Origin of the sequence: Tessaracoccus flavus (genome assembly GCF_001997295.1) — a bacterium.
Taxonomy (GTDB): domain Bacteria; phylum Actinomycetota; class Actinomycetes; order Propionibacteriales; family Propionibacteriaceae; genus Arachnia; species Arachnia flava.
Genome location: NZ_CP019605.1, coordinates 3,085,558 through 3,199,218, shown reverse-complemented (window position 1 = coordinate 3,199,218; position 113,661 = coordinate 3,085,558). Strand labels below are relative to the sequence as shown.

105 protein-coding genes and 5 pseudogenes (2 of these 110 cut by a window edge) are annotated in these 113,661 nt (G+C 67.7%); 55 read left to right on the top strand and 55 right to left on the bottom strand.

Annotated elements, in window-relative coordinates; all coding sequences use genetic code 11:
- A protein-coding gene (locus RPIT_RS14640) for a glycosyl hydrolase (RefSeq protein ID WP_077344108.1) crosses the window boundary here: on the top strand, positions 1-1,349 show its 3' portion. The gene continues 658 nt to the left of window position 1, outside the view; only the last 1,349 of its 2,007 coding nucleotides appear in the window; the start codon falls outside the window, past its left edge; the stop codon is at positions 1,347-1,349.
- 291 nt (positions 1,350-1,640) lie between these two features.
- Here the strand turns inward: RPIT_RS14640 and RPIT_RS14635 are convergent, their stop codons facing one another.
- Genes RPIT_RS14635 through RPIT_RS14625 form a run of 3 tightly spaced genes read right to left on the bottom strand, consistent with a single transcriptional unit; the run spans position 1,641 to position 3,265 of the window.
- A complete protein-coding gene (locus tag RPIT_RS14635) occupies positions 1,641-1,883 on the bottom strand; it encodes a thioredoxin family protein (RefSeq protein WP_077344107.1) in 243 nt (80 codons plus the stop codon).
- A 30-nt stretch (positions 1,884-1,913) separates the two neighbouring features.
- Positions 1,914-2,951 carry a permease gene (locus tag RPIT_RS14630; protein ID WP_077344356.1) on the bottom strand — a complete coding sequence of 346 codons (1,038 nt, stop codon included), beginning with the start codon at positions 2,949-2,951 and terminating at the stop codon, positions 1,914-1,916.
- Positions 2,948-3,265 (bottom strand): ArsR/SmtB family transcription factor, encoded by a 318-nt coding sequence (locus RPIT_RS14625; RefSeq protein WP_077344106.1) that lies wholly within the window; start codon positions 3,263-3,265, stop codon positions 2,948-2,950. The genes RPIT_RS14630 and RPIT_RS14625 overlap by 4 nt, the downstream gene beginning before the upstream one ends.
- A 200-nt stretch (positions 3,266-3,465) precedes the next feature.
- Between RPIT_RS14625 and xylA the strand changes: the two genes are divergently transcribed.
- The 8 genes from xylA (at position 3,466) to RPIT_RS14585 (ending at position 14,323) form a co-directional block, all read left to right on the top strand.
- A complete protein-coding gene (gene xylA / locus RPIT_RS14620; RefSeq protein WP_077344105.1) occupies positions 3,466-4,629 on the top strand; it encodes a xylose isomerase in 1,164 nt (387 codons plus the stop codon).
- An 8-nt stretch (positions 4,630-4,637) separates the two neighbouring features.
- Positions 4,638-6,032, top strand: coding sequence for a xylulokinase (gene xylB / locus RPIT_RS14615; protein ID WP_077344104.1), 1,395 nt, complete (start codon positions 4,638-4,640; stop codon positions 6,030-6,032).
- Between the two features lie 193 nt (positions 6,033-6,225).
- Positions 6,226-7,896 carry a peptide ABC transporter substrate-binding protein gene (locus RPIT_RS14610; protein ID WP_077344103.1) on the top strand — a complete coding sequence of 557 codons (1,671 nt, stop codon included), beginning with the start codon at positions 6,226-6,228 and terminating at the stop codon, positions 7,894-7,896.
- A 112-nt stretch (positions 7,897-8,008) separates the two neighbouring features.
- Positions 8,009-8,929 carry an ABC transporter permease gene (locus RPIT_RS14605; protein ID WP_077344102.1) on the top strand — a complete coding sequence of 307 codons (921 nt, stop codon included), beginning with the start codon at positions 8,009-8,011 and terminating at the stop codon, positions 8,927-8,929.
- Positions 8,930-8,975: 46 nt separating this feature from the next.
- A complete protein-coding gene (locus RPIT_RS14600) occupies positions 8,976-9,908 on the top strand; it encodes an ABC transporter permease (protein WP_093665029.1) in 933 nt (310 codons plus the stop codon).
- Positions 9,909-9,911: 3 nt separating this feature from the next.
- Positions 9,912-10,991, top strand: a complete 1,080-nt coding sequence (locus tag RPIT_RS14595; RefSeq protein WP_077344100.1) for an ABC transporter ATP-binding protein — start codon at positions 9,912-9,914, stop codon at positions 10,989-10,991.
- The gene (locus RPIT_RS14590) at positions 10,984-11,994 is read left to right on the top strand and encodes an ABC transporter ATP-binding protein (protein ID WP_077344099.1); all 1,011 of its coding nucleotides are present in this window, start codon (positions 10,984-10,986) and stop codon (positions 11,992-11,994) included. The genes RPIT_RS14595 and RPIT_RS14590 overlap by 8 nt, the downstream gene beginning before the upstream one ends.
- 91 nt (positions 11,995-12,085) lie before the next feature.
- Positions 12,086-14,323, top strand: a complete 2,238-nt coding sequence (locus RPIT_RS14585) for a carboxyl transferase domain-containing protein (RefSeq protein WP_237267835.1) — start codon at positions 12,086-12,088, stop codon at positions 14,321-14,323.
- A 66-nt stretch (positions 14,324-14,389) separates the two neighbouring features.
- Here RPIT_RS14585 and RPIT_RS16210 read toward each other — a convergent pair.
- Together RPIT_RS16210 and RPIT_RS14575 are read right to left on the bottom strand one after the other, a co-directional pair.
- Positions 14,390-14,776: pseudogene (locus tag RPIT_RS16210) on the bottom strand (ABC transporter substrate-binding protein); the annotation flags it as partial.
- A gap of 120 nt (positions 14,777-14,896) precedes the next feature.
- Positions 14,897-16,066 (bottom strand): AI-2E family transporter, encoded by a 1,170-nt coding sequence (locus RPIT_RS14575; RefSeq protein WP_162274590.1) that lies wholly within the window; start codon positions 16,064-16,066, stop codon positions 14,897-14,899.
- A 431-nt stretch (positions 16,067-16,497) separates the two neighbouring features.
- On the opposite strand from RPIT_RS14575, the gene RPIT_RS14565 reads away from it, so the two are divergent.
- Positions 16,498-17,730 (top strand): endo-1,4-beta-xylanase, encoded by a 1,233-nt coding sequence (locus RPIT_RS14565; RefSeq protein ID WP_077344095.1) that lies wholly within the window; start codon positions 16,498-16,500, stop codon positions 17,728-17,730.
- Positions 17,731-17,904: 174 nt separating this feature from the next.
- On the opposite strand, the gene RPIT_RS14560 is transcribed toward RPIT_RS14565, so the two are convergent.
- The 3 genes from RPIT_RS14560 to sul1 form a co-directional block, all read right to left on the bottom strand.
- Positions 17,905-19,797: an alpha/beta fold hydrolase gene (locus tag RPIT_RS14560; RefSeq protein ID WP_077344094.1), complete on the bottom strand. Its 1,893-nt coding sequence runs from the start codon at positions 19,795-19,797 to the stop codon at positions 17,905-17,907.
- Between the two features lie 363 nt (positions 19,798-20,160).
- The gene (locus RPIT_RS14550) at positions 20,161-20,661 is read right to left on the bottom strand and encodes a GNAT family N-acetyltransferase (protein WP_000376623.1); all 501 of its coding nucleotides are present in this window, start codon (positions 20,659-20,661) and stop codon (positions 20,161-20,163) included.
- Positions 20,662-20,788: 127 nt separating this feature from the next.
- The gene (sul1, locus tag RPIT_RS14540; RefSeq protein ID WP_031966051.1) at positions 20,789-21,640 is read right to left on the bottom strand and encodes a sulfonamide-resistant dihydropteroate synthase Sul1; all 852 of its coding nucleotides are present in this window, start codon (positions 21,638-21,640) and stop codon (positions 20,789-20,791) included.
- 101 nt (positions 21,641-21,741) lie between these two features.
- Here sul1 and intI1 point away from each other — a divergent pair.
- Positions 21,742-22,563, top strand: a pseudogene (gene intI1, locus RPIT_RS14530) (class 1 integron integrase IntI1); the annotation flags it as partial.
- Between the two features lie 37 nt (positions 22,564-22,600).
- On the opposite strand, the pseudogene RPIT_RS14525 reads toward intI1, so the two are convergent.
- Positions 22,601-22,801, bottom strand: a pseudogene (locus RPIT_RS14525) (IS256 family transposase); the annotation flags it as partial.
- 183 nt (positions 22,802-22,984) lie between these two features.
- On the opposite strand from RPIT_RS14525, the gene RPIT_RS14520 reads away from it, so the two are divergent.
- The 7 genes from RPIT_RS14520 to RPIT_RS15285 all read left to right on the top strand — a co-directional run bounded on the left by RPIT_RS14520 (position 22,985) and on the right by RPIT_RS15285 (position 26,314).
- A complete protein-coding gene (locus RPIT_RS14520; protein WP_077344092.1) occupies positions 22,985-23,785 on the top strand; it encodes a recombinase family protein in 801 nt (266 codons plus the stop codon).
- 5 nt (positions 23,786-23,790) lie between these two features.
- The gene (locus RPIT_RS14515) at positions 23,791-24,033 is read left to right on the top strand and encodes a thermonuclease family protein (RefSeq protein ID WP_077344091.1); all 243 of its coding nucleotides are present in this window, start codon (positions 23,791-23,793) and stop codon (positions 24,031-24,033) included.
- 89 nt (positions 24,034-24,122) lie between these two features.
- Positions 24,123-24,482 (top strand): single-stranded DNA-binding protein, encoded by a 360-nt coding sequence (locus RPIT_RS14510; RefSeq protein ID WP_077344090.1) that lies wholly within the window; start codon positions 24,123-24,125, stop codon positions 24,480-24,482.
- Positions 24,483-24,570: 88 nt separating this feature from the next.
- On the top strand, positions 24,571-25,362 hold the full coding sequence (locus tag RPIT_RS14505) for a ParA family protein (protein WP_064846209.1): 792 nt from the start codon (positions 24,571-24,573) through the stop codon (positions 25,360-25,362).
- Positions 25,355-25,750, top strand: coding sequence for a ParB family protein (locus RPIT_RS15145; protein WP_143028277.1), 396 nt, complete (start codon positions 25,355-25,357; stop codon positions 25,748-25,750). The genes RPIT_RS14505 and RPIT_RS15145 overlap by 8 nt, the downstream gene beginning before the upstream one ends.
- Positions 25,751-25,763: 13 nt before the next feature.
- Positions 25,764-26,129, top strand: coding sequence for a hypothetical protein (locus RPIT_RS14495; RefSeq protein WP_064846210.1), 366 nt, complete (start codon positions 25,764-25,766; stop codon positions 26,127-26,129).
- Positions 26,129-26,314 (top strand): hypothetical protein, encoded by a 186-nt coding sequence (locus RPIT_RS15285; protein WP_064846211.1) that lies wholly within the window; start codon positions 26,129-26,131, stop codon positions 26,312-26,314. The genes RPIT_RS14495 and RPIT_RS15285 overlap by 1 nt, the downstream gene beginning before the upstream one ends.
- Positions 26,315-26,420: 106 nt before the next feature.
- Here RPIT_RS15285 and RPIT_RS14480 read toward each other — a convergent pair whose 3' ends face one another.
- From RPIT_RS14480 to RPIT_RS14470, 3 genes are read right to left on the bottom strand one after another with little or no spacing between them, the layout of a single operon-like run.
- Positions 26,421-27,257 (bottom strand): aminoglycoside O-phosphotransferase APH(6)-Id, encoded by an 837-nt coding sequence (locus RPIT_RS14480; RefSeq protein ID WP_000480968.1) that lies wholly within the window; start codon positions 27,255-27,257, stop codon positions 26,421-26,423.
- Positions 27,257-28,060, bottom strand: coding sequence for an aminoglycoside O-phosphotransferase APH(3'')-Ib (gene aph(3'')-Ib / locus RPIT_RS14475; RefSeq protein ID WP_001082319.1), 804 nt, complete (start codon positions 28,058-28,060; stop codon positions 27,257-27,259). The genes RPIT_RS14480 and aph(3'')-Ib overlap by 1 nt, the downstream gene beginning before the upstream one ends.
- An 11-nt stretch (positions 28,061-28,071) precedes the next feature.
- A complete protein-coding gene (locus tag RPIT_RS14470) occupies positions 28,072-28,740 on the bottom strand; it encodes a recombinase family protein (RefSeq protein ID WP_023434504.1) in 669 nt (222 codons plus the stop codon).
- A gap of 125 nt (positions 28,741-28,865) precedes the next feature.
- Here RPIT_RS14470 and RPIT_RS14465 point away from each other — a divergent pair.
- From RPIT_RS14465 to RPIT_RS14445, 5 genes and pseudogenes are all read left to right on the top strand, one after another.
- Positions 28,866-29,618 (top strand): annotated as a pseudogene (locus RPIT_RS14465) (DUF4158 domain-containing protein); the annotation flags it as partial.
- 238 nt (positions 29,619-29,856) lie between these two features.
- Complete coding sequence (locus tag RPIT_RS14460; protein WP_077344088.1) at positions 29,857-30,720, top strand: potassium channel family protein; 864 nt, start codon at positions 29,857-29,859, stop codon at positions 30,718-30,720.
- 40 nt (positions 30,721-30,760) lie between these two features.
- Positions 30,761-31,903: a calcium/sodium antiporter gene (locus tag RPIT_RS14455; protein ID WP_077344087.1), complete on the top strand. Its 1,143-nt coding sequence runs from the start codon at positions 30,761-30,763 to the stop codon at positions 31,901-31,903.
- Positions 31,904-31,957: 54 nt separating this feature from the next.
- Entirely contained in the window at positions 31,958-32,959 is a 1,002-nt protein-coding gene (locus RPIT_RS14450; RefSeq protein WP_077344086.1) for a lactonase family protein, read from the top strand.
- The gene (locus tag RPIT_RS14445) at positions 32,959-33,636 is read left to right on the top strand and encodes an SDR family NAD(P)-dependent oxidoreductase (protein WP_077344085.1); all 678 of its coding nucleotides are present in this window, start codon (positions 32,959-32,961) and stop codon (positions 33,634-33,636) included. The genes RPIT_RS14450 and RPIT_RS14445 overlap by 1 nt, the downstream gene beginning before the upstream one ends.
- Before the next feature lie 599 nt (positions 33,637-34,235).
- On the opposite strand, the gene RPIT_RS14440 is transcribed toward RPIT_RS14445, so the two are convergent.
- The 4 genes from RPIT_RS14440 to RPIT_RS14425 are packed head-to-tail and all read right to left on the bottom strand — an operon-like array spanning position 34,236 to position 37,374.
- Positions 34,236-35,840 carry a cation:proton antiporter domain-containing protein gene (locus RPIT_RS14440; RefSeq protein WP_077344084.1) on the bottom strand — a complete coding sequence of 535 codons (1,605 nt, stop codon included), beginning with the start codon at positions 35,838-35,840 and terminating at the stop codon, positions 34,236-34,238.
- A 43-nt stretch (positions 35,841-35,883) separates the two neighbouring features.
- Positions 35,884-36,213 (bottom strand): plasmid stabilization protein, encoded by a 330-nt coding sequence (locus tag RPIT_RS14435; RefSeq protein WP_077344083.1) that lies wholly within the window; start codon positions 36,211-36,213, stop codon positions 35,884-35,886.
- A gap of 35 nt (positions 36,214-36,248) precedes the next feature.
- Positions 36,249-36,917, bottom strand: coding sequence for an SIMPL domain-containing protein (locus RPIT_RS14430; protein WP_077344082.1), 669 nt, complete (start codon positions 36,915-36,917; stop codon positions 36,249-36,251).
- 40 nt (positions 36,918-36,957) lie between these two features.
- On the bottom strand, positions 36,958-37,374 hold the full coding sequence (locus RPIT_RS14425; RefSeq protein WP_093665023.1) for a GNAT family acetyltransferase: 417 nt from the start codon (positions 37,372-37,374) through the stop codon (positions 36,958-36,960).
- A gap of 84 nt (positions 37,375-37,458) precedes the next feature.
- Between RPIT_RS14425 and RPIT_RS15865 the strand changes: the two genes are divergently transcribed.
- Together RPIT_RS15865 and RPIT_RS14415 are read left to right on the top strand one after the other, a co-directional pair.
- Positions 37,459-38,121, top strand: coding sequence for a (4Fe-4S)-binding protein (locus tag RPIT_RS15865; RefSeq protein WP_226996279.1), 663 nt, complete (start codon positions 37,459-37,461; stop codon positions 38,119-38,121).
- A gap of 383 nt (positions 38,122-38,504) precedes the next feature.
- The gene (locus RPIT_RS14415; protein WP_077344081.1) at positions 38,505-40,889 is read left to right on the top strand and encodes an ATP-binding cassette domain-containing protein; all 2,385 of its coding nucleotides are present in this window, start codon (positions 38,505-38,507) and stop codon (positions 40,887-40,889) included.
- A 34-nt stretch (positions 40,890-40,923) separates the two neighbouring features.
- Here RPIT_RS14415 and RPIT_RS15400 read toward each other — a convergent pair.
- The 4 genes and pseudogenes from RPIT_RS15400 to RPIT_RS14400 form a co-directional block, all read right to left on the bottom strand.
- Positions 40,924-41,987, bottom strand: a pseudogene (locus RPIT_RS15400) (arginine deiminase).
- 200 nt (positions 41,988-42,187) lie between these two features.
- On the bottom strand, positions 42,188-43,102 hold the full coding sequence (locus tag RPIT_RS14405) for an oxygenase MpaB family protein (protein ID WP_077344080.1): 915 nt from the start codon (positions 43,100-43,102) through the stop codon (positions 42,188-42,190).
- Positions 43,099-43,272 (bottom strand): hypothetical protein, encoded by a 174-nt coding sequence (locus RPIT_RS15140; RefSeq protein ID WP_157633358.1) that lies wholly within the window; start codon positions 43,270-43,272, stop codon positions 43,099-43,101. The genes RPIT_RS14405 and RPIT_RS15140 overlap by 4 nt, the downstream gene beginning before the upstream one ends.
- The gene (locus RPIT_RS14400; RefSeq protein ID WP_077344079.1) at positions 43,269-44,126 is read right to left on the bottom strand and encodes an alpha/beta hydrolase; all 858 of its coding nucleotides are present in this window, start codon (positions 44,124-44,126) and stop codon (positions 43,269-43,271) included. The genes RPIT_RS15140 and RPIT_RS14400 overlap by 4 nt, the downstream gene beginning before the upstream one ends.
- A gap of 188 nt (positions 44,127-44,314) precedes the next feature.
- Here RPIT_RS14400 and RPIT_RS14395 point away from each other — a divergent pair, with 188 nt between their 5' ends.
- Complete coding sequence (locus tag RPIT_RS14395; RefSeq protein WP_077344078.1) at positions 44,315-45,364, top strand: adenosine deaminase; 1,050 nt, start codon at positions 44,315-44,317, stop codon at positions 45,362-45,364.
- Positions 45,365-45,761: 397 nt separating this feature from the next.
- Here the strand turns inward: RPIT_RS14395 and rplI are convergent, their stop codons facing one another.
- The 8 genes from rplI to RPIT_RS14355 all read right to left on the bottom strand — a co-directional run bounded on the left by rplI (position 45,762) and on the right by RPIT_RS14355 (position 51,260).
- On the bottom strand, positions 45,762-46,208 hold the full coding sequence (gene rplI / locus RPIT_RS14390) for a 50S ribosomal protein L9 (RefSeq protein WP_077344077.1): 447 nt from the start codon (positions 46,206-46,208) through the stop codon (positions 45,762-45,764).
- 17 nt (positions 46,209-46,225) lie between these two features.
- Entirely contained in the window at positions 46,226-46,465 is a 240-nt protein-coding gene (gene rpsR / locus RPIT_RS14385) for a 30S ribosomal protein S18 (RefSeq protein ID WP_077344076.1), read from the bottom strand.
- A gap of 98 nt (positions 46,466-46,563) precedes the next feature.
- Positions 46,564-47,097 carry a single-stranded DNA-binding protein gene (locus RPIT_RS14380; RefSeq protein WP_077344075.1) on the bottom strand — a complete coding sequence of 178 codons (534 nt, stop codon included), beginning with the start codon at positions 47,095-47,097 and terminating at the stop codon, positions 46,564-46,566.
- A 145-nt stretch (positions 47,098-47,242) separates the two neighbouring features.
- Entirely contained in the window at positions 47,243-47,551 is a 309-nt protein-coding gene (gene rpsF, locus RPIT_RS14375; RefSeq protein WP_077344074.1) for a 30S ribosomal protein S6, read from the bottom strand.
- Positions 47,552-47,708: 157 nt separating this feature from the next.
- The gene (locus RPIT_RS14370) at positions 47,709-48,434 is read right to left on the bottom strand and encodes an SGNH/GDSL hydrolase family protein (protein ID WP_077344073.1); all 726 of its coding nucleotides are present in this window, start codon (positions 48,432-48,434) and stop codon (positions 47,709-47,711) included.
- Positions 48,431-48,808 (bottom strand): rhodanese-like domain-containing protein, encoded by a 378-nt coding sequence (locus RPIT_RS14365; RefSeq protein ID WP_077344072.1) that lies wholly within the window; start codon positions 48,806-48,808, stop codon positions 48,431-48,433. The genes RPIT_RS14370 and RPIT_RS14365 overlap by 4 nt, the downstream gene beginning before the upstream one ends.
- A 19-nt stretch (positions 48,809-48,827) precedes the next feature.
- A complete protein-coding gene (locus RPIT_RS14360; RefSeq protein WP_077344071.1) occupies positions 48,828-49,157 on the bottom strand; it encodes a hypothetical protein in 330 nt (109 codons plus the stop codon).
- A 315-nt stretch (positions 49,158-49,472) separates the two neighbouring features.
- A complete protein-coding gene (locus RPIT_RS14355; protein ID WP_077344070.1) occupies positions 49,473-51,260 on the bottom strand; it encodes an AMP-dependent synthetase/ligase in 1,788 nt (595 codons plus the stop codon).
- An 803-nt stretch (positions 51,261-52,063) separates the two neighbouring features.
- Here RPIT_RS14355 and RPIT_RS14350 point away from each other — a divergent pair.
- From RPIT_RS14350 to mnhG, 7 genes are all read left to right on the top strand, one after another.
- Positions 52,064-52,858: a deoxyribonuclease IV gene (locus tag RPIT_RS14350; RefSeq protein WP_077344069.1), complete on the top strand. Its 795-nt coding sequence runs from the start codon at positions 52,064-52,066 to the stop codon at positions 52,856-52,858.
- A gap of 127 nt (positions 52,859-52,985) precedes the next feature.
- On the top strand, positions 52,986-55,928 hold the full coding sequence (locus RPIT_RS14345) for a Na+/H+ antiporter subunit A (protein ID WP_077344068.1): 2,943 nt from the start codon (positions 52,986-52,988) through the stop codon (positions 55,926-55,928).
- Positions 55,925-56,350, top strand: coding sequence for a Na(+)/H(+) antiporter subunit C (locus tag RPIT_RS14340; protein WP_077344067.1), 426 nt, complete (start codon positions 55,925-55,927; stop codon positions 56,348-56,350). Before RPIT_RS14345 ends, RPIT_RS14340 begins: the two co-directional genes overlap by 4 nt.
- On the top strand, positions 56,347-57,900 hold the full coding sequence (locus RPIT_RS14335; protein WP_077344066.1) for a Na+/H+ antiporter subunit D: 1,554 nt from the start codon (positions 56,347-56,349) through the stop codon (positions 57,898-57,900). The genes RPIT_RS14340 and RPIT_RS14335 overlap by 4 nt, the downstream gene beginning before the upstream one ends.
- A complete protein-coding gene (locus RPIT_RS14330; RefSeq protein WP_077344065.1) occupies positions 57,897-58,493 on the top strand; it encodes a Na+/H+ antiporter subunit E in 597 nt (198 codons plus the stop codon). The genes RPIT_RS14335 and RPIT_RS14330 overlap by 4 nt, the downstream gene beginning before the upstream one ends.
- On the top strand, positions 58,490-58,810 hold the full coding sequence (locus RPIT_RS14325) for a monovalent cation/H+ antiporter complex subunit F (protein WP_077344064.1): 321 nt from the start codon (positions 58,490-58,492) through the stop codon (positions 58,808-58,810). Before RPIT_RS14330 ends, RPIT_RS14325 begins: the two co-directional genes overlap by 4 nt.
- Positions 58,807-59,175, top strand: a complete 369-nt coding sequence (gene mnhG, locus RPIT_RS14320) for a monovalent cation/H(+) antiporter subunit G (RefSeq protein WP_226996277.1) — start codon at positions 58,807-58,809, stop codon at positions 59,173-59,175. The genes RPIT_RS14325 and mnhG overlap by 4 nt, the downstream gene beginning before the upstream one ends.
- A gap of 145 nt (positions 59,176-59,320) precedes the next feature.
- Here the strand turns inward: mnhG and RPIT_RS14315 are convergent, their stop codons facing one another.
- On the bottom strand, positions 59,321-60,388 hold the full coding sequence (locus tag RPIT_RS14315) for an LLM class flavin-dependent oxidoreductase (protein WP_077344063.1): 1,068 nt from the start codon (positions 60,386-60,388) through the stop codon (positions 59,321-59,323).
- Positions 60,389-60,505: 117 nt separating this feature from the next.
- On the opposite strand from RPIT_RS14315, the gene RPIT_RS14310 reads away from it, so the two are divergent.
- The 4 genes from RPIT_RS14310 to RPIT_RS14295 all read left to right on the top strand — a co-directional run bounded on the left by RPIT_RS14310 (position 60,506) and on the right by RPIT_RS14295 (position 65,992).
- Entirely contained in the window at positions 60,506-61,423 is a 918-nt protein-coding gene (locus RPIT_RS14310; protein WP_143028278.1) for a hypothetical protein, read from the top strand.
- The gene (locus RPIT_RS14305) at positions 61,413-62,198 is read left to right on the top strand and encodes a ferritin family protein (protein ID WP_077344061.1); all 786 of its coding nucleotides are present in this window, start codon (positions 61,413-61,415) and stop codon (positions 62,196-62,198) included. The genes RPIT_RS14310 and RPIT_RS14305 overlap by 11 nt, the downstream gene beginning before the upstream one ends.
- A 537-nt stretch (positions 62,199-62,735) precedes the next feature.
- A complete protein-coding gene (gene pta / locus RPIT_RS14300) occupies positions 62,736-64,793 on the top strand; it encodes a phosphate acetyltransferase (protein ID WP_077344060.1) in 2,058 nt (685 codons plus the stop codon).
- Between the two features lie 17 nt (positions 64,794-64,810).
- Positions 64,811-65,992 carry an acetate/propionate family kinase gene (locus RPIT_RS14295; protein WP_077344059.1) on the top strand — a complete coding sequence of 394 codons (1,182 nt, stop codon included), beginning with the start codon at positions 64,811-64,813 and terminating at the stop codon, positions 65,990-65,992.
- 125 nt (positions 65,993-66,117) lie between these two features.
- On the opposite strand, the gene RPIT_RS14290 is transcribed toward RPIT_RS14295, so the two are convergent.
- The gene (locus tag RPIT_RS14290) at positions 66,118-67,209 is read right to left on the bottom strand and encodes an IS110 family RNA-guided transposase (protein WP_077344058.1); all 1,092 of its coding nucleotides are present in this window, start codon (positions 67,207-67,209) and stop codon (positions 66,118-66,120) included.
- A 621-nt stretch (positions 67,210-67,830) separates the two neighbouring features.
- Positions 67,831-68,892, bottom strand: a complete 1,062-nt coding sequence (locus RPIT_RS14285) for a leucine-rich repeat domain-containing protein (RefSeq protein WP_077344057.1) — start codon at positions 68,890-68,892, stop codon at positions 67,831-67,833.
- 197 nt (positions 68,893-69,089) lie between these two features.
- Here RPIT_RS14285 and RPIT_RS14280 point away from each other — a divergent pair, with 197 nt between their 5' ends.
- From RPIT_RS14280 to RPIT_RS14270, 3 genes are read left to right on the top strand one after another with little or no spacing between them, the layout of a single operon-like run.
- Positions 69,090-69,866: an SDR family NAD(P)-dependent oxidoreductase gene (locus RPIT_RS14280; protein WP_077344056.1), complete on the top strand. Its 777-nt coding sequence runs from the start codon at positions 69,090-69,092 to the stop codon at positions 69,864-69,866.
- Between the two features lies 1 nt (position 69,867).
- Positions 69,868-70,671: a lysophospholipid acyltransferase family protein gene (locus RPIT_RS14275; protein WP_077344055.1), complete on the top strand. Its 804-nt coding sequence runs from the start codon at positions 69,868-69,870 to the stop codon at positions 70,669-70,671.
- Positions 70,668-72,377, top strand: a complete 1,710-nt coding sequence (locus RPIT_RS14270; RefSeq protein WP_077344054.1) for an FAD-binding oxidoreductase — start codon at positions 70,668-70,670, stop codon at positions 72,375-72,377. Before RPIT_RS14275 ends, RPIT_RS14270 begins: the two co-directional genes overlap by 4 nt.
- A 4-nt stretch (positions 72,378-72,381) precedes the next feature.
- Here the strand turns inward: RPIT_RS14270 and RPIT_RS14265 are convergent, their stop codons facing one another.
- A complete protein-coding gene (locus RPIT_RS14265; RefSeq protein WP_077344053.1) occupies positions 72,382-73,617 on the bottom strand; it encodes an AGE family epimerase/isomerase in 1,236 nt (411 codons plus the stop codon).
- A gap of 74 nt (positions 73,618-73,691) precedes the next feature.
- Between RPIT_RS14265 and RPIT_RS14260 the strand changes: the two genes are divergently transcribed.
- From RPIT_RS14260 to RPIT_RS15135, 4 genes are all read left to right on the top strand, one after another.
- The gene (locus tag RPIT_RS14260; protein ID WP_077344052.1) at positions 73,692-74,114 is read left to right on the top strand and encodes a pyrimidine dimer DNA glycosylase/endonuclease V; all 423 of its coding nucleotides are present in this window, start codon (positions 73,692-73,694) and stop codon (positions 74,112-74,114) included.
- Positions 74,115-74,277: 163 nt separating this feature from the next.
- Positions 74,278-75,048 (top strand): peroxide stress protein YaaA, encoded by a 771-nt coding sequence (gene yaaA / locus RPIT_RS14255; protein WP_077344051.1) that lies wholly within the window; start codon positions 74,278-74,280, stop codon positions 75,046-75,048.
- 432 nt (positions 75,049-75,480) lie between these two features.
- Positions 75,481-77,040 carry a sodium-dependent transporter gene (locus RPIT_RS14250; protein WP_077344050.1) on the top strand — a complete coding sequence of 520 codons (1,560 nt, stop codon included), beginning with the start codon at positions 75,481-75,483 and terminating at the stop codon, positions 77,038-77,040.
- Positions 77,037-77,162 carry a methionine/alanine import family NSS transporter small subunit gene (locus tag RPIT_RS15135; RefSeq protein WP_143028293.1) on the top strand — a complete coding sequence of 42 codons (126 nt, stop codon included), beginning with the start codon at positions 77,037-77,039 and terminating at the stop codon, positions 77,160-77,162. The genes RPIT_RS14250 and RPIT_RS15135 overlap by 4 nt, the downstream gene beginning before the upstream one ends.
- A 57-nt stretch (positions 77,163-77,219) precedes the next feature.
- Here RPIT_RS15135 and RPIT_RS14245 read toward each other — a convergent pair whose 3' ends face one another.
- Complete coding sequence (locus RPIT_RS14245) at positions 77,220-77,819, bottom strand: hypothetical protein (RefSeq protein WP_077344049.1); 600 nt, start codon at positions 77,817-77,819, stop codon at positions 77,220-77,222.
- Between the two features lie 125 nt (positions 77,820-77,944).
- On the opposite strand from RPIT_RS14245, the gene RPIT_RS14240 reads away from it, so the two are divergent.
- The 3 genes from RPIT_RS14240 (at position 77,945) to RPIT_RS14230 (ending at position 80,688) form a co-directional block, all read left to right on the top strand.
- The gene (locus RPIT_RS14240) at positions 77,945-78,865 is read left to right on the top strand and encodes a 1-phosphofructokinase family hexose kinase (RefSeq protein ID WP_077344048.1); all 921 of its coding nucleotides are present in this window, start codon (positions 77,945-77,947) and stop codon (positions 78,863-78,865) included.
- 102 nt (positions 78,866-78,967) lie between these two features.
- Positions 78,968-79,465: a hypothetical protein gene (locus RPIT_RS15130; protein ID WP_143028292.1), complete on the top strand. Its 498-nt coding sequence runs from the start codon at positions 78,968-78,970 to the stop codon at positions 79,463-79,465.
- An 86-nt stretch (positions 79,466-79,551) separates the two neighbouring features.
- Positions 79,552-80,688, top strand: a complete 1,137-nt coding sequence (locus RPIT_RS14230; protein ID WP_162274589.1) for a phosphotransferase family protein — start codon at positions 79,552-79,554, stop codon at positions 80,686-80,688.
- Between the two features lie 162 nt (positions 80,689-80,850).
- Here RPIT_RS14230 and ppdK read toward each other — a convergent pair whose 3' ends face one another.
- The 11 genes from ppdK to RPIT_RS14175 all read right to left on the bottom strand — a co-directional run bounded on the left by ppdK (position 80,851) and on the right by RPIT_RS14175 (position 94,590).
- Complete coding sequence (ppdK, locus tag RPIT_RS14225; RefSeq protein ID WP_077344045.1) at positions 80,851-83,505, bottom strand: pyruvate, phosphate dikinase; 2,655 nt, start codon at positions 83,503-83,505, stop codon at positions 80,851-80,853.
- A 156-nt stretch (positions 83,506-83,661) separates the two neighbouring features.
- The gene (locus RPIT_RS14220; RefSeq protein WP_162274588.1) at positions 83,662-84,288 is read right to left on the bottom strand and encodes an anti-sigma factor; all 627 of its coding nucleotides are present in this window, start codon (positions 84,286-84,288) and stop codon (positions 83,662-83,664) included.
- Entirely contained in the window at positions 84,281-84,844 is a 564-nt protein-coding gene (locus RPIT_RS14215; protein WP_077344043.1) for an RNA polymerase sigma factor, read from the bottom strand. The genes RPIT_RS14220 and RPIT_RS14215 overlap by 8 nt, the downstream gene beginning before the upstream one ends.
- A 107-nt stretch (positions 84,845-84,951) precedes the next feature.
- Positions 84,952-85,758, bottom strand: coding sequence for a DUF4397 domain-containing protein (locus RPIT_RS14210; RefSeq protein WP_077344042.1), 807 nt, complete (start codon positions 85,756-85,758; stop codon positions 84,952-84,954).
- Positions 85,759-86,111: 353 nt separating this feature from the next.
- Positions 86,112-86,999 carry a pyruvate, water dikinase regulatory protein gene (locus RPIT_RS14205; protein WP_077344041.1) on the bottom strand — a complete coding sequence of 296 codons (888 nt, stop codon included), beginning with the start codon at positions 86,997-86,999 and terminating at the stop codon, positions 86,112-86,114.
- Between the two features lie 169 nt (positions 87,000-87,168).
- Complete coding sequence (locus RPIT_RS14200) at positions 87,169-89,529, bottom strand: alpha-amylase family glycosyl hydrolase (protein ID WP_077344040.1); 2,361 nt, start codon at positions 89,527-89,529, stop codon at positions 87,169-87,171.
- A 92-nt stretch (positions 89,530-89,621) separates the two neighbouring features.
- The gene (locus tag RPIT_RS14195; protein ID WP_077344039.1) at positions 89,622-90,623 is read right to left on the bottom strand and encodes a hypothetical protein; all 1,002 of its coding nucleotides are present in this window, start codon (positions 90,621-90,623) and stop codon (positions 89,622-89,624) included.
- Between the two features lie 90 nt (positions 90,624-90,713).
- Positions 90,714-91,334 (bottom strand): cation efflux transmembrane domain-containing protein, encoded by a 621-nt coding sequence (locus RPIT_RS14190; RefSeq protein ID WP_077344038.1) that lies wholly within the window; start codon positions 91,332-91,334, stop codon positions 90,714-90,716.
- Positions 91,335-91,377: 43 nt separating this feature from the next.
- Positions 91,378-91,968, bottom strand: coding sequence for a DUF6518 family protein (locus tag RPIT_RS14185; protein ID WP_077344037.1), 591 nt, complete (start codon positions 91,966-91,968; stop codon positions 91,378-91,380).
- Complete coding sequence (locus RPIT_RS15280; protein ID WP_162274587.1) at positions 91,965-92,714, bottom strand: DUF1801 domain-containing protein; 750 nt, start codon at positions 92,712-92,714, stop codon at positions 91,965-91,967. Before RPIT_RS15280 ends, RPIT_RS14185 begins: the two co-directional genes overlap by 4 nt.
- Positions 92,715-93,276: 562 nt before the next feature.
- Positions 93,277-94,590 (bottom strand): MFS transporter, encoded by a 1,314-nt coding sequence (locus RPIT_RS14175; protein WP_077344036.1) that lies wholly within the window; start codon positions 94,588-94,590, stop codon positions 93,277-93,279.
- A gap of 88 nt (positions 94,591-94,678) precedes the next feature.
- On the opposite strand from RPIT_RS14175, the gene RPIT_RS14170 reads away from it, so the two are divergent.
- The 5 genes from RPIT_RS14170 (at position 94,679) to RPIT_RS14150 (ending at position 99,300) form a co-directional block, all read left to right on the top strand.
- Positions 94,679-95,665, top strand: coding sequence for an SPFH domain-containing protein (locus RPIT_RS14170; protein ID WP_077344035.1), 987 nt, complete (start codon positions 94,679-94,681; stop codon positions 95,663-95,665).
- Between the two features lie 32 nt (positions 95,666-95,697).
- Complete coding sequence (locus RPIT_RS14165; protein ID WP_077344034.1) at positions 95,698-95,934, top strand: type II toxin-antitoxin system antitoxin; 237 nt, start codon at positions 95,698-95,700, stop codon at positions 95,932-95,934.
- A gap of 126 nt (positions 95,935-96,060) precedes the next feature.
- Positions 96,061-96,969, top strand: a complete 909-nt coding sequence (gene mshB, locus RPIT_RS14160; protein WP_218121645.1) for an N-acetyl-1-D-myo-inositol-2-amino-2-deoxy-alpha-D-glucopyranoside deacetylase — start codon at positions 96,061-96,063, stop codon at positions 96,967-96,969.
- Between the two features lie 10 nt (positions 96,970-96,979).
- The gene (locus tag RPIT_RS14155) at positions 96,980-97,504 is read left to right on the top strand and encodes a hypothetical protein (RefSeq protein ID WP_077344032.1); all 525 of its coding nucleotides are present in this window, start codon (positions 96,980-96,982) and stop codon (positions 97,502-97,504) included.
- A 47-nt stretch (positions 97,505-97,551) separates the two neighbouring features.
- The gene (locus tag RPIT_RS14150) at positions 97,552-99,300 is read left to right on the top strand and encodes a leucine-rich repeat domain-containing protein (protein WP_077344031.1); all 1,749 of its coding nucleotides are present in this window, start codon (positions 97,552-97,554) and stop codon (positions 99,298-99,300) included.
- Positions 99,301-99,584: 284 nt separating this feature from the next.
- Here RPIT_RS14150 and RPIT_RS14145 read toward each other — a convergent pair whose 3' ends face one another.
- From RPIT_RS14145 to RPIT_RS14095, 11 genes are all read right to left on the bottom strand, one after another.
- Entirely contained in the window at positions 99,585-100,175 is a 591-nt protein-coding gene (locus RPIT_RS14145) for a CE1759 family FMN reductase (RefSeq protein ID WP_077344030.1), read from the bottom strand.
- A gap of 26 nt (positions 100,176-100,201) precedes the next feature.
- On the bottom strand, positions 100,202-101,359 hold the full coding sequence (locus RPIT_RS14140; RefSeq protein WP_077344029.1) for an LLM class flavin-dependent oxidoreductase: 1,158 nt from the start codon (positions 101,357-101,359) through the stop codon (positions 100,202-100,204).
- A 64-nt stretch (positions 101,360-101,423) separates the two neighbouring features.
- Complete coding sequence (locus RPIT_RS14135) at positions 101,424-102,491, bottom strand: branched-chain amino acid aminotransferase (protein ID WP_335755108.1); 1,068 nt, start codon at positions 102,489-102,491, stop codon at positions 101,424-101,426.
- A 230-nt stretch (positions 102,492-102,721) separates the two neighbouring features.
- Positions 102,722-105,394 carry a LysM peptidoglycan-binding domain-containing protein gene (locus RPIT_RS14130; RefSeq protein ID WP_077344027.1) on the bottom strand — a complete coding sequence of 891 codons (2,673 nt, stop codon included), beginning with the start codon at positions 105,392-105,394 and terminating at the stop codon, positions 102,722-102,724.
- Positions 105,395-105,482: 88 nt separating this feature from the next.
- Positions 105,483-105,680 (bottom strand): hypothetical protein, encoded by a 198-nt coding sequence (locus tag RPIT_RS14125; protein ID WP_226996276.1) that lies wholly within the window; start codon positions 105,678-105,680, stop codon positions 105,483-105,485.
- A complete protein-coding gene (locus RPIT_RS14120) occupies positions 105,677-106,546 on the bottom strand; it encodes a hypothetical protein (RefSeq protein ID WP_077344025.1) in 870 nt (289 codons plus the stop codon). The genes RPIT_RS14125 and RPIT_RS14120 overlap by 4 nt, the downstream gene beginning before the upstream one ends.
- A complete protein-coding gene (locus RPIT_RS14115; protein WP_162274586.1) occupies positions 106,543-107,268 on the bottom strand; it encodes a type II secretion system F family protein in 726 nt (241 codons plus the stop codon). Before RPIT_RS14115 ends, RPIT_RS14120 begins: the two co-directional genes overlap by 4 nt.
- Positions 107,269-107,393: 125 nt before the next feature.
- On the bottom strand, positions 107,394-108,851 hold the full coding sequence (locus RPIT_RS14110) for a CpaF family protein (protein WP_077344023.1): 1,458 nt from the start codon (positions 108,849-108,851) through the stop codon (positions 107,394-107,396).
- A complete protein-coding gene (locus RPIT_RS14105; protein WP_077344022.1) occupies positions 108,848-109,648 on the bottom strand; it encodes a CpaE/TadZ family protein in 801 nt (266 codons plus the stop codon). The genes RPIT_RS14110 and RPIT_RS14105 overlap by 4 nt, the downstream gene beginning before the upstream one ends.
- Positions 109,648-110,286 carry an SAF domain-containing protein gene (locus RPIT_RS14100; protein WP_077344021.1) on the bottom strand — a complete coding sequence of 213 codons (639 nt, stop codon included), beginning with the start codon at positions 110,284-110,286 and terminating at the stop codon, positions 109,648-109,650. The genes RPIT_RS14105 and RPIT_RS14100 overlap by 1 nt, the downstream gene beginning before the upstream one ends.
- Before the next feature lie 136 nt (positions 110,287-110,422).
- Complete coding sequence (locus RPIT_RS14095) at positions 110,423-110,767, bottom strand: hypothetical protein (RefSeq protein ID WP_077344020.1); 345 nt, start codon at positions 110,765-110,767, stop codon at positions 110,423-110,425.
- A 183-nt stretch (positions 110,768-110,950) separates the two neighbouring features.
- Here RPIT_RS14095 and RPIT_RS14090 point away from each other — a divergent pair, with 183 nt between their 5' ends.
- The 3 genes from RPIT_RS14090 to RPIT_RS14080 all read left to right on the top strand — a co-directional run.
- Positions 110,951-111,784: a hypothetical protein gene (locus RPIT_RS14090; protein WP_077344019.1), complete on the top strand. Its 834-nt coding sequence runs from the start codon at positions 110,951-110,953 to the stop codon at positions 111,782-111,784.
- A gap of 513 nt (positions 111,785-112,297) precedes the next feature.
- Positions 112,298-113,350 (top strand): NAD(P)-dependent alcohol dehydrogenase, encoded by a 1,053-nt coding sequence (locus RPIT_RS14085; protein ID WP_077344018.1) that lies wholly within the window; start codon positions 112,298-112,300, stop codon positions 113,348-113,350.
- A gap of 307 nt (positions 113,351-113,657) precedes the next feature.
- Positions 113,658-113,661, top strand: partial view of an MFS transporter gene (locus RPIT_RS14080; RefSeq protein WP_218121644.1) — the start only. 1,328 nt of this gene lie beyond the right edge of the window; only the first 4 of its 1,332 coding nucleotides appear in the window; it begins with the start codon at positions 113,658-113,660; the stop codon falls past the right edge of the window.

Below are 113,661 nucleotides of genomic sequence, written 5' to 3'. Positions count from 1 at the left end.
ACGTCTCCTGGGCGGCACTGCCCAGCGACGGCGACGCGGAGCGCGTGGTCGAGCTGGCCAGGACACCCATCACCGCCACCGCCCTCGCGTGGGAGACGGGCGACGACGTCACCACAACCATCTCGTACGGCGACGAGCCGGTGGCCATCGCCGCCATGCCCCACCAGGTGGACGGCATGGAGGAGGGCACCTGTGACCTCGGCACCTACCCGAGCGTCTACGGCGAGATGCAGTTGTGCGAGACGAGTGAGCTCAGCTGGACCGCCCCCACCCGCGAGGCCCCCGCCAGCCTCGGGCTCGACGTCCTGACCGACGACGAGAAGGCCGACGTGGAGGCAGCCCTGGAGCAGGACGTCGCCAACGCCGAGCCCTACCCGGCCGACACCTACTTCGGCGGGAAGGCACTCGCCCGCGAGGCCCAGCTCTGGACCATCGCTCGCGAGATCGGTCGCGACGACCTTGCTGACACTGTCCACGAGCGCGCCACCGCCGAACTCCTCGATTGGGCCGAGGCGGCCGGCTGCGTAGACGAGGGCGATGCCCGCTGCTTTTTCTATGACGAGACCAACCGCGGCATCGTCGGCCAGACCCCGTCGTTCGGCTCCGAGGAGTTCAACGACCACCACTTCCACTACGGGTACTTCCTCTACGCGGCCGGCGTGTTCGGCCAGGACGACCCGGAACTGGTGGAGCAGCTGGAGCCGATGATGACGCTCCTGGTGGCGGACATCGCCAGCCCTGAGGCCACGGACCAGTTCCCGCAGTTGCGTGCGTACGACGCCTACGCGGCGCACTCCTGGGCCTCCGGCACCTCACCGTTCGCCGACGGCAACAACCAGGAGTCCACGAGCGAGGCGGTCAACGCCTGGGTGGGCATGCGGCTTTGGGGCGAGGCCGCGGGGGATCAGGCCATGGCCGACCAGGCTGCCTGGCTCCAGGCCAACGAGATCGCCACGGCACTGGCCTACTGGACGAACTACGACCTCACCGATCCGGTCTACGAGGAATTCGACCACAACTACATCCCGCTGAACTTCAGCGGCAAGCGCGACTTCGCGACATGGTTCTCCCCCGAGCCCGCCGCGGGCCTGGCCATCCAGGTGCTGCCGGTCACCCCGTCGTCGCTCTACCTCGGCGACGACCCCGAGCGCGTGGCCATCAATCTCGAGGAGGGCCTCGACGGCAAGGACTTCACCCAGGACTACGGAGATCTGTTGCTTGCGTACTCAGCACTCGCCGGCGAGGACCAGCGCCGGGAGGCCCTGGAACTCGTCGACACGGTGCCGATCGACAACGGCAACAGCCGTACGTTCCTGACCGCCTGGCTGCATCGCCTCGGCCACCGATAGCCTCGTCAGACCTTGTGAGTCCAGTTGATCCGGGCGCCGCTGCCTTCGGGCAGGGCGCCCGGATCCCATTGTTCGATCTCATCAAGGAGACAACCAAGACCGACCACAGGTTCTCTTTCGGCCTTTGGACCGTCGGCTGGCAGGGCACCGATCCCATCGGCGGCAACACCCGCCGCGTTCGAGTCGTGGGAGTGAGGAACGAACGCCCGCGTCACCCGGACGTCTCCCTGGGTAGCGGCGGTCAGGAACGAACGGCTGCCGCTACTCAGGGAGATGGCGGAAGAGGCGAGGTCAGGACTGACCGCCGCGCAGGATCTCGACGATCTCGTCGGGCTTGGGCACGCGCCCGCACGACACCACCTGGCCGTCGACCACGAGCCCGGGCGTCGACATCACACCGTGGGCCATGATGTCGGCGTACTCGGTGATCTTGACGACGACGGCGTCCTGGCCGAGCGTCGACAGAGCCTCGCGCACGTTCTTCTCGAGGTTGACGCAGTTCTTGCACCCGGGGCCGAGAACCTTTATCTCCATGGTTGTTCCTTTCCTCCGGGGTGGTCCCGGTCAGCTGAAAATGTTGAAGCCCAGGCCGATGGTCAGAATCGCAGCGGCTACCGAGCTGAAGAAAATCGCCAACAGCTTCGGCTTGAGCACCTGCTTGAGCAGGATGAACTCGGGAAGCGACAGCGCGACGGTGGCCATCATGAAGCTCATCACCGTGCCGAGCGCCATGCCCTTGCTCCACAGCGCTTCGGCGATGGGGATGACCCCGGCCGCGTTGGCGTAGAGCGGGATGCCAGCGAATGTCGCGACGACGACCGCCAGCGGGTTCTCGGGCCCGGCGTAGCGTGCGAAGAACTCCGTGGGCACCCAGCCGTGGATGACCGCGCCGATACCGACGCCGAGGATGACCCACTTCCAGACTCGACCGAAGATGTCGGCGGTCTCCTCGCGTGCGGCGTCGACCCGCTCCTGGAGCGTCGGCTTCCGCCCGTCCATCTGGAGCGCGGCCACCGGCGTCGCGAAGACGAAGTCGGCGACGAGGTGGTCGAGCTTGAAGCGGCTGAGTAGGAATCCGATGACGACCGCCGCGGACAGACCGGCCATCATGTAGGCGACGGTGTTGCCGATCCCGAACGTCTGGGCCAGCAGCGCGACGGCGACTTCGTTGACCAGCGGCGAGGCGATGAGGAACGTCAGCGTCACCGCGAGCGGGATGCCCGCGCCCACGAAACCGATGAACAGCGGAATGGAGCTACAGCTGCAGAACGGGGTGACGGCTCCGAAGACCGCGGCGAGTAGCAGCGACAGGAGGATGGGCTTGCCGTCAAGGAAAGCACGGACGCGCTCGGGTCTCAGCGTCGTACGCAGCAGTCCGATCGCGAAGATCATGCCGACGAGAAGCAGGAGGATCTTGCTGACGTCGTAGAGGAAGAAGTGGATCGCGCCGGGCAGACGGTCGTCGAGCGACAGTCCGAGCACCCTCTCGAAGAGGGCGGTCCAGACCACCTCGTTCAGCGCATAGAGCAGCGCCCAGATCACGACGGCCCCGAGGAGCTTCCCAATGAGACGCCGGTCGGTGGGCGCAGACACGACGCTCATGCCTGACACCCCGCAAGCCGAGGGGCTGGGAGCGCCGCATGCATCCGGTCCAGCGCCCCGGGCGCCAGGGAGTAGTCCACCCAGCGGCCCCGTCGCGTCCCCGTGATGAGGTTTGCCTCGCGCAGCACGCGCAGGTGGTAGCTCAGCAGGTTGGGCGCGATCTCGATGCGCTCTTGCAGGTCACACACGCAGCGGCAGCGGCCAGCCAATTCGTCGAGGATCGCGTACCGGATCGGGTCGGCCACCGCCTGCAGAACGGCGAGCGCCTCAGAGGGCGCCAGCGTCGTCGTATCAACCGCGCTTGAATCAAGCATGCTTGAACTGTACGCCCGCCGATGCCCAAGGACGCCCGGGGGTGAGCTAAGCCGCCCCAGGCCCCAAGTGGCGGATCTGCTGGCATAGTCGCTGTCAGATCTGCCACTCGAGAGGGTGTCCTCGGCACACTTGACCCGAAACCCCTCACCCTATAAAGTTCACGTACACAACTAATAGACTTTCTCATCGAGGAGAAGACATGCAGGACCACAAGTTCTCCTTCGGCCTTTGGACCGTCGGCTGGCAGGGCACCGATCCCTTCGGCGGCAACACCCGTCGCGCGTTCGAGCCGTGGGAGTACGCCGACAAGCTCGCCGAGCTCGGCGCCTGGGGCATCACGTTCCACGACAACGACGTCTACGACTTCGACGCCGACGAGGCGACGGCGAAGGCGCGCGTGTCGCAGCTGAAGGACGCCGCGGACAAGGCCGGCCTCGTGGTCGAGATGGTGACCACCAACACGTTCAGCCACCCCATCTTCAAGGACGGCGGGCTCACCTCCAACGACCGCGGCGTGCGCCGGTTCGGGCTCAAGAAGATCCTCAACGCCGTCGACATCGCCGCCGAGGTGGGCGCCACCACCTTCGTCATGTGGGGTGGACGCGAGGGCGCCGAGTACGATTCCTCGAAGGACTACTTCGCAGCTCACGCTCGCTACGCCGAGGGCCTCGACACCGTCGCCGGCTACATCAAGGAGCAAGGCTACGACCTGCGCATCGGCCTCGAGCCGAAGCCGAACGAGCCGCGCGGCGACATCCTGCTGCCGACGATCGGCCACGCGCTGGGCCTCATCGCCACGCTCGAGCATGGCGACATCGTCGGCCTCAACCCCGAGGTCGGGCACGAGCAGATGGCCAACCTCAACTTCACGCAGGGCATCGCGCTCGCGCTGTACTGCGACAAGCTGTTCCACATCGACCTCAACGGCCAGCGCGGGCTCAAGTACGACCAGGACCTGGCGTTCGGTCATGGCGACCTCATGAGCTCGTTCTTCACCGTCGACCTGCTCGTCAACGGCTTCCCCGCCTCCCCCGACGCCCCGCGCTACACCGGCCCGATCCACTTCGACTACAAGCCGAGCCGCACCGAAGGCATCGAGGGCATCTGGGACTCCGCGAAGGCCAACATGGAGACGTTCAGCCTGCTGGCCGACCGCGCGAAGTCCTTCCGTGAGGACCCCGCCGTCCAGGAGCTCATGCGCGAAGCGTCCATCTTCGAGCTCACCGAACCCACCCTCGCCGAGGGCGAGACGGTCGCGGATCTGCGTCAGGCCGAGATGCCCGACCCGGCCGCGAAGGGCGAGCGCGAGTACCGCTTCGTCGAGCTGCAGCAGGCCGCCATGCGGCACCTGCTCGGGGCCTGAGGCTCCCCATGGCGCTCGTTGCGGGCGTGGACAGCTCCACCCAGTCCTGCAAGGTGCTCGTGGTGGACGCGGATTCCGGCGAGATCGTTCGCCAGGGGTCCGCGTCCCACCCCGCCGGCACCGAGGTGCATCCGGATGCCTGGTGGTCCGCGTTCCAGGAGGCAGCGGCAGCCGCTGAGGGTCTCGACGACGTCGAGGCCCTGAGCGTCGGTGGCCAGCAGCACGGCATGGTGGTGCTGGACGCGGACGGCGAGGTGATCCGTCCCGCTCTGCTGTGGAACGACACTCGGTCCGCCGACGCCGCCGCTGCACTCCGCCTCGAGTTCGACCAGTGGGCGGAGGTGACAGGCAGCCTCCCGCTGGCCTCGTTCACCAATACGAAGCTCCGCTGGCTGGCCGACGCCGAACCCGAGGGCGCCGCCCGCGTGGCCGCCGTCGCCCTCCCCCACGACTGGCTCACCTGGAAGATCCGCGGGCACCGGGATCTGGGCGAGCTCGTCACCGACCGCTCCGACGCGTCGGGCACCGGCTACTTCGACTCGTACCGCAACGAGTACCGCCCTGATCTGCTCAGCCTGGCGCTTCGGCGTCCGGCCGACGACGTCGTGCTCCCCCGCGTCCTCGGCCCGTGGGAGTCCGTCGAGGGCCCCGGCTTCGTCGTCGGTCCGGGCTGCGGCGACAACGCCGGCGCTGCGCTGGGCCTCGGCATGTCGGCCGGCGAGGTGAGCGTCTCCCTGGGCACGTCGGGCGTGGTGGCCGCAGTGTCGGCCAACCCCGTCGTCGATCCCTCGGGGCAGGTCAACGTGTTCGCCGACGCCACCGGACAGTGGCTGCCGCTCACCGCGACCCTCAACGCTGCCCGCATCCTCGACGCCGCCCGCGAGATGCTCGGCGTCGACCACGAGGAACTGTCCAGGCTCGCGCTGCAGGCCGAGCCCGGCGCGGGCGGGCTCACGCTCGTCCCCTGGTTCGAGGGCGAGCGGACCCCCAACCTGCCCGGAGCCAAGGCGTCCCTTCTGGGGGCGACGCTCGGCAACTTCACGCGCGAGAACCTCGCCCGCGCCGCCGTCGAGGGGCTGCTGGCGCTCATGGCCACCGGCGTCGACGGCATCGCCCAGCTGGGCGTGGAGGTGACGCGGGTCAAGCTCATCGGCGGCGCGTCGAAGTCCCGCGCGGTCCGCGAGATCGCCCCGAGCGTGCTCGGTGTGCCCATCGACGTCCCCGCATCGGCGGAGTACGTGGCGCTCGGGGCTGCACGGCAGGCCGCTTCGGCGCTGCACGGCGGCCACGTGGACTGGGCGCCCCGGGGAGTCGAGAGCTACGAGGCGGACCCCCGCCCCGAGGTCCTGGCCCGCTACCGCGACCTCTCCGACCGCCTGATCTCCGGGATGGGCTGGGCCTGACGAAGGCAGAGTATGGGCTGCGACGGCGAACCCGCCGTGGCAGCCCTTATCACATGGCTGGTCCATCACCCAAGAAATGACACAACTTGGTTACAAAGTCGGACTGTCGCTAGGCAGCCGTCGCTCGAAGGAGTAGACATTTGCCGACTGCACATGTCGGCCTTCGAGCCGCTGAACAGAACAGGACATCCCTATGCGCAGAGCCTCACGCTTGCTCGCTGCATCGGCCGTCGGCCTGAGCCTCCTGCTCACCGCCTGCGGATCCGATAGCGACCCGGCCGATCCGACCAGCACGACTGACTCGTCCGTGACCGCCACCGACGGCGCCACGACCGACCCCGCCACCGACGGCGCTGCTGCCGCCGGCGGCGAGATCGTCATCCGCGGCTGCACCCCCGAGAACCCGCTGGTTCCGGGCAACACCTCCGAGACCTGTGGCGGCGACATGGTGGACGCCATGACCGCCAAGCTCGTCGAGTACAACACGGAGACCTCCGAGCCAGAGATGGACATCGCCGAGTCGATCGAGTCCGACGACAACGTCACCTTCACCGTGAAGCTGAAGGAGGGCTACCTCTTCCATGACGGCACCGAGGTCAAGGCCCACAACTTCGTGGATGCCTGGAACTACACCGCCGCCTACGAGAACGGCCAGGCGGGCGCCTACTTCATGAGCGTCTTCAAGGGCGCATACGAGATGGCTGAGGAGGGCTCCACCACCACCGAGCTCGAGGGCCTGAGCGTCGTCGACGACTACACCTTCACCATCGAGACCACCGGCCCGGTCGGCAACCTGCCCGTCCGCCTCGGCTACTCGGCCTTCGCCCCGCTGCCCGACGCCTTCTTCGAGGATCCGGCCGCCTTCGAGGACGCCCCCATCGGCGCTGGACCGTTCAAGTTCGACTCCCAGTCGACCACCGAGTACGTCTTCACCAAGTTCGAGGACTACTCCGGCGAGAACGCCGCCAACGTGGACAAGCTGACCTTCCGCATCTACACCGATCCGGCAGCTGCCTACGCCGACGTCGTGGCCAACAACCTCGACTACACCAACGAGATCCCCGCCGACGTGCTCGTCGGTGAGCAGTACAAGGCCGATCTCCCGGATCGCAACCTGTCCCGCGAGTCGATGCGCTTCACCACCATGGTGTTCTCGCCCAACGACCCGCAGCTTGCGGACAACCTCGACCTGCGTCGCGCCATCTCCATGGCCATCGACCGCCAGCTGATCATCGACCAGATCTACAACGGCACCTACACCGCCGCCCACGGCTGGGCACCCAGCATCGTGTCCGGCGCTACGGACTCCGCCTGTGGCGAATGGTGTGACTTCGATCCCGAGGCAGCCAAGGCCCTCTACGACGAGGCCGGCGGGTACGACGGCACCCTGACCATCACCACCAACGGTGACGGCGCCCACAAGGAGTGGACCGAGGCCACCTGCAACTCGATCAAGAACACCCTCGGCGTCGAGTGCATCGTGAACCTCACCGTCGACTTCGCCACCTACAACGAGCAGATCGACAACAACGAGATCATGGGCCTGTTCCGCTCCGGCTGGCAGGGCGACTACCCGTCGCTCGAGAACTTCCTCGCCCCGATCTACGGCACCGGCGCCGACTCCAACTGGTCGCAGTACAGCAACCCGGCATTCGACGCGAAGCTGGCTGAGGCCAACGCCGCCGACACCACCGAGGCCGCTGACGCGCTCTACGCCGAGGCCGAGCAGATGCTCGGCGAGGATCTGCCCACCGCGCCGCTGTGGTACCCGCGCACGATCGTCGGCTACTCCGACCGCGTCGAGAACGTCCAGATCAACGCCTTCGGCGTGCTGGACTTCAGCGCGATCAGCGTGAAGCAGTGATCCGCTAACCAGCGCAAGCGCACCCTGTTGTGGCCGGTCGCCGAGCAATCGGCGGCCGGCCGCATCACTTCCCCTAGAGTTCAACCACTGACAACCTTCGAAAGCGGCGCCGATGGGTACATACGTACTGAGACGAGTGCTGCAGATGATCCCCGTGATCTTCGGCACCACATTCCTCATCTACTGGATGGTCTTCTCCCTCGGCGACCCGACCGTCGGCCGGTGCGGCGAACGCCCGTGCCCCGAGGCGTACGTGGCCCGGATCTACCAGGAGTACAACCTCGACAAGCCCCTTCCTGAGCAGTACGTGCGCTACATGGCCAAGGTGGCGCAGGGCGATCTGGGCACGAGCTTCAACGGCAACGAGGTCTCCGAGCAACTCGGCGACCGGTGGCCCGTCACCCTCCGACTCGCCACGATCGCCATCATGTTCGAGGCGTTGATCGGCATCGCGGCGGGCCTGCTGGCGGGGCTCAAACGACGAAGTTTTTGGGACTCGCTGGTCTTCGTCAGCACCCTGGTGATCATCTCGATCCCGTCCTTCGTCCTGGGTTCCGTGGCCCAGATGGTGTTCGGCGTCCAACTGAGCTGGTTCCCCGTCACCGCCACGCAGGGCACCTGGGGACAGCTGCTGCTCCCAGGGTTCGTGCTCGGCTCCCTGTCGATGGCCTACATTGCCCGCCTCACCCGTAACTCCCTCTCCGAGAACCTGTCGGCCGACTACGTGCGCACGGCCAAGGCCAAGGGACTGTCGTCCGGGCGCGTCGTCGGCGTGCACACCTTCCGCAACTCGCTGATCCCCGTGGTCACCTTCATCGGCGCCGACTTCGGAGCGCTGATGGGCGGCGCCCTCGTCACGGAACGGATCTTCAACATCCCCGGCATCGGCGGCTACATCTTCCACTCGATCACGACGAAGGACGCCACCGCAGTGGTCGGCACCATCACGATGCTGGTGCTGATCTTCCTGCTGATGAACCTGATCGTCGACCTGCTCTACGGAGCCCTTGACCCGAGGATCGCTCATGAGTGACCCCAACCTGACCCGCAACCAGCGCTCCGACCTCGTCGACCACGAGATGCCGAACGACGAGCTCGACGCCATCGAGCACCACGCGGTCAACCAGGACGCCCGCTCGCTGGGCCGCGACGCGTGGGAGGACCTGCGCAGCCGCCCAACCTTCTGGATCTCCTCGTTCCTCATTCTGGTCATGGTTCTGATGGCGGCCTTCCCCGACCTCTTCACGTTCTTCGCGCCGGCGCAGGACCCCGCCTATGCGCAGCTGATCAACGCGCGACAACCACCGTCGTCGGAGGCGTGGTTCGGGTACGACACCCAGGGCTACGACATCTACTCGCGCACCATCCACGGCGCCCGCGCCTCGATCCTCGTGGGCATCCTGACCACGCTCGGCACGATCCTGATCGGCGGCACCATCGGCCTGCTGGCCGGCTTCTACGGGGGCTGGCTCGACTCCCTGCTCTCGCGCGTCGGTGAGGTCTTCTGGTCCATCCCGCTGCTGCTCGGTGGCGTGCTGTTCATGACCAGCTTCCCGTCCAACGTCGAGACGCCCTACATGGTGGTGGTCGGCAAGGTCGTGTTGGTGCTCACCATCCTCGGCTGGCCGCGCATCGCCCGCATCATGCGCTCTGCAGTGCTCCAGGTGAAGTCGCTTGACTACGTGCAGTCGGCCCGAGCGCTCGGCGCCAGCCCGCTGCGCATCATCCTCAACCACGTGCTGCCCAACGCGTTCACCCCCGTGATCGTGGTGGCCACCATCGACCTCGGCGCCTACATCGCCACCGAGGCCACCCTGTCCTTCCTCGGCATCGGCCTCCAGCCCCCGACGATCTCCTGGGGCATCGCCATCTCCGACGCGTCCGCACTCGGCATGCTTCGGGCGGCACCCCACATGCTGCTGTTCCCGTCGATCTTCCTGTCACTGACGGTGCTGGCGTTCATCATGCTGGGCGACACGATCCGCGACGCGTTCGACCCGAAGGGACGGTGACCGATGGCCAAGCAAGCCGCAGCCAACTTCATCGAGGTTGAGCGCTGGACCGCAGAGAGCGGACCGCTGCTGGACGTCCGCGACCTGACCGTCGAGTTCCGCACCCGCGAAGGCGTGGCCAAGGCAATCAACGGGGCCAGCTTCACGCTTGACCGCGGCGAGTCCCTCGCCATCCTGGGCGAGTCAGGGTCCGGCAAGTCCGTGACCGCGCAGGCGATCATGGGCATCCTCGACTCCCCTCCCGGCTTCGTCACCGGCGGCGAGGTCATGTTCCGTGGCGTCGACCTGCTGAAGCTTCCCGAGGACAAGCGCCGCCAGGTGCGCGGCCGTCGCATCTCGATGATCTTCCAGGACGCGCTCAGCGCGCTGAACCCGGTGTTCACCGTGGGCTGGCAGATCGCCGAAATGTTCCGGATCCACAAGGGAATGAACCGTTCGGACGCACGCGATGCTGCCGTCCAACTCATGGAGCGGGTCAACATACCCGCCGCCAGGGAGCGCGCCGGCAACTTCCCGCACCAGTTCTCGGGTGGCATGCGCCAGCGCATCATGATCGCGATGGCCATCGCCCTGGACCCGGAGATCCTCATCGCCGACGAGCCCACCACGGCCCTTGACGTCACCGTGCAGGCCCAGATCATGGACCTGCTCCGCGAACTCCAGGCCGAGACGGGCATGGGGCTCATCCTCATCACCCACGACCTCGGCGTGGTGGCCGACGTCGCCGACCGGATCAACGTGATGTACGCCGGCCGGATGGTGGAAAAGGCCGATGTGCTGGACCTCTACTCAAACCCGGCCCACCCGTACACCGAGGGCCTGCTCGAGTCGATACCCCGCCTCGACCAGACCACGGGCGACCTGCAGGCCATCGGCGGCCTCCCGCCGAACCTCACCAAGATCCCCCCGGGCTGCGCCTTCAACCCGCGCTGCCGCTACGCGCGCGACATCTGCAAGGTGGATCCGGTGCCGCCGGTGATCGATCTGGGCAACGGCCGCACGAGCGCCTGCCACTTCACCCGCGAACTGCTGGCGGGGTCGCTCACCCCCACCGTCTCGAGCACGGAGGTCACCGATGAGTGAAGACATCATCCTCAGGGGAACTGACCTGAAGAAGCACTACCCCATCAAGAAGGGCGTGCTGCGCCGCACCGTCGGCCACGTCAAAGCCGTCGATGGCGTCTCCTTCGAGCTCCGCCGGGGCGAGACCCTCGGCGTCGTCGGCGAGTCCGGCTGTGGCAAGTCCACGCTCGGCCGCCTGCTGGTCCAGCTCGAGGAGCCCACCGAGGGCTTCGTCGAGATGGAGGGCCGCCAGATCAAGGCGGGTGCCGAGATGCGCAGGGCGCGTCGCGATATCCAGATCGTGTTCCAGGACCCGTACACGTCGCTCAATCCGCGGATGACGGTGGGTGACATCATCGCCGAGCCGCTCCGCATTCACAAGGATGAGCTGGACCTCAAGGGCGGCGAGCGCCGTCGCGTCCAGGAGCTCCTCGACCAGGTAGGCCTCAACCCGGAACACATCAACCGCTACCCGCACCAGTTCTCCGGCGGCCAGCGCCAGCGCATCGGCATCGCCCGTGGCATCGCGCTGAACCCCAAGGTGCTGGTGTGTGACGAGCCGGTCTCGGCGCTCGACGTGTCCGTGCAGGCGCAGGTGGTGAACCTGTTCGAGCGGCTGCAGCGGGAGCTGGGGCTGAGCTACGTGTTCATCGCCCACGACCTTGCGGTGGTGCGCCACATCTCGCACCGCGTCGCGGTGATGTACCTCGGCCAAATGGTCGAGGTGGGTGAGAAGGATCAGATCTACGGCTCACCCATGCACCCTTACACCCAGGCGCTGATGTCGGCGGCCCCCGTGCCGGATCCCGTGCAGCAGGCCAAGCGCGAGCGCATCGTGCTCGTCGGCGACGTGCCCTCGCCGGCGAACCCACCGTCCGGCTGCCGCTTCCACACGCGCTGCTGGAAGGCCCAGGAGATCTGCGCCACCAAGACTCCCCTGTTGGAGATCAAGGGCGAGGGCGCGGACGCCCATCCCGCTGCCTGCCACTTCGCCGAACCGATGGCCGAGGTGGTCCACGCCTAACCAGCTATTTAGTTGTTCGGTAGAGTTTAATTGGGTCCCCGACGGCACCGTCGACTACCGCACCTTCCGCTTCCCCGGCGGCGAGGAGGACGTGCGCATCCGCGGCCTGCACCCAATGTCGGGCCGCCGCCTCGACCTGTGGCGCCTGCGCGAGTTCGACCTCACCCGCCTGCCCGCCCCCGAGGAGGTGCTGCTGCTCGAGTGCGTGGCCAAGTCCAACCCGGACGACCGCCGCCTCGTCGCGATGGCGCAGGTGCGCCAGCTCGCCGTCGTGCGCGACGACGAGGGCAAGCTCCTGGCCCTCCCCCACGCCGAGCGCGCCGTCGCCAACTGCCTCGAGGCCATCCGCCGTACCCGCTCCGCACGCGGCTCGGCCGGCAGCAAGCTCGACATGAACCACGTCTGGGTGCACGTCTGGCCGGTCATCGACCTCGACCTCGAGGACATCGTCCCGCTCCAGAACAAGATCACCCCCCTCTCCGACGGCGCCGGCATCGAGGAGGTCCTGTGCCAGGGCCGCTTCCGTCGCGGCGAGACCGTCGTGCCTCTGTCGGTGCGCTTCCACGCCCAGCCGGGCGCCGGCGTGACCGCGTCGGTGACCCCGCCGCCGTCGGAACCGCTGAAGCCGCTCGACGACTACACGGGCAAGGTCATGCGCGCCCGCCGCCGTGGGCTGGTCTACCCGTACGAGCTGTCCGAGGCGCTGGCCGGCGACGGCGGCTCCACCGTCGAGCTCGACCTCGACGCGAACGGCCGCCTGGTGCCCGTGGATCGGGAGCCGGGTCGCAACAAGGCCGGCATCATCTGCGCCAAGGTCACCACCCCCACTCCGCTGCACCCCGAGGGCGTCACGCGCGTCGTCCTCTCCGGCGATCCGACGAAGGGGCTCGGCGCCGTCGCGGAGGCCGAGTGCTCCCGCGTCATCGCCGCCATCGACCTCGCCGAGGAACTGGGCGTGCCCGTCGAGTGGTACACGCTGAGCTCGGGCGCGCGGATCTCCATGGAGTCCGGCACCGAGAACATGGACTGGGTGGCCGCGGCGCTGCGTCGGATCATCGAGTTCACGCAGAAGGGCGGCGAGATCAACGTCGTCGTCGCGGGCATCAACGTCGGCGCCCAGCCGTACTGGAACGCCGAGGCCACGATGCTCATGCACACCAAGGGCATCCTCGTCATGACGCCGGACTCGGCCATGGTGCTGACGGGCAAGCAGTCGCTGGACTTTTCCGGCGGCGTGTCCGCGGAGGACAACTACGGCATTGGCGGCTACGACCGCGTCATGGGCCCCAACGGTCAGGCGCAGTACTGGGCGCCCAACCTGGGCTCCGCGATGGGCATCCTGCTGGGCCACTACGACCGCACCTACGTCGCGCCGGGCGAGGACGGTCCCCGACACGCCCCGACGGCGGACCCGTCCGACCGCGACGTCTCGGACTTCCCACACCACGCGGCCGGCTCCGACTTCTCGACGGTGGGCCAGATCTTCTCCGCCGAGCACAACCCGGACCGGAAGAAGGCCTTCGACATCCGCACCGTCATCGCGGCGGTGTGCGATCAGGACCACCCGAGGGTCGAGCGCTGGGCCGGCATGGCCGACGCCGAAACCGCCGTCGTCATCGACGCGCGCATCGGCGGCCACTCGGTGAGCGTGCTCGGCATCGAGTCGCAGCCGGTGGTCCGCGCGGGCTTCCCGCCCACCGACGGACCGGACACCTTCACCGCCGGCACGCTGTTCCCGCGCTCGTCGAAGAAGGCCGCGCGCGCCATCAACGCTGCGTCGGGCAACCGCCCGCTCGTGGTGCTGGCCAACCTGTCTGGGTTCGACGGGTCGCCTGAGTCGATGCGCAACCTGCAGCTCGAGTACGGCGCCGAGATCGGCCGGGCCATCGTCAACTTCGACGGCCCCATCGTCTTCGTCGTCATCTCGCGTTACCACGGCGGCGCGTTCGTCGTGTTCTCCAAGACGCTCAACGAGAACATGACGGTGCTCGCCATCGAGGGCTCGTTCGCCTCGGTCATCGGCGGCGCCCCGGCGGCGGCGGTGGTCTTCGCCGGCGACGTCGCGAAGCGGACCGGCGCGGACCCCCGCGTCGCGGACCTGGAAGCTCAGCTGCGCGCGTCCTCCCCTGCGGACCGGGCCGAGCTGCAGTTGGCCCTGGCCGACGCGAAGGCGGCGGTGCGCGCGGAGAAGATCTCCGAGGTCGCGGCCGAGTTCGACGGCGTGCACAACATCCACCGCGCGGTGGAGGTCGGCTCGGTCGACCGGGTGATCTCGACGGCGGAGCTGCGCCCGTCGATCATCGAGACGATCGAGGCGTATCGGGCCTGACGTCGCGGTCCGCACGCCGTCCACCCCCACTGTCCAGCCGGCCTCGTCGAGGAGGGCACGCGCACGATCAGGGTCGTAGACCAGGTCGTCCTTCAGCTCGGGGCGGTGGCCCGGAGTCGCCGGGGAGAGGTTGCCGCTCGCCTGCTGGTAGACCCCGAAGTACAGGGCCTCGACGATGGTCGCGACGTTGACCGAGCTGACGAACGCCTCACGGACCAAGGGGTCAGCGAACAAACGCTGCTGGTTGAAGTAGAGCTGGTAGGGCGACCCGGACTGCGCCACGGCGTGGAACTCGAGCGATGGATCGGCCTCGGTGCGCTCGGCTTCGGTCTGCGGGACTGCGCCCAGCGCTTGGATGCGATCCGATCGCAGGGACCCGAGGCGCACCGTCGGGTCGGGCATGATCTGGTACCGAAGCTTGGACAGGTAGGCCGGCCCCCCCGCCCCTCCCAAGGCCTGACGCCAACCTTCAACTCTGTTGACCTGCCGATTCCGGAGGCACCAGCCCTACAGGGCTGGCGCTCTCCAGAACGGCAGGCGGATCGGGTCGACGGTTGACGTGAATTCGTGGGCCTAGATGACCTGCTCGAGTTCGCCCACGCGCAGCGACCGCACGAAGGCGACGCCGAACGCCAGCACGGGGATCGCCAGGAGCGCCCCGAGGATGCCCGAGATGATCGCGCCCGCAGTGATGCCCAACAGAACCGCCAGCGGGTGCAGGTCCACGGCCTTGCCCATGACGAGCGGCTGCAGGAACGTGCTCTCGAGCTGCATCACCAGGATGACCGCGCCCAGCATGATCAGCGCGCTCACCCACCCATGGGTGACGAGCGCCAGCATGACCGCCACCGCGCCGGCCAACGTCGCACCCACGATCGGGATGAAGGATAGGAAGAACGTCAGCGCGAACAGTGCCGCGACCAACGGCACGCGCAGGATCAGCGCGGCGAGCGCGACGCCGGCCGCATCGACGGCGGCGACGATCACCGCGGAGCGCATGTACGCCACCAGAGACGTCCAGCCGCGCAGCGCGGCCCGGTCCACCGAGGCCCGGTAGTGGCGCGGGAGGAGCACCTCGACGGCGCCTGTGAAGATCCGACGTCCCTGATAGGCGAAGAAGAAGGCCGCGACCAGCGCCGTCGCGAGGCCCGCGAAGAAGTTGCCGAACGCGGCGCCCACCGAGGCCGCCGCCCCGGCGAGCGCGGAGGACTGGCCCTGTAGCCATGCCGTGCCCTGGGCGATCCAGTCGTTCAGGCGATCCTGATCGATGCCGAACGGGAGGGTGGCCAGCCACGCGACCAGCGCCTGGAAGCCCTCGCGCGACTGCACCAGCAGCGCCGGCCACTCCGCCGCGACCTGCGTGCCGACGAACGTCAACAGGCCGCCGACCACGACGACGAGCAGCAGCAGCGACACGATCGCGACCAGCGCGGGCGGCCAGCCCCACCGTCGCAGCAGCGTCACAACCGGGTACAACATGGCGGCGAGCAGGATGGCGATGCCCACCGGAACCGTGATCTGCGAGAAGTACGCGAGCACCTGGAAGATCGCCACGACGGCCACGCCGAGCAGGAGGAGCCGCCATGCGTAGCCGGCGGCCACGGTGAGGCCGCGCGGGATCTCGGGCTCGAGGTCGGCGCGCTTGTCCTCCTCCGGCGCCTGAGGCACCTGGACGATGACCGGCTGCACGGGGGGCGGTGGCGTCGGTCCGAAGACTCGGCGCAGCGCTGGGATCAAGGACACGGTGGACTCCTTCCGGCGGCCACAGCCTATCCGCCGGGCGCCTCACCGCCGGCGTCCGGCCCACGACGCGCATCCTGCGGGCGGGCCATCCGTGACACGCGAGTGACCTAGGCTGGGTCAATGGCGATGACGGCGAGCACCACCTCCAACTACTCACAGCCACGGGAACGCGTCTTCAACTGGTTCTTGGCACGGGGTGCGTCGGTGCGGATGTCACCGCCCGGGAGCATGGAGGTGATCTCCGGCAACCCAGACACGACGGTCGTGGACGAGGAGGTCGTGGTCAAGAGCAGCCACCCTCTGCTCGGCGTGCTCCCCGGCGCGAAGATGTTGCCGATGGGCAAGGTCAAGCTGCGCCTCACCGGCTTGGACCCGACGCTCCAATGGCGGGGCGTCGTTCCGTGCCGTCATCCACGAAGGGGAAGTCGCCCATGTATCCATTCCCTCAGGACGGCCCCGTCGCTGATCCGGGCCTCCGTCACCGCCGCGCGCACACAGAGGTGGTCATCCGGGACGCTGCTGGCGACCCGATGGCCAGCGCCGAGGTGACCGTGCGCCACGTGGGTCACGAGTTCGGCTTCGGAGCATCCGCGTTCGAGTTCATCCCGCTGGCCACCGGCGCGCTCGAGGGGGACGATCGCGAGCTGTACGAGCGGGTGTCCGACCTGTGGCTCGAGGTGTTCAACGCCGGGACGCTGCCGTTCTACTGGGGCCAGTTCGAGGCCGAGCGTGGCCGGACCGCGACGGAGGCGCTGACGGCGACCGCCCGCTGGCTGCGCGACCGGGGCGTCACCCTCAAGGGTCACCCGCTGGTCTGGCATACCCTGACCGCGCCGTGGTTGGACGAGCTCACCGTTCCCGAGGTCGAGGCCGCCCAGCGCGAACGGATCCGTCGGGAGGTCGCCGAGTTCGCCGGGCTCATCGACACCTGGGACGCCATCAACGAAGTGGTGATCATGCCCCACTTCGACAAGTACCCCAACGGCATCACCCGGCTCAGCCGCGAGCTGGGGCGCATCGAGACAGTGCGGCTGGCCTTCGACGAGGCGCGCTCGGCCAACCCGAACGCAACACTCCTCATCAACGACTTCGATCTCGGGTTCGGCTACGACGCCCTCCTCGAAGGGCTGCTGGCAGCCGGTGTCGAGATCGACGCCGTCGGGCTGCAGACGCACATGCACCAGGGCTACCGCGGCGAGGAGGAGACCCTCGAGATCATCGACCGGTTCGCCCGGTACGGACTGCCGATCCACTTCACCGAGACCACGCTCGTCTCGGGCCACCTGATGCCCGAGCACATCGTCGACCTCAACGACTACGTGGTGGACAGCTGGCCGAGCACCCCCGACGGCGAAGAACGCCAGGCCGACGAGCTCACCCGCCACGTCCGGACACTGTTCTCACACCCGTCGGTGAAGTCGTTCACGTACTGGAATGCGTGGGACCGCGACTCCTGGCTCGGAGCCCCCTCCGGCATCATCCACGCCGACGGGACCCCCAAGCCCGCGTTCGAGGCGCTGCGCAGGCTCGTGACAGAGGAATGGCACACGCCCGAGCAGACGCTGCGCACGGACGATCAGGGACGTATCCGCGTCGAGGGCTGGCGCGGCCGCTACGAGGCGACCGCCGCCGGCCGTACGACGCAGTTCACCCTCGCCCCCTGAGCAGCGACGAGCGCTCTGCGCGAAGAGCGTCCGCCGAAGGGCGGTCCCTGAGCAGCTCGCGAGGAACGAGCGAGCGTCCGTCGAAGGGTAACGGCCTTGTCGCCTCCCGCCGCCCCCAACCACCAGGGCGGCGACCACACTCACGGCCGTAACCCTTCGACAAGCTCAGGGGGCTCAGGGGGCGGACAGCAGGTCGATCGGCGTCATGGGGCGATCCTCACGGCGGGCCGCGACGAACTCAAGCACCGTCTCGTACCAGAGCTTCGCGTGCTGCGGCGTGAGGATCCAGTGGTTCTCGTCCGGGAAGTACAGGAACCGGTGCGGCAGGTCCGCGGGGTCACCGTCGTGGTTACTGACCAGCGCCCACCAGAGCGCCAGACCTTCGCCGATCGGCACCCGGTAGTCCTTGTCGCCGTGGATGACCAGCATCGGAGTGACGATCTGCTCGGCGAACTGGTGGGGAGAGTAGGCCCGCATCATCTCCGGCGACATCTCGCGGCTCCAGTACCAGGGGGCATCAGTGGTGGGCCCGAAGCTGGTGAGGTTCCACAGCGACGCGTGGCTGACGATCGCCTTGAAGCGGCCGGTCTGCGTGGCGATCCAGTTGGCCATGTAGCCACCGAAGGATCCGCCCATCATCACGGTCGAATCGTCGCGGATGTCGTCGCGGGCCTCGACGGCGTCGGTGAGCGCCATGACGTCGGTGAACGGCTCCGCCCCCCACCGTCCCCAGCCCCGCTGGATGAAGCTCTGTCCGTAACCGGTGGAGAGCGCTGGATCGGGCAACAGCACCGCCTGGCCGCGGGACGCCAGGAGCCAGGGACACCAGCGCCACGACCACGCGTTCCACGAGTTGAGCGGACCACCGTGCACCCACAGCGTGAGCTCGGCCGGCTGCTTCGCGGAGGTGCCCTCGGGCAACACCAGCCAGCCCGCGACCCTCGTCCCGTCGGAGGCGGCGGTCTCGACGCGTTCCAGGCGGCCGGGCACCTCGGGGTACTCGACCGGTGACGGCAGCACGACCGTGGCACCGGACGCTGCATCGATCGCGACGACCTCGCCCGGGTGCGCGTAGGAGGTGCGCAGCGCATAGAGCCGGGAGCCGTCGGGGCTCCGCACCACCGACGAGTGCGCGCCGTCGCCCGTCAGCCGCCGCACGTCGCCGCTGGCCACGTCGACGGCGAACACGGGGCACGCGCCATCCTCGTCGGCCAGCGCGTAGACCGTGCTGCCGTCCGGGGAGAACGCCACGGGAGACGGCCACCGGTCCCAGTCCTCCGCCAGCGGGCGACCGTGCCCGGAGGCCACGTCGATGATCCACAGGGTCGGCCGGGGGGCGCGTTCGGCCGTCGAGCGGGCGGAACGCACGCACACCAGGGTCCGCGAATCGTCGCTGAACACGGGGCTGCCGAACTCGTAGCCGGGATCCACCGCGACCGTGCGCCGCTGACCGCTCGCCACGTCGATCAACTCCAGCTGGGTCGTCGTCTCGCCGCGCGATCCGGCGACCCCCCACTCGACGGCGAGGCTCCGCCCATCGCGCGAGAGGGTAGCTCCCCGCACCGCGCGGCCGACGTCGCCGGTCAGGTCCCGCAGGTCCTCGAGCGTGCGCTCGCCCTCGGTGCCGCCGAGGCTCGCCACCTTGAGACGGGTCGACTCGGGGCCGAGGTCGTGGTCCCAGTACCGCACGGGATGGCCGGAGTGCAGGATCGCATTGATCTTCTTCTTTGTCCGCTTCTCCCGCAGCTCGGCGTCGGCCTCTTCGCCGTCGACCCCGGCGTGCATGAGGACACCCACGACCACCGTGTCGCTCTCAGGGCTGGTGAGCACGTCACCCCAGCCGCCATCGCGGCGCGCCAGCACGTACGCCTCCCCACCTCCGGCGGGCAGGCACCACAGAGCCGTGGTGCTCTTCTTGGGCGGTTCCTCCCCCGAAGCGGGGACGTCGCGCTTCGAGGTGAACAGCAGCGACCCATCGGGCAGGAAGCCGGAGGCCGCCTCGCCCTCCACGGAGCGCGTGTAGCGGGAGGTGGCGCGCTCGCCGTGAGCTGGCTGCACAACAGCCATTACGCCCAATCAACTGGTGCAGTCGTCTTCTGAAAATGACATTTGGTATCTCTCATAAACGGATGTTTTTGAGAGAACTATCTTCGGCCTTCACACGCACGAAAGGCGGCGAAGCTCCGCCGTTAATCCGTCCGCCGGAGATCTCGCCCAGGCAGGCTGAAGGCCGAGCAAGCCTGACAGGCCCGAAAAGCCCGGCACGGGCGTCGGCGGCGATGACGGCGGCGGCATTATCCAGGGTTGATGATGGAAGTGGAGGATATCGACAACCTCTCGCGCAACCAAGACATCGCGGTCGGACTGCAAGTGATCTTGAAGCCACGGGCCCGTCCCACCCCGACATGGACCTCGATGCCCGAACGGACGTTAGATTTCGAGTTCTAGGCGTTCTGCGATGAAGGTTGGATCCCAGCCGGGATTGAAAGTGTCGACGTGGGTGAATCCGAGCCGCTCGTATAGGCCACGCAGGTTCGGGTGGCAGTCGAGCCGCAGCTTGGCGCACCCCTGCGTTCGCGCGGCATGGCGGCAAGCCTCGATCAGCGCGGAGCTGACACCCCGGCCCGCATGTGTCCGTCGCACCGCGAGCTTGTGCAGATATGCGGCCTCCCCCTTGAGGGCGTCGGGCCAGAACTCGGGATCCTCGGCCGACAAGGTGCAACAGCCGACGATGCCGTCGCTGCAACTCGCGACTAGGAGCTCGGATCTCAGGACGAAGGTCTCCGCGAATGTCCGGTCGATCCGCGCGACGTCCCAGGCGGGCGTTCCCTTGGCGGACATCCACGCCGCAGCGTCGTGCATCAGCCGCACAACCTCGTCGATATCACCCGAGCAGGCGACCCGAACGTTCGGAGGCTCCTCGCTGTCCATTCGCTCCCCTGGCGCGGTATGAACCGCCGCCTCATAGTGCAGTTTGATCCTGACGAGCCCAGCATGTCTGCGCCCACCTTCGCGGAACCTGACCAGGGTCCGCTAGCGGGCGGCCGGAAGGTGAATGCTAGGCATGATCTAACCCTCGGTCTCTGGCGTCGCGACTGCGAAATTTCGCGAGGGTTTCCGAGATGGTGATTGCGCTTCGCAGATCTCCAGGCGCGTGGGTGCGGACGTAGTCAGCGCCATTGCCGATCGCGTGAAGTTCCGCCGCAAGGCTCGCTGGACCCAGATCCTTTACAGGAAGGCCAACGGTGGCGCCCAAGAAGGATTTCCGCGACACCGAGACCAATAGCGGAAGCCCCAACGCCGACTTCAGCTTTTGAAGGTTCGACAGCACGTGCAGCGATGTTTCCGGTGCGGGGCTCAAGAAAAATCCCATCCCCGGATCGAGGATGAGCCGGTCGGCAGCGACCCCGCTCCGTCGCAAGGCGGAAACCCGCGCCTCGAAGAACCGCACAATCTCGTCGAGCGCGTCTTCGGGTCGAAGGTGACCGGTGCGGGTGGCGATGCCATCCCGCTGCGCTGAGTGCATAACCACCAGCCTGCAGTCCGCCTCAGCAATATCGGGATAGAGCGCAGGGTCAGGAAATCCTTGGATATCGTTCAGGTAGCCCACGCCGCGCTTGAGCGCATAGCGCTGGGTTTCCGGTTGGAAGCTGTCGATTGAAACACGGTGCATCTGATCGGACAGGGCGTCTAAGAGCGGCGCAATACGTCTGATCTCATCGGCCGGCGATACAGGCCTCGCGTCCGGATGGCTGGCGGCCGGTCCGACATCCACGACGTCTGATCCGACTCGCAGCATTTCGATCGCCGCGGTGACAGCGCCGGCGGGGTCTAGCCGCCGGCTCTCATCGAAGAAGGAGTCCTCGGTGAGATTCAGAATGCCGAACACCGTCACCCTGCTGCGTAACATCGTTGCTGCTCCATAACATCAAACATCGACCCACGGCGTAACGCGCTTGCTGCTTGGATGCCCGAGGCATAGACTGTACAAAAAAACAGTCATAACAAGCCATGAAAACCGCCACTGCGCCGTTACCACCGCTGCGTTCGGTCAAGGTTCTGGACCAGTTGCGTGAGCGCATACGCTACTTGCATTACAGTTTACGAACCGAACAGGCTTATGTCCACTGGGTTCGTGCCTTCATCCGTTTCCACGGTGTGCGTCACCCGGCAACCTTGGGCAGCAGCGAAGTCGAGGCATTTCTGTCCTGGCTGGCGAACGAGCGCAAGGTTTCGGTCTCCACGCATCGTCAGGCATTGGCGGCCTTGCTGTTCTTCTACGGCAAGGTGCTGTGCACGGATCTGCCCTGGCTTCAGGAGATCGGAAGACCTCGGCCGTCGCGGCGCTTGCCGGTGGTGCTGACCCCGGATGAAGTGGTTCGCATCCTCGGTTTTCTGGAAGGCGAGCATCGTTTGTTCGCCCAGCTTCTGTATGGAACGGGCATGCGGATCAGTGAGGGTTTGCAACTGCGGGTCAAGGATCTGGATTTCGATCACGGCACGATCATCGTGCGGGAGGGCAAGGGCTCCAAGGATCGGGCCTTGATGTTACCCGAGAGCTTGGCACCCAGCCTGCGCGAGCAGCTGTCGCGTGCACGGGCATGGTGGCTGAAGGACCAGGCCGAGGGCCGCAGCGGCGTTGCGCTTCCCGACGCCCTTGAGCGGAAGTATCCGCGCGCCGGGCATTCCTGGCCGTGGTTCTGGGTTTTTGCGCAGCACACGCATTCGACCGATCCACGGAGCGGTGTCGTGCGTCGCCATCACATGTATGACCAGACCTTTCAGCGCGCCTTCAAACGTGCCGTAGAACAAGCAGGCATCACGAAGCCCGCCGGTCAAGTCCAGTGGAGTGGTGTAGCGGTTCCTTCGTCTAGGCGGTGAGGGCGAGGGGTTCGGTCACCTCCTCAACGGCGTTGGTGATGGTGCTGAGTCGGCATCGTGCGAGGACGTCGAGGCCGAGGTAGCGGCGCCCTTCTGCCCACTCATCGGTCTGCTCGGCCAAGACAGCGCCGACGAGGCGGATGATCGCTTCCCGGTTGCGGAAAGTCCTCCCTGCGTCCGCTGATGGCCGGCAGCAGCCCGTCGTTGCCTGATGGATCCAACCCCTCCGCTGCTATAGTGCAGTCGGCTTCTGACGTTCAGTGCAGCCGTCTTCTGAAAACGACACCACCCTGCCCTTTCCCTGGCGTTTTTTGTCGCGTGTTTTAGTTGCATGAAATAGAATACTTGCGACTAGAACCGGAGACATTACGCCATGAAAGACAAGAGCGCCGCCGCTGGCCTGCTGCTGGGATATGCCCGCGTCAGCACCGACGACCAGGACTTGACCAACCAACGCGCCGAGCTGCACGCCGCAGGCTGCACGCGCATCTTTGCCGAGAAGATCACCGGCACCAGGCGCGACAGGCCCGAGCTGGCCCGCGTGCTCGATCACTTGCGCCCTGGCGATGTTGTGACTGTGACCAGGCTTGACCGCCTGGCCCGCAGCACCCGCGACCTGCTGGACATTGCCGAGCGTATCCAGGCGGTCGGCGCGGGTTTGCGCAGCCTGGCCGAGCCGTGGGCCGACACCACCACCCCGGCCGGCCGCATGGTTCTGACCGTGTTTGCCGGCATCGCCGAGTTCGAGCGTTCCCTAATCATCGACCGCACCAGGAACGGCCGGGAAGCGGCCAAGGCCCGAGGCGTGAAGTTCGGCCCGCGCCCTACCCTCACCCCGGCGCAGATCGAGCACGCCCGCGAGCTGATCGACCGTGACGGCCGGACGGTGAAGGAAGCGGCCGAGCTGCTGGCCGTGCATCGTTCGACCCTTTACCGGGCGCTGGCGCGTGGCGAGGAAGTGACAAAGACCGAGGCCCGCCGACGTGGTGCGTTCGCCGAGGACGCATTGAGCGAAGCCGACGCCCTGGCGGCCGTCGATGATGAACGCCAGGAAGAAGGCCCCGCGTTCCTCGATGGCGACGGCCCGGCCGCCGACCTGCCGCCGCCGCCGTATCGAACGCAGAGCCTGCCGCAAATCCTGGCGGCCCTCCCCGATGACGAGCTGGCGAGCTGAACACGATGGTTTACGGGCAGACAGTCGAGCTGCGCGCCGATCCTACCCAGGACGACACCGACCGCTACGGCCGACTGCTGCGCCACGTCTACATCGACGGGCAGAGCGCAGCCGTCGTGCTGCTCGAAGCAGGAGCCGCGCACGAGTACACCTACGATGCGCCCTACATCGGCCAGGCCGAGCACCGCGACGCTGAGCACACAGCGCAGGCCGACGCGCTGGGAATGTGGGGGAGCTGCACCGGATAATCCGCCGAAACCATAGACACAACTAGACCTATTAGGTACAATAGACCTATAAACCCCATAACCCCGAAATCAAACCGAGAGGAAACATCATGACCAGCTACATCAACTTCACCGGGAACCTGGCCAAGGCGCCCGAGCTGCGCACTGACAAGAACGGCCGCCCCTACACCTTTGCCCGCGTGATCCGCACGGATCGCGTGAACAAGGGCGGCGAGTTCGAGGACGGCGGCACCGAGGGCTACGACGTTGCAGTCTGGGGAGCCGACGCCGAGGCGCTGTGCGACCTGGCTGAGCGTTGCGGGAACGTGCGTGTGAACGTCGCGGGCGAAGAGGTGCTGGACACCTACACGAACGACGAGGGAGTGACCCGCACCGTGCGCAAGGTGAACGATGCAGAAATCACCGTGAGCCTGCGCGGCCAGACCGTCACCGTCGAGCGCCGTAACTAGGCTGCCGAGATAGTGGGCTGCCAGAGCGCAGCCCACTATCTGCCCCCAATAGGGGTATTAGTACCATTAGACCTGAAAGAAGGGCACCATGATTCTCGCGTACTGCAACCAGAAAGGCGGAGTGGGGAAGTCCACCACCGTCTACCACCACGCCCGCGCCGCGATCCTCGACGGACAGCGCGTGCTCGTGATCGACGCCGACCCGCAGGGCAACATCACCAGCGTTCTCACCGAAGACATGCAAGAGGGCGACGTTGGAGTGGCCGACGCACTCAGCAGCCGCAGCAGCGACACCCTGGCCGACGTGCTCGTGCCCGGTATCTGGGAAGGCCTCACGGTCGCGCCGACCGTGGGCGACAACCTGGCCGACGTGCGCAACGAACTCGTTATCTCATCGGAGCCAGGCCGCGAATCGCGGCTGCGCGCGCAGCTCGCCGCGATCCAGACCGAATATGACCTGGTGCTCATCGACTGTGGCCCCGCTATCGACCCGTTGACGATCAGCGCACTCACGGCAGCCGACGCCGTCGTGATCGTCTCACAGTCGAAGCTGTGGAGCGTCAACGGCCTGGCGAAGCTGATGAACACCGTGAGCCTGGTGCGCGAGCACTACAACCCGCGGCTCACAGTCGCCGGACTCGTGCTCAACGCCCACGAAGCGCACACACTCGCCGGAGGCCACTGGGCCGACGAGCTGACGGCAGCCGCCGAAGCTGCGCAGCTCCCGATTCTCACCCCACCCGTACCGAAGCGGCAGGCAATCGCAGATGCCACCGAAACGGCCCGAGGCCTAGACGAGGGCGACGCGCAGGCGCGCGAGCTTGCCGCGATCTACGCCGCACACATTGACCAGCTCAAGAAGGGAACTGCTCATGTCTAAGAAACCCGAACGCCGACGCTCGCAGCTCAGCGGCCTGTCGCCCGTAGCGCCGACGAGCGGCCGCGTCGAGCCAGAGAAGCCGGCCCCTGAGAGTGCAGCACCCGCAGCGGCCGCGCCCGCTGCGCCAAAGCGCACCGTGGCGGCCGCCAGCTCGAAGCCTGGCACCCGCACGAAGATGGGCTATTACGCCGCACCAGAGGACAGCGAACGCATCCGCGCAGCGTTCATCGCAGCGAGGAACGCAGGGCGGCCGTATCGGTCACTCTCTGACTTCCAGCTCGAAGCGATCCTTGACCAGGTAGTGCGGCTCGAAGCCGAACTGAACGGCGGCCGACCGTTCGAGGGCGCACCCGCGCACAGCCTGTCACCCGGCCGCCCGATGGAGTAGGGGAGTAACCACAATGGCAATCAACGAGGAACAGCGGCAGCTCGAAATCGCCGCCGAGGTCGAAGAGCTGGCGCGCACGCTCGCGCACTCAACTCGAGCTGTACCGCACCCGATCGACTCATACCGACTGCTCGGTGAGCTGGGCGCAACCATCGACCATTTGGCGCAGGTGATCGACCAGCTCGGCAAGTGGCACAGCCGCACCGAGGACGGCACGCACTACAACGGCGAAGACGGCGACGGCACCGGCAGCGCCCATGCGGCCGCTGACGAGCTGACAACCGCAGCAAACATGCTCAGGCTCGCATCGAGCCACGTTGGCCGGGCACACAGCCATAACGGCGTCGTGCGTTGGTATCAGGAGCCGCAGGAGAGCTGATGAGCGCGCTACAGATCATCTACTACGTCGGGATCGTCGTAGGCATCGCCATGTTCGTTGCATCATGGCTGATCCGCCGTAAGCAGATCACCGAAGGCCCGCTGGCCCGAGCTGAGAAACCGTTGATGCTCGGGGGAGCGGCCGTCACGTTAGCCTTCGCGCTGCTCGGCTTCGCCACGATATGAGGGGTCGTTTGCGGGAAGGGGCGGAATCCTACGCTAAGGCTTTGGCCAGCGATATTCTCCGGTGAGATTGATGTGTTCCCAGGGGATAGGAGAAGTCGCTTGATATCTAGTATGACGTCTGTCGCACCTGCTTGATCGCGGCCGCGATAGCTAGATCGCGTTGCTCCTCTTCTCCATCCGCGTTCCAAGCTGCGGAAAGGCACCCATAAGCGTACGCCTGGTCGAGCAGGCGACGCGGATCGACGTCCAGCGCACGAGAGAATGCGTCCGCCATCTGTGCAATGCGTCTAGGATCGAGACAAAGGTCGTCTCTGTCAGCCGGATCGTAGAACATATTGGCGGCGCCAAAGCCCACTTCACCGACCAGACCGACGGGATCTATCACCAGCCAGCCGCGACTGGAGAACATGATGTTTTCATGATGCAGATCGCCATGTAGCCCACGCAGTTCCGAGGCATTGCTCATCATTTGATCGGCTATAATCGCCGCGTGGACGTAGTCAGTTTGACAACCTGCGTTTTGATCATCGCGCGCCCGCTGAAACAAAGCTGCAAAGCGATCCCGGATCGGGAGAAGGGCAGAAGGCAGGGGTTCCTCAGATGCGGCATACAGCTTCGCCATTAGTTCCGCTGCAATTTCGGTCGCCTGGTAGTCGCCGTGCTCGGCAACGATGTGAGAGAGCATTCGCTCCCCGGCATATTCGAGCAACATCAGATTGTTCTCACGACCGAGCAACCGGACTGCTCCCCTCCCATTGCGCCATACCAGATAGTCGGCCCCGCGCAGTTCATCAGCAATGTCTTCTATAGGTTTCAATCCCTTGACGATTGCAGGAGTCCCGTCTGGCAATGAAACTTTCCAAACGAGGCTGGAAAAGGTGTCCGCAATGAGAACAGGTTGCGAAACGTGCCAATGAGCAGGAAAAACAGGCGGCATGAACATCAACCCCAAGTCAGAGGGTCCAATCGCAGATAGAAGGCAAGGCGTTCGCGGTCGGGGGCTTCGATCCCCAATACATTGAATAGGACAGCGAAGGCGCGCTCTGCTTCATCTGGCGCTGCCCAGTTCTCTTCGGCGTTAGCAATCATGAGTGCCAAATCGGCATAGCGATCTGCTGTTCCGAGCCGCCCAAGGTCGATCAGACCCGTGCATTGAAGAGTTTTAGGGTCCACCATGAAGTTCGGCATGCAGGGATCACCATGGCAAACAACCATATCGGTGCGCTCTTGGTCGAGCCGCACCGGTAGCTCTCGTTCGACACGAGCCAAAAGATCGAGCTGCGGCGTACTCTTGTCCTCGTCCGGTAAGAAGTCGGGATTGACGGCATTGCGGGACACCACATCAACGGCGCGTCCGAACATTCGCGACAGCCTGCGCTCAAACGGACATTGATCAACCGATAGGCTGTGAACAGCGCCAAGTTGCTGCCCCATTGACGGCCACGCTTTGAGCAAATCCGCTCCAGACAGATCAGCCGCCGGTACTCCCGGAATTGCCGTTATCACCAAGCATGCACCCTCCTGTTCCTCCTGCCAGTTGATGACCTCGGGGCAAGCCACACCTCGACCTTTGAGCCAAATGAGGCGGTCACGCTCTCCAGCGAGCTCACCGCGGCGGGAAGCAGGTGCGATTTTCGCGAAGGCATGCCCGTCACCACGTCGAAAAACAAAATCACCAGATTCTCCGCCTCTGACAGGCAACCAGTCAGAATGCGATTCACCAAAAAAAATATTAGTTCGATTCAATGGAGGTTCCTTCAGTTTTCTGATGAAGCGCGGAGGTGGCTCAACTTGCGAAAAGAAACGAGTTGCGACGTAAGTCCGAGAACATGCTTTCCATGGTCTCTGAGCTCGCCTTTGGGACCGACATATCGGTAGAGAGTGACGCGCTCGATGCCGAGTTCCTTGCAGAGATCGGAAACTGAAGTATCGCGCTGGGCCATGGCGGCTTGCGCGAGACGCACCTGAGCTTTGGTGAGCGCGAATTTTCGTCCGCCCTTGCGACCGCGCGCTCTCGCGGAGGCGAGACCCGCCATGGTGCGCTCTCGGATCAGATCCCGCTCGAACTCGGCCAAGGTGGCGAAGATTCCGAACACCATGCGACCGGACGCAGTCGTGGTGTCGATCTGAGCGCCCTTTCCAGTCAGAACCCGCAGGCCGATCTTGCGGTCTGACAGCTCCTTCACCGTGTTGACCAGATGGGCAAGCGATCGTCCGAGGCGATCGAGCTTCCAGACCACCAGCACATCGCCGTCACGCAATGACTTGAGGCAGGCAGTCAAGCCAGGGCGATCATCACGACCGCCGGAAGCAAGATCATCATAGATATTGTCCCGTTCGACACCTGCGGCGCGCAAGGTGTCGTGCTGCAGGTCGAGAGACTGCGAGCCATCGGCTTTGGAGACGCGGGCATATCCGATCAGCATGTATCACAAACGTTGGTTTGAGGCGGCGCTTCGGCCACGATTGCATTGACCTCTGGAAATGTATCTCAACCAGCTTCATAAACAAAGCGTCTTGAACGCTATCAGATTTTGAAAAAGGAACATGTATGCCGCGTCGCGTCACTCTAACCGATCGGCAGAAAGACGCGCTGTTGCGCTTGCCGACTTCACAGACGGATTTGCTCAAGCACTATACGCTGAGTGATGAAGACCTTGGGCATATCAGGCTGCGTCGGCGCGCTCACAACAGGTTCGGCTTCGCCCTGCAATTGTGTGTCCTGCGCTATCCCGGCCGGGTGCTGGCTCCAGGCGAACTGATCCCTGCAGAGGTCATCGAATTTATCGGAGCGCAGCTTGGCCTGGGTGCCGACGATCTCGTAGACTATGCTGCCCGCGAGGAAACACGGCACGAGCATCTTGCCGAGTTACGGGGGCTCTACGGCTTCCGCACCTTCTCCGGACGTGGTGCGAGCGAGCTGAAGGAATGGTTGTTCCGAGAAGCCGAGATGGCGGTGTCGAACGAGGATATCGCCCGTCGCTTCGTAGCCGAGTGCCGACGCACCCGCACTGTCCTTCCCGCGACATCCACGATCGAGCGGCTTTGTGCCGCGGCTCTCGTCGATGCCGAGCGACGCATCGAGACGAGGATCGCCATTCGTCTGCCTATGTCGATCCGAGAACAGTTGCTGGCATTGCTCGAGGAGACGGCTGATGATCGGGTGACCCGTTTTGTGTGGCTGCGCCAGTTCGAGCCTGGCTCGAACTCTTCGTCGGCCAACCGGCTGCTCGACCGGCTCGAATATCTGCAACGCGTCGATCTCCCCGAGGATCTGCTTGCCGGCGTTCCTGCCCATGTCATCGAGTCCGCGTCCTCGACGCCGTCGAAGTCCTTGTCGCGCTCGTCAATCTGGTCGTCGGTCATGATTCTCCTTCCGACATTGTCGCTGTGACAACGTGAGTGTCTCCCGACGATAGCGCGGCCCCCGACCGTCTCGTCCGAATCGGCACAGAGCCGATCCGGTGCAGGCGCGATTCCTCGGTGCCGCCCCCGACCGCGCTCTGCGGGCTAGGCTCGGAGCGCCGGGGAGGGAGGCACGGGTGAGCTTGGTCTGGGTGATCGTGGGGCTGGTGGCTATGGCCGCGGTGCTGCTCGACATGTTCCAAACCCTGCTGTACCCGAGCGGTGACGGCTGGCTGAGCGCCCCATTCATGCGCCTCATCTGGAGGGCCTCGAAGAGACTCGGACATCCGCTGGGATCGGCGACGGGACCGTTGGCCATGGTGTCCTCCATCGCCTTGTGGGTGGTCCTGATGGTGACGGCCGGCGCGTTGATCTACGTCCCGTACGTTCCCGACGGCTTCCTCTACTCGCCGGGGATCGACCCCTCTCGGTACCCGGACTTCGCCGAAGCCCTGTACCTCTCGCTCGTGTCCATCGCGACGCTCGGGTTCGGCGACGTGGTCGGCATCGGTCCCTGGCTACGGTTCGCACCGCCCCTTGAAGCGCTCGCCGGGTTCGCCGTGCTGACCGCCGCCCTCACGTGGTTCTCCCAGATCGAGGGACCGCTCGTCCGCCGCCGGGCCTTGGCGATGGAGCTGCGCACGCTCGCCGAGACGGACGCGGCCGGCCACCTCGTCGATTGGCACCCGTCAGCTGCACACGCCACGCTGAGCGGCCTTGCGCGCAGCATCCTGGAGGTCCGCACCGACTTCGCCCACCACACGGAGCAGTTCTACTTCCAGGAGACCGAGCCGAACATGGCGCTCTCGCTCCAACTCGACCAGGCCCTCGCGCTACGGGACGCCGCGTTGGCCGCGCAGGACGTTTCCGTGCGCGACGGCGGTCAGCAGCTGCGCGTGGCGCTGGAGCAGTTCGCCCACCTCCTGGCCAGCGAATTCGTCGACACCGACGGCGCGGTCGCCTCTACGCTCGACGCCTACCGCACGGAGCACAGCCGCTGATCAGTCCGAGCGAGGGTTCGGCCGCGCTAGATTTCTCGGTATGAACCTCCTCGACGTGGGCCGAATCGTGCTCGGTCTCGTCCTTCTGGTGGGCGGCGGCGAACTGCTGGTCCGCGGCGCCTCCGATCTGGCGAAACGCGCGGGGATCAGCTCGCTGGTGGTGGGCCTCACGGTAGTCGCCCTGGCAACCTCTGCACCTGAGCTCGCCGTCAGCGTCGGCGCGACCCTGAACGGTCAACCCGACCTGGCGGTCGGCAACGTCGTCGGATCCAACATCGTCAACATTCTGGTCATCCTGGGTCTGTCGGCCCTGGTGCTGCCACTCGCCGTGCGCCAGCAGTTGGTACGCCTCGATGTGCCGGTGATGGTGGGCATGACTGTGGTACTCCTGTTGGTGTCGCTCGATGGCCGCATCTCACTCGCCGACGGGACCTTACTGCTGGCGTTGATGGCGGTGCACACGGTAGTCACCGTCTGGGTCTCCCGTCGCTCGCCCGAGGCGGACGATCATCCCGGCCAGACGATGGACGACAGCGAGCAACCGTCAGACGAGGCGGGCACAGGGCGACGGAGGCCGGGGGTACTTCTGTCGGCTGCATTCCTCGCGATCGGAGTGGGATTGCTGGTGCTCGGTGCCGGCCAGCTCGTCGACGGCGCCGTGTCGATTGCCGAAGCGTTGGGTGTGAGCGAGCTGGTCATCGGGCTCACGGTGGTGGCTCTCGGTACGTCGCTGCCGGAGCTGGCCACATCGCTCATCGCCGCGGTCCGCGGGGAGCGCGATATGGCCGTCGGCAACATCGTCGGCTCCAACATCGCCAACATCGGTCTGGTGCTCGGCGTCCCTGCGCTCATCTCCGGCAACGGTCTTCCGGTGCCGCCCGCCGCCTTGGCGCTGGACATTCCCCTCATGCTCGCCGTTGCCGTGGCGCTGTCCCCGGTGGTGCTCACCGGCTTCACTGTGGCGCGCTGGGAGGGGGCCATGTTTCTGCTGCTGTACGGCGCGTATACGGCGTACCTCGTGCTCGATGCGATCGGCCACGATTCGCTCGAGGGTTTCACGCTGGTGCTGGTGCTGTTCCTGTTGCCGCTGGTGGTGATCACCTTGGTGGCGACGGTCGGGTACGAGCTGGGGGTCCACGCCGGGCGGCGGCAGGCGAAGCGCGGCGACGAGCTGGGTGGCTGACGCTCTCGTGCCCGAACCGTTTCTCCCCGCGGTCCGAGCGGCTAGCGTGGATCTATGACCCGACTCGTTCTCATCGCCAACGCCGGAGACGGCACCATCAGCACGCTCGCGATCAACCGGGAGCCCAACCCCCGCCTCGAGGTGCTCGCCACTTCGGGCGACGTCAAGGGCTGCAGCACGTTCGCGATCGACCCAGAGCGCGACCTGGTGTTCGCCGCCACCAAGGATCCATCCATTGCTGTGCTGCGCCTGGACCGGGAGAGCGGCGAGCTCACCGAGCTCTCCCGCCGCCCCGTCGACGCCCCCTTGGCGTACCTGGCGCTGACCCCTGACGGCACAAGCCTGCTCGGCGCCAGCTACCACGACGGGTTCGGCGAGGCCTGGCCCGTCGACGGCGAGGGGCTCGGCGAGCCGCACTCCCGCTTCGAGTACGCCAACCTGCACGCGATCGTCGCCGCAGACGACAACGTCTACGCACCCTCGCTCGGAGACGACCTCGTGGCGCAGTTCCGGCTCGAAGACGGGGAGCTGAAGCCGCTCTCCCCGGGCGCGGTGAACGCTCCGGCCGGAAGCGGCCCGCGACACCTCATCGTGGACGGTCAGCACGTGTATCTGCTGACCGAGTTCTCCGGCGAGGTGATCCGCTACAGCCGCGGCGACAATGGCGGCCTCAGCGAGGAGCAGCGCACCATCGTCGTCGACCCCGACGCCGGATTGAGCCGCAGCCGCTACGGCGCCGACCCCATGGAGGAACACCTCATCTGGGGCGCCGACCTCCACCGCGGCGGCCGGTTCCTCTTCACGTCCGAGCGCACCACCTCCACCATCGCCACCGTCGAGGTGGGACCCGACGGCGAGCTCGGCGACGTCCTCGCGCACACCAGGGTCGAGCAGCAGCCCCGCGGGTTCGCGGTGACCCCCGACGGCGAGTTCCTCATCAGCGTTGGGGAGCGGTCCACTTTCGCGAGCCTGTTCGCCATCCACGACGACGGGTCGCTCGAGCAGGTCAGCCGCGTGGGTATCGGGGCCGGGGCCAACTGGGTGCGGGTGCTCTGATGCGCAAGGCGATCGTGACCGGTAGCAGCCGCGGCCTCGGCGAGGCGCTGGCCCGGCAGCTGCGCGAAGCCGGTTGGGATGTGCTCGGCCTGTCCCGCGCCGACGGCGTTGACCTGTCGTCGGTGGACGCGCTCAGCACGTGGCTGGGGAGGGGAACGCTGGAGCAGTTCCTTGCCGAGGCCACCGACGTCGTCCTGGTCAACAACGCCGGCACGGTCGGGCCCGTGGCGGAGGTGGGGGCTCAGTCGCCCGACGCCATCAGTGAGGCGGTCACCCTCAACGTCACAGCGCCGCTCGTCCTGACCGACGCCGTCGTCCGGCACCGCCCGGCCGGGGTGCCGGTGCGCGTCGTGCACATTTCCAGCGGCGCCGGACGGCACCCCTACCCCACCTGGAGCGTGTACTGCGCGACGAAGGCGGCGGTCGACATGCACGCGCTGGCGCTCGCCGAAGAGGGCATCGACGGCGTCCGGGCGGCCTCCGTCGCTCCCGGCATCGTCGACACCGACATGCAGGCCTCGATCCGTGAGACCGAGGGTTTCCCGCTGCGCGACACGTTCATCGGCTACAAGGAGTCGGGGGCGCTCAGCTCGCCCGACGACGCGGCGGCCAAGATCCTGCGGCTGATCGAGTCGCCGGACTTCGGCACCTCCCCGGTCACCGACGTCCGCGGCTGACGCTCATCTGGAAGTGGGGCTTCTTTACCCACTCTGAAGGGGTCAGTTTGGCGACACGCGCGACCATAGTGGTCGTACATGTCGCTGAACGGCACCTTTCGGACGCGCTGCCTTCCCTCACCCACGGTGCCGTAACGGCGGGGAAGCTGAGTAGCGGCCGCGAGGGAAGAGCGGCCGGCCCACCCACGTCCCCCTGAGTAGCGGCCGCGAGCAACGAGCGGCCGGCCCACCACGTCCCCCTCACCTGGAAGACAACCTTCCCTCACCCACGGTGCCGGGCACGGCCGAAAGCTGAGTAGCGGCCGCGAGGGACGAGCGGCCGTGTATCGAAGGGCTCGCAACCTGGCCGCTCTCCCAACGTCAGCGGAGCCTCACGGGACGCCCCTCGATACGCTCGCTCGTACCTCGCTCGCTACTCGGGGAGACGGTGTAGATCGGCCGTACCTCGCTCACCACTCGGGGAGACGGTGTAGATCGGCCGTACCTCGCTCACTACCCGGGGAGACGGTGAAGATCGGCCGTACCTCGCTCACTACCCGGGGAGACGGTGAAGATCGGCCGTACCTCGCTCACTACCCGGGCAGACGGGATGGCCGCAGTCAGTCGGTGCCCTCGCCCTCGACGTCCTCCCAGATCGCGAGTGCCTCATCGGCCAGCTGGACGCCGGCACCGGAATAGAGCGACAGCGCCGCATCGGCGCCGAGGCCGAGCGCGTCCTCGATCTCATGGTCACGGCGGGTGATGACTGCGCTCACCCCGGCGAAGTGGGTCTTCCGGAGTTCCGCCAGCGCGGCAACGTTGGCCTCGTGGTTAGGTAGGGCGAGGATGGCCAGTTCCACATGGCCGGTCTGCCGCACCCGCACCCAGAACTCACCGTCGGTGGCGTCGCCCTCGATCACTCGGCAGCCGCGACGGCCGAGGTCGGCCACCTTGAAGGGGTCGGACTCGATCCCGACGACGTTGATGCCGCCCACCGAGCAGAGCCGATCGAACGCGCCCCGCCCGACGCGCCCCATGCCGAGCACGACGGCGTTGCAGTGCCCGATGTCGATGTGCCGGTCCTCATAGAGCAGTTTCTCCTCGGCCCTGTTGGGGAACTTCTCCGCGATCCAGGCCGGCAACGACGGCGATCGTCTACCCGTGACGGCGCCGAGGACGAAGCTGAGCGCGACCGCCAGCGACAGCGCCACCAGCCACCTCGAATCCAGCAGCCCCTGCTCCACCCCCACGGCACCCACGATGAGCGCGAACTCCGAGTAGTTGCTGAGCGTGACGCCGGCGAACGCCGAGGTGCGGTTGCGCAGCCGCGACCACCGGAACAGCACCACGAAGAGCAGACCCTTGAGCGGCAGCAACGCCAGGAGGAGGACCGCGGCCGCGAGCTCGCTGAGCGTCGGAACGCCGGTGAACCCGATGGAGAGGAAGAACCCGACCAGCAGCACGTCCTTCAACCCCAGAAGCGCTTTGGACAGAGCATTGGACAGAGCAGTAGCCTGCGGGGCGCTGGCCAGAAGAAGCCCGACGATGAGGGCGCCCAGCCCACCGTGCAGGCCCACCGCCTCAAACGCCCAGTAGCCCGGGACGAAGGCCATCGCCAAGCCGAAGAGGAGCTGCAGCTCGCCGTCGCCCATCCACGCCCAGAGCCGCCTTACCAACGGCATGGAGAGGGGGATCACGAGGAGAGCCAGCGCCCACCAGCTCGGGTGCACCCCCGTCACCAGCACGATGAACACCACCGCGGCGATGTCCTGCAGGAGGAGGATGCCGATCGAAGCCCGGCCGTAGAGCGAGCGTTCGTCGTCGAACTCCTCCAGGTGCTTGACGACGAACACCGTGCTGGAGAACGACAACCCGAACCCCACCAGCGCGATGGCCTCGGGGTCGCGGTCGAAGGCCAGCCCGACGAGGGCGAACGCTCCGATGAGCAACGCCGACAAGAGGCTGAACAGCAGCAAGTGCAGGCCTGTCGTCACCCAGACGTGGCGGCGCAGCAGCGTGCGGAGGTCGAGTTTCAGCCCGATGCTGAACAGCAACAGCGTCACCCCGAGGTCCGCCACCCAGCCCAACCACACCGGCGCCTCGATCCCGAGGGCATTGACGACGAAGCCAGCCGCAAGGAAGCCGACGAGGGCGGGGAGTCTGAGCGCAGCAGCCGCAGCGCCGCCGAGAAAAGCGGCCACCAGGAAAGTCAGCGCCGACTCCATGGCGTCAGGCTACTCTGCGGGGGTCTGGCTCCGGACCCCGCGACTACTTCTTGGCGTCCACCGCGCGTTGCAGTTCGGCCTTGTTCATCTTGGACCGCCCCTCGATCCCCATCTGCCGCGCCTCGTTGTACAGCTGGTCTCGCGTACGCCCCTGGGCGCCCTTGTGGGAGCGCAGTCCGCCTCGCCGCCCCGACGAGATGTCGTCCAGGGACGAGCGGCTCGCCTCCTCCGACTCGCCCGCGCGGGCACGCTCCTTGTTGACAGTGCGGGCCGCGATCTCTTCAGCGGTGTCCTCGTCCTCGCCGCGGTCGAGCAGACCCTCCTTGATGTGCTCGTACTGGCGCTCCCGCTTCTCACTCCAGGCCTCGGGCATGTCTTCCTCCTTGTTCGTTGCCGGCCGACGACCACTCAGTCCGTGGTGAACCTCGCGTGCACCCGGGCCACGAGGTCGACATCTTCGGGCCGGAGGTCCACGCCGTCGCCCTGCGCACCCCCGTCGTAGAGCGAGCGCATCATCGCTGCGCTGCCATGGCTCTCCTGAGCGACGAGCCCCTGGCCGAGCAGCCCGGGGTCAGCGATGTCGATGACCCGCACCTGCCCTGACCCAGCCGCGGTGGCGATCGTCTGAGCACGCGCCCTGGCCACCTCGACCGCACGCGCCAGAACAGCTTCCTCCTCCTTGCGCTTCGCCCGCTCCGTCAGCGTCCACTCGACCTGCCGAACGGAGACGCCGTCGACGCCGCCCCACTGGTCGATGAACTGGGCGAGCGCGCGGAAGTCGCTGAACTTGACCTTCGCCCGGCACGAGGCGGCGTATCGGAGCGGTAGGACGGCGCCGTCGTTGGAGTGCGGCCGCCAACTGCGCGTGCCGATCGGGAGGATCGCCGACCACGTCGTCGGCGAGGGGGTCATCTGGGCGAGCCGCTCCAGGTGTGACCCCAGCTCGTTGGCGAGCTGGGTGGCGCGCTGGAGCGCGGCGGCCTTGTCGGGACCCTCGAAGCCCAGCTCGAGGTGAACGGTGGCCCGCTCAGGCGGGAACGAGGCTGTTGCCTCACCCTGCACAGTGATCTGCATCATTGTCCTCTTCGTCTCGGCGCCGACGATCGACGACGCCAGATCAGTCGAGCCTACGTCCGAGGACGACCACTGACTGGCGTTCGTAGCCCAGATGGGCGTAGAAGTCGAGGACGTCCTGGTTGTCGTCGCGCACCATGAACTGCAGCTTGGGGATGTCGCGCTCCCGGGCCCACCCCTCCGCGGCGGCCATCAGCGCTTGTCCGATGCCCTGACCGCGGCGCTCCGGCGCTGCCGCCACGTAGTACACCCAGGCGCGGTGCCCGTCGTGTCCGACCATGGCGGTACCCACGAGCCGGTCCCCCTCGCGGGCTGCGAAGACGGTGGAGTTCGGTCCGTGGAGAGCTCGTTCGAGATCGGCGTGCGGGTCGTTCCAGGGCCGGGTCAGGCCGGTGTCGTTCCAGAGTGCGACGACGGCCTCGCGCTCGTCGGGCCGCACCGGAGAGATCTGCAGGGTCATGTCCCCACGCTACAAGGGCTTTCCCGTCCAGGTATGGACAGCGGGAGGTTGCTCCGGAATAGTGACCGGAAAGGTGAGGAGGACATGGTGGTGACCTGGGACGGAGCAGACGGTGTGCTGTCGGGTGAGGTGGCGGGCTGGGCGCTCGACAGCGCCACCGACGCCATCATCGTGATCGACGGCGAAGGCCTGGTGCGTGCATGGAACCGGGCGTGCGTCGACCTGTTCGGGTTCACCAAGGAGTACGCGGTCGGCCGCGACGTCGACTTCATGATCCCGCCCCGGCTCCGTGACGGGCACCATCGGGGTTTCACCTCCGCCATGGAGCGCGGCGCCCTAGCCTCCGACGGCGCGGCGCGGCGGACCAAGTCACTGCGCGCCGACGGTGGCACGGTCTACATCGACATGACCTTCGCGATGCTGCACGACGACCGAGGCACGGCGATCGGGGCGGTCGCCGTCGCTCGGCCCGCGTCCGACCGCGATACCCCCACCCACGGCCGCAAGCGCTACCGGGGCCAGCTGGTCGATGTCACGTTCGACTCGGCACTGTGCAACCACAACGGGCAGTGCGTGCGAAACATGCCGGAGGTCTTCGACACCTCCAAGCGCCCCTGGATCAACCCTGAGGCGGCTGAGTCGCCGGCGGACGCGGAGCGCCTGCGCACGACGGTGTTCAACTGCCCCACCGGCGCTCTCCAGATCCTCGCCCCCGACGCCCCCGACGACGACGCGTCCGCCGGCTGACCCGGCGCGAGGAATCGCTCCCTGAGCAGGGCCGGCGAGCGCCCCAGCCACCTACCGCCGCCCCGGACCATGAGGGGGGCGGCCACAGAGACGGCCGTAACCCTTCGACAAGCTCAGGGACCTTGGTTGATCCCTGAGCAGGGCCGGCGAGCGCAGCGAGCAGCCCGTCCGTCGAAGGGTGGTCCCTGAGCAGTGACGAGCGCCTGCGCGAGGAACGTCCGTCGAAGGGTCACGACCTCGTCGTCCACCACCGCCCCCGGCCACAAGGGCCGCAGCCACAGACACGGCCGTAACCCTTCGACAAGCTCAGGGAGCACGAACGACAAGCTCAGGCAGCACGAAACAACAAGCTCAGGGAGCACACGCAGGGGGTAGCCATCCGCATGCCAGCGTGGCAAGGTGAATCGGTGACCACGCATCCTGCAGACTCCCACGATCAGATCCGCGTCGAAGGTGCCCGCGAGAACAACCTCAAGGACATCACCCTGGCCATTCCCAAGCGACGGCTGACGGTCTTCACCGGCGTGTCGGGCTCCGGCAAGAGCTCGCTCGTCTTCGACACGATCGCGGCCGAGTCGCAGCGCATGATCAACGAGACGTACTCCGCATTCGTGCAGGGCTTCATGCCGACGCTGGCTCGCCCCGACGTCGACCGGCTCGACGGGCTGACCACCGCGATCATCGTCGATCAGGAGCGCTTGGCCGCCAACGTCCGCTCCACCGTCGGCACCGTCACCGACGCCAACGCGCTGCTGCGCCTGCTCTTCAGCAAGCTCGGCGACCCCCACATCGGTTCGCCCCAGGCCTACTCGTTCAACGTGCCGTCGGTCACGGGCTCCGGGATGCTGAAGACCGAGAAGGCCGGGCGCGTCCAACGCGAGGCCAAGACCTACACGCTGGTCGGCGGGATGTGCCCGCGCTGCGAGGGCCGCGGGCGGGTCGAGGACATCGACCTCACTCAGCTCTACGACGAGGACAAGTCGATCAGCGAGGGCGCCATCACCGTGCCCGGGTACACCGCTGACGGCTGGTACGTCCGCATGTACAGCGGGTCAGGCCTCGTCGACCCCGACAAGAAGATCAAGGACTTCTCGAAGCGCGAGCTCGAGGCCTTCCTGTGGAAGGAGCCGACGAAGATCCGCGTCGACGGCATCAACCTCACCTACGAAGGTCTCGTCCCGAAGATTCAGAAGTCGATGCTGACGAAGGACCCCGACGCCGTCCAACCGCACATCCGCGCGTTCATCGAGCGCGCCGTCACGTTCCAGGTCTGCCCCGAGTGCTCGGGCACGCGGCTCGCCGAGCACGCCCGCACGTCCACCATCGAGGGCAAGAGCATCGCCGACCTGTGCGCGATGCAGATCAGCGACCTCGCCAGCTGGATCCGGCAGCTCAAGGCACCATCGGCCGCTCCCCTGCTGACGGCGCTCGGGGAGCTGCTGGACTCGTTCGTCGAGATCGGGCTGGGCTACCTCTCCCTCGACCGGCCCTCGGGCACGCTGTCCGGGGGCGAGGCGCAGCGCACCAAGATGATCCGTCACCTCGGTTCCGCGCTCACCGACGTCACCTACGTCTTCGACGAGCCGTCGATCGGGCTGCACCCGCACGACATCCAGAAGATGAACGCCCTCCTGCTCGAGCTGCGCGACAAGGGCAACACGGTGTTGGTCGTCGAGCACAAGCCGGAGCTCATCGCGATCGCGGACCACGTCGTCGACCTCGGGCCCGGAGCCGGCAGCCACGGCGGCGAGGTCCGCTACGAGGGGAGCCTCGACGGGCTCCGCGGGTCGGGCACGCTCACCGGGCAGCACCTGGGGTACCGGGCCGAGCTCAAGGACGAGGTGCGCGCACCCGCCGGCGCCCTGGAAATCCGCGGGGCGACGACGAACAACCTGCAGGGCGTCGACGTCGACATCCCACTCGGGGTGCTGACCGTCCTCACCGGCGTGGCGGGGTCGGGCAAGAGTTCCCTCATCCACGGATCCATGCCCAAGGACGCCCCGGTCGTCTCGATCGACCAGGCACCCATCAAGGGGTCACGCCGCTCCAACCCGGCCACCTACACCGGGTTGCTGGAGCCGATCCGCAAGGCGTTCGCGAAGGCCACGGGCACGAAGCCGGCGCTGTTCAGCGCCAACTCCGAGGGCGCCTGCCCCGCCTGCAACGGCGCGGGCGTCATCTACACCGAGCTGGGGTTCATGGACACGGTCAGCACACCGTGCGAGGAGTGCGAGGGCCGTCGGTTCCAGGCGGCGGTGCTCGAGTACCGCTGGGGTGGGAAGAACATCGCCGACGTGCTGGCGATGCCCGTCGACGAGGCGGTCGAGTTCTTCGCCGACGGGGAGACCCGGACGCCCGCGGCACACGCGATCCTGCAGCGGCTCCAGGACGTCGGGCTCGGCTACCTCAGCCTGGGACAGCCGCTCACCACGCTGTCCGGCGGCGAGCGTCAGCGCCTCAAGCTCGCCACCGCGATGGCCAGCAAGGAAGGCGACATCTACGTGCTCGACGAGCCCACCACAGGTCTGCACCTGGCCGACGTCGAGCAGCTTCTCGCTCTCCTGGACCGCCTCGTCGACGCCGGGAAGTCGGTGATCGTCATCGAGCACCACCAAGCCGTCATGGCGCACGCGGACTGGATCATCGACCTCGGCCCGGGGGCCGGCCACGACGGCGGGCGCATCGTGTTCGAGGGCACCCCCGCGGCGCTGGTCGAAGCCCAGTCGACGCTGACCGGTGAGCACCTGGCGCAGTACGTGGGCCGCTGAGATCGGGGCGGAAGCCCCGCTCACCTCGACACGGTCAGAGCGGGGCGCGCTCGATCGGGCACGACATGCACCGCGGCCCACCGCGTCCGCGCCCAAGTTCCGAGCCCGGCACCTCGATCACCTCGATACCGCCAGCCTTGAGGTCGGCGATCGACGCCTGGTTGCGCTCGTAGCCGACGACGACGCCCGGCGCCACCGCCAGCACGTTGCAGCCGTCGTCCCACTGGTCCCGCTCGCGCGCGAACGCGTCCTGCGCCGTCGACAGCACTCGGACCTCGTGGCCGACGGCGAGCGCCAGGCTCGTCGCCAGCGGGCCCGCGAGCAGGGTCGTGCGCAGCGGGCGCCGGGCGTCGCCGGGCTCGATGAGGTAGCACTCCGGCTCGGGCAGGTCGCCGTAGACAAGGAACGTCTCCTCATCGACCATCGTCAGCACCGTGTCGAGGTGCATGAACGCGCGCCGGTCGGGGAGCCTGACGGCGACGATGCGCTCGATCTGCCCGGCGTCGAAGAGGCGCATGGCCAGCCGTTCGATGGCCTGGGGAGACGTGCGCTGCGAGATGCCGACGAGCAGGGCGTCCGCCGTCGGCACCAGCACGTCGCCGCCCTCGAGGGTCGCCGCGCCCGTTTCGAGGTCGTCGGACCAGACCTCGAAGTCGGCGCTGGCGAACATGGGATGCCACCGCAGGATCGCCCGGTAGTGCACGGCCTCCCTGCGCCGGGCGAGGTGGCGCATCGAGTTGACCGAGACGCCTCCCCCGATCCAGCACGTGGCGTCGCGGGTGAAGAGATGGTTGGTCAACGGAGTGACGAGGAAGTCGTTGCGGTGCGCCATCTGGAAGACCGCCGAGTCCGGGACCGGCATCCGCTCCAGCGCCTCGCCCTTGGTCAGTCCGCCCACCAGGACGCGGTAGAGGACGTCAGGGGTGGCGTAGTCGAGGTGCTCGCGCAGCGCCTGCGCCAGGTGGGCCCGAACGTGCGCTCGTCGATCGTCTCGTCGAGCACCCAGGCCAGCGCCTCAGGCACCGCCAGCGTCCGGCGCAACAGGTCGTCGAAGTGCAGCACCTCCGCACCCGACGACGCCAGCGCCTCGGCGAACACGTCGTGCTCCTGCTCGGCGCGCTCCAGCCACAGGATGTCGTCGAAGAGCAGCTCGGCGGCGTTCGTCGGGGTCAGCCGCGCGAGTTCGATCCCGGGGCGGTGGACGATGACCCGGCGCAGGGGGCCAACCTCGCTCGTCACGTTCAACACAGCCACAGGCTCACCGTAGCCGTCCGTGCTGAGCCGCGCGGGTGGTGCGGTCAGGAACCTGCGGCGTCCTGCGCCGGCTGCGGCACCCTCCGTTGACCGGACGCGAGACCCTTGCGGCTCTCGGGACCCAACGCCCACCGGACGATGGCCGTCGAGGCCTTCCCCAACGGCAGACCCAGCAGGCGGTCGAACCATCGGCTGGTCGGGAGGCCCAGTTCCTCGCGTGCCCAGACCGGCATCGTCGAGATGGCACCTGCGGCGAGCATCCAGTAGCCGGGCCGGGCGGGCCACGGCACGGGCGGCTCGTGCAGCAGGAAGCGGACGGTGTCGCGGGCGTCGGCGGAGGCCCGCAGCTCGGGCCGGTACGCCTCGAGGGCGGCCAGCAAGTCGGCCTCGGTGCGTGGGAGATCGACGGCACCCAGCATCTCGCCGACGGGGGCGGCCTGGGCCACGTAGTCGTCGGCCTCACGCTGGGTGAGCGGGCGGTCGCCGAAGTGCTGGAACGCGGCGAGGAAGCTCTGGGTCTCCGCGATGTGCACCCAGGCCAGCAGGTGCGGATCGGAGGCGCGATAGGGGGTGCCGTCGTCGGTCTTGCCGCGGACCCGCTCGTGGACCGACCTGATCCGCGCGATGATGGCCTCCGCCGATGGAATGGGTCCGTACGTGGTCATGGCGAGGAACTCGCTGGTGCGTTGCAGCCTGCCCCACGGGTCGGACCGGTAGCCGGAGTGGCCTGCCACGCCGGCCATCGCTGCGGGATGGAGCGCCTGCAGGAGCAGCGCGCGGATGCCGCCCGGGTACATCGCCGCGTCGCCGTTGAGGTGCCAGATGATGTCGTCGCTGGAGTGCCAGCGGGGGCCGGGGGCGTGCCAGATGGTCAGCGCCTTGGCGTCGGCGTCGGCCCCCGCCACCCTTGATCTCAGCGTCCGGCCGATCAGCCGGCGCAGCTTCTCAACAGGGTTCATCCCTCCAGAGTATCCGCGTGCCCCGACGGCTCCGTGCGCTCGTTGAGCTCGATCCAGCGGCTGTCGCACCCGGGGCAGGCGTAGACCGGGGCGCCCTCCACCCGCTCATCGGTTTCGACGGTGCCGCACGCGTCCTGGCAGGGCCAGGTGACCAGGAAGCGGGCACTCACGACGAGTTCCCCTCGAAGGTGGCGCGCAGCCAGCGCGCGGCCAGATCCACCCAGGCGTGCGCGTTCTCAGGCAGCGTCGCTCGGTCGGCGTTGGAGAGCGGATCGGCAACGCCCAGCCCGTGTACTCCATGGGCGAAGTGGTGGTACTCGAACGGCACCCCCGCCTCTGCCATCGCGGCGACGAAGCGCAGCGACTGGCTCGGGGGAACGATCTCGTCCTCCCCGGTGGTCCAGACGAAGGCTGGGGGTGTCGAGTCGCTGACCCCGGCGATGCAGTCGACGGTCGGGGCGCGGTGGAGCAGCCGGGACTCCTCCGGGATCCAGTCGAAGTTGAAGACCGCGTAGGAGGGGATGATCGCGTCCGGTCTGGAACTGTGTTCCATGAGGCCGGCGTTGGCGTCCACCCCACGGCCTGCGAGTGCTTCGTACTCGGCTCTCTCGGCCGCCTGGAGTTCGGCGTTCTGCCACTGGGTGCCGAGCATCGCCGTGACGTGTCCTCCCGCCGAGAACCCCATGACTGCGATGGACGCGGGGTCGACACCGAGGTCCTCGGCGTGGGCCCTGACCCAGCGCACCGCGCGCGCGGCGTCGACGAGCGGGTTGGGGTAGCTGGCGTGCTCGCGGATCGAGTACCGCAGGATGAAGGTGTTGAATCCGTGCCGGAGGAAAGCAACGGCGGCGGGGTTGTCCTCGCGCTGCGACAGCATCTCGTAGCCCCCGCCGGGGCAGATGATGATCGCCGGCCGAGGGTCCTCCACCACCGGCATCCCGTCGTATTCGAGGGCTCGGTCGAACAGGATCGCCTCGAGGGTGACCTCGCGGTCGGGGTTCATCTCCACGGTGAACGTACGCATCCCGCAAGCCTACGCCGTGACCCACGTCTCCCTGCGTAGCGGCCTCGAAGAACGCGCGACCCAACCCGTCGCCCTGAGTAACGGCCGCGAGGAACGAGCGGCCGTGTATCGAAGGGCTCCTGAACGTACCCGCTCACCCGGGTCAGCGCTTCGCCGCACGGGTAGAGACGCGGCGCTAGCATCGGGCCATGGCAGGCGAAGGAGAACGGCGGCGGGATCTAGCCTCGCTTCCCAAGGCTCATCTGCACCTGCACTTCACCGGCTCGATGAGCATCCCCACGCTCGTCGACCTCGCTGAGCGCCGCGACATGGAACTGCCCACGAAGCTCGTCGACGGCGTCGCGCTCGACGTGCCCTACAACAAGCGCGGCTGGAACCGATTCCAGCACCTCTACGACGTCGCCCGCGCCGCGGTCCGCGGGGAGCACGCGCTGCGCACCGTCGTGCGACGCGCTGCCGAGGAGGACGCGGCCGAGGGTTCCCGCCGGCTGGAGTTGCAGATGGACCCGACGTCGTACGCCAGCTCGGTCGGGGGCCTCCAGGAAGCGCTCGACATCGTCTGCGACGAGGCTGCGATCGCCTCGGCCGCCACCGGCGTGCAGGTGGGCATCGTCGTCGCGGCGTCCAGGATCCGCCACCCTCTGGATGCCCGCACCCTCGCTCGGCTCGCGGCCCGCCGCGCGGGCACCGGCCCAGGAGAGGTATGCGCCTTCGGGCTCAACAACAACGAACGTGAGGGGCGCACCGAGGAGTGGTCCGGCGCGTTCCGCATCGCCCGGCGCGCCGGCCTGCCGGGTGTGCCCCACGGCGGCGAACTTCGCGGCGCCAGGCATCTGGCCCAGGTAGTGGAGCACCTCGAACCGTCGCGCATCGGGCACGGCGTGCGCGCCGTCGAGGATCCTGACCTCCTGTCACGGATTATCGATCGCGGAATCACCTTCGAGGTGTGTCCTGCCTCCAACGTGCACCTGGGAGTGTTCAGGGATGTCGACGACGTGCCCCTGACAACGCTGCTCGACGCCGGCGCCAGCGTCGCCCTCGGGGCCGACGACCCGCTGTTGTTCCAATCGCGCCTCACCGATCAGTACGAGCTCGCCCGCTCCGTGCACAGGCTGGACGACGCTGGCCTCGCGAGGCTCGCGCGCGATTCAATCAGGGCCAGCTTCGCGTCCGACGACGACAAGCGGGCGTGGCTCGCCGACGTCGACGCCTGGCTCGCCGAGGAGCTCGATTTCTGAGCTTGTCGCGCCCTGTTCCCTGAGCTTGTCGAAGGGTGACGGCCTCAGCTTTGGCCGTCGCCCCCTTGGTCAGGGGCGGCGGCAGGGATCTGGGCCGTAACCCTTCGACAAGCTCAGGGAACAGCCCGTGCGTCGCGATTGGTCCCTGAGCAGGGCCAGCTCGCTCTGCGAGCAGCCCGTCCGTCGAAGGGTAACGGCCGGTGGTCGAACCCCGCCCCCGTGGTCAGGGGCGGCGGCAGGGAACGGGGCCGTAACCCTTCGACAAGCTCAGGGAACAGGGCCGTAACCCTTCGACAAGCTCAGGGAACAGGGCCGTAACCCTTCAACAAGCTCAGGGACCTTTTCCGGATATGGAAAGACCCCGGCCGGAGCCGGGGTCTTTCGCGGTTGCCTCAGATCACTGGGCGACGACCTCGAAGGGGACGTGCGCGGTGACGGCCTGGTGCAGCTTGACGGCCGCAGTGTGGGCGCCAAGCGTCTTCACCGGCTTCGCGAACGAAACGGTGCGCTTGTCGATCGTGGGACCACCGGCCTTCTTGACCGCGACGGCCAGGTCGGAGGTGGTGACGGAGCCGAACAGGTGACCCTGCTCGGACACCCGTGCGGGGATCTTGACGGTCAGGCCCTCGAGCTGCGTGCGCAGCTCCTGGGCGTGCTCCACGCCACGGACCTCGCGTGCGTCACGAGCGCGCTTGATGCCCTCGATCTGCTTCTCGGTGCCGCGGGTCCAGCGGATCGCCTTGCCCTGGGGCAGAAGGAAGTTGCGGCCGTAGCCGTCCTTCACCTCGACGACGTCGCCGGCGATGCCGAGCTTGTCAACGGTGCTGGTCAGAATGAGCTTCATGGTTCACTTCCTCCTGATCAGCGTGCGGTCGACGCGTACGGCAGCAGGGCGACCTCGCGGGCGTTCTTCACTGCGAGGGCGATCTTGCGCTGGTCCTGGACAGAGAGTCCAGTGACGCGGCGGGCGCGGATCTTGCCACGCTCAGAGATGAACTTCTTGAGCGTGTTGATGTCCTTGTAGTCGATGTTCGAGACGCGAGTCTTCTTCACCGGCAGGATCTTCTTCTTGTTCACAGGCTTGCGCTGTGGACCGGCCATTGTGGTGCTCTCCTTGTTTCTCGGGACGACGTGCCCCGGGGAAGCCCGTCTTTCGACGGAATGTGCCAGCTAGCCCCGGTGGGGGCTGAGCGGGTGGATCAGAACGGGGGTTCTTCCGGCTGGGACTGAGCCCAGGGGTCGTTGCCGCCGCGGTTGCCACCGGAGGTACCGGTGCCGCCCCACGGATCGGACTGACCGCCCTGGCCGCCGCCGGGCTGGCCTCCGCCCTGATTGCCCTGCCAGCTGCCACCGCCGCCGCCACCGCCCCCTTGGGTGCGGGTGACCTTGGCCGTTGCGTAGCGCAGGGCGGGACCGACTTCGTCGACATCAACCTCGAACACGGTGCGCTTCTCGCCCTCGCGGGTCTCGTAGCTGCGCGACTTCAGACGGCCGGAGACGATGACGCGGGTGCCCTTCTGCAGGGACTCGGCAACGTTCTCGGCGTACTGACGCCAAACCGAGCAGTTGAGGAACATGGCATCGCCGTCCTTCCACTCGTTCGTCTGACGATCGAACGTGCGGGGCGTGGACGCGACAGTGAAGTTCGCGACCGCCGCTCCATTGGGAGTGAAGCGAAGCTCGGGATCGGCGGTGAGGTTGCCGATGAGCGTGATGGGGGTTTCGCCTGCCATGTGTTTCTGCCTTCCGATGCGGACTTGGGTGGTGAGCGTTCGAGCTTGGATCGATTCTCACCTAGAGGTCTGGGCTGCGTTGTCAGTTCCCACTATTGGAGTGAGGACCGACAGTTTCCCACCCAGACCGGGCGCTGTGGATAACTCAGTCTTCCTTGTTATCTTTCGGTTCTTCGAGCCGCAGAACCTTGGTGCGCACGACCCGCTCGTCGATGGACATCAGTCGGTCCATCTCCTTCACGGACGCGGGCTCCGCGGTCACCTGCAGCACGGCGTAGATCGCCTCAGACTTCTTGTTGATGTCATAGGCGAGACGACGACGACCCCAGATGTCGGTGTTGTCGACGGTGCCGCCGTCCTTGGTGATCACCTCAAGGTGCTTCTCAACCAGTGCGGGCACCTGACGCTCGTCGACATCAGAGTCGATGAGCACCATGATTTCGTACTTACGCATGCTTCAGCCCCACCTCCTTCGGACTAACGGCCACGGGTCGTTCCCGTGGCAGGAGGGCAAGACCGCCTCGCAAGGCGGCCAAGGGCCAACCCTACCGGTCGGCCCGACGGTTACCCAAACGGCGCCACCGAGTCCCAGCTCCACAGGGGACACAGGCTCAGGTGACAGGAACCCGGCCGCTCACCACCATCTGTTGCCAGAACGCGTCCGCCCAGCCTTCGTAGGCGACGTCGTTGGGGTGGAAGAGGTCGGACGCGGTGTAGAGGTGGTATCGCAGCCCCACCTCCCTCGTGATCCGGTGGAGTTCGACCAGGTGATGCCCGTGACGTTCCGCCTCCCTCGCAGCGGCCTCTGACATCAATCGCGACTGCCGACCCCAGAACGGCAGGGAGAACCACGGCACGTCCGCGACGAACGATCCGCTCGGGAGCGCCTCGAGGATGACGGCGATGCTGGCCGCATAGGTCTTCGGGTTGTGACCCGGGAAGACGACGTCGTTGCCGCCGATATCGAGGGTCACGATGTCGGGGGTGAAGGGCAGGTGGGCCAGGCGTGGGAGCTGGTCGTTCACCACGTCGTCGCTCGTCGCCCCCGAAACCGACAGGTTCGTCACGGACACCCGGCGCCCGCTCTCGGCCGCCAGCCGCTCGGCCAGCAGCGCCACGTATCCGCGCTCCACCGACGAGGCCCCCACACCCTGGGCTGCGGAGTCGCCCAGCGCGACGTAGCGCAGTACACCATCACCGCCGTCGGACAACCCAGCCCAGTGGGCCCGGTAGGGCTCGACGTGCCTGGCCACCGCGCGGTGGCCGACGAACCACGACGCCAACGCGGTAGCGGAGGTGGCGGCGGTGACTCCGGCCACCGTCGCCAGTCGGTTCATCTCCGCCCTCGATAGGGCCCCGGCAGCACCGGGTTCCCGTCCTTCGCCCAGGCCCGGAGGCCTCCGGCCACAGACTCGGCGAGAAGTCCCTTCGAGCGCAGTTCCGCTGCAGCGATGGAACTGCGCAGCCCGTTGTCGCAGATGACGATGACGGCGGAGTCCCGGTCGGCGAAGATGTCGTCGCCGTGGATGGCTTCGGCGGGATCGTCGTGAAGCGACCTGGGGTCGACGGGGCGGGCGCCGGGCGCGTGACCCGCCTCGTATTCAGCCTGAGTGCGGACGTCAATGAGCACCGCACCCTTGCTCAGTGCCATCAGCGTCTCCTCGATGGTCAGGCCGGTCGAGCGCTTGCCGAGGAAGTCGAACATACCCATTCCCCAATGGTGACACGCGTCACAGCACGCCGAGCATGATGAGGCCGACGATGAAGGCCACGGCGCTGAGCCCCACCCCGAGTAGCAGGTAGCCGGCCCACCTCTTTCTCGCCCACCGGGCGGTGAGGACGGGGAGGGTGGCCGCGCCGATGAAGAGCAGGACGGCCAGGATCCGCGACACCGCGCCGGGGCCCTCGACCTGGAAGTCCAGCCCCGCGCTGTCGTCGCCGCGTAACGAAACGAAGACGACGGCGGCGAAGAGAGCGGGGAGAACGAGAAGCAGGGACGCCGCACCGAAGCCGAGCGCCCCTGGCCAGGTTGCCCACCAGAGCTTCCGCCGTCTGCCCATGGGCCCCAGGTTAGCCCGCCATCCAGCCTGCCCTTCCGCACACCGAACGCCAACGGTCCGGCGGAAACGCCAACGGTCCGGCGGAAACGCCAATCGTCATTCCGTTAGGCCCGCGAGCCTCAGCGATGCCCGCGATATATCACGGGCGTCGCTGAGTCTCGGGGGCGGAAGCCCCTCGCCGTTGGCGTCGGCGTCGAAACCGTTGGCGTTTCGCTCAGACCGTTGGCGTTCCGCGCAGACGGTTGGCGTTTCACTCAGAGGGTTGGCGACGATGTGGCTGTGATCTCAGCGGAGAGTGCCGACGGCGGGCGCCCGTCACTCTCCGCCGGAGCGGCGGCGCTCCATTCGGGCGTACATGTCGTCGACCATGGCCTTGAAGCGGGCCTCCACCTCGCGACGGCGGACCTTCAAGGTCGGCGTCAACAGGCCGTTATCCATGGTGAACTCCTCGTGGAGCACGCCGGTCTCCTTGGGGCGCTCCTGGCTCGGCAGTTTGGCGGTCAACTCGTCGACCCGCCTCTTCAACTCTTCGAGCAACTCGTTCGAGGCCAACCAGTCCTGCACCTCGCCCTGCCAGTTCTTCGCCTTGGCCAGCGCCTCCACCTGAGGTAGCGACGGCTTGACCAAGAGGGTGACGAAGGGACGGTTGTCGCCCAGCAGCACAGCGTGCTCGAACAGCGGGTCCGAGAGGATCAGGCCCTCAATGGGCTGGGGTGCCACGTTCTTACCGCCGAGGGTGACGATGATGTCCTTCAGCCGGTCGGTGATCGTCAGGAAGCCGTCGGTGTCGACATAGCCGACGTCGCCGGTGTGCAGCCAGCCGTCCTTGATGGTCTCGGCCGTCGCCTCGGGATCGTTCCAGTACCCGCGCATGAGGTTGGGGCCCTTATAGAGGATCTCGCCCAGATCGCCGATCCGGATCTCCCCACCGGGGAGCACCTTGCCCACGGTGCCGATCTTGAAGTCCGACGGCGAGTTGAACGACACCAGCGGTGACGCCTCGGTCAATCCATAGCCGGGCTGGATGGGGAGGCCGACTGCGGCGAAGAACTCCTCGATCTCCTCACGGATCGGCGCCCCGCCGCAGGCCAGCACCGACTTCGGCCCGCCGAGGGCGGCGCGGACGTTGCTGAGGACGAGCTTGTCGGCGATCGCCAGCTGGGCGCGGACCACCGCGCTGGGTTCGCGGCCAGCACGGTGGGCGTACTGCGCGTGCCGGCCGACCTTGAGCGCCCACGCGAACAGCTTCTTCTTGCCGGCGGACCCCGCGACCTTGGCGTGCGCCGTCGCGAAGACCGTCTCGAAGAGCTTCGGCACGCTGACCATCAGGGTGGGCTGGGCGAGCACCATCTGCTCGGCGACCGTGCGGGCATTCTCCACGTACGTGTTCATTGCCCCATGGATGAGGACGACGGCGGTCCAAGCCCGCTCGAGCGCGTGCGAGAGCGGGAGGAAGGCCAGCGAGTGGTCCTCCGGTGTGATGTCGAAGAACTGGTCCAGCGCATCGCTCTGGGCCACCAGGGCCCGGTGCTCGATCATGACGCCCTTCGGGTTGCCAGTGGTTCCCGAGGTGTAGATGATCGACGCGAGGTCCTCTCCGGACGCCTCACGGAACCGCTCGTCAAGGGCCGCCCGGTCGGGCTGGCCCAGGAAGTCGTCGTAGGACACGACACTGTCCGGCATCCCGTCGAACGGCTTGACGACGACGATCTGACGGAGCTCCGGCAGGTCGTCGGCCACGGACAGGACACGCTCGCATTCGCTCTGGCCGCCGACGAACATGACGGTGAGGCCGGAATCCGCCGCGATGTGCTGGATCTGCTCCGGTGTCGACGTCGCGTACAACGGGACGGGGATGGCCCTGGCGGCTCCGGCGCCCAGGTCGATCTCCGACCATTCCGGGCGGTTGTTGAGGAAGATGCCGATCCGCCCGCCTGCCTCGACCCGCAGATCGAGTAGGCCCTGCGCCACGCGGTCGATTCGTGTGCCCAACTCGGCGTAGGTCTGGGTGACCCACCGGTCGCCCTCCCTGATCCTGGTCGCCACCCGGTGACTGTGCTTGTTGATTGCCTCGCGAACGCGCACGACTACGTGATCCGACACGTCGACTCCCCTCGATTGTCTGCGCCCAACTTAGCTACTGACCGGTAACCTACGGCGGCGTAACCGAGATCTCCCTGACCTGACAAGCTCGCGAGTAACGACCTACACCTGCTGAACCGTGTGCACGACCGCTCGACGACACCTCTGAGCGGGGTGCCACGCTGAGACACTGCGTCGAGCGGGCTTCTACACGGTTTGGTCCCTGAGCAGCTCGCGAGGAACGAGCGAGCGTCCGTCGAAGGGTCACGACCACGCGACCCACCGCCGCCCCCGACCACAGGGCGGCGACCACCCTCACGGCCGAAACCCTTCGACAAGCTCAGGGAACTCGATTGGCCCCTGAGCAGCTCGCGAGGAACGAGCGAGCGTCCGTCGAAGGGTCAGAACCACGCGACCTACCGCCGCCCCCAACCACAGGGCGGCGACCACCCTCCCGGCCGAAACCCTTCGACAAGCTCAGGGAGCACGGAGGACAAGCTCAGGGAACTCGATTGGTCCCTGAGCAGCTCGCGAGGAACGAGCGAGCGTCCGTCGAAGGGCGGTCCCTGAGCAGCTCGCGAGGAACGAGCGAGCGTCCGTCGAAAGGTCACGACCACGCGACCCACCGCCGCCCCCGACCACAAGGCGGCGACCACCCTCACGGCCGTAACCCTTCGACAAGCTCAGGGAGCACGGAGGACAAGCTCAGGGAGCACGGAGGACAAGCTCAGGGAGCACGGAGGACAAGCTCAGGGAGCACGGAGGACAAGCTCAGGGAGCACGAGGGGACTAGCTCAGGGGTCTAGCGGATAGGCTCGGGCCCCATGACTGCCCTGTTCGGAGCCCACGTCAACTCGACCGACCCCCTCGCCGACGCCGCCGCGCTCGGCGCGGACATCGTGCAGATCTTCCTCGGGGACCCACAGAGCTGGAAGAAGCCGGCCACGCTGTTCCCCGGCGGGGCTGAAGCGCTCAGGAACGCCGCTGAGGCCGCGGGCGTGAAGATCGTCGTGCACTCCCCGTACGTTCTGAACGTCGCCTCCACCAACAACCGCATCCGCATCCCGTCACGCAAGCTGCTGCAACAGACGGTCACGGAGGCGGCGGCGGTGGGCGCGATCGGCGTCGTCGTCCACGGCGGCCACGTCACCGCCGACGAGGACCCGGCCGTCGGTTTCGCGAACTGGCGCAAGTGCGTCGACGGCCTTGATCTGTCGGTGCCGATCTTCATCGAGAACACCGCCGGCGGCAACAACGCCATGGCCCGGCACGAAGGAGCGATCGAGCGCCTGTGGGAGGCCCTGGCCGGCTCGCCGAACTTCGATTCGGTGGGCTTCTGCCTGGACACCTGCCACGCGCACGCCGGCGGGGCCGAGCTCGACGGCCTGGTCGACCGGGTGCGCGCCATCACCGGCCGGATCGACCTGGTGCACTGCAACGACTCCCGCGACCCCGCCGGCAGCGGTGCCGACCGGCACGCCAACCTCGGCGAGGGCCTGGCCGACCCCGACGCCCTCGTCCGCATCGTCGCGTCGGCCGGCGCCCCCGTGATCCTCGAGACGCCCGGCGGCGTTGCCGAACACCTCGACGACCTGGCCTGGCTACGCGCCCGCCTGTGACCGTCTCCATCCCCCTGATTCTCCGCGTCGTCAAGGGGCCGAAAACAAGTGGACCATCCCGGTGCACTTGTCCAGACAGCTAGACTGAGCGCGCCACCACGACCCCCCGATCGAAGGGAGCTCTGGCGTGCTATTTGCTCTGGTCGCCGCGCACGCGGTGCTGGGTGCCCTCACTCCCCTGCTGGTCCGGTTTCTGGGGTCGCGGTCCTTCTTCGTGCTCGCGCTGGGCCCCTTGGCAGCCGGGGTCTGGTTGCTGACTCAGGCTCCCGTCGTCCTCGGCGGCGGTGTCTACGTGGAGTCCTACGACTGGATCCCTGCCCTTGACGTCAGCCTGACGCTGCAGATGGGCCTGCTCCAGTGGGTCCTGGCGATGATCGTCTCGTGGATAGGCCTGTTCGTCCTGCTGTACAGCAGGTGGTACTTCGACGGCCTCACTCACGCCCGCTCGGCCGCGGTGCTGACGCTCTTCGCGGGCACCATGCTGGGGCTGGTCACCGCCGACAATCTCGTGGTGCTCTACATCTTCTGGGAGCTGACTACGGTCTTCTCCTACCTTCTCATCGGCCACGACCCCACCCGCCGCGCAAACCGCGGCGCCGCGCAAACCGCTCTCATCGTCACCACCGCGGGTGGTCTGGCGATGCTCGTCGGCATCATCGCGCTCTGGCAGGCCACCGGCACCATGTCGCTGCAGATCATCATCGCCAGCCCCCCGACGGGTGTCCTCGCCACAGCCGGGGCTCTCCTCATGCTCGTCGGCGCGTTGAGCAAGTCGGCGCTGGTCCCCTTCCACTTCTGGCTCCCCGGGGCAATGGCCGCCCCGACGCCCATCTCGGCCTACCTGCACGCGGCGGCAATGGTGAAGGCGGGCGTCTACCTCGTCGCCGTCCTCGCCCCCGCCTTCGCGGAAGTACCGTTCTGGCGTCCGACGGTGATGCTGCTCGGCACTGTGACGATGGTGTTGGGCGGCTGGCGTGCCCTGCGGCAGACCGACCTCAAGCTGCTGCTCGCCTACGGCACCGTGAGCCAGCTCGGCTTCATGGTGCTGCTGGTCGGCATCGGCACCCAGTCGGCGGCCTTTGCTGGGCTGGGTCTGGTCATCGCGCACGCCCTGTTCAAGTCGACGCTGTTCATGTGCGTCGGGCTCATCGACCACTCCGCCGGCACGCGCGACGTCCGCGAGCTCAACGGTGTCGGCTACCGGGTGCCGTGGCTGGCCGCGCTCGGCGGTCTGGCCGCGCTCTCGATGGCCGGCATGCCTCCGCTGGTCGGATTCCTCACCAAGGAGGCGGCCTTCGAGTCCGCGGTGTACCTGGTGGAGGGCGATGTTGCTGACCTGACGCCGCTCGCCGCCGCCGCGCTCGCCGTCGCCCTGGTCTTCGGATCCGCCATCACCGTCGCCTATTCGCTGCGCTGGTGGTGGGGCGCGTTCGCGTCGAAGGACGGCGCTCCCGCGCTGCAGTGGCATCGCCCGGCCTGGGGCATGGCCGGCATCCCGATGTTGCTCGGGACCCTCGGCCTCGTCGGCGGGTTCCTCGGCCCTCAGTTGACCCGGGTGCTGACGGCGTACTCCGAAACAGTCCCCCTCGGCGAGCCCAGCTACGGGCTGGCGCTCTGGCACGGGGTGTCGTGGCCGCTCATCATGTCGATCGTGGCCCTCGCCGCCGGCGTCGCCCTGTTCGTGTTCCGGGAGCGGATCGCCGATATCCAGGCGACGTTCCCCGAAGTTGTCACCGCCGAAGACCTCTACCACCGCTCGATGCACGGCATCGACCGGGTGGCGGTGGAGGTCACCGCGCGAACGCAACGAGGCTCGTTGTCGATCTATCTCGGCACGATCCTCGTGACTCTGGTGGCACTCTCCACCTGGGCGCTGCTGAGCATCCGCCTGTGGCCCACCTACCGCGCCTTCGACTTCTGGCCACAGTTGCTCATCGCGCTCGTGATGATCATGGCGGCTGCACTCGCCGCCACCTCGCGCGGCCGGATCCGCGCCGTCCTGCTCGTCGGCGTCACCGGCTACGGGCTCGCCCTGCTGTTCGCCATGGGAGGGGCTCCCGATCTGGCGCTCACGCAGGTGCTGGTGGAGACGGTGACGCTCGTGGTGTTCATCCTCGTGGTGCGCAAACTCCCGCGCTACTTCACGAACCGGCCCCTGAGCTCGACGCGCTGGTGGCGCGTCCTGGTGGCGGTGCTGACCGGTACGACGGTCACCCTGATCTCCCTCGTGGCCGTGGGCGCCCGGGTGTCCGATCCCGTGTCGGACGCCTGGTACGACGCAGCCTACGAGTTCGGGTTCGGCAAGAACATCGTCAACATCGCCCTGGTGGACATCCGAGCCTGGGACACCTTCGGTGAGGTGTCGGTGCTCGTGATCGCGGCCACCGGCATCGCCTCGCTCATCTTCCTGAGGTCTCGCACCACGAGCGTCAAGCGCACCGAGGAGGCCTTCCGCGACCGCGACGACGACCCGCAGGACGACGCCTCGCCCGGCGTGTGGCTGCGGGCCGGCCAGACCCTGTCCCCCACGGTCCGATCAGTGGTCTTCGAAGTCATCACCCGGCTGCTGTTCGGCGTCATGATCGTCGCCTCGGTCTACCTCCTGCTCGCAGGGCACAACTCCCCCGGCGGCGGCTTCGCCGGCGGGTTGGTGGCCGGCATGGCGCTCGTCATCCGCTACCTGGCCGCGGGCCGGTACGAGCTCGACGAGGCCGCGCCGATCGACGCCGGACGCCTGCTGGGTGGCGGGCTGCTCCTGATGCTGCTGGCCGCCGTCGGCCCTCTATTCCTGGGCGGCGCCGTTCTGCAGAGCTACGACTACTACCTCAACCTGCCAGGCCCCGATTCCATCGCCACCCCGCTGGGCGTCCTGCCCCTCTTCGGTGAGCTCCACCTGGTCAGCTCGGTCATCTTCGACGTGGGCGTGTACCTGATCGTCATCGGGATGCTGCTCGACGTCGCCCGCAGCCTCGGCTCAGGGATCGACGAGCACGCCGAGGAACAGCTCGCGCCGATGCCCCTACCCGACTCGACGGTGGCCCTTCCCGGCCGGAACGGGGAGCGCCGATGACCGCCAACCTCACCCTCGCCATCACGGCTGGCGTCCTCGTCGCCGCCGGCGTCTACCTCGTGCTTGAACGCTCGCTGACCCGCATCCTCCTCGGCATCCTCGTGCTCAGCAACGGCGTGAACCTGATGTTCCTCGTCGCCGCGGGACGCCCGGGCACTCCGCCCATCGTCGACCTCGTCGAGGAGGACATCTCGGATCCACTGCCGCAGGCGATGGTGCTCACCGCCATCGTCATCACGATGGCCGTTGCCGCGTTCGTCCTCGCGATGGCCTACCGCAGCTTCCAGTTGCATGGCCACGATGAGGTGGCCGACGACGTCGAGGACGCCCGCATCCGTGAACTGGCCGACTCGGACGTCGCCTCCGAGAGCTACGAGGACACCTCGTTCTCCGACACGGGAGAGGACGTGGTGAGCGAATGACCAGCCTCCTTCCGGTGCCGGTCCTGCTGGCCGTGTTCGGCGCGGCCGTGACGCTTGTCCTGCCCCGCCGGCCCGGTCTTCAGCGCTTCGTCTCCATCCTCAGCATCAGCTGCATGATCGGCGTCGCCGCAGTGCTGATGTGGTTCACCAACTCCCACGGCCCGCTGGCCCTGTGGCTGGGCGGCTGGGAGGTGCCGCTCGGCATCTCGCTCGTCGCGGACCGGCTGAGCGCGTTGATGCTGCTGGTCGCGGCAGTGGTGGCGCTCTGCGTGCTGATCTTCGCGACGGGGCAGGACCGCGACGAGGTGCGCCGGGAGACCCCGGTCTCGATCTTCCACCCCACGTTTCTGCTCCTCATGGCCGGCGTCTCGAACGCGTTCCTCGCCGGGGATCTGTTCAACCTCTTCGTGGGCTTCGAGATCCTCCTCTTCGCCTCGTACGTCCTGCTGACCCTCGGCGGCACCCCCGACCGCATCCGTGCCGGCACCACGTACGTCATCGTCTCGCTGCTCAGCTCGTCGCTGTTCCTCATCTCGATCGCGTCTATCTACGCTGCCACCGGGACCGTGAACATGGCGCAGATCTCCATCCGGCTGGAGATGATCACCGAGCCGATCCGGCTGCTCCTCGAAGTGCTCCTGGTGGTCACCTTCTCCATCAAAGCCGCGGTCTTTCCGCTCTCCAGCTGGCTGCCGGACTCCTATCCGACGGCTCCCGCGCCCGTCACCGCCGTGTTCGCCGGCCTCCTCACCAAGGTCGGCGTCTACGCCCTCATCCGCACAGAGACGTTGCTCTTCCCGGGCACGAACATGCACGGCATCCTGATGGTCGTCGCGCTGGCCACGATGGTGATCGGCATCCTCGGCGCCGTCGCGCAGGTGGAGATCAAGCGAATGCTGTCGTTCACGCTCATCAGCCACATCGGCTACATGATCTTCGGCATCGCGCTCAACACCGACGAGGGCATGGCGGCCACCATCTTCTACACCGCCCACCACATCACGATCCAGGCCACGCTCTTCCTCGTCACGGGCCTGATCGAGCGACGGGGCGGCACGTCGTCGCTCGACGGCCTGGGGGGTCTGCTCAAGGTGGCGCCCATGCTCGCCTTCCTGTTCTTCATCCCCGCGATGAACCTGGCCGGCATCCCCCCGATGTCCGGATTCGTCGGGAAGCTGGGGCTCCTCCAGGCGGGCGCCAGCGTCGGCACGCCGCTGGCCTGGGCCGTCGTCGCCGGCGGGGTCACCACCAGCCTCCTGACTCTCATGGCCATGGCGAAGGTCTGGAACCGCGCCTTCTGGGGCGTGACGCCCAGGGAGCAGCGTCAGGTCGAAGCGCGCGAACTCGAGCTCGACCTCGACCCCGATGAGCTCGACGACGACACCCGCCCCATGCCTCCGGTGCAGGTTGGGGCCACGCTGGCGCTCGTCCTCTTCGGGATGGCGCTCATGGTGTTCGCCGGCCCGCTGTACGAGTACACCACCGCAGCCGCGGAGGCGCTGCGCGACGGCTCCTATGTCAACGCGGTACTGCCGGAGGGCTTGCGATGATGCGCTCAGCCACGCCGTGGCGCGACCGGCTCCGCTTCCGGCCGCTGTCGGTCTTCGGGATGACGCTGATGTGGATGCTGCTGTGGGGCAGCGCGTCGCCGGTCATCGTGCTCTCGGGCATGCTCATCGGCTATCTCATCGACATCGTCTTCCCCCTGCCACCCATCTTCTGGCAGGGCAAACTGCGTCCGCTGGGCGTCGTTGTCCTCGTCTTTCACCTGCTGTGGGACCTCGTGGTGTCGTCATTCCGCGTCGTGGCGCTGGTGTTCCACCGGCGGGTCAACCTCAACGCCGGCATCGTCCGGGTCGACCTCCACAGTGACAACGACCTCTACCAGGTGCAGGTAGCCGAGATGATCTCCCTGGTTCCTGGGACCGTGGTCGTCGAGGTCGTGCGCAGCCCCCGGCGCCTGTACCTCCACGTCATCGACCTCGTCGGCGATGAACCTCTGGCACGCGTGCAGCGCATGGTGTTCGACGTCGAGTCCCGCGTCCTGCGTGCCTTCGGCTCGGACGAGGAGATCGCGCAGTTCAACGAGGCGCTCGAGCTGCACCCCGACCCCCGGGCTACCGAGATGGAGGTGGAGTCGTGACGCTTCTCACCAATGTCATCCTCAGCGTCGCCGCCGTCGTGCTGGCCGTGGCGGCGCTCATCGGCGTCAAACGGATCGCCGATGGCCCCTCACAGCTCGACCGCTCCGTGGCGGCTGACCTCATCGTCGCCGTCGTCGTGGCATCGCTGGGGCTCTGGACCATCTGGACGGACCTGTCGACCGAACTGCTGGTGCTGGTCATGCTGTCAATGTTGGGGTTCACCAGTGCCGTGTCCATCGCCCGCATGGTCGGTGACCGCATGTTGACTCGCCGCCGCTACACGGCGGAGCGGGAACACGAGGAGGCTGACTCATGATCGACGCGACATTCGACCTCATCGGTGCTCTGTTGATGCTCGTCGGGGCCGGCCTCTGCTTCGCCGCCGCCGTCGCGCTGGTCCGCTTTCCTGACGTGATGTCGAAGATGCATGCGGTGACGAAACCGCAGGTGCTGGGTCTCATCGCGATCAGCCTCGGCATCGGGTTGAGTCTGCGCACCTGGTGGGCGTCCGGCCTGTGCATCCTCATCGTGGTGGTGCAGCTGCTCACCGCTCCGGTGTCGGCCAACCTGGTCGCGCGAGGCGCCTACCGTGCTGGCCTGGCCAACGACTCCAAGCTCAAGTACAACCATCTCGCTGAGGACCTCAAGGAAGCCGGCTACACGCGCCCCGAGCAACTCTGATGCGAGAGAGCGGGCAGCCCACGAGCCCTTCGATACGCGGCCGTTCGTCCCTCACGGCCGCTACTCAGGGAGACGAATATCGTCGCCTGAGTAGGGAGCGAGGAACGAGCGACCGTATCGAAAGTGCCCCCCAGCGAAACCCCGACTACAGGAGTGCTTCGGCGAGCAGTTCGAGGCCGCGGAGTTTGGCCGGCCACGCGTCAGCGGGATCGGCCTCGTAGGCACCCTCGATGGGGTGGATCATGATCTCGTCGACGCCGTACTGGTCGGCCGTCTCCTCCAGCTGCGCCTTGACCTGCTCTGGGTTACCGATCGCCCAGGTGTCGACGACCGGAGCGACGGCGGCGCGCAGGTCGTCGGTGAGCAGCCGCTTCACCTCGTCCCCGACACGGGGCTGCGGGTCCATCTTCCCCCTGGTGGAGAGCGACGCCATGAGGTACTGGTGGGGTTCGCACAACTCCCACGCCTCGTCGGCGGTTTCTGCCACCGAGACGTTCACCGTCACGAAGGTACGCGGCTGAGCGCCGTGCTCGCTGGGCTGGAAGCTGCTGCGGTACAGGTCCAGCGCGCGCTGCGTGCCGCGCCCCGAGAAGTGGTGCGCGAACACGTACGGCAGGCCCATCGTCGCAGCCATCTCCGCCGAGTAGTCCGACGAGCCGAGCAGCCACACCGCCGGCGCGTGCTCCAGCACGGGGGTGGCGCGCAGGCTGTAGTGCTGACCGTGACGCAGGCGGATCTCTGCGCCGTCGGGGTTCAGCAGGGTGAGGATGTCGGCCACGTTCTGCGGGAACTCGCGGACCGGATCGCTGGGGCGGCCGTTGGCATCGACGAAGTGGCCGCCGCTGAGGTGGCCGCGGATGGCGGCCGAGGTGATCGGGTCGGTGCCGGGTGCCCGCCCGATACCCAGATCGATTCTGTCGCCGTAGACCGCGGCCAGCAGCGCGAACTGCTCGGCCACGGCGAGCGGGGAATGGTTGGGTAGCATGACGCCGCCCGAGCCCAGCCGGATCCGTGACGTGTCCTGCCCGAGGTACATGAGTTCGACCGCTGGAGCCGTCGAGGCGACAGACGTGGTGTTGTGGTGCTCCGCCACCCAGTAACGCGTGTAGCCGAGCTTGTCGGCCGCCTCGACCATCGCCCTACTCGCGCGCAGCGCCTGGGCGGTGGTCTGACCCTGGCGCACGTTGATGAGATCCAACACCGAAAGCTTCATGCCTCCCACGCTAGCCAGACGGGCAAGCCTCAGCGGCCACGGAGCGTTGCCGACCGGGGCGGGGTGGCTAAACTGCCTAGTTGACAGCGACGTAGTTGGCAGGAGAGCTGATATCCCGTGAGTGATGCGCGCACACCGACCGGAGCCCGCGTGCTGCCCCCGGGCTACCGGAACGGGCGCCTCCACCTCGACGACGACAAATTGCGGGTCCTCGAGACCGACTTCGACGTCGCGGCGTACACGCGAAACGCCCGAGGCCCCATCAGCGTCGACGGCGACGTGACCCTCGCCCCCGACGCGCGGCGCGACGTCGGCTACCTGTGGCGCGTGGAGCACGAGGCGCTCGGCGACCTGCGCAAGATGCTCTCCTCCTGGACCAGCAACGAGGCCCGCATCACCGCCTTCCTCGGCACCTGGGCCTACGAGCGCTACTGGAACGCGCGGGCGCTGCGCGACCTGCTCACCGCCGACGGCAGCCCCGCGCCCCGTCCGCTTCCCCGCCGCGGACTGCACGCTCGGCTGGTCGGCGCCTACGTCGAGTACCTCCTCCCCGGCGTCTCCGCGATCGGAGGAATCGTCGTCGGCGAGCCCGTCACCGCCGGGCATATGGCTCGGATGGCCGTCCACGAAGGGGGCCTCCAGGTGGCGTACCGGGCGCTCCTCCCCCGCCTCGACGGCGCCGCCCACGACGTCGTCGCCGACGTGATCGAGCGGCGCGAGTCGTTCGTCGACTTCTTCCGGCAGGAGGCTGCGGCGCGCGTGCGACGTTCCCCCGCGGAGCGGCTGAGCGCCGCGATCGCCGTCGGCCCACAGTTCGTGCCGATGCGTCCCGACGGCGTGCCCGACCCCGGTGAGGCCGAGACGTTCGGGGCGCTGTTCTCCTCCCGCGAAGCGAGATCTGCTCTCGTGGAGTCGGACCGCGCGATCGCGTCGCTGCTGCCGGGGCGCCCCTTGCCGTCGGTCCGCGCCGTGCGCCGACGCCTGCGCCGTCCCCTCATCCACCGCCTCACCCGGAGCCCGCACCATGGCATTTGACCTGGACAAGTTCACCGAAACCTCGGAGGCCGTCGCGTGGGACGACCTCGACTTCGACACCTTCGACGACCAGCCACTCGATGCGGACACCCTCCGATCGCTGCGCTACATGTGCGACGTCGAGTACCACACGTCCTGCTTCCTCCGGGACCTGCTGGTGACGCGGTCCCGCCGCGAGCCAGAGGCCGCGGGGTTCATGACGATGTGGAACCGGGAGGAGTTCTGGCACGGCGAGGCGCTGTCTGCCGTTCTGCAGCGTCACGGCATCGTCGTCGACTACGACGAACTGAAAGCCAAGCGGGTGAAGCTCGGCTGGCAGTTCGCGCTGGGCCCGCTCAAGCAGTCGGTGATGAGCAACCTGGTGGGGAAGAACTTCATCGCCGTCCACATGGCCTGGGGCGCCGCTAACGAACTGTCGGCCGTGGCCGCTTACCGCCGGATGGCTGACATGACCAGCCACCCCGCTCTGTCCCCCCTGTTGCGGCGGATCGCGCAACAGGAGACCAGACACGTGGCGTTCTACACGACGCAGGCCCGCGCCGCGATGGAGGAGTCCGAGACGGCGCAGAAGCTCGTCAGGCTCGTCCTCGCCAACGCCTGGCGCCCCGTCGGCTCCGGCATGATGGACGAATCCGAGGTGCAGCACGTGATGAGCCACCTTTTCCAGGGCCACATGGACGTGCTCGACAAGGTGGATCTGAGGGTGCAGAAGCTGCCGGGGCTCGAGGGGTTGACCATCTTCCGCACCGCCTTCACGAAGATGGGGATCACGTAGGCCGAGGCATCGAGCAGGGTCGCCGATCCCTGAGCAGCTCGCGAGGAACGAGCGAGCGTCCGTCGCCCTTCGACAAGCTCAGGGACCTTGGTTGATCCCTGAGCAGCTCGCGAGGAACGAGCGAGCGTCCGTCGAAGGGTAACGGCGTTGTGGCTCACCGCCGCCCCCGACCACAAGGGCGGCGACCACACGCACGGCCGTAACCCTTCGACAAGCTCAGGGACCACGGAGGACAAGCTCAGGGACCTTGGCTGGTCCCTGAGCAGCTCGCGAGGAACGAGCGAGCGTCCGTCGAAGGGTTACCGCACCGTGGCTCACCGCCGCCCCCGACCACAAGGGCGGCGACCACACCCACGGCCGTAACCCTTCGACAAGCTCAGGGACCACGGAAGGACAAGCTCAGGGAGCACGAGGGGACAAGCTCAGGGACCACGGAACGACAAGCTCAGGGTCCGACATGACGAGCCCAGAAGATCTCGCTTCGTCAGTCATTCGGGCCGAAGGGCGACCCGGCGGAGGAGAGGGTAGGGTAACCCCGTGACCAAGAGTGTTTATATTGCCTCGTCGGAGCGGCAGGTCAGCAAGTCCTCCATCGCGCTCGGCGTGATCGAACTATTTGCCCGTCAGGTTCGTTCCGTCGGCGTATTCCGACCCCTTGTGCATTCGGTCGAGAGCGACGCGGTGACCGAAGCCCTCATCTCCCAGAAGGGTGTCCGACAGAGTCTCGCCGACTCAGTGGGGGTCACCTACAAGGAGTATGCGGACGATCCCGCAGCCGCTATCGACACGATCGTCGCCAAGTACGCCGAGATCGAAGCCAAGTGCGACGCCGTCGTCATTCTGGGCTCCGACTACGACGACATCGAGAGCGCCCAGGAGCTTGGCCACAACGCGGTGATCGCCGCGAACCTCAACTCCCCCATCCTCTTCGTCACGCGCGCCGCCGACCGGAACGTCGAGCAGGTCAAACGGCTCACCGAGTCAGCCATCGAGGCGTACGAGGAGCGGCACAACTCCATCGCGGCGATCGTCGCCACGCACGTCTTCGAGGAGCGACACCAGGGACTCGCCGAGGCACTGCGCGAAGTGCGCGACGTACCCGTGTCGCTCATCCCCGAGGACGCCGTGCTGGGCGCTCCCTCCGTCGGGGCGCAGTTCGACGCCGTCGGCGCCACGCAGTGGCTGGGCCAGACCGACTTCCGCAGCCTCGAGTCGCTCCACACCATCGTCGGTGCAATGACCCTGCCGAACCTGTTGGCCCGGCTGAAGCGCGAATCAACGGTCATCGTTCCCGCCGATCGTCTCGACCTCGTCGCGGGGCTCATCATGGCGCACCGCTCCGCGCACTACGGGCCGCTGGCCGCCGTCGTCCTCACCGGCGGCTTCGAGATCCCCGAGACCATAAAGACGCTGTTCGCCGACGCGGAGATCGACCTGCCGGTGGCGATCACCCAGGGCGACACGTTCACCACCGCGGTGGCCCTCCAGGGGGTCCAGGGCACCTCGACGAGTTCGCCCCGCAAGATCGACGTGTCCCGCGCGTTGTTCTCCGCCAACGTCGACGAGGCGGCCCTGCTCGCCGCCATCGATCTCCCCCGCACCGAGATCCGCACGCCGACGATGTTCGAGCACCAGATCATGCAGCAGGCGCGCGCCAACAAGCAGCGCATCGTCCTGCCGGAGGCCACCGACGACCGCATCCTGCAGGCCGCCGAGGTGGTGCTCAACCGCAACGTCGCCGACCTCATCCTGCTCGGCGACTCGGGCAAGATCAGCCGTCGCGCCTCGGAGCTCGGCCTCAACCTCTCGGCCGCCACCGTGGTCAACCCCGACGATCCGGAGCTGGCCCGCCAGTTCTCCGAGGAGTACGCCCAGCTCCGCGCCCACAAGGGCGTCACGACCGAACAGGCCCTCGAGCGGATGAAGGACCTGTCCTACTTCGGCACGATGATGGTGCACCTCGGGAAGGCCGACGGCATGGTGTCGGGCGCGATCAACACCACCGCCAACACGATCCGGCCTTCGCTCGAGTTCATCAAGACCGTCCCGGGCCTGTCGGTGGTCAGCGGCTCGTTCCTCATGTGCATGAGCGACCGCGTGCTGGTCTACGCCGACTGCGCCGTCAACCCTGATCCCACCGCCGAGCAGCTCGCCGACATCGCCATCTCATCGGCCAAGACCGCCGAGAGCTTCGGCATCGAGCCCCGCATCGCCATGCTGTCGTACTCGACGGGTGACTCGGGCTCCGGCGCCGATGTCGACAAGGTCCGGGCCGCCACCGAGCTCGTACGCGAGCGTGCCCCCGAGCTCAAGGTGGAGGGTCCCATCCAGTTCGACGCCGCCGTCGACAAGGTTGTGGCGAGCAAGAAGATGCCGAACTCCGAGGTCGCCGGCCAGGCGACGGTGTTCATCTTCCCCGACCTCAACACGGGCAACAACACCTACAAGGCCGTCCAGCGCACGTCCGGTGCGGTCGCGATCGGTCCCGTCCTCCAGGGGCTGCGCAAGCCGGTCAACGACCTGTCGCGCGGCGCCCTCGTCGACGACATCGTCTCCACCATCACCATCACCGCCATCCAGGCCCAAGCAATCTGAGAAACGAAGCCAGCGCAATGTCCCAGATCCTCCTGCTCAACTGCGGATCGTCGTCCATCAAGTATCAGCTCCTCGACCCGGCGCAGGGCAGCCCCCAAGCCGTCGGCATCGTGCAGCGGATCGGGCAGCCGATGTCGACGATCGACCACGAGGCGGGCGACGCCGAGTACCACGACGAGGAGCCGTTCGCCGACCACACCGAGGCTGTGGCCCGCGTCGTGAGGATGTTCGACGAGCACGGCCCGAGCCTCGACACGGTGGTGGCCGTCGGGCACCGCACGGTGCATGGCGGATCGACCTTCGTCGAGTCCACGCTCATCGACGACGAGGTCATCGCGCACCTCGAGGAGCTCTCCGAACTCGCGCCGCTGCACAACCCGCCCGCCCTGGCCGGCATCCGCGCCGCCCAGAAGGTGCTGCCGGACGTGCCGCACGTCGCGATCTTCGATACTGCGTTCTTCTCCACCCTTCCGGCGGAGGCCTACACCTACGCGATCGACCGGCAGGTGACCGAGCGCCTGGGGGTTCGCAAGTACGGCTTCCACGGCACCAGCCACAGCTACGTCTCCAAGGAGGCCGCGAAGTTCCTCGACCGTCCGATCGAGGACCTGAAGATCATCGTCTGCCACCTCGGCAACGGTGCCTCCATCTCGGCGGTCGACGGCGGAGTGGCCGTCGAGACCTCCATGGGGCTGACCCCGCTGCAGGGCCTCGTCATGGGCACCCGCTCGGGCGACGTCGACCCTGGGCTGCACAAGTACCTCGTGCGCAAGGGCATGACGATCGACGACGTCGACACCCTCCTCAACAAGCAGTCGGGCATGGCCGGGCTGTGCGGCTACACGGACATGCGCGACGTGGCGACGCAGATTCACGCGGGCAACGAGGAGGCCAAGCTGGCCCTCGACGTCTACGTCCACCGGCTGATCAGCTACATCGGCTCGTACATCGCCGTCCTGGGCGGCGTCGACGCGCTCGTCTTCACCGCCGGCATCGGCGAGAACGCGGCCCACGTCCGCGGCCCCGCGGTGCGCAGGCTCGCCGGCCTCGGCTTCGAGCTCGACGAGGAGGCGAACAAGGTCCGCTCCAAGCAGGCACGTGAGATCTCGACGCCCGAATCCAAGGTGCGCGTCCTGGTCATCCCGACGAACGAGGAACTCGCGATGGCCCAGGAGACCCTCCAGGTCATCGGCGCCTGAGGAGCCCGCGCGAGCCCCTCGATACAATCGCTCGTCCCTCGCTCGCTACTCGGCGAAACGGGTCCCAAACGTCTCCCTGAGTAGCGGCCGCGAGGAACGAGCAGCAGCGAAGGTCTTATGGTCTGTCAAGTGGTGTGGGGGAGGTTGTTGAGGTCTGTTTGGAGGGCGGTCCAGAGGTCTCGGGTGACGTGTCGTTTGAGTGCTCGGATGGCTTCGGAGCGGGTCTTTCCTTCGGATACTCGGCGTTGGATGTAGGTCTTGGATCGCGGGTCGGTTCCGAGGCGTCCGATGACGACGCGGTGGATGACGCTGTTGGCTTGCCGGTCGCCCGAGCGCGACAATCTCCACCGGCTGGACTTTCCGGATTGAACGGGCAGTGGTGCCACGCCGACAAGTTTGGCGAACGCGTCACCGGAGGTGATCCGGCCGGGGTGACCGGCGGTGATCAACAACTGGGCAGTGGTCACTGGCCCGACATGATGCTGGGCCAGCAGGGTCGGCGCGATCGGGGTGAGGATCCTGAGCAGTTGCGCATCGATCTCGACGATGGCCCGATCATGGTCGAGGCAGGCACGGGCGAGGTCCCTGAGGGCGAGTTTGTAACTGTTGACAGGGTCGTGGAGACGAGTCAGGTCGGGACGCCACGCGGCGATCCGGGCCCGTTTCTGGGCCGAGTTCAACCCCCGCACCTGGTCAGCGAGGTCGTCGGGACAGGTCACCAGCATCCCGCCTACACGGCCCCAGGCCCGCTGCCTGGAGCTCCGGTGATGGGCCCGCAGCACCATCAACGGTCGTAGCGCGGCGATCGCGGGATGATAGTGCTTGGCTAGGCCCTTCTGGGTGCCGGCCGCCGCCGCGGTCGCCGCCCGGTACGCGTCGAGCTCATCGGTCTTCCCGTGCCGGGCCCGGTCACCTCGTTCGGTGTGGTTGATCTCGATCACCTCGATCCCGGCAGCATGCAACACGGCGGTCAACCCGGCACCATAGGTGCCGGTCTGTTCCACCCCGGCCCGCGAGACCCTGCCATGATCGGCGGCCCAGTCCAGTAACTCAAGATAGCCGGCCGGGGTGGCCGGGAACTGCTGGTCAGCCACCGGAGCACCGGTCGCCGCGTCCACCAACGCCGCGTGATGGATGTCCAGATGGGTATCGATACCCACCACCACCGATCCTGATGGGGGGTTGCGGTGACGGCGCGTGTGTGATGTCTTGTACATGTTGCCTCCCTCAAGGCTTGTCACTATCAGCCGGGAGGGATGGCTCAGCAGGCCGGGGACCGGAGCACTACAGAGATGAGCCCCACACACGCGGGGCACGGTCTTATCAAGCTACCGCCCCGGCCTGACCCATCCCCCAACCCGCACGCGGGGTCAGACACCGGCCCGGATCTCCCAGGGATCAACGAGGCAGGGCACATCGCTGCAACGCCCTCCAGGGCAGTATCGAAGACAGCCACCACCACAAGACCACCGGAAAGCCCGGCACCCTCATCCTTGCGGATCCCCGGGAAACCCGGTACCCCCAATCCTCTCTGTATCGAAGGACCCCGCACCCAACCGCTCACCCGAGACAGCGGAGCCCCGCGGCAGCCCCTCGATACGGTCACTCGTACCTCGCTCCCTACTCGGGGAAACGGAAAGAACCGTCGCCCCCGATCACAGGGACGGCGACCGAAGCTGGGGCCGTAACCCTTCGACAAGCTCAGGGAACTAGAACCGAAGCTGGGGTCGTAACCCTTCGACAAGCTCAGGGACCGATAGGCGACAAGCTCAGGGACCGATAGGCGACAAGCTCAGGGACCGATAGGCGACAAGCTCAGGGAGCTAGACGACAGCCGGCTACTCGCCGTGGAGCACGTCCAGCCAGAGGCCGGCGTCGATCAGCGCGGCGAGCGCGTCCAGGTCGGTGATCGGGTTGTCCTCGACGTACAGCTCCTCGAGCGACCAGGCGTCGGCCAGCGGCGCCACCGTCGTGATGTCGTTGCCGCGGACGTCGAGCGCCGCCAACTGGAGCCGCTCCGAGCTCAGGCCCTCGACGGACGTGAGGTGGTTGTCCGCGACAGCCAGCACCACGAGCGAGCTGAGGGAGGAGAGATCGCCGACTTCCGTGAGCTCGTTGTCCGACGCATCGAGCAACAGCAGGCTGGGCAGGTAGGGCAGCCCGTCGAGGGTGGTCAGCCAGTTGGAGCTGAAGTCGGCCACCTCGAGGTTGGGCAGCTGCGCGAACCCGAGGTCGTCGAGCGACTCGATGCCGCGGTTGTAGCAGTCCAGCTCGACCACGTTTTGCAATCTGCTCTGCGGGATCGCAGTGTGGTTGTGCGCGACCCCGGCGGCATCGGCCAGACACTCGAACAGCCCGGGATCGCCGATCAGCGCGTCACCGCCCTGCAGCGCGGGGTAGGTGATCGGGCCGAAGCGCACGATGTTGTTGAACAGCCACTTCGTCACAGTGCGGTACCCGACGACGTTCGCGGACAGGTTGTACTGCTCCACCACCTTCGCCTCGGTGTAGGAGCGGCAGCCGTTGCGGCCGGTCGCCGCCGTATCGCACTCGGTCCTCCACTTGCGGCCGTCCTTGGCGGTCCACTCGCCATTGTTGCCCAGGGGGTTCGTGGTCCACATGGTCCGCGGGGACGGCAGGTAGGTGAGGTTATTGAACAGCCAGTCCCGCTGCGTCACGTACTGTCCGTCGCGGTAGACGACGTAGGAGGCGAAGATGCTGGTGCGGCAGCGCGTGGTCTGCGAGTACGGCTCGCACTCGGTGTACCACTGCCGGCCGTTGACTTCGTGGTGCCCGGCGGTGCTGTAGACGTCGACCTCCGCGCGGGCGTCGAGGGCGGGGACGAGCGGCGCAAGCGCGGCGCCGAGGATGAGGGCAGCCATTGCCCGGAAGACCTTCACGAGGGTCCCTTCAAGAGTTGGTGGCTGAATCGTAGGGGATGCACATCTCCCACGGATAGGCAGGGCCGGCAAGGGGCAACGCGTTGTGGAGGTCCCACAAACGACGGCGCCTCGAGGTTGTGGACTCGCGCCAGCCAGCGTGCCCGCATCGCCGTCGACTTCGCGGAGCGTTCCGCAAGTGGCGTACCTTATAGGGCATGGCATCAGCACTCATCACGGGCGGTACCTCCGGCATCGGACACGCGTTCGCGCGCGAATTCGCCAGCAGGGGCACTGACCTGATCCTCGTCGCCCGTGACGAGGCCCGGCTGAACGCCGTCGCGGAAGAACTGCGGCAGTTGCACGGGGTCGAGGTGGAGGTGCTCCCAGCAGACCTCGCTGTACGCGACGACGTCGCACGCGTCGCCGCGCGGCTCGAGGACCAGAGCCGCCCCGTCGACTGGCTCGTCAACAACGCGGGCTTCGGCCTCCACTCGACCGTGCTCGACCCCGACGACATCGACATCCACGCCCGCGCGCTCGACGTCATGTGCCTAGCCGTGCTCATCCTCGGCGGTGCCGCGGCCCGGGCCATGAAGGAGCGCGGCCACGGCCGCATCGTGACCGTCGCGTCGTCGTCGTCGGCGATCTACACCGGCAACTACTCGGCGATCAAGGCCTGGGCGCGTTCGTACTCCAACGGCCTGGCGCTCGAACTCACCGGCACCGGCGTCACCGCGACCGCGCTGCTCCCCGGCTGGGTGCGCACCGAGTTCCACGACCGTGCGGGCATCAACGCCTCCAAGATTCCCGACTTCATCTGGATCGACCCCGACAAGCTCGTGCGAGAGTGTCTCGACGACGCCGAGAAGGGCAAGATCGAGTCGGTGCCGGACTGGAAGTGGAAGCTCGCCCTCAAGGTCGGCGACCACGGGCCGAGGACACTGACGCGCTGGTTCACCCGGGTCCTCACCGCGTCGAGGAAGAGGCACTGACGTGGCCAAAGACGTCGAGCCGGGAGGTTCGCGCTACACGTCGGACCTGCAGGCGGCCACTCGGCGCACGGCCCAACTCCTCCTGCTGAAACCGGCCCTGTGGAAGCTCCTGAAGATCCACGTGCACTCCGCCGCCAACCTCGACAGCCTCGAGGCGCCGTTCATCGTCTTCAGCAACCACGCGTCGCACCTCGACGCCCCCCTCATCCTCTGCTCGTTGCCCAGCCGGCTCGGTCGCTTCGTCGCGACCGGCGCGGCGGGCGACTTCTTCTATGACAAGTGGTGGAAGTCCGCGCCGATGTCACTGTTCATGAACGGCTTCCCGATCGACCGCGGCAAGGGCGGCCGCGGGCAGCGCGGGCTGTCGGCCAAGCTGCTCGACGACGGCGTCCCGCTGCTCCTGTTCCCCGAGGGCACGCGCTCCAGGGACGGGGCGATGGGGCCGTACAAGCCGGGCGTGGCGTCGCTGTGCATTTCGCGGGGCGTTCCGGCGCTGCCCGTCGCGCTCGTCGGAGCCTTCGAGGCGTGGCCGTCGAAACAGAAGCATCTGCCCAAGGGTCGGCCCGAGGTACACGTCGTGTTCGGGCGTCCGATGACCCCCTTCCCCGGCGAGATCGCGCACGAGTTCAACGAGCGCATGCGCCGCCAGGTCATCGAACTACACGACACCACGGCTCGCGCCTATGGGATGAAGACCCTGGCCGAGTACGCCCACACCCAAGCCCTCGAACGGGCACAGAAATCCGAGATAGCCGCCTTGGTCGATGACGCCAAGCAACGCGCGGACAAGCAGGAGGAACGATGATCGAAGGCGTCAAGCAGCAGAAGTGGTGGGGCTGGGGCGAAGAAGGCAAGGGCTACCGCTACGAGGACAAGCCGAAGTTCCCCGCGTTCGTGAAGAAGATGGTCGGCGTCGACATCACGGCCCCCGCGGAGACCATCCCTCCCTTCTCGTCGCTCAACGTGCCCGCCTCCCAGCTCACCGACGAGCTTCGCGGCACCCTGGCCGGCATCCTCGGCGACACGTACGTGCAGACCGACGACGAGACCCGCGTGGTCCACGGCTTCGGCAAGGGCCTGCGTGACCTCATGCGGGTGCGCGCCGGGCAGCTCGAGCGCATCCCCGACGTCGTGCTCTACCCGGGCAGCCAGCGCGAGGTCGAGCAGGTCGTCGACGCCTGCGTCGAGGCTGACGCCGTCGTCATCCCGTTCGGTGGCGGCTCGAACATCGTCGCCGCGCTCGAGGCCGAGCCGGGAGAGACGCGCCAGGTGGTCTCGGTCAACCTCGGCCGGATGAACAAGGTGCTGGAGATCGACGAGAACTCAGGGCTCGCCCACATCCAGGCGGGCGTGTTCGGCCCCGACATGGAGGACCAGCTCCGCGCCAAGGGCTGGACCATGGGGCATCACCCCGACTCGTTCGTCTGGTCGACGCTCGGCGGCTGGATCGCCACGCGCTCGTCGGGCATGCAGTCGGACAAGTACGGCGACATCGCCGACATCTGCCGCGGGCTCACCATGGTGATGCCGGGGCAGGTGCTGGAGCTGCGCCCCCTGCCGTCGACGTCGTCCGGCCCGAGCGTCCGCGAGATGGTGCTGGGTTCGGAGGGCCGGTTGGGCATCATCACGTCGGCCTGGGTCAACGTGCACCGCATCCCAGAGGTTCGCGAGCTGCAGGCGTACTTCTACCCGACCTACGAGGACGGGCTGCGGGCCTGCCAGCAGATCGTCGAGTCCGATGCGCACGTGATGATGGCGCGCGTCTCCGACGCGATCGAGACGCAATACATCATGGCCAACGGCAAGAAGTCGAAGTCGAAGGTCAGCTCGCTCGTCAGCAAGGGCATCCAGAAGCTGATGGTGCAGAAGGGCTGGGATCTCGAGCAGATCGCGATGAGCTTCGTCGGGTTTGAGGGATCCGCCAGCCACGTGCGCTACGAGAAGGGCATCGTCGGCAAGATCGTCCGCGACAACGGCGGCATGGGCGTCGGCAAGGGCCCGGGCGCGCTGTACGACCAGAAGAAGTACGACACCCCCTACATCCGCGACTTCATGCTCGACCGCGGCATGCTCTGCGATGTGTCGGAGACGACGACGCCGTGGGCCTACGCCGAGCAGATCCACACCAACACCGTGGAGCGCTTCAACAAGCTGATGGACGAACTGGGTGTCCAAGGCGTCGTCTTCTGCCACCTCAGCCACTCGTACCATTCGGGGGCCTGCCAGTACTTCACGTTCGCGATCAACGACAACTCCGCCAACGCAATGCGCACCTACGATCTGGCCAAGCGCGAGATCCAGCAGTCGTTCATGGACAACCACGCGACGGTGTCGCACCACCACGGCGTCGGCGAGGAGCACAGCCCCTGGATGGAGCAGGACATCTCTCCGGCGGGCGTATTCATCCAGCGCAAGCTGTTCGAAGGTGTCGACCCGGGCAACAACCTGAACCCGGGCAAGATCATCCACGACGGCAAGCCCGGGATCACCTCCAACTCACCGGACGCCTAGCGGCTCAGCGGGGTCGCGCCGCCCAGGCGGCGAGGCCCTCGTCGGCCGGGACGGCGGCGTAGAGCGTCGCCTGGAAGGCGTGGTAGAGGTCCGGCTTGCCGGCCCAGGTGTGCTGGACGGGGCGATTCTCGTCGTCGAGTTCGGGGAACCACGATCCCCGCTCGTGGTCGACGATGTGCAGGGCGACGTAGCGCCAGAACCCGCGGTAGGCGTCGGCATACGTCGGCATCGGGTCCAGGTCGTAGAGGTACCGCGCGGCTCCGATGCCCTCGGCGACCTCCCAGAAGAACTTCTCCGCCACGACCACGTTGCCGTCCCAGTCGACGGTGTAGGCGAAACCGCCCTCGGGTGCCCACGCGTCGCGCAGGGCGCCGACGAACAGGTTCCGCGCCGCGGGCACCAGCCACGGTTCGTCGATCCCCTTGCCGCGCAGTTGTAGCAGCAGCTTCGTCCATTCGAGCCAGTGCCCCGGCTGCGAGCCATAGGGGCGGAAGGGGTGGCGCGGCTCGTCGCGGTTGTAGTCGAGGAGATCGCGCCACTGACCGTCGAAATGCTCGGGGAGCCTCCAGGCACCGCGGGTCGGGTCGGCGGCACGCCCCGCGATGTGGCGTGCGATGCGCGCCGCCCGGTTCAGGAGCATCTCGTCGCCAGTCGCCTCGTAGGCCGTCAGCAGAGCCTCGGTCAGGTGCATGTTGGCGTTTTGACCGCGGTAGGGGTCGAGCTCGGTGAACGTGCGGTCGAAGGCCTCGACGCACCTTCCCTCCGCTTCGCGCCAGTAGTGCTCATCGATGACCCGCAACGCCTCGTCGACGAGCTTCCGGGCCTCGGGGAACCCGGCGATCACGGCCGAGGAGGCGCCCAGCAACAGGTGCGCCTGCCCGTAGAGCTCCTTCCGGTCCGACGGGGCGGCGCCGCCGACGGTGGCGAACCAGCCGCCGTGGACGTGGTCGCGGCCCTCGCCGTCGGAGTAGAAGGACAGGCCATGACGGACGACGTCGGCCGCGCCGGGACGTCCCAGCGCGTGGGCGATGGAGAAACAGTGCAGCATGCGAGCGCCCAGCCAGAGTTGCGCCCCCTGCTCAGGGAGTGCGTGCCCCTCGGCGTCGAGGTAGGCGTAGCCGCCGCTGTCGAGACACACCTCCGGTTGGTAGAAGTCGAGCAGGTCGTCGCGGTGCGATTCCAGCCAGCGCAGGTGCGTGCAGTCCTCGAAGGGATTGTCGTCTTGACCGAAAAGCTCCATCGTCGTCCTCCGCTCACGGGCGTCACTGGTCCGGACTCATCTTGGCACGCGGCCAGTCGGGCATGCTTGGGGGGATGAGATTGTGGAGCCTGCACCCGACCCTGCTCGACCGCGCGGCGCTCGTGGCCGGGTGGCGCGAGGGGCTTCTCGCCCAAGCTGTGCTGGCGGGCAGGACGAAGGGCTACCTCAACCACCCACAGCTCCAGCGATTCCGGACCACAGCAGATCCAGTCCGCGCCGTCGTGACGTACCTCGCGGGTCTACGCAGCGAGGCCGCCGCGCGTGGCTACCGCTTCGACGTCACGCGCCTGGACACAGTGCCCGACGACGAACTCCGGCTCACCGTCACCGCCGGCCAACTCGCCTACGAGCTCGACCACCTGCGCTCGAAGGTGCGTCTGCGCGCCCCGGACTGGGAGCCGCGACTGACTGCACCTCGTCCGCACCCGCTCTTCACCGTCGTCGATGGCCCGATCGAGGCGTGGGAGCGCCCCTGACCCCTGAGCTTGTCGACTCTTGCTCCCTGAGCTTGTCGAAGGGTAACGGCCCGTTTCCAAACGCCGCCCCCGGCCACAGCCACGTCGAGCACTGGCACGTCCCTGACCCTTCGACGAGCTCAGGGGCCGAGGAACAGCAGGCAGGGGCAACTAGACTCACCCCATGCTTTCCGTCCTTTCGCCCGCCAAATCACTCGATTTCGAGACTCCCCTGCCTACCAGGAAGCACTCGGAGCCCCGCCTTGTGGGGCAGTCGGCAGGGCTGATCGAGATCATGCGGACGAAGTCCCCGGGCGAAATCAAGGCGCTGATGCACATCTCCGACGACCTGGCGGAGCTCAACGCCTCCCGCTACAGCGCGTTCTCAACTGACCACGCCCCGGACAACTCCCGACCCGCGGTGCTCGCCTTCGACGGCGACGTCTACCAGGGTCTCGCAGCCAAGGACTTCGACGCCCGGGACTTCACCGAGGCGCAGAAGACCGTCCGGATCCTGTCCGGCCTCTACGGATTGCTGCGGCCGATGGACCTGATCCAGCCCCACCGCCTCGAGATGGGCACACGTCTTGCGTCCAGCCGCGGACAGACGCTCTACGAATGGTGGGGCACCCAGGTGACGGACCTGCTTCGCCGCGACCTCGAGGCCTCTCCCGGCCCGGAGGTCCTCATCAACCTCGCCTCCCAGGAGTACTTCAAGGTGGTCGACGAGCACCGCCTCGGGGCGCGCGTCATCAGCCCCCGGTTCGAGGACCGCGATAAGTCCGGCGAGCCGCGCGTCGTCAGCTTCTACGCCAAGCGTGCACGCGGCCTCATGGCGGCCTGGCTGGTCCGTGAGCGGGTGCGTAGTGCCGCCAAGGTGCTGGACTTCGAGGCCGACGGCTACTCCTACGACGAGGAGCGCTCCACCAAGGACACCCCGGTCTTCGTCCGCTGATTCGATCGCGAGCTCCCTCGCCGCCCGTGGGACTGCCCGCGCGTCGTCGTAGGAGGTTGCCGTCGGATGTCGCGCATCGGTAAGGCCTTGCCGACGCCAACCGCGCCGTCCGAACGCCAACGGCCCTGCCAAACGCCAACGGCGCCGCCAAAACGCCGTCGATACCCATCGATGCCTGCGAAATCTCGCTGGCATCGCTGAGTCTCGCCAGCGAACGGCCCGCCCCGTTGGCGTTCTCCTCGCACCTTTCGCGTTTCGGTCGGGCCGTTGGCGTGGGGGTGGACCGTTGGCGTACCGGTCGGAGCGTTGGCGACTATCAATGCCGACGACCCGGGCCAGTGCCACGCCCATTTTCGTGGGCGGGCGCTCCGACCCGACGGCGGAGCACTACGGTGAGCCCGTATCGATCCATTCCCACCGTCGGGAGGCAACATGGCTGATCCAACAGTCGTCAAGCGTGAGGTCTTCAGCTCGCGCAACGTGTTCATCCTCGCCGCGATCGGCTCCGCCGTCGGTCTCGGCAATATCTGGCGCTTCCCGTACGTCGCCTACAGCAACGGCGGCGGCGCGTTCGTCATCCCCTACCTCGTCGCGTTGCTGACGGCAGGCATCCCGCTGCTGTTCTTCGACTACGCGATCGGTCACCGCTACCGCAGCAGCGCCCCGTTGGCGATGCGTCGCGTCGGACGGGCGAAGTGGGTCGAGTCGCTCGGCTGGTGGCAGGTGCTGGTGTGCTTCGTCATCGCCGTCTACTACGCCGCGATCCTCGCCTGGGCCGGGATGTACTTCATCTTCAGCTTCAACCAGAGCTGGGGCGACGACGCCCAGGCGTTCCTGTACGGCGAGTTCCTTCAACTCGCCGACACCCCCCACATCGGGTTCGACTTCGTCCCGCAGGTCGCCATGCCGATGGCTCTGGTCTGGGTGGTGACGCTGGTCGTCATCGCGCTCGGCGTGCGGCGCGGAATCGCCCGTGCCAACGTCGTCATGATCCCGCTCCTGCTCGTCATGTTCCTCATTCTCGTGTTCCAGGCGATCATGCTCCCCGGCGCGGTCGACGGCCTCAACGCGTTCTTCACCCCCGACTGGTCGGCGCTCACGAACCCCGGCGTCTGGGCGGCGGCGTACGGCCAGATCTTCTTCTCGCTCTCCGTCGGCTTCGGCATCATGATCACCTACTCCTCCTACCTGCGCCGTCGCACCAACCTCACGGGCTCCGGCCTCGTCGTCGGATTCGCGAACTCCAGCTTCGAGCTGCTCGCCGGCATCGGCGTCTTCGCGGCGCTGGGCTTCATGATGCAGGCCACCAACCAGACGATGGACGAGGTCGCCGCCGGTGGCATCGGGCTCGCGTTCATCGCGTTCCCGACGATCGTCAGCACCACCAACCTCGGTCCGGTGATCGGCGTGCTGTTCTTCGCGTCGCTGATGTTCGCAGGCTTCACCTCGATGATCTCGATCGTCGAGGTGTGCGTGTCGGCGGTCCGCGACAAGATGGGTCTCAGCCGTGTGATGGCCACGGCCGCCGTCGGCATTCCGATGGCCGCGGTCTCCATGCTCTTCCTGCCGACGACGACGGGGCTCTACTTCCTCGACATCACCGACGAGTTCATCAACAAGTTCGGCATCCTGCTCGGAGCCTTCACGAGCGTGCTCGTCGTCGGTTGGATCCTGCGCAAGCTGCCCGCACTGCAGCAGCACCTCGACCGCGTCTCCAGCGTCCGCTTCGGGAAGCTGTGGCTGGGCCTGGTCGGCATCCTGGTGCCGATCGTCCTCGGCTACATCGTCTTCAACGAGATCCTCACCAAGATCCAGGCTCCGTACGGGGACTACCCGGCCGGGATGCTCGGCATCTTCGGCTGGGGCATGGCGGGCGGCATCATCATCGTCGCGGTCGTCATCGCCTTCGCCACGCGGTGGAGGCGTGACGTGGTCACGGAGATCGACGAAGCCGCACTCAATGTCAAGTACGAGGAGATCATGCAGAAATGACAGCTACAGCCACCATCATGATGATCGTCGCCATCACCACCCTCTGGGGCGGGTTGGGCGTCGCGATCGTGCACCTGCTCCGGAGCCCCGAGGTCATCGTCGACGAGGGTGACGGCTTCTAGGGCGCTGCGCTCTCTGATGGGGCCCCGCTCAGCGTGGGGCCCCGTCAGCCCTGGCGGTCAGCCCCCCAGCACCATGAGCCCGCCAGCCAGGATCATGAAGAGCACGCTCAGCACGAAGCCCAGGATCGTCAGGATGCCCATCACCTTGCCGAGCAGGAACCCGATCTTGAGGTTCCCGTCCCAGCGGAAGGGCGCGCCGCCCCGGATCTCGTCCCTCGCGCGGCCGCCCAGGTGCCAGGCGATGAACCACAACGGCATGAAGAGGAATCCCCCGACACCCAGCAGCAGGACGGTGCTCGCCTGCGGATGTTCGGCCGACCCGTACCCGTAGCCGTAGCCCGGAGCGCCGTACGGCTGCACCGGTGGGTAGGAGGGAGTCCCGTAGGGGTCCTGACCGTAGGGCGCGTACGTGTCTTGTCCGTAGAGGCCGTAGGGATCAGCCTGCTGGGAGCCGTACGGCTGGGCGTAAGGGTTGTGTCCGTACCCCGACTGCGGATAGGGCTGGCCGTACGGATCGGTGCGCGGCGGCGGAGGTGTCGGCTGCGAGTAGGGGCTACCAGCGCTGTAGCCGGGCTGGCCCCACCCATCGGGTGTGGTCTCGGGTTCGCGCGGCGACTGCCGTGGATCTGACTGGCCGTAGTCGTTCGGCTGCGACATGGTTGCGCTCCTCGTCGGCTCCCGCTCGGGAGTTACCCATCCAGTATGACCCCCACACCAACCACCCGCACGCCAACCTCCCCGAACCGGAGTTCCCGGGCGAGGCGAGCCCGTAGGCTCGTCGCATGCTGCACACCGTGACGCTCAGCCCCGGGTTCGACGACTACTACACCGTCAGCGGCCTCGACTGGGGCGGGGTAGGCACCATGCATGCGTACCGCTCCGTCGCCTCCGGCAAGGGAGTCTCCTGCGCCAGGTCCGCCGCGGCGCTGGGCGTGCCGGTCGTCGCGCACGTGGCGGTCGGGGCCGACGACGCAGGCGAGTACGCGGCGCGGCTCGACGCCGAGGGGCTGAGCCACGGCCTGGTCACCGTCCCCGGTAGCGTCCGGCACAACCTGACGTTGGTGGACGGCAGCGGCGAGAAGGTCGCCGCGCATTTCATGGGCGAGCGGCTACGCATCGACGATCCTGACGCCGTCGAGATGTTGTTCGACGGCGTGCTCGCGTCCCTGCAGCCTGACGACATCGTCACCCTCAACGGGTCACTGGCTCAAGGTCTCGCCGACGACGCCTGGGCCCAGCTCGCCGCCGCCAGCCTCGAGCGCGGGGCGCGCGTGATCGTCGATGCGCAGGGGGCCGCGCTGCGCGCGTGCCTGGCAGTGCGTGGGATCACCGCGTTCAAACCCAACGACGAGGAGATCCGGGCGCTCCCTGGGCTTGAGAGCCTGACGGCCGACGAGCGGGTCGAGCGGGCACTTCAGTTCCTGGACGAGGCCGGCGCCACCATCCCGCTCGTCTCGCTCGGCGCGCGAGGGGTCGCGGTCCTGCGCGAGGGGCGCCCAGCGGTGCTGCCGAGCCCCGCCGACCGAGCGATGGTGTCCGTCATGGCCGGCGACACGTTCGTCGCGGGTCTGGCCTGGGGGCTGCTTCGCGGGGCGGATGGAGAGGAGGTCGTCCGGCACGGGCTGGCTGCGGCCGCAGCGCACGTCGAGGGTCTGGCGGGCGCATCCTTGAGGTCCCGAGCCGAGGTCCTGGTCGCGGGTTGATGAACGATTGCTCATCTTGATCTAGGGCGTCCCTCATCCCTGCGGTGTTTCGTAGTGGACATCAGGAACCGACCACCGGTTCGGGTACGAGAGGAACACACCATGAACATCTCCAAGCGCACCATCGCCACGTGGGCGATCTCCGGAACGCTCGGGCTCGGCGCCGCCACCGCTGGTGCCGTCGCGATCGCTGACAGCCGCGGCACCCAGGATGCCCCCAGCGTCACCGTGAGCGCCGCTCCGGCCACCACCCAGTCGGCCGACACCCCGTGGTCCGCCAGGTCCGCCTCGACGCCGGCCGCCAAGCTCCCGGCCGCCACGGCCTCCGCCGCCGCACCGCAGGTGACCGTCTCCGTGGCTCCAAGCGCCGCCAGTGCCAAGACCGCCGCGTCGGCTCGGTCCGCGGCGTCGGCAAAGTCCGCCGCATCGGCTAAGTCCGCCGTGTCACCGCTGTCGGCCAAGAGCCCGGCCTCACCGGACAGCCCGGATTCGCCGATGTCCCCGGCCAGCGCACCGTCGGCCCCCAGCCCTGTCAGCCCGGCGTCCGCCCCGTCCCCCGCCAGCGCATCGTCGGCTCCCTCCGCCAACTCCGGCGACTGACCGCGGTTATGCCTCGCCATCCCCTGCCGCCCGACGTTGCCTTTCTCGCGTCCCCAGACGCTGAAGGGCTGCTTCGGGCGGCTCTCGTGGGGAACGCGGACGGGCTCACCTTCACCGCCACGCGCGATGAGTTCCACTACCGCCCGGGCGCTGAAGCGACCGCCATCTACACGGTGGCGTACCCGGTCGACGGCGCCGAGGTGGTCGACCACCTCCTCATCTCGACCGCGGCCGTCGGCGAACCCGCCGTCGAGGTGACCACCGAGCACGGCCGGTTCTCGGTGTGGCGGCACCCGGCCGATCCCCGCCTCCCTGCGCTGGCCGCCGCCTGCGACCCGGCCACCGTGCTCTCATGGTTGGGCCAGCTGCCGCCTCATCGTGACGGCATCGCCGAGCTCGACATCAGCCTGCTCGCCTACCGTCCCCTCCGCCGCGCCGTCCTCCGCCTGACCGCCGACGGCCGCACGTGGTTCGTCAAGGTGATGCCGGAGCGGAAGGCGTCGATCCTCGCAGACCGCATCGATCCGGTGGCCGCCGCCGGCCTCACCGCACCCATCGCGCTCCGCCCCAGGCCGGGCGTGCTCGTCACGGCCGCGGTGCCTGGAGTGTCCCTCGCGCAGCGCCTGGTGGACTGGCAGTTCCTCGGCCACGCCCTCCCCGAGCCGGCGGACCTAGCGGAACTCCTGGACCAGGTCCCGGACGCGGTCACGGACCTCCCGCGCCGGGAGTCCTGGGCCGATCGCCTCGACTTCCACAGCGCCACCGCTGCCCACGAACTCCCCGAACACGCCGACCGGATCGCTTCGCTGGCCGCACGGATACAGACGTTGCTCGACTCGTTGCCGGCCGGCCCCGTCGTCCCGGTCCATGGGGACTTCTACGAGGCCAACATCTTCGTCTCTGACCAGGGGCTGCGGGTCATCGACATGGACTCCTGCGGGCCCGGGCACCGGGTCGATGATCTCGCGTGCTGCCTGGCCCACCTCGCGGTGCTGCCGTCTCTCTCGCCCGAGTCGTACCCGCGGATCGATGAGGTGCTGGCCCACTGGTTGACCGACTTCGACCAGCGGGTGAATCCAGCATCGCTCCGTGCCCGGGTGGCGGCAGTACTCGTGAGCCTCATCTCGGGCGCCGGCCCGCTCGCCGAGACCTGGCTGGAGCTCGCCGAGATCTGGGCCGACTCTGCTGTCAGTGCCCACGGCAAGCTAGCTAGGCGTGCCTGACCCTCTGATGTTGCGCTCGACGCACCCTCTGAGCGCGGAGTCACGCTCAGAGGGTGCGTCGAGCGCAACACCAGAGGGTGCGAGTCGATCTACGGGCCGGCCTTGGCGGACATGAGAGGGCCCCGCTGCGAACAGCGGGGCCCTCAACTCAGGGTGGACGGCTCAGGCCTTCTTCTCCTGAAGCACCGCCTTGGCCGCGGCGAAGCGGGCGATCGGCACGCGGAACGGAGAGCAGCTGACGTAGTCGAGCCCAGCGCCGTGGAAGAACTCCACGGAATCGGGATCGCCACCGTGCTCACCGCAGACGCCGGTCTTCAGCTTGGGCTTGACCGACCGTCCGCGCTCGACGCCCATCTCGACCAGCTGGCCGACGCCCTCGACATCGATGGTCTCGAACGGGTTGCGCTCGAGGACCCGATCCATCACGTACTGCGTGAGGAAGCCGTTCTCGGCGTCGTCGCGCGAGATACCGATCGCGGTCTGCGTCAGGTCGTTGGTGCCGAACGAGAAGAAGTCGGCATGCTCGGCGATCTTGTCGGCGATCAGCGCTGCACGGGGCAGCTCGATCATCGTGCCGACGGTGTAGTCGAGCTCCGCTCCGGCCTGGGCCAGCTCGTCCTCCACCGCCGCGACGACGATCGCGCGCTGCGTCTCGAGCTCCTGGCTGAGCGCCACCAGCGGGATCATGATCTCCACGCCGACGGTCTCGCCCTCGCGCTCCCTGACCGCGAGCGCGGCACGCACGATCGCGCGCGTCTGCATGTCGGGGATCTCGGGGTACAGCATCGCCAGGCGGCAGCCACGGGTGCCGAGCATCGGGTTGAGCTCGTGTAGGCGCTTGACCTGGGCCAGGGTCTGCTTGGCTTCGCCGAGTTCCTCGGAGTCGCCACCGGACATCTCCAGCCTCTGCACCAGCAACGACTGTTCGACGAGGTTCGGCAGGAACTCGTGCAGCGGCGGGTCGAGGAGGCGAACCGTGACCGGAAGCCCCTTCATCGCGGTGAAGACGCCCTCGAAGTCCGACTGCTGCATCGGCAGGATCTCCTCGAGCGCGGCAGCGCGCTGCTCGGAGCTCTCGGCGAGGATCATGCGCCGCACCGCCGGGAGACGGTCCTGGGCCATGAACATGTGTTCGGTCCGGCAGAGGCCGATACCCTCGGCGCCCAGCTCGCGGGCCTTCGTCGCGTCCTCGAAGTTGTCGGCGTTGGCGCGCACGCCCAGACGGCGCACGCTGTCGGCCCACTGAACAACCCGCTCGAAGTCCTCGTTGATCTGCGGCGGGATGAGCTCGATCTTCTCGCCATAGACGTCGCCGGTGGTGCCGTCGAGGGTGATGGTCTCGCCCTCCTTGATGACGCGATCGCCGATGGTCAGCGTCTTGCCGACCGGGTCGATCTTGATGCCGTGCGCACCGGCAACACAGGGCTTGCCCATGCCGCGGGCCACCACGGCCGCGTGCGAGGTCATGCCACCGTGAGCCGTGAGGATGCCCTGGGCTTCGATGACGCCGTGGATGTCGTCGGGCGTGGTCTCGAACCGCACCAGCACCACGGGCTCACCCTTGCTGCCGCGCTCGGCGGCCGTGTCGGCGTCGAAGACGACACCGCCCACCGCGGCGCCGGGCGAGGCCGGGAGGCCCTTCGCGATCGGGATCTGGCCGTGCTCCGGAGGGATGGCCGGGTGCAGCAGCTGGTCCAGCTGGCCGGGCTCGATGCGCAGCAGCGCCTCCTCCTGGGAGATGACGCCCTCATCGACGAGGTCCGAGGCCACCTTGAGGGCGGCCGCGGCGGTGCGCTTGCCGTTACGGGTCTGCAGCAGGTAGAGCTTGCCATCCTCGATGGTGAACTCCATGTCCTGCATGTCCTTGTAGTGCTGCTCCATCTTGTGCATGGTGGCCACGAGCTGCTCGTAGGCCTCCGGCAGCACGTCCTTCATCTCGCCCATGGGACGCGGCGTGCGGATGCCCGCGACGACGTCCTCGCCCTGGGCGTTGACGAGGAACTCGCCGTAGAGCGCCTTCTCACCGGTCGACGGGTTGCGCGTGAAGCACACCCCGGTGGCGGAGGTGTCGCCGCGGTTGCCGAAGACCATCTGCATGATGTTGACGGCGGTGCCGAGGCTGGCCGGGATGTTGTGGGCGCGGCGGTACACCTCGGCGCGGGGGTTGCCCCACGACTTGAAGACGGCGTTGACGGCCCGGTTGAGTTGCTCGCGGGGGTCGGCGGTCCATGCGCCGCCGAGGTGGTCGTTTGAGATCTGCTTGAAGGTCTCGACCAGACCCTTGAGGTCGTCGGCGTCCAGGTCGGTGTCCTGATCGACGCCGCGGTGGTGCTTCAGCTCGCTCAGCGCATCCTCGTAGAGGTTCTGCGGCACACCCTCGACGACCTCGCCGTACATCTGGATGAAGCGGCGGTAGCAGTCCCAGGCGAAGCGTTCGTTGCCGAACTCCTCTGCCAGGGCGACAACTGATTCGTCGGAGATACCGAGGTTGAGGATCGTGTCCATCATGCCGGGCATCGAGTGCACGGCACCCGAACGCACCGAGACGAGCAGCGGACGTTCGGAACCGCCGAGCGTACGCCCGGTGCGTTCCTCGAGGCGCTTCAGACCTTGCGCGATCTGATCGGCCAGGCCGTCGGGCCACTCGCCGTTGTTGTTCATCGTCTGCACGCACGCCGTCGTCGTGACGGTGAACGCGTCGGGGACGGGAACCCCAACCCGATTCATCTCAGCTACGCCCGCGCCCTTACCGCCGAGAAGCGACCGCATCGTGCCGTCGCCGTCAGCGAGGTCGTAGATATAGCGTTCTTCACTCATGTGGGAAATCTCCTTCGACTTGCCCTGGGGACTGCTTCGTCCCAGCAACGACCCCCAGCCTAGTGGCCCCTCCGAGCACCGTAGGCGGCGGGGTGTACATCTTCGAGCAAGCCGGATGAGCGCTTCGCGCCGCGGGCGAGTCGCGACGGCGTCAGGTCAGGAGCGGAGCTCTCCGCGCATGATGGTGTCGCCGGAGTGGCGCGGCTCGTCGTCGAACTGCTCGTTGGACAGGTCGACGATCAGGTAGCCGCCCTCGATGAGCGCCTCGTCGATGGAGAACCGGCCGATGCTGTCGGCGGCGAACACGCCGACGGATACCATCCGCTGGCCGTCGGTGTTGATGAGCCAGACCTCGACGTAGCCGTCGGGGTTGGAGACGCCCTCGGGCACCTCCACCGAGAGGCTGTACCCGAACTGCTGCCGCAGCAACTCGGCGGTGCCGAGGCGCTGGTCGGGCCGGTCGAGCGGGGTGAGTTCGGCGCGCCGCACGGCCTCCTCGAGGTCGTCGAAGAAGCCATCGGCCATCCGCATGCCCACCGCACCGGCGATGGCGCCGACGACGAGCCCGCCAGCGCCGAACAGCCAGCCACGGCGGCTGACGCTGGGAGCTGCCTGGGGTTCGCTGGCGTCCGGCGCGGGGCTCTGGCTGGGCGCGACACCGGTCGCGGCCGCGATGGCCTCCCACGTACCGGGCGACGGGTCGGACCACTGCGGGTCCTGAGCGACGGCTCGGCGGAAACGCCGTGCCACGTCGTCAAGCGTGTAGTTGCTTTCTTCAGACAAGGGAATCCACCTCCTCGAACACTGAGCGGAGCCTCTCGAGGCCCCTACGGACGTGGCTCTTCACCGTACCCAGCGGGATGCTGAGGTGGCGGGCCACGTCGTCATGAGTCTTATCTTCCAGGTACACCATGGTGAGGATCTGCGCCCGGGGGTCGCCGAGGGCGGCCAGTGCGTCACGCACCACCACCGAGTCGATCACACCGTCGAGGTTCCGCACCACCGGCTCGTCGAGCGCCTCGCTCATCATCGCCTCCTCGTTGCGGAAGCCGCGGCTCCTGGCCCGGAGGGCGTCGATCACCTTCATGCGGCAGATGCCGATGAGCCAGGCGGGGAGGGCCTCGTCGCTCGCTCGCAGGGAGGCCCTCGAGTTCCACGCGGCGATGAACACCTGCTGCGTCACGTCGTCCGCATCAGCTGCGGAGCCCAGAGAGTTGCGGGCGATCGTGTGGATGAGGCGGGACCAGCGGTGGTAGGCCTCCCGGAGCGCCGACTCATCGCCTGCGGCGAGCTGAGTGGCGAGGAGCCCCACTGGGGTCTGCCGGTCGTCGGGGGCCATGTGAACCAGTGTTGCACACGGAGTGCGGGTTGCCGGGGACATGGCCACGGCTTCCCGCTCAGCATCGGGTGCTGGGCGGGAAGCCGTGAGCATTGTCAGCGGATCGGTCAGGCGATGTTGCCAGCGCGGTTGCGCTGAGCCATCACGACGGTGACGGCGACGCCGGCCAGAAGCAGGGTGGCGGCGACGAGACCGTTGGTCGAGTTGGCGGGGCCTTCAGCACCGGTGTGGGGCATGCCGGCCGTGTCGAGCGCGACGTTCTGGATGGCGAGGGCGAGGTTCTCGTCCTCGAGCGAGCCCCAGGCGTAGACGATGGTGTTGGAGCCGGCTGCGATGGTCACATCGGCGGGGCCAAGCACCACGGTGTCGGTGCCGGCGGCAACGACGTCGGCGGGAACGGTGCCGGCGGCGAGGTCAAGCTTGGCCTCGTCGGGGTTGGCAAGGTTGGACACTGCCACCGCACCACCGGCGCGGATGTCGACGGCGGGAGCTGCGGCCACGTGGCGGACGGTCAGTCGGCCACCCTCCTCCGACATGCTGGTGTCGTTGACGAAGGGGGTCAGTGCCGGCACGCCGGCGTCGGTGAGGTGGGCGACGACGGTGATGTCGGCACCGGCCGGAACAGCCACGTCGTTGGCCTCGATGATTGCCTCGCCGTCGGCGCCGGCGCCGGGCGCGACGACCTTGAGGTCGTAGCTACCTTCGGGGAGCTCCAGCGGGTCGGTCAGGGTGCCGGGGGCGAAGTTGGTGAGCAGCGCGTCGCCGTTGACGTAGACGTCGACGGTGGCGCCGGGGACGCCGTGGAGGATCGAGACGTTGGAGGTGTTGTGGTCGTCGGCGAACGCGACGCTTGCCGAGCCGAGGGAGGCCGCGAGGGCGACGGAGCCGGCGACGATGATGCGAGAGAGCTTCATTGGAGTGAACCTTTCGGAAACCTTGACGAGGCGACTATCACCTTGACACTGAGTACTTCGTGGGCAGGGGGTGGTTTGGATGCAGGAATTTTCAACTTTTTTTCTGAGAGATCGCATCCGCCCGTTCGAATGGTCCTGACTAGGCTGTTTGCCGTCCGAGAGTGCGGAAGATTCTTTTCCGAGACGCCAACCGGGAGCCCGAAACGCCAACTGGAATCGTGATCCGCCGACGAGAATCGCCGACGCCCGCGAGATCTCAGGGGCGTCGCTGAGTCATGGTGGCGTTCGGCGCAGAGCGTTGGCGTCTGGACCGCCAGGACGACGGCGTGGGTCGCTGCGCCGTCGAGGGCCGGTCAGGGCTTGAAGTCGGACCCCGGCCGCACGATGCCAGGTGGGCGGCGGAGGCGGGAGCCGACGCGGCGGGCTCGGTCGTCGACGATATCGACGATGCGGCTGGCCGCTTCCTCGATCGCGACGCCGGTGGTGTCGATGATCGGGCAGCCGAGCCGACGGTGAACCTTCGCGATCTCGTCGAGCTCGTCGTAGATCTTGGCCAGGTCGGCGTAGCCGTCCTTCGTCCCGAAGCCGCCCATGCCGCGGACGCGCTCGCCGCGGATTTTGAGGAGGCGTTCGGCGTCCATGGTGAGCCCGACGATGCGCCACCGGTCGAGTTCGTCGAGTTCCTTGGGCGGTTTGATGCCCGGCACCAGCGGGACGTTGACCGCCTTGTAGCCCATGTAGGCGAGGTAGATCGACAGAGGGGTCTTGCCGGAGCGCGACGGCCCGACGAGGCAGATGTCGCATTCGCGGAGCGCCTCCGGGAGGGAGCCGTCGTCGTTCCGGACGGCGAAGTCGATCGCCGACATCCGGACGAAGTACTCCGCCTCCACGCCCGGGGGACGCATGGCCACCTGGTCCGCCTCGATGCCGGTGATCCGCTCCAGCGCGTGCATCGCGTCGGTCATGAGGTCCGCGTATGGGATGTCGGCGTCGGTGCAGAAATTCCTGACCAGGAGCGACAGCTCCTCGTTGACGAGCGTGAAGAAGACTGCCGTCGGCCGACCGGTGCTCTTGACGCTCTCGAGCGCCCCGAGCAGTGCCGCCGTGCTGTTCATCTTCCGGTGTCGGACGATGCTGAACTCCCGGGTTGGGAACTGCGTGATCGCAGCCCGCGCCACGCGGGCGGCGGACTCGCCGGTCGAATCGGCGATGATGTGGATTTCCAGCGGCTCTGCTGACATGACCGGCACTCTACCGGTGCCGTCCGGCGGGGCCGCGCCGGCCGACGGGTAACCGCCCTGAACGGCCGTGCGCCGCCCCGTGGTCAGGGGCGGCGCACAGCCGAGAGGTCGTTACCCTTCGACAAGCTCAGGGAACGGAAAGACAAGCTCAGGGACCTTCAGGGACCTGTCAGTCCTTCCACACCGGGATCTTCCGGGAGCCGTCGGGGGCCGGCAGCTCGTGCCACACGACGATCGACCACGGCTCCACCGTGACGCCGTCGGCCACGATCATCCCCTCCCCCTCGCGCCAGAAGTTGCACGCGGGCTCCGCCCAGTTGGCGGTGTCCACCAGGCGGCGCCACACGAGGCCGTCCTGCGCGGGCGGGACGACGAAGTCGATCGGGGCCTCGGTCATGTTGACCATCACCCAGAAGTTGTCGCCCGGGGAGTTGATGTAGATGGCAACGGCCCGGTGGCCCTCCTCCGGGAAGCCCTCGCGCGTCGGGGTGTGGAAGAGGTAGGAGACGTCCCTGTTGTCCGGGATCAGGTCGCCCCAGCTCTTCTGCTGCAGCGCCTCGTGACGCTGCCTCAGGTTCGCCAGGAACGTCGCGAACCGGAACAGGCCGTTGACGTTGGCGGGCGTCTCGAAGGTGCCCAGATTGTCGTGGTAGACCGCGTCGAGGCCGTCGGCGACGGGCACGAGGTGCGGCGAGTTGGTCGGGATCATCGCGTAGTTGTTGCGCATCGCCACCGAGTCCAGGGCCCACGGGTTGTTGTTGCCGTTCTGCGTCCGCCCGAACTCGTCGCCCGCCACGATCATCGGCACGCCGCGGGAGAAGAACAGCATCGTCCAGAAATTACGGACGCGCTGGCGTCGCAGCGCCTGGGAGCCGCCCGAGTCCCACGACAGGTTGTTGTCCGAGCCGCCGTCGGAGGGCCCGAACGGGAACGGCTGGTCGTTGTTCTTCTCCTGGTAGCTGACCAGGTCCACCATGTTGAAGCCGTCGTGCGCGTCGATGAAGTTGATGGTCTTCTGCGCGCCCCCCGAGTCGTGGAAGTGGTGGTAATCGCCGTTCATCATGTCGAGGAAGTCGATCGTGTTGCCGTCGCCCTTGGCGTAGCGGCGGATGGCGTCGCGGTAGCGGCCGTTCCACTCGCCCCAGCCACGGGGGAAGTTGCCCACCTCGTAGCCCCAGAGGTCCCACGCCTCGGCGATGACCTCGATGCCCTCCTCGGCGGCGAAGTCGGCGATGGCCACGAGTAGCGGGTGGTCGGTGAAGAACCGCTTCTGCTTGGCCCAGTCCTCCGGGTGCGCCTCGTCGGGCTTACGGCCAAGGACCGTGGCGAGATCGAAGCGGAACCCGTCCACCTGCATGTCCTGCGTCCAGTACTTCACGGAATCCAGGACGAGCCGCTGGGCCGCCTCCGACGAGAAGTTGAGCTGGTTGGACGTTCCTGTCGCGCCGTCGACGAGGATCTTGTCGGTGGTCATCTGGTAGTACTCGGCCGTCGCGAAGCCGCCCAGGCTCGTGAACCCGGTGGTGTTGACGTCGCCGTTCCAGTTGCCGCCCTCGGCCGTGTGGTTGTAGACGACGTCGAGGTAGACCTGGAGCCCGGCGTCGTGGAACGCGGAGACCATCTCCTTGAACTCGCGCGTGGGGCCGCCCCAGCTCTTGTCCGACGAGTACTGCCGGTTGGGCGCGAAGAACGTGAGAGTCATGTAGCCCCACGCGTTGGAGGCACCCGGCCGGCCGGTCTCCGACGCGTTGGTCTCGTGGATCGGCAGCAGTTCGATCGTCGTCATGCCGATGGCTTTGAGGTAGGGCGCCATCATGCCCACACCCTTGTAGGTGCCGCGGTACTCCTCGGGGATGTCGACGACGTCGGCGAAGCCGGGCTCGTCGGCCAGCAGTTCGGTCAGCCGGGACGCCGATGGGTGCCCCGTGAGCTGCTCCACCTGCACCTCGTAGATCACCGACTTCTCGCCCGGGATCTGCGGCTTCGGCGAGACGTAGGTGTCTTCGGCGATGACGATGCCCTTGGGCGCGTACCGGCCGGTGTCGATCTGGCGGCGCGGCACGCCGTCGACGATCTCGCCGCCGGTCCCGAAGACACCATCGTTGACGCCGTACTCATGGAGGAGGTCGGTGTAGACGTTGTGGGTCACCTCGCGCGCGTACGGATCGAAGAGGACCTTGTTCGGGTTGAACCGGTTGCCGTCCTCGTCGAGGTCGGCCACAAAACCGAGGTCCGATCCAGGCTCCCAGCCCTCGACGTAGGGCCAGTTGTCGCCCCAGGCACGGAAGCCGACCAGCGCACCCAGCTGGAGGCCCTGCACCTTGGCCCGCCAGATCCCGTCGACGCCCTTGGCCATGAGGAAGGAGTCAGTGGCGTCGGCGCCGAGCGCCTCCGGGTAAATCTCGAGCTGGATCCGCGAGGCGGCCGGGGCATGGACGGCGAAAGTCACACCGTCGGCTGACGGGTGGGTGCCGAGCGGCCAGCTGGCCGTCGCCCACTCCTGCTCGTTCAGTGCAATCAGATGGTTCACATCGCCAAGTTTTGCACGATCAAGTCAAGTGACGAGAATCTCCGCGCTGTTCGCGCCCGTTCAGAGCCACCATGCGCGGCGCAGACCTGGTCTCAGCAGCCGCCCCAGCTGACGTCGTCGGTGTACTCACCCGCGCTGATCTCATAGACCACGTCGGTGTCGACGAGCGTCCGCGTCGGGGCGTACTCGAAGCCGCCGTAGCCATCGGGGACGCCCCGGACCCGGAAGATCAGCTCCCGGTCGCCTTCACGGACCGACCCGAAGTACTGCGTGCGGCCGTAGTTCTCCTTGGCCTCCACCTTGAAGCGGGACCCGTAGATGCCGCGGATAGAACCGATGCTGAGCCCGGGCCGCGCGCCGTCGACGGTGAAGATGTTGCGGGACTGCACCAGCACGTCCGAGCGTCCGAACGTCACGGCGATCCCCCTGGAGCGCAGCTCCGTCGTCTCCCGGTAGGCGTCGCACTCGTGACCGGTCGCCGTCAGGTAGCCCAGGCGCGCCAGATCGGCGTGCGACACCCCTGCCTTGAGCGGGCCGAGCCCGGAGAAGTCGAGGCGCACCTGGTCGAGCACGTGCGGCGGCACGGTCTTGACAGGCTGGATCTGGTCGTGGGCGAAGCGGACGAGGTTGTTGAACACCCAGCCGGTCTTGTTGCGGTAGGCGCCACCCTCATACGCGGCGTAGTTCGTCCAGATGTAGCTCCGGCAGGCACCGCTGCCCGTGGCAGCGGTGTCGCACTCGGTGCGCCAGGTGCGGCCGTTGCTCGTGAACGAGTCGCTCGGCACACCGAGTGGATTGTTGGCCCAGGCCCCGCGGTAGGACGGCAGGTACGTGAGGTTGTTGAAGTGCCAGCCTGTGATGGTGCGGAAGCGCCCGTTCTCGTAGCGCACCACCGAGGCCCAGATGTCGGTCTCGCAGCGCACCACCGTCGAGGAGTACATCTCGCAGTCGGTCTGCCAGAGCCGACCGTTATTGGCGTGACCGCCAGGGTTCGAGTACATGTCGACTTCCTCGGCCGCAGCAGTGGCCACCCTGCCCCAGACCAGCATCGCTGCCGCCGCCAGAGCCGCTGCCAGCCGTCGCTTCAGTGTCATGATCCATCCCTCTCGTCCGCGAGCCTTCAGACTAGGTGAGGGAGGCTGCGGCAGTCGCGTGTCACACCGGCCTGTCGGCCAAGGGACCGGTTAGTCGTCGTCGATGTCGCCCGCCAGCGCCTTGGCCGCGAGGTTCTCCTCCTCGGCAACCTCCCACACCTCTCGCGCGGCGCGGGCGTTGAGCGCGATGATGCCCAGGCCCAGGATGAGGTCGGGCCACCCGTTGCGGACGAGGAACAACGTGATGACGCCGACGACGATGATGCCGATGTTGATGATGACGTCGTTGCGGGCGGCCAGCCAGGCGGCCCGCGTCATGGACCCCCCGTGCTCGCGGTGCCGCAGCAGAATGACAGAACAGATGGTGTTGACCACCACCGCTCCCCCCGCGGTCAGGATGAGCGACAGCGGATCGGGCGCGTCGGGCCGCTGGAACTTGACGATCGCCTGCCAGAGCGCTGCGACGGCGGGGATGAGGATGACCACCGCCATCACCTTGCCCATCGTCGCCCGGCGCGCCAGCGGCCACCCCAGGGCAAGGAAGATGAGGAGGTTGACGGCGGTGTCCTCGAGGAAGTCGACGGAGTCGGCGTACAGTGACACCGAGCCGATGTTGATCGCCACCCCGGCCTCGACGAAGAAGTAGGCGAGGTTGAGGGCAGCGACGATGAGGACGGCGCGTCGGAGGCCGTCGGCAGTGGTCTGGGTCACGGGCGGCAGTCTACGAGCGCGCTGCCGATCTGCGGGCACGGGTTCAGGCAACGCCGTAGAGGACGAAGAGCGCGGCGGCCGCGGCCGCTGTGAACCCGACGGCCAGCGTCCTCTGCAGCGTGGTGTCCAGGAACGATCGTGCGAGCCACGCGAGAATCACGGCACCGAGCAGAGCCAGCCCTGCCCAGTAGGCCGCTGGGGTCGTGTCCGAAATGCGCACCAGGCCGTGGGCAGCCTCGCCGATCGCGACGCCCGGAAACAGGGCCGCGGCTGGCACGCGCCACGCCGGAGCAGCTCGGCGTCGGAGCGCCCAGACGGCCAGCCCCATCGCCGCCCCGCTGACGACGCCGGCCACCGACCAGAACGCCACCATCTGCAGGCTGACCCCGAAACCCCTCAGGTGGGTGGTGGCGTAGTAGCCGACCATGGCCAGGGGTCCTGCGGACGCGCCGAAAAGCACGTGGGTGAGGGCTCCCCGGCCGGCCAGCGCCACGGCGGCGGCGAGGGCAACCACCGGAGCGGCGGAGTTGAAGAGCGGCGCAATGGGCTCGGGTGCCACCGTCTGCCCGAACGACATCACGACCCCGGCAACGAGCCCCCCGCCAAGGGCGAGCGCGGCAGCGCGGGCGCTCACCGGCCTTCCACCAGTGCGGCGACCGTCCGCCGGATGAGGCCGGTTGGCAGCGGCTCGTCGAGCGCGAACCAGATCGATCCCTTGCCGTGGATGTGCGCTCTGAGCTCCTGGGGGAGCGACTCGTCGCTGGGCACCGGGTAGATCGCCACGTGGTCCTTGAACCCCGAGATGTACACCCGCGCCCGGCCCTTGCCGGTGCGGTAACCGACGATTCCGTAGCTCAGCGTCTCCTCCGCCTCGGGCAGTTGGCCGCGGACGAGGGCGCGGAGGTCGTCGAACTTCTCGCGCGCCGCGTCGGGCACCTGCGCGATGTACTCGTCGACCGTGGTGGGCTTGGCGAGCGGTTCGTGTTGCTTGTGCCAGGAGGCCTCGAGCATGGATCGCAGGACGTCCAGATCGACGTCGGCCAGCTTGTTCAGGTAGAGACACGAGACGCTGGCGCGGTGCTTCCCGAGGCGGGAGAGTTCGTCGCCGTAGTGCTCGAAACCCTCGGAGAAGTAGATCGTGATGGACGCCTTCCGCGGGCTGAATCCGATCCCCGGCTGGTCACCCTCGCGGCCGGTGTCGTAGCGGTAGTGCTCCGTGCCGAAGCCGATGATCGATGAGCCCCACAGCACCGGCTGCTCACCAGAGATGTCGCGCATCATGTCGATCAGCGCTCGTGCCTCGTGGCGACGGCGCTCAGTGACGGAGTCGAGGAACTCGTCCACCGACGAGTCGGTGGGTCGGGTGATGTTGTCGGGCATGGGTCCGCTCCTGTCCAGCAGGCGGCAGAATCACCGCGCTCTCGGCGAGCTTAAGCGCCCAGCCAGGAGTGGCACCTGAGCAATGTCCCTGATGTTTCCCCGATCCCTGAGCAGGGCCGGCGAGCGCTCGAATCGATCCCTGAGCAGTGACGAGCGCAAGAGCTAAGGAACGTCCGTCGAAGGGTGGTCCCTGAGCAGGGCCGGCGAGCGCAGCGAGCAGCCCGTCCGTCGAAGGGTAACGGCCTCGCCACCTACCGCCGCCCCCGACCACAAGGGCGGCGACCACACTCACGGGCGTAACCCTTCGACAAGCTCAGGGACCTTGACCCCTGAGCAGTGACGAGCGCAAGAGCTAAGGAACGTCCGTCGAAGGGTGGTCCCTGAGCAGTGACGAGCGCCTGCGCGAGGAACGTCCGTCGAAGGGTAACGACCTCGCTACCTACCGCCGCCCCCGACCACAAGGGCGGCGACCACGGTCGGGGCCGTAACCCTTCGACAAGCTCAGGGAGCACGAGCCGACAAGCTCAGGGAGCACGAGGCGACAAGCTCAAGGGCCGAGTGGTCAGGACCCCTGAGACACCTCGGGGAGCCGCCAGCCCCAGACGGCACCGAGGGCTCCCAGGGCGGCCAGGAACACCAGAGCCCAGACCGTGCCGAGCAGCGCGATCGCCGAGCTGATCGCCCCGACCACCAGCAGGATGATGCCCATCGCCGTGTTGGAGACGGCGACGTACAGCGTCCGCTGATCCCCCTCCGCCATGTCGACGATGTAGGTCTTGCGCCCCACCCGCACACCGGTGTGCAGGAGGGTCAGCAGGAAGTACCCGACGACGAGCACGAGGGTGCCGACGGTCGTCTCCCCCGAGAATCCCGGGAGCGCGACGATGCCGACGATCAGCAGCACCACCGCCGCCGACGCCGCCGCACCGAAGGCCATGAGACGGCGGCTGGAGCGGTCGGCCATCCGGCCGAACAGCCGCCCGCCGATGATCGACGCCACCCCCGACGCAACGACGAAGCCACCCAGTCCGACGACGGCGTCGGCGCCCGACGACGCCGACATGGAGACGATGAACGGTGGCGCCAGGGCGGAGACGAGGAGGAAGCTGCGGGTGGTGACGAAGCGGCGGAAGTCCCGGTCGTCGCGCAGGAGCCTCAGCGCGGCCCACGAGCCGTCGCTCTCGCCGTCGGCCGAGGCGTCGTCGTCGGGCTCCTCGACCTGCGCGTACAGCACCGCCGCGAGCACCCACAGCGCGGCCGCTCCGCCGAGCACCCAGGCGAGCTGCGTCGCCTCCAGTTGTTGGCCGCCCAGCAGACGGAGGCCCAGCCCGAGCGTGATCGCCACGATCCCCGAGGCGGTGGTGGCCAGTCCGTTGACCTGGCCGCGCTCGCCCTTCGGCAAGGTCCGCCCCAGGACATCCTTCGAGGCGATCGAGGTCAGGCAGCGGCCCAGCGAGAACACCGCCAGCGCACCGACGATGCCGACCCCCGCCCAGAGGCCGGAGCCGACGGCGGCGATGAGCGTCATCACGGCGACCGAGGCGGCCTGCACCGCGTGACCGACGACGACCACCCACTTGCGCTGCCGGTAGCGCATCACGATCGGGGTGAGGAATGCCTGCGGGAGCATCGAGCCCGACTCCCGGATCGGGACGAGCAACCCGATGAGGGCAGCAGGGGCCCCGAGGGCGTGGAGCAGCCAGGGCAGCACCGTCGACGCCTTCGTCGCCTGATCCCCCGACGCCTGCAGCGCGCTCGCGCCCACGATCCGTAGCCCGTTGCGGGCCACGGTGCTGCGGTCCTCCTCGGCGATCGACTCGTCGGCGGCCGAGGAACGGTGCACAAGGGCGGTGTAGACGGATTCGCTGGTGGTCACAGCCAGAGCCTAGGACAGGGCACGGACGTGCACACACCCGGCCCGTAAAGTGATATCATATTGATTACACTTTATTGAAAGGACCATCGTGACTCTTCCCCAGACACCCGATCCCAGCACCGATCTCGACGGCGACTCCGTGGGCGGCAACACCTCCGTTCGTCCCGTCGGGCGCGAGGGTGCCCGCGTCGACATTGAGGAGAAGAAGGCCTGGTACATCGACGGCATCCTGGCGTTCTTCGTCGCCCTGGTGGTCCTCGGCCTCGCCTCCTGGCAGTTCGTCGTCGCCGCGATGGCGCTCGACGTCGGGGACGCCGGCGGGCTGCGGATGTTCCTGGCGATCCTTCTGTTCCTCCTGGCGTTGGTGATGTTCTCGTCGCTGACGATCATCAGCCCCGGCGACACCAAGGTCATCCAGTTCTTCGGTCGCTACATCGGCACCATCCGCCGGGCCGGCCTGCTGATGACCGTCCCCTTCACCACGAAGAAGAAGGTCTCGGTGAAGGTTCGCAACTTCGAGACCAACGAGCTCAAGGTCAACGACGCCGACGGCAACCCGGTCAACATCGCCGCGATCGTCGTGTGGCAGGTGGCCGACACCGCCAAGTCGGTGTTCGCCGTCGAGCAGTACGACGAGTTCGTCGCGGTGCAGTCGGAATCGGCACTGCGCCACGTCGCCACCACCCACCCCTACGACTACGCAGGCCCCGGCGAGGAGAGCCTCCGCGGTTCCACCGAGCTGGTGGCCGACGAACTCGCCGACGAGGTGGCCGCGCGCATCGCGATCGCCGGCCTCGAGGTGGTGGAGACCCGCATCTCCTCGCTCGCCTACGCGCCGGAGATCGCCCAGGCGATGCTTCAGCGCCAGCAGGCGTCCGCGATCATCGCGGCCCGCGAGAAGATCGTCGAGGGCGCGGTGTCCATGGTCGAGAACGCGCTCGAGCGCCTCGAGGAGAAGAACGTCGTCTCCCTCGACGAGGAGCGCAAGGCCGCGATGGTGTCCAACCTGCTCGTGGTCCTCACCAGCGAGTCGCGCGTCACCCCGGTGGTCAACACCGGGTCGCTGTACACGTGAGCGATGCGCTGTGACCTGCCCGAGGGGCTCTGATGGGCGAGCGTAAGGCGGTGCTGCTCCGGTTGGACCCGGCGGTGCACGACGCGCTCGCCCGCTGGGCTGCCGACGATTTGCGCTCGGTCAACGCCCAGATCGAGGTGGTGCTGCGGGACGCGCTCAAGAAGGCCGGGCGCGCCCCCAAGGACGCGGCCCCGCTCCCGAAACGCGGCCGCCCGCCAGCACAGCCCCGTTCCCCGAGCGGGAAAGGTCACCACCGTCTCCCTGAGTAACGACCGCGAGGAACGAGCGGCCGTGTATCGAAGGGCTCGCAACCTGACAGGCCAAACCCGCGGTGCCTCGCGCCCCCGCCGTCGCGCGAATTAGTTGAAACCGGGACGACCGTTAGACTGATCCACGTGACCCAGCAACGACTTCTTCTCGTCCACGCCCACCCCGACGACGAATCGAGCCAGTCTGTCGCCACCATGGCGCGCTACCTCGACCAGGGGGCCCACGTCACGCTCGTCACGTGCACGCTGGGCGAACTCGGCGAGATCATGCTGCCGGAGTGGTCACACTTCTCGCCGGCCGAGCTCGGCGCGCACCGTCAGGTCGAGCTGGAGTCAGCCCTCGACGTCGTGGGGGTGACCGACCACCTCTTCCTCGGCGGCCCCGGCCGCTACCACGACTCCGGGATGACCTCCGACGACACCGGACGCGCGGCGGTGCCCGACGAGATGCCCGACAACGCCTTCTGGCGAGCCGACCTGCTGGAGGCCGCCAACCACCTCGTCGAAGTCATCCGAAGCCGGCGGCCCCAGGTGGCCATCACCTACGACCCGTTCGGCAACTACGGGCATCCCGACCACATCCAGGCCCACCGCACGCTCATGTACGCCGTGCAGCTGGCGTCGTCGCCGTCGCACCGCCCGGATCTGGGCGCGCCCTGGCAGGTCTCCCGCGTCCTGTGGAACACCCACAACACGAGCAAGTGGGCGGAGGCCTACGCCATCGCGCGGGAGCGCGGGCTTGAGCTCTGGCCGGGTGTCGACGAGGACGCCGCCACTGAGCGGTTCGGGCCGGACCCGTCGCAGATCGTCGCGGTGGTCGAGACATCGCCGTGGCTCGAGAAGTGCCGCGCCGCGCTGGGCGCGCACCGCAGCCAGGTCAACCTTGAGCACCCGTTCTGGCAGTTCTACTCGATCATGCAGGAGCTCCCCGGCGCCGGGGAGGCGTATCTGCTGGGCAGCGGTCAGCCGTTCCCGCCCGGCGACGGCCCGGCCACCGACGTCTTCGAGGGAATCGACTTCTCAGAAGCCACGTAAAGTGTTGTCCATGAAGTTTCGCCTCGCAGCTGCAGCAGTCGCCGCCCTCGCCCTGGTCGGGCTGAGCGCCTGCTCCCCCGACGACGCCCAGCCCGACGCGACCGCCACAGTCAGCGCCCCCGCCGAGGGCACCTCGCAGCCCACCGACCCGGGCGCGGGGGATGCGACTGAACCGGGCGGCGTTCAGACGCAGGACGACGGCACCATCACCTTCGAGGGCGACGTGCAGACCGAGACGATCATGGTGGGCCCGCAGGAGATCGAGGTGCCGAAGGGCATCAAGCTCCCCGAGGAGTCTCTGGTCAGCGACGCCCAGCCCGCCTACGTCATGATCATCGACGAGGACCCCTCCGCCGTCATCACGGCCGTCACCGAGAGCGCCGAGGAGTCGGGCTACGAGGTGTTCGCGCAGCCGAACGAGTACACCTGGGTCTTCGTGGGCCACGGCAACGCCGTCCTGCTGAGCGCCTCCCCGCAGGTACAGATCCTGAGCTGGGGCCCCGAGGCCATGGCCGAGGTCCTCGCCGAGGCCTGATCGTCCCCGACTGCGGGGAACGCCCGCGCGGGGTGTAGCTTTCGGTCGTGAAGAAGCTCCGCCTCGCGCTGGCCCTGCTCGTGGCGGTCGCCGCCGCACCGCTGGCCCCAGCAGCCCCCGCCGCCGCCCTCGACGTCTACCTCGAGCCGGGCGTCCATGAGATCAACGGGCGCCTGTGGAGCACCGAGTGCGAGCCGTACTCGCAGACGAAGCGGTGCCGCACCGAGATCATGGCCACGGTGGTGTCCTACATCAACGGCCGCTTCGTGCCCGAGACCGACTGGGCCTTCAACAACCTCACCTACGCCCCGATGCCCCGCGCCGGGTGGGGCGACAACCCGCTGGCCAACACCGGTACGTGGACCAACGCCGGGCGCACATGGCGCACCGAGTGCGACACCCCCCTGACCGGCCAGAACGGCTGCCGAACCTTCCTCAAGGCGAGCGTCGTCGAGTCCGTGCGTGCAGCGTCGGGCGGCACCTCGTACCGGTGGGTCACCAAGGAGATTCTCAACAACATGGTGCGGTTCTCGCCGCCCGCGGCCGCCCCCACGCCCACACCGACGCCCACGCCGCCGGCCGAGCCCGGCCCCGAATGGCCGCGCGACCTCAGCCAGGTCAAGGACGCCGGGCTCAAGAGCTGCATTGTGCTTCGCTCCGGGGTGCGCACGGCCGCAGACTTCGACGCCGAGGCCGCCGCCCGCCTGACGCGTCTGAACTGCAGCTACTCCGGCGTGCGATCGCTGGAAGGGATGCCGTACCTGCCCAACCTCACCGGCCTAGACTTCTCCTTCACCGAGCTTGGGAGTCTGAAGGGTCTGCCCCCCCAGGCGAAGGTGAGCTTCCTCGGGCTTCAGTCGTCGAACGTCGCATCGCTCGCCGAGGTGGCCCACCTGCCGGCCCTGACGAGGTTGACCATGTGGGACACCCCGGTCAGCGACCTCAGCCCGCTGCGGCACACCCCGTCGCTGACCCACCTCGACGCGCGGGAGACCCTGCTCACGTCGCTGGCGACCCTGCCGTCGCTGGGTCAATTGGACTTCCTGTCGGTCGGCGACGGCCAGGTCAGCACCCTGCGCGGGATGCCGTCGCTGCCGAAGCTGGCGTCGCTCCACCTCAACAACAACCCGATCACCTCGTTCGAGGGGATGCCGTCGCTCGGGTCGCTCACGCTGCTCCAGGCGTCCGGGCTGCAGACGCCGTCGTTCGCGGGGCTGCCGGCGCTGCCGATCTTGAAGGACCTTGTGGCCAGTGGCAACGGGCTGACATCCTTCGCAGGCCTGCCGCCGCTGCCGTCGCTCACCTACCTGAATATCACCCACAACGAGCTCACCTCGTGGGCCGGCCTGCCGACGATGCCGCTGCTGGCGCGCATCGACGCGTCGTTCAACCCGCTGACGACCACCGCCGGGTTCGCCCCACAGCCGTCGCTGGACACGTTGCAGATCGACTACACGTCGGTGGCGGATCTCTCGGGCCTACCCTCGCTGCCGAAGCTCCAGTCGCTCGACGCCTCCAACAGTCGAGTGACCCAGCTGGGTGGGATGCAGGTCCAGCCATCCCTGCGCATGCTGAGCGTGGGCGATTCGCCGGTGGCGAGCCTTGCTGGCTGGACGGTGCAGCCGGTGCTTCGCGAGCTGTACTTCCGCGGTCACTCGATCACGCAGGTATCGCCGCTGGCGGGTCAGGTGTCGCTGCGGAAACTGCTGTTCTGGTCGGCCGACGGCATCACCGACGCGCACACCCTCCAGCCCCTGGTCGACGCGGGATGCAGCGTCGACATCCTCCCGCGCTAGCCCCTACGTTACCGAGAGGTGCCATTCAGCGACACGTACGACCATTATGGTCGCGCGTGTCACCAAAGTGACCCCTTCAGAGTAGGGCACGTCTCCTTGAGTAGGGGCGAGGAACGAGCCCCGTATCGAAAGGCCCCCCACAGCGCCACGCCCACCAGAGACAGCGGACCACCTCACGAGCCCTTCGATACACGGCCGCTCGTCCCTCACGGCCGCTACTCAGGGAAACGGCGCGGACGTCACGCTCGACCCTCACGGCCGCAACCCAGGGAAACGGCGAGGGGTCAGCCGGCGAGGAGGGTTTCGAAGTCCACGAAACCCTCCGGCTCGCGCTGTCTGGGCGCGGAGGTGAGGGCGCGGGCCAGGTCGGCGGCGCCGTCGCGGACCCGACGCCCGAGCGCAGCCGATCCGGGGCCGCCGAAGTCCGAGGTGGCAGCGAAGATCGCCGTGCGCACCGGCTCGGCCCCGAGGTACGAGAACAGCGGTCGCATGGCGAAGTCCAGCATCAGCGAGTGGCGCTCGGTGCCCCCGGTGGCGGCCATGAGCACGGGCTTCCCACGCAACGTGTCGGGCTCGAGAATGTCGAAGAAGCTCTTGACGAGCCCGCTCATCGACGCCGAGAACGTGGGGCTGACCACCACGAGGGCATCCGCGTCCGCGACATCGTCGACGACTCGCGCCAGCTCGCCGGTCGGGAAGCCGGTCAGCATGGCGTCGACGATGGGATGGGCGAGCTCGCGCAGTTCGGCGACCGAGACCTCAAGGTCGCCGTCGCCGGCGAGTTCCTCACGGAGGCGGGCGACGATGAGGTCGCCCAGGACGCGGGTGGACGACGGCGTGCCGAGGCCGCCGGAGATGACGACGATGCGGGTCATAGCTAACTCCTTCGAAGGGTGACGAACTAGCCGGTCAGGCGGTTGCCGTCCTCGGCGCGGGTGCCGGTCCAGCGGTCCGCGGAGGGGCCGCGCTCGGCCGGGGGATCGGGCGCGCCGGCGGCGGCGACGAGCGAGGCGTGGGTGGGGGCGTCGGGCACGTGAGCGGGCTTCAGCTTCGCGAACTCTTGGCGCAGCACCGGCACGACCTCTTCGCCGAGCAGGTCGAGCTGCTCCAGCACGGTCTTCTGCGGCAGCCCGGCGTGGTCCATGAGGAAGAGCTGGCGCTGGTAATCGCCCGCGTACTCCCGGAACCCGAGGACCCGCTCGATCACCTGCTGCGGCGAGCCGACGGTCAACGGCGTCTCGCGGGAGAAGTCCTCCAGCGACGGGCCGCCGCCGTAGACCGGGGCGTTGTCGAAGTAGGGACGGAACTCGCGGATGGCGTCCTGGGAGTTCTTGCGCATGAACACCTGCCCGCCGAGCCCGACGATCGCCTGGTCGGCCCTGCCGTGGCCGTAGTGCTCGTAGCGGCGCCGGTACAGCTCCACCATGCGGCGGGTGTGGCTGGGCGGCCAGAAGATGTTGTTGTGGAAGAAACCATCGCCGTAGTAGGCGGCCTGCTCGGCGATCTCGGGCGAGCGGATCGAGCCGTGCCAGACGAACGGTGCCACTCCGTCGAGCGGACGGGGAGTGGCGGTGAACCCGTGGAGCGGGGTGCGGAACTTGCCCTGCCAATTGACGACGTCCTCGCGCCACAGCCGGTGCAGGAGCTCGTAGTTCTCGATCGCGAGCGCGATGCCGTCGCGGATGTCCTGCCCGAACCAGGGGTAGACCGGGCCGGTGTTACCGCGGCCGAGCGTCAGATCGACCCGCCCCTCGGCGAGATGCTGCAGCTGGGCGTAGTCCTCCGCGATGCGCACCGGATCAGTGGTGGTGATGAGCGTGGTCGCGGTGGACAGGATGATCCGCTCGGTCTTCGCGGCGATGAACGCGAGCGTCGTCGTCGGCGAGGTGGCCACGAACGGCGGGTTGTGGTGCTGGCCCGCCGCGAAGACGTCGAGGCCCACCTCCTCCGCCTTGAGCGCGAGCTCGACAGTCGCCTTGATGCGCTCGTGCTCGGTGGGCGTGCGGCCCGTGGTGGGGTCGGGGGTGATGTCGCCGATCGTGAAGATGCCGAACTGCATGATGTCCTCCAGTACCTGTTGGCACCAGCCTACATCATGGTTTAGATTTCAACTAAACCCTGGGTCAGACCTTGACCGTCCACCCGTGTTTGTCCTCGGCGCGCCCGTACTGGATGTCGACGAGGTGCTGGCGGATCTCGCGCGTCTTGGGCCCCGGCTGTCCGTCGGCAACCACCTGCTCGCCCCGCTGGGGCGAGTTGAAGCCGACGATCGGGGTCACGACGGCGGCCGTCCCGCAGGCGAAGACCTCGGTGATCTGACCCGACTCGAGACCGTCGAGCAGCTCGTCCACCGAGATGGGGCGCTCGACGGCGGTGAGCCCGTGGTCGGCTGCCAGCATCAGGATGGACTCACGCGTGACGCCCGCGAGGATCGAGCCCAGCGCCGGCGTGACCAGTTCGCCGTCTGCGGTGACGAACATGACGTTCATCGTGCCGCACTCCTCGATCCACTTGTGCTCGGCGCCGTCGGTCCACAGCACCTGGCCGCACCCGTTGGCGTACGCCTCCTGGGTGGCGATGAGGCTGGCCGCGTAGTTGCCGCCGCACTTGGCGGTGCCGGTGCCGCCGGGGGCGGCGCGCGTGTAGTTGGGCGTGATCCAGAGCTTCATCGGCTCGGAGTAGTAGGGCCCGGCTGGCGTGGCGATGACCGCGTAGCGGTAGGTGTTGGCCTCGCGCACACCGAGGTAGGGCTCGGACGCGATCATGAACGGGCGGATGTAGAGGCTCTGCTCGTTCTCGCTGGTGGGCACCCACTCCCGCTCCATGTCCACCAGTTCGGTCACCGACGCCAGAAACAGCTCCTCCGGGAGCACCGCCATGCCCATCCGCTGGGCGGACGTGACGAAGCGGGCGGCGTTGCGCTCGGGGCGGAAGAGCCAGATGGAGTCGTCGTCGCGCCGGTACGCCTTGAGCCCCTCGAAGATCTCCTGGCCGTAGTGCATCACGGCTGCGGCCGGGTGGAGGGCCCACTCCGTCATGGGCACGATCCTCGGCTCCTGCCATCCGTCGCCTGCCACGTAGTCGACAACGGCCATGTGGTCGACGTAGTAGCGGCCGAATCCCGGGTCGGCGAGGGCCGCCTGGCGAGCGGCGTCGCTCGTGGAGGTCGCCGTGCGAGTCACTTGAAACATGGGCATAGCAAGCGATGGTAGACCTCGACTGAGCGACTCTACCGGGTGAGTCCACGCGCTGGGTAGGCTCGCCCGATGCGCGCATTTTCTGCCTTTGCACCTGTGGTCGCCGCGCTCAAGGACGGACCACGGGAAGCAACAGTGCGGTAACTCTTCGACGGACGCTCCTCGCGCAAAGCACTCGTCACTGCTCAGGGATCTGGAGGGTGTCACTCCGACCACGCATGGAGTCAGCCCACCCGCGCCGACCTCAGTGCGGCCTGGACGCGTTGGGCGTGCTCCGGAGCGAGATCGCGGCCGGCAGCCCGAGCGGCTCGGTTGAGGGCCACGACGGCGCGCTCGGCCTCGTCCTGGCGGCCGGCGAGTGACAGCGCGTGGATTTCGCGAACAGCCAGGGCGTCGTCGGCCTGCGCCAACCGTCCCCGTCCGACGGCCCAGAGAGCCCCTTCCACGTCACCCTTCGTCAGGGCGCGGTCGGCGAGCACGCAGGCCGCATCGACGATCATCGCGACCATGTCGGCCCGCAGTTGCTCTGCCCAGATCCACTGGAAGCCGTAGCTTCCCAGCGGCTCTCCGCGCACCATCCGCAGCGCCCGCCGAAGAGATTCGGTCGACGCGACGTTGACACCTCCGCTGAGCAGCCCCTCGAACTGTTCCCAGTCCGAGCTGACCCGGGAATCGAGCGAGATCAGCCCCGAGTAGGCGTCGGGCAGATAGGCGACGCCGTCGTCATCGGAGCCGAGCCAGGAGCGCAGCCGGCTCATGTTGGAGCGGCGGGTGGAGTCGGCCACCAGGAGGCTCTGCATCATGGTCGTGGCACGCGCGCCGGGATGCGCGAGGATCCAGGCGCAGTACTCCATGCACTGCCCTCGCGCACGGCTCGGCGGGTCGCCCGCCGCCCCCACGAGGTCTACCTCCCCGAGCAGCAACAGGGTCGGGTGCTGGGGTGAGGATGCTGTCATCGCTGTGTCCTCGGGCTGATCGGGCTCGGGTGGATCGAGGGGGGTGACGTTCGCCGGAAGGGCGTCCGGTCGCCACCAGGGAGCAGGTTCGGTGGTGGCGGTGCCGGTGGCGGTCAGCAGCTCCAGCAGCGCCCTTTTCGCTGGACGCTCCACGAGCTGGGGGTCGAAGACGGTGCCGTCCATGGACGCACCAGCCGGACCGACCTCGATCAGAACCGCAGGGACATGAGGACGCTCGTTGGTGGCGAACAGCACGCTCACCCCCACCTCTCCGAGGGCCAGCACGTCGCCCAGTGCATCCAGCTGGGCAGGTGCGAGAGGGTCGGTGAAGACGTAGACCACCGGGCTCCACGCTTCGGCGCGGTCAGGATCTGCCCGGAGTGTTGACAATCTCTCCTGGCGCATCGCCAACCGGCGCTGCGAACTCTGCCGCAGCAGGCGGGCGATGGCCGCGTCGGCGTCCGGTTCGCCCTCCACCCTGGGATCGTCCAGCGCCGCCGCCCAGTCCGTGTCACCACTGACAATCAGCGACACCGACGACGACCACGGCGCGCAGGTCAAGCTGGTGAGCGCAGCGGCCAGCAACGGCTCGCTCTGGCCGGTCACCGCCGTCGCCCGGGCCAGCTCGAGATCGTGATGCACGGGCCGGTCAGCGTCCCAGCCCAGCACCAGCGTCGTCGGCGTCATCGCGGTCGCAGCGTCGTCGTCGGCTGCACGTCTGCCCAGCGCGGTCCAGAACCGACCCACCTGGGGCGAGACCGGGACCAGCCGTTGACCGACGGCCCTGCCCAGGAGTTGGGCGCGACGTCGGGTCGCCAGACCGGCCACCACGCCGGCCGCCATCAGGGCACCGATCGAGCCGAGCAGCATGGTGACCTCGTCGGCACTACGACCCGACGACAACGGTGCCGCTTCGCCCTGTTCAGCCGCTGACTGGGCCACGGGCTCCTGCGCCCTACCCATCAGCCTGTCCACCACAGCCGCCTCGATGCCCGCCGACGGCTCGACGACGACCGGCGACGGCCGGGCCGGCTCCGGCTCCGGCTCCGGCTCCGGTTGACTGTCAGGCGCAACCGATGGCTCGGGCGGTGCAGGGTCGTCGGCCGGAAGCTCCGCAGCGCCATCGCCAGGGATTTCCTCCACGTCGACGACCGAGCCCGCATCCGGTCCGCCGGGCACCTCCAGTTGCCACCCGATGTCGATCTGATCGGGGTCGGCGACCTGGTCCCTGTTGAGCTCGAAGACCTCCGGCCAACGCTCCGGTTCTCCCAGCTCGCGCTCGGCGATGGACCACAGCGACTCGCCCGGCTGCACAGTCACGACGCGAGGCTGGTGGGGCTCGCCGGGGAGAACGATCTCCTCGCCGGGGATGAGCCGGGTCGTATCGGAGATGCCGGGGTTGAGCGCGACGATGTCGCGCCAGCGCTCGCCGGAGCCGAGCTCCCGCTCCGCAACACTCCACAGCTCATCTCCCGACTGGACGATGTAGCTGCGTCCGACGGGCCGCGCCCGGGCCTCCTGCTCCCCGACCTCGGCCTGCCGGGCTCCGTCGGCAGTGCTGGCCAGGGCAGGCGGCGCCTCCGGCGCACCAGCGGTAGCGGCGGCGTGCGAGGGGCCCTGAACGGAGAAGGCCGCGACGACAAGTGCTGCCGCCGCCGGCCGCAGCCACGCCGTACCGGGCAGACGCAGCACCACCCGCTCGCGGGTCAGTACCGCCACGGCCTCGAACAGCACGGTCAGGGCAAGGATCCCCCACGCCAGCCACGCGACGACGCTGACGAGCGCGAGCACGACCCTGCTGTCGGCGCCGACCAACAGCGCCGTCGACCAGTCAACCTGAAGCAGGTGCCCGGGGTTGCCGATAGCGATCAGCAGCCACGGCACGCCCACAAACAGCAGCGCCAGTGCGCTGAGCGCCGCGACGGCACGGACGAGTCGCATCGGAAACCTCCTTCGGTCAGTTCGTGGGCATTGTCGGTGGTCGAGCGGACTCGTTGCCGCTATCCACAGGATTCATGTGCGCGTTCGATTACCGGGGAAGGTTGCGCTCGACGTAGACCGTGATGATCCCGATGATCAGCGCAGCCACGGCCACCGCGCCTGCGAGCAGGATGGCGTTCTCCGTGGACTGCGAGAGGCCTCGCTCGTCGCGGGGACGGGGCTGCGTGGCCTCGACCCACAGCGCCACGGCCTTGTGGAAGTTCTCGTGCATGGTGGTTCCTTTCATGAGTTGACGAGAGTGAGAAGGGCAGGGGTGACGAATGTGATCCCGAGGATGAGCGCGGGCAGCGTCATCCACAGCGCCATCCCCTCCGTCGCTTCCTGGGCCGCCGTGCGCTGGTGGGCGAGGTGAGCGTCGCGCAACTCCTTGACCCGCGCCTGGAGCACTTCGGCCAGCGCTGCGCCCTGCTCCTCGAGGCGCATGACGTCGGCGAAGTCCGCGAGCTCGGGGACGTTCCACTCGTCGGCGATGCGGTGGAGCTCGTCCCAGGGCTGGGTCTGCTCCATCCGCGCCCGCTCGAGCCCAGCGGTGATCCGCCGGAACAACGGGGCGTCCGAGATCGCGGCAGCGTTGGCGGTGGCTTGTGCGGCGGATGAGTTGGCGAGGCGCTCGAGCACCACGAGGTCGAAGAAGGTGTGGATGCCGTCGGTCGCGGCCCGTCGCTCCTGCTCCGCTCCAGCCCGCAGGCGGATGTCAGCCACGAAGTAACCGGCACCGGCGAGGGCGAGCCCCAGCCCCAGCGGCAGGAGGCCGGGTGGGTTACCGAGGATGAGTTGGCCCATCGACCAGAACAGCGGGAGAAGCGCCCCAGCGACGGTCCACACAAGCTTCTCGATGAAGAAGTCGCCGACGCTGCGCCCCTGCATGAACAGCAGCCGCTGCTGCGCGGCCGAGAGCGGCAGCTTCAGCCGCCGCTGCGCTCGCTCACCGAAACCTTCGAGCCCTGCCGGGGGTGCCTCGATCACGACGGACCGGCGGTCCAGGGCGGCCAGCGCGTCGCTGAGTCGGACAGGGGCGGTCAGGGCGCCGCGCACCACGAGCACCGAGCCCAGCCCGACGACCATGCCGCAGGCCACGACGAGCCCGATCATGCCTGGCTCCGCAGGAAGCGGGGAGCGGGCGGCGGGACCGTCAGTCGCCGCAGCATGAGGAGGCAGCCCAGGTACGTGGCAGCCAACGCCACCGCGATGATCTGACCGAGCGGCGTGGTGTAGGGCTCGAAGAATCGCCCATTGAACAGGATGGCGGCGGCCAGCACCGTGAGCGTGATGAGGGTGACCTGGCGGACGACGGCGCGGGGCTTGGCGCGCTCCGACGCGATCTCACGCAGGGCGCGCAGCCGATCCTGGATGCTGTCGGACAGAGCCCCGAGGGTGGCACGCGCTCCAGCCCCGCCCTTCGAGGCGGCGATGGCCAACGCGGCGACGACGGCGTCGGCGTCGGCCGACTCCAGCTCGTCGGCCATCGCGAACAGCGCGTCGCGCATGGTCCAGCGCTGATCGAGCCGAGTGCACAGCCTCGCCACAGGGTCGGCCAACACGTCGGGCACCTGGTGCCGGGTGCTGAAGACCGCGTCCCGGATCGACTTCCCAGATGACAGGGACGTCGCGACGACCCGCACCCACCGATCGAGCCCGGCCAGCACCTCCACCTCCCGATTGGGCGGTGCGCTCAGCAGGAGCGGCACGACGATGGCCACCGCGGGCAGCAGCACGAGCGCCAGCAGCCAGCCCGACGCGACCGCCGCCAGCACCCCGGCCCCCACTGACACGACGACCCACAGCCTGTGGGCGCGCGGGAGGCCTCTCCACAAGGTCGCGATTCTTGTCCACAGACCTGTGGACAAAGCTGTGGACGGTTCGCGAACCGCCCGGCGGGCGCCTACGACAACGGCGATGGCCCCTGCGACGATCATCGACCCGGCGAGCGCGGCGAGCATCACCTCCATGACTCAGCCCGATCGAACGGCGCCAAGTCGGCCGCCATCGACGCCTCCGGCTGGAACAGCTCAGCCGAGGACTCTGTGGCAGCGCGGTACACGAGGTGGGTCGTCGGCCGCCCGGCCTCCACCGCCCCGGTGAGCTGACGGATCTCGGAGACGTATCGGCGCCGGACCCCGCCCCGCCAGGCATCGTCCTGCAGGCTGACATGCACGATGAAGTCGATGTGGTGGGCGATCTGGCGCATCGCGTCCTCGATGCTGAGCACCCTGCCCTGCGCCACCCGCGCAGCGAGCCGATCGATCGTCGACGAGGCGGAGTGGGAGTGGGTCGTCGACAACGTGCCCGCGCCAGACTGCATAGCCTCGAACATCGCTCCGGCCTCCGCGCCTCGCACCTCTCCGACGATCAGTCGGGTGAGGTTCTGGCGCAGCGCCTCGGGAATGAGGTCGGCGACCGTGTAGGTGCCGACCGATCCGTCGCCCGAGGTTTCGCCCATGCCGATGCGCGCCTGCAGCGCCAGGACGTTGCGTCTGTCATCCAGCAGGTGCGTGAGGAGTTCGTAATCCGTTTCCAGAGTGCCGAAGCGCTCCCGCGGATGGATCGCAGCGATGAGCGCGCGGAGCAGGGTCGTCTTGCCCGCGCCTTGGTCACCCGAGATGACGATGGACTTTCGCCCCAGCACCGCGGCCCGTAGAAGCCGGGCCACGTCTCTCGGCAGCATTCCGCCGTCGGCCAGGTCGTCGAGCGTGACGTCCGTGAGCAGGTGCTGGCGGATGACGACGCTCGGCCTGTATGACAGGCCGAAACCGATGGCGTGCAGCCGGAAACGGTTGCCGAGCGCGAGCGTCATGGTGGGATGCAGGTCGTCGAACGGACGGGGCGGACTCGCGGTCTCGCCGAGGAACCGGATGGCATCCACCAGTTCGTCGTCGGTGTCGGCCACGGCCGGGAACCGCTCACGGTGACCGTCGCCGTACTGGACCATGACGTTGTCGCAGCCGTGGATCTCGATGTTCTCGGCATCCGCGATGTCGAACAGCGGCTGGAGACGGCCGTACCCGAAGATCGCGCTTTCGACGGCGTCGGCGTAGCGGGTCTCCAGCTCGATCGGCCACAGCGCCTCGCCGGCCTCGCTGAGACTCTGCGCACGCGCGTGGACGACGCTGCGGATGATGGCTCGGCCCTGCACCCGACGGTCGGCCTCGGGCATCGGCGCGCCGCGTTCGGCCAGCCACTCCGCGGCCGCGCGCGAGATCGACTCTGCCGCCTCGCGTCGGAGCCCGACCACCAACTGCCAGTCGATGTCGAGGCTGGAGGGAACGGGTTCGACGACGGAGCGCCGGGCAGGGGGCTCGCTGACTTGGGCGGCGGAGCTTGGCGTTTCGTAGGGTTCGGGGGCTACGCCCAGACGTCCCAGGGCTCCGGCCAGTGACGGCAGTTCGCTGATGCTCACGCGCTCACCCCCGCGATGACGGCGGTGTGCTGCCTTGTGCGCGCGATCCGCTCTGACAACGCCTTGGCGTCGCTCCGGAACCTGCCCATGAACGGCGAGTCACTGAATCTGCGGGGTTCCTGCCCACCGTCGCTCAGCACCTCGGCGCCCCGCGGGTCCCACGCCGGCTCGACGACGACCGGCAGGGAGAACTGCGCCGCGATCTCCGCGCCGGAATAGGGTCTGCCCGACCCGACCACCGCCAGCGCTGCGGGAGGCGGCACCGGAAGGCTCCGCAGCTGTTCCTGCAGCGTGGTGAGGTGAATCCGAGCCCCGGCCAGGGACCGCAGCGACGACCGCACGCACAGGATCACCGTGTCGGCCACGGCCAGCAGCCCCAGGGGCAGCCCGGTGGTGGAGATCCGCCCTGCGTCGACGATGACGTCAGCCCCCTGGGTATCCAGCGCCCCGAAGCTCTCCCCCAGCGGCCGCCAGACATGCTCGAAGAGGCGCGACGCCCCGGCTGTCGCGAAGCCCGGCAGGAAGCGTCTTTCGATCTCGCCACCCTCAACAAGTGGCAGTCCGTGACGCCACACCTCCGGATCGAGGGGCGCGCCCTCGCGGTGGAGATGAGCGAGCGACATCAGCCCGCGCCCGCCGTGATCCATCCCCCGCAGGTAGCCGGCCTGGACAGCCTGCGACGGGTCCCGGTCACAATCGGCGACGAGCACCCGCCTCGGCCAGGCCAGGGCGAGCCCGAGCGCGGTCGTCGTCACACCCGGAGAGCCGGTGGCAGAAGCGAGCACAACGACTGCCATCAGGCTTCCTCCGTGACCATAAGAGCGAGCAGGTCGGTGGCCCCCAGCTTCGCGGCGCGCGCGGCGTCGACGTCGGCCACCAGCACATCGACGGAGAAGGTGCCGTCCTCCAGCGCGACAGGAGGGGAGGACAGAACACCCGCGATGGCCGAGTCGTCGCCGTCGGCCAGACTGACGAGGCTGACGACGGTCCCGCTGAACAGCTCGGTGGCCGGCAGCCGGCCGTGCGGTAGTCGCAGGCCCACGAGGGACTGCCCCTCGGGCAGCGGGTCGGCGCCGACGTGCTGGGTGAGCGGAAATGAGCCGCGCGGTAGATCGCTCAGCGCCTGCTGGCCGATAATGTCAGCGCGGCTCTCCGGCGTCAGTGCCTCGAGCTGGAGCCCACCTGGGACCTCGATCACGGCAAGATCTTCAGGCGCAATCACGGCGCCGCGGCGGACGTCGCGCTCCATCACCAGGACGGGTCGCTGCTCGGAGTTCAGGCTGAAGAGGAACGCGGCCGCAAGGCCTCCGAGAGTGACGAGGAGCACCCCGAGTGCGATGAGCTTCGGGCTGCGGCGGGCTCGCAGCTGCACCGCGGCAGGCCGCGGAGTGTCCGGCGCGGCGTCCGGCTTCGTCGGGCGTTGGGTAGTCAGCATCGGCCCCCCTCTCGCCGGTGAATCTAGGCGGGGGCCTGAGCGCTGCGAAACTCAAATCCGAAGATGTGGATAACTCATCTACTTTCGGAGACTTTCCTTTTGGACATCTTGAAACGTCGCCGTCGATGTGCCTGAGCTAGTCGGCGGTCGGCGGGCGGCGCAAGGCAAAAGCGATGTTGACCGCGACGATGCCGGCCCACACGATGAGCAGACCAACCAGTCCCATCCCGCTGGCGATGGCTGTCAGCGGGATCGCCATGACCAGCGAAATGATCGCAACGGTGAGCCGGGCACCCTGACCCTGTTTGGAGGCCAGATCCTGCCGCGTCTTCGACTGCAGTTCGGCCTGGTATCGCCGTCTGACCACGCCCTCGATCTTCGCGGTCATCGAGTCGATCAGGGCAGGCTCGATCTCCCGGCCCTGCTCTCGGCGCACCTCGAGAAAGGCTTCGACCTCGTCGCGAGGGATTCGATCATCCATGCAGCCATCCTACGGCCGCGCCCTCGCGTTGCGGCCAGTGGGATGACGCTGCGTCGCGCCTTGTCGCCAGTTCTTCGCGCAGGGCGCCTGCCCACTTATCAACAGGCGCATCGACGTCGTTTGACTTCCTGAGAATCCTGAGAGAATCTTGGCTCGGAAGACATCTCGGGAGGGGACGCCCACGTGCGCAAGTGGCTCGCCACGCTGACGGCAACGATCGCCGTCGCGGCCGGTTCCATCGTCGCGTCCACAAGCGCCTCCGCCCTCCCCCTGGCCCCCGAACCGGTCCTCCCCGTCACGGGCATCCCCGTCCCCTGCGCCACGACGCACGAGTACCCCGCGGACTCCTCCATCGAAGAGATCCAGGCGCAGCTGACGGCCAACTACGGCTTCAAGCTGGCCGGGAGCCAGTGGACCGACGAGCGCCGGCCCTCCATCAAGATCCTGTGGGAAACGCTCGACGCGATGGAGTGCACCACTTACCGCACGGACCTGCTCGCGAAGCAGGGCGGCAACGTCGGCATCAACGCAGCTTCGATCAGCGGCTACGCCTGGGGAGACTGGAGCCTGACGAGGACCAGCTACGTCACGCTCGACTTCTCGAAGTTCCAGCGGGCCCTGGACAGCGGGGATGAGGGCCGGCTCACGCGGCTCGTCGCCCACGAACTGGCGCACGTCCGCAACTCCGACCGCTTCGAGAACCCCGAGTACTGGCAGGTGTTCAAGGAGCTGTACGCGCGGGAGGGTCGCTTCAGCAACTACGCGGGCAGCAAGATCACCGAGACGTTCGCCGACGTCGTCGGCTACTACGTCGGGCGCTGCGCGCTGGACAACCCGTACGACACCGGCGAGCACGACGCGTACTACGACTACGCCAAGACCTACATCTTCGGTGGCAAGGAGTTCGGCCCGGCCCCCGGGGCGACCCCCGACTGCGCTCTCCCGGCAGAGGGAGCCGAAGAGCCCCTGCCCGGAGAGGACGCTCCCCTGTGGCTTGAAGGGCTGGCCGGCGAGTAACCGCCGCCCTGCTTGCTGAGGCGCGTCGTCGTCGTGCTCTGACGCCAACCGATCGACCGAAACGCCAACGGCGCGGCGGAAACGCCAACCGGATCCTCCCCGACGCCAACCCAGCCGACGGAACGCCAACCGTGCGCGGCAAACGCCAACGGCCGAGGCGAAACGCCAACGCTCCGGACCGAACGCCAACAGACAATCGGACTCGCCGACGACACTCATCGACGCCCGCGAGATCTCACAGGCGTCGATGGGTCTGGGTGGCGAGTCGCCCTCTCCGTTGGCGTTCGGCGCTCTCCGTTGGCGTTTGCCTCTCGCTGTTGGCGTTTGGCTCTCGCTGTTGGCGTTTGGCTCTCCCCGTTGGCGTTCGGCTCTCCCCGTTGGCGTTTCGCTGAACCCGTTGGCGTCGGCGTCGGCGACGACGGGCGGGCGGACGGACGGCCGGCCGGAGGAGGGCCGAGCAACGCCTCGGGCGCGGAGTAGCATCGTGGGCAGTCGTTCAAGGAGGACCCACCCATGCCAGACGTCGCCGCCTACGCCATCGATTCACCCACCGGCCGATACGAGCGCACGACGATCACCCGTCGGGAGCCCGGACCCACCGAGGTGTACCTCGACATCGCCTACGCGGGCATCTGCCACTCCGACATCCACACCGCGCGCGGTGAGTGGGGCAAGGTCAACTACCCGTTCGTCGGCGGCCATGAGATCGCTGGCGTCGTGTCGAAGGTCGGCTCGGACGTGACCAAGTTCAAGGTGGGCGACAGGGTGGGCGTCGGCTGCTTCGTCGATTCGTGCGGCGAGTGCGAGATGTGCCTCGCCGACGAGGAGCAGTTCTGCACCAGCCGCCCCGGCACCATCGCCACCTACGCCAGCATCGGGCGCGACGGCGAACCGACGCACGGCGGCTACTCCCAGGGCATCACCGTCGAGGAGGACTACCTCATGCGAGTCCCCGACGAGACGTCGCTCGAGCACGCCGCGCCGCTCATGTGTGCCGGCATCACGCTGTACTCCCCGCTCAAGCGGTTCGGCGCCGGCCCCGGCAAGCGGGTCGGGATCCTGGGGATGGGCGGCCTCGGGCACATGGGCGTCCAGATCTCCGCTGCGTTGGGCGCCGAGACCATCGTGCTCAGCCGCACGCTCGCCAAGCGCGACGACGGGCTGAAACTCGGCGCCGACGATTACGTCTCCACCGAGGACCGCGACGCCATGAAGAAGCTCCGCGGCACCTTCGACCTCATCATCTCCACCATCTCCGACGGCGTCGACCTCGACGCCACGCTGCGGCTGATCAAGCCTCACGGCACGCTGGTCAACCTTGGCCTCCCCGAGCACCCGAGCACCATCAACCTCGGCAGCCTCATCGGCGGCGGCAAGGTGCTGGCCGGCTCCCAGATCGGCGGCATCAAGGAGACCCAGGAGATGCTGGAGTTCTGCGCCGAGCACGGCATCAACCCGGTGATCGAGATCATCGACGCCGACGAGATCAACGAGGCCTACGACAACGTCGTCGCCTCCAAGGTGCGCTACCGCTACGTCATCGACGCCGCCACCATCGGCGACTGAGTGCAGCCGGCGGGGCAGAGAAGCCTACCACTACACGCTGTAGGACCACCGCTGCCCCGCCGATACACCGCCGCATCGAATGGGCGATCATGGAAGCTGCAGGCACAGCGTCCACTGTCCTGCAGCTAACAGGTCGGCCCAACACTCCCGGCGTTTGGGCCGACCCCTGCTGATGCTAAACGCTGCTCGCCGCTGAGCCCAGCCCGCCTCGAGCATCGAAACCGCTCGGAAGCGGCACCACTACCCCGCGTCACCGTCCCTCTCTCGACGGCGATCCTCGGGTTAGGATCATCGCGGAGAGGCGAGAGTGG

Coding starts and splice junctions, on each gene's coding strand:
- RPIT_RS14125 (WP_226996276.1), bottom strand. CDS start 105,680: ATGAAAGGAACCACCATGCACGAGAACTTCCACAAGGCCGTGGCGCTG.
- RPIT_RS14245 (WP_077344049.1), bottom strand. CDS start 77,819: ATGTCGCAGCCGAACGACTACGGCCAGTCAGATCCACGGCAGTCGCCG.
- RPIT_RS14330 (WP_077344065.1), top strand. CDS start 57,897: ATGATGCGCTCAGCCACGCCGTGGCGCGACCGGCTCCGCTTCCGGCCG.
- RPIT_RS15285 (WP_064846211.1), top strand. CDS start 26,129: ATGAGCGCGCTACAGATCATCTACTACGTCGGGATCGTCGTAGGCATC.
- RPIT_RS14130 (WP_077344027.1), bottom strand. CDS start 105,394: ATGCGACTCGTCCGTGCCGTCGCGGCGCTCAGCGCACTGGCGCTGCTG.
- RPIT_RS14415 (WP_077344081.1), top strand. CDS start 38,505: ATGCCAGCGTGGCAAGGTGAATCGGTGACCACGCATCCTGCAGACTCC.
- RPIT_RS14450 (WP_077344086.1), top strand. CDS start 31,958: ATGACCCGACTCGTTCTCATCGCCAACGCCGGAGACGGCACCATCAGC.
- RPIT_RS14510 (WP_077344090.1), top strand. CDS start 24,123: ATGACCAGCTACATCAACTTCACCGGGAACCTGGCCAAGGCGCCCGAG.
- RPIT_RS14290 (WP_077344058.1), bottom strand. CDS start 67,209: ATGTACAAGACATCACACACGCGCCGTCACCGCAACCCCCCATCAGGA.
- RPIT_RS14590 (WP_077344099.1), top strand. CDS start 10,984: ATGAGTGAAGACATCATCCTCAGGGGAACTGACCTGAAGAAGCACTAC.
- RPIT_RS14470 (WP_023434504.1), bottom strand. CDS start 28,740: ATGCTGATCGGATATGCCCGCGTCTCCAAAGCCGATGGCTCGCAGTCT.
- RPIT_RS15145 (WP_143028277.1), top strand. CDS start 25,355: ATGTCTAAGAAACCCGAACGCCGACGCTCGCAGCTCAGCGGCCTGTCG.
- ppdK (WP_077344045.1), bottom strand. CDS start 83,505: ATGAGTGAAGAACGCTATATCTACGACCTCGCTGACGGCGACGGCACG.
- RPIT_RS14240 (WP_077344048.1), top strand. CDS start 77,945: ATGCTGCACACCGTGACGCTCAGCCCCGGGTTCGACGACTACTACACC.
- xylB (WP_077344104.1), top strand. CDS start 4,638: ATGGCGCTCGTTGCGGGCGTGGACAGCTCCACCCAGTCCTGCAAGGTG.
- RPIT_RS14140 (WP_077344029.1), bottom strand. CDS start 101,359: ATGCAGTTCGGCATCTTCACGATCGGCGACATCACCCCCGACCCCACC.
- rplI (WP_077344077.1), bottom strand. CDS start 46,208: ATGAAGCTCATTCTGACCAGCACCGTTGACAAGCTCGGCATCGCCGGC.
- RPIT_RS14505 (WP_064846209.1), top strand. CDS start 24,571: ATGATTCTCGCGTACTGCAACCAGAAAGGCGGAGTGGGGAAGTCCACC.
- xylA (WP_077344105.1), top strand. CDS start 3,466: ATGCAGGACCACAAGTTCTCCTTCGGCCTTTGGACCGTCGGCTGGCAG.
- RPIT_RS14520 (WP_077344092.1), top strand. CDS start 22,985: ATGAAAGACAAGAGCGCCGCCGCTGGCCTGCTGCTGGGATATGCCCGC.
- RPIT_RS14605 (WP_077344102.1), top strand. CDS start 8,009: ATGGGTACATACGTACTGAGACGAGTGCTGCAGATGATCCCCGTGATC.
- RPIT_RS14395 (WP_077344078.1), top strand. CDS start 44,315: ATGGCAGGCGAAGGAGAACGGCGGCGGGATCTAGCCTCGCTTCCCAAG.
- RPIT_RS14440 (WP_077344084.1), bottom strand. CDS start 35,840: ATGGAGTCGGCGCTGACTTTCCTGGTGGCCGCTTTTCTCGGCGGCGCT.
- RPIT_RS14480 (WP_000480968.1), bottom strand. CDS start 27,257: ATGTTCATGCCGCCTGTTTTTCCTGCTCATTGGCACGTTTCGCAACCT.
- rpsR (WP_077344076.1), bottom strand. CDS start 46,465: ATGGCCGGTCCACAGCGCAAGCCTGTGAACAAGAAGAAGATCCTGCCG.
- RPIT_RS14085 (WP_077344018.1), top strand. CDS start 112,298: ATGCCAGACGTCGCCGCCTACGCCATCGATTCACCCACCGGCCGATAC.
- yaaA (WP_077344051.1), top strand. CDS start 74,278: ATGCTTTCCGTCCTTTCGCCCGCCAAATCACTCGATTTCGAGACTCCC.
- RPIT_RS14210 (WP_077344042.1), bottom strand. CDS start 85,758: ATGAAGCTCTCTCGCATCATCGTCGCCGGCTCCGTCGCCCTCGCGGCC.
- RPIT_RS14430 (WP_077344082.1), bottom strand. CDS start 36,917: ATGATGCAGATCACTGTGCAGGGTGAGGCAACAGCCTCGTTCCCGCCT.
- RPIT_RS15130 (WP_143028292.1), top strand. CDS start 78,968: ATGAACATCTCCAAGCGCACCATCGCCACGTGGGCGATCTCCGGAACG.
- RPIT_RS14295 (WP_077344059.1), top strand. CDS start 64,811: ATGTCCCAGATCCTCCTGCTCAACTGCGGATCGTCGTCCATCAAGTAT.
- RPIT_RS14315 (WP_077344063.1), bottom strand. CDS start 60,388: ATGAAGCTTTCGGTGTTGGATCTCATCAACGTGCGCCAGGGTCAGACC.
- RPIT_RS14360 (WP_077344071.1), bottom strand. CDS start 49,157: ATGGGCAGACGGCGGAAGCTCTGGTGGGCAACCTGGCCAGGGGCGCTC.
- RPIT_RS14380 (WP_077344075.1), bottom strand. CDS start 47,097: ATGGCAGGCGAAACCCCCATCACGCTCATCGGCAACCTCACCGCCGAT.
- RPIT_RS14145 (WP_077344030.1), bottom strand. CDS start 100,175: ATGACCCGCATCGTCGTCATCTCCGGCGGCCTCGGCACGCCGTCGTCC.
- RPIT_RS14120 (WP_077344025.1), bottom strand. CDS start 106,546: ATGATCGGGCTCGTCGTGGCCTGCGGCATGGTCGTCGGGCTGGGCTCG.
- RPIT_RS14370 (WP_077344073.1), bottom strand. CDS start 48,434: ATGAACCGACTGGCGACGGTGGCCGGAGTCACCGCCGCCACCTCCGCT.
- RPIT_RS14165 (WP_077344034.1), top strand. CDS start 95,698: ATGGGCGAGCGTAAGGCGGTGCTGCTCCGGTTGGACCCGGCGGTGCAC.
- RPIT_RS14340 (WP_077344067.1), top strand. CDS start 55,925: ATGACCGCCAACCTCACCCTCGCCATCACGGCTGGCGTCCTCGTCGCC.
- RPIT_RS15865 (WP_226996279.1), top strand. CDS start 37,459: ATGGTGGTGACCTGGGACGGAGCAGACGGTGTGCTGTCGGGTGAGGTG.
- mnhG (WP_226996277.1), top strand. CDS start 58,807: ATGATCGACGCGACATTCGACCTCATCGGTGCTCTGTTGATGCTCGTC.
- RPIT_RS14635 (WP_077344107.1), bottom strand. CDS start 1,883: ATGGAGATAAAGGTTCTCGGCCCCGGGTGCAAGAACTGCGTCAACCTC.
- RPIT_RS14100 (WP_077344021.1), bottom strand. CDS start 110,286: ATGCTGACTACCCAACGCCCGACGAAGCCGGACGCCGCGCCGGACACT.
- RPIT_RS14495 (WP_064846210.1), top strand. CDS start 25,764: ATGGCAATCAACGAGGAACAGCGGCAGCTCGAAATCGCCGCCGAGGTC.
- RPIT_RS14515 (WP_077344091.1), top strand. CDS start 23,791: ATGGTTTACGGGCAGACAGTCGAGCTGCGCGCCGATCCTACCCAGGAC.
- rpsF (WP_077344074.1), bottom strand. CDS start 47,551: ATGCGTAAGTACGAAATCATGGTGCTCATCGACTCTGATGTCGACGAG.
- RPIT_RS14350 (WP_077344069.1), top strand. CDS start 52,064: ATGACTGCCCTGTTCGGAGCCCACGTCAACTCGACCGACCCCCTCGCC.
- RPIT_RS14265 (WP_077344053.1), bottom strand. CDS start 73,617: ATGGAGCTTTTCGGTCAAGACGACAATCCCTTCGAGGACTGCACGCAC.
- RPIT_RS14250 (WP_077344050.1), top strand. CDS start 75,481: ATGGCTGATCCAACAGTCGTCAAGCGTGAGGTCTTCAGCTCGCGCAAC.
- RPIT_RS14445 (WP_077344085.1), top strand. CDS start 32,959: ATGCGCAAGGCGATCGTGACCGGTAGCAGCCGCGGCCTCGGCGAGGCG.
- RPIT_RS14335 (WP_077344066.1), top strand. CDS start 56,347: ATGACCAGCCTCCTTCCGGTGCCGGTCCTGCTGGCCGTGTTCGGCGCG.
- RPIT_RS14105 (WP_077344022.1), bottom strand. CDS start 109,648: ATGGCAGTCGTTGTGCTCGCTTCTGCCACCGGCTCTCCGGGTGTGACG.
- RPIT_RS14625 (WP_077344106.1), bottom strand. CDS start 3,265: ATGCTTGATTCAAGCGCGGTTGATACGACGACGCTGGCGCCCTCTGAG.
- RPIT_RS14305 (WP_077344061.1), top strand. CDS start 61,413: ATGGCATTTGACCTGGACAAGTTCACCGAAACCTCGGAGGCCGTCGCG.
- RPIT_RS14560 (WP_077344094.1), bottom strand. CDS start 19,797: ATGGCTGTTGTGCAGCCAGCTCACGGCGAGCGCGCCACCTCCCGCTAC.
- RPIT_RS14095 (WP_077344020.1), bottom strand. CDS start 110,767: ATGGATGATCGAATCCCTCGCGACGAGGTCGAAGCCTTTCTCGAGGTG.
- RPIT_RS14280 (WP_077344056.1), top strand. CDS start 69,090: ATGGCATCAGCACTCATCACGGGCGGTACCTCCGGCATCGGACACGCG.
- RPIT_RS14215 (WP_077344043.1), bottom strand. CDS start 84,844: ATGGCCCCCGACGACCGGCAGACCCCAGTGGGGCTCCTCGCCACTCAG.
- RPIT_RS14260 (WP_077344052.1), top strand. CDS start 73,692: ATGAGATTGTGGAGCCTGCACCCGACCCTGCTCGACCGCGCGGCGCTC.
- RPIT_RS14600 (WP_093665029.1), top strand. CDS start 8,976: ATGCCGAACGACGAGCTCGACGCCATCGAGCACCACGCGGTCAACCAG.
- RPIT_RS14205 (WP_077344041.1), bottom strand. CDS start 86,999: ATGTCAGCAGAGCCGCTGGAAATCCACATCATCGCCGATTCGACCGGC.
- RPIT_RS14630 (WP_077344356.1), bottom strand. CDS start 2,951: ATGAGCGTCGTGTCTGCGCCCACCGACCGGCGTCTCATTGGGAAGCTC.
- RPIT_RS14270 (WP_077344054.1), top strand. CDS start 70,668: ATGATCGAAGGCGTCAAGCAGCAGAAGTGGTGGGGCTGGGGCGAAGAA.
- RPIT_RS14365 (WP_077344072.1), bottom strand. CDS start 48,808: ATGGGTATGTTCGACTTCCTCGGCAAGCGCTCGACCGGCCTGACCATC.
- RPIT_RS14135 (WP_335755108.1), bottom strand. CDS start 102,491: ATGTTTCAAGTGACTCGCACGGCGACCTCCACGAGCGACGCCGCTCGC.
- RPIT_RS14435 (WP_077344083.1), bottom strand. CDS start 36,213: ATGCCCGAGGCCTGGAGTGAGAAGCGGGAGCGCCAGTACGAGCACATC.
- RPIT_RS14425 (WP_093665023.1), bottom strand. CDS start 37,374: ATGACCCTGCAGATCTCTCCGGTGCGGCCCGACGAGCGCGAGGCCGTC.
- RPIT_RS14155 (WP_077344032.1), top strand. CDS start 96,980: ATGAAGTTTCGCCTCGCAGCTGCAGCAGTCGCCGCCCTCGCCCTGGTC.
- RPIT_RS14455 (WP_077344087.1), top strand. CDS start 30,761: ATGAACCTCCTCGACGTGGGCCGAATCGTGCTCGGTCTCGTCCTTCTG.
- RPIT_RS15280 (WP_162274587.1), bottom strand. CDS start 92,714: ATGCCCGACAACATCACCCGACCCACCGACTCGTCGGTGGACGAGTTC.
- RPIT_RS15135 (WP_143028293.1), top strand. CDS start 77,037: ATGACAGCTACAGCCACCATCATGATGATCGTCGCCATCACCACCCTC.
- sul1 (WP_031966051.1), bottom strand. CDS start 21,640: ATGTTACGCAGCAGGGTGACGGTGTTCGGCATTCTGAATCTCACCGAG.
- RPIT_RS14195 (WP_077344039.1), bottom strand. CDS start 90,623: ATGACACTGAAGCGACGGCTGGCAGCGGCTCTGGCGGCGGCAGCGATG.
- RPIT_RS14400 (WP_077344079.1), bottom strand. CDS start 44,126: ATGCGTACGTTCACCGTGGAGATGAACCCCGACCGCGAGGTCACCCTC.
- RPIT_RS14550 (WP_000376623.1), bottom strand. CDS start 20,661: ATGGACAGCGAGGAGCCTCCGAACGTTCGGGTCGCCTGCTCGGGTGAT.
- RPIT_RS14565 (WP_077344095.1), top strand. CDS start 16,498: ATGTATCCATTCCCTCAGGACGGCCCCGTCGCTGATCCGGGCCTCCGT.
- RPIT_RS14595 (WP_077344100.1), top strand. CDS start 9,912: ATGGCCAAGCAAGCCGCAGCCAACTTCATCGAGGTTGAGCGCTGGACC.
- RPIT_RS14610 (WP_077344103.1), top strand. CDS start 6,226: ATGCGCAGAGCCTCACGCTTGCTCGCTGCATCGGCCGTCGGCCTGAGC.
- RPIT_RS14405 (WP_077344080.1), bottom strand. CDS start 43,102: ATGAACCCTGTTGAGAAGCTGCGCCGGCTGATCGGCCGGACGCTGAGA.